This is a genomic window from Nocardia goodfellowii (genome assembly GCF_017875645.1).
In the GTDB taxonomy this organism is placed as follows: domain Bacteria; phylum Actinomycetota; class Actinomycetes; order Mycobacteriales; family Mycobacteriaceae; genus Nocardia; species Nocardia goodfellowii.
Map to the genome: position 1 here is coordinate 5246828 of NZ_JAGGMR010000001.1, position 114215 is coordinate 5361042.

The window sequence follows — 114215 nt, forward strand, 5'->3', positions numbered from 1 at the left end:
GTGTTGACGATGACGCCGCGCGAACCCTCGGCCAGCGCTTCTGTTCTGGCGATGGCCGCAGCGGACAGGCGCAGAACATTGAAGACCGCGGTCAGATAGAACTCGATGGTCGTGCGAAAACCTTCGAGCGGCAGCGGCGAGCCGTCCTTGCCGACCAGCCGGCCCCCGGCGGCCGGGCCGCCGTGGGTATCGACCGAAATCCGCAGCGGGCCCAGTGCTTCCGCGACCGCGATGGCGCCGAGCACCGATTCCTCGCTGGTGGCGTCGGTGTGGACGTAGTGGATGCCGAGCTCGGCCGCGAGCTCCTTGCCCTTGTCGTCGGCGACGTCGGCCACCACCACCTCGGCGCCGGCAGCGTGCAGCCGGCGCACAGTGGCCTCGCCCAAGCCGCCGGTACCGCCGACCACCAGGGCCGAGTTTCCCTTGATCCGCATCTCGCGTCCTCTCTTGCAATTACCACTCTCGTTCGGAGAGAATAACATTCTCATGAACATCAACACGATTCTCGAGATGGCCGCCGCGGATGCCGACCGGCCGGTGGTGACGGCCGCGGGCCGATCGCTGACCGCCGCCGAGCTGTCCGCCCTGGCCCGCCGCGCGGCCGGACGGTTCCGGGGCCATTCGGCGGTGCTCTACCTGGGCGTGAACCATCTCGCCTACCCGGTGGCCCTGTTCGGATCGGTGCTGGCGGGGGTGCCGTTCGTGCCGTTGAACTACCGGCTCGGTGCCGAGCAACTGGGCGCGCTGGTGGACCGCCATCCAGGGGCGCTGGTCCTGCGCGCCGAGGACCTGGACGACTTGGTGAAAACTGATGGGACACAGGCCGATACGGCGGAGTTCGAGCTGGATTGGGACGGCGAGAGCGTCGCAGTGATCATCTACACCAGCGGTACCACCGCCGCCCCCAAGGCGGCTCTGCTGCGCCACCGGCACCTCATGGCCTACATACTCAACACGCTCGAATTCGGTTCCGCGGCATCCTCGGACGCGACGCTGGTGTCGGTACCGCCCTATCACATCGCGGGCCTGACGAATCTGTTGTCGAACCTCTATACCGGTCGGCGCATCGTGTACCTCACCGCATTCGATCCGCGCGAATGGCTGGAAATCGTTCGGGCCGAGCGAGTTACCCATGCCATGCTGGTGCCCACCATGCTGGCCCGCATCGTCGGCGCGGTCGACGGCGCCGACGCGGGGACGCCCGGCCTGCGCAGCCTGGCCTACGGCGGATCGCGTACACCCCGGCCGGTCCTGGAGCGGGCGCTGCGGGTCTTCCCGCACACCGGTTTCGTCAACGCCTACGGGTTGACCGAAACGGCCTCATCGATCGCGCTGCTCGGACCCGAGGAACACCGCACCGCCTTCGCCGCCGCGGACCCGGCCGTGCGTGCCCGGCTGGGCTCGGTGGGCCGCGCCCTACCGGGTATCGAGATCCAGATCCGCACGGAGGCGGGCGAACTCGCCGAGCCCGGGGCGACCGGCCTGGTTTTCGCGCGCGGGGCACAGGTCTCCGGCGAGTACGGCGGGCGTAGCGTCCTGGACGCCGAAGGCTGGTTCCCCACCCGGGATCTCGGTTACCTCGACGCCGAGGGCTACCTCTTCATCGAGGGCCGCGCCGACGACACCATCATCCGGGGCGGCGAGAATATCGCGCCGGCCGAGATCGAGGACGTGCTGCTCGGGTATCCGGGCGTCACCGAGGCCGCGGTCATCGGGGTGCCGGATCCGGAATGGGGACAGCGCGTGGTCGCCGTTCTGGTCGGCGCCGGTGACCCGGAGGAGATCAAACGCTGGGTGAAGGGCCGCCTGCGTTCGTCCAAGACGCCCGACGCCATCGTGTTCCGGCCCGAACTGCCCAAGACCGAAACCGGAAAGCTGTTGCGCCGCAACCTGGTCGCCGAACTGGAGAGCACACATGCCTGAAGCAATCATCGTCTCCGCGCTACGCACACCCATCGGTACCGCCCGCCGGGGGGCTTTGCGCGACACCACCGCGTTCGACCTCGCCCGCCACGTGGTGACGGCTGCCGCCGCCGCGGTGGGCGGCCACCCGATCGACGACGTGATTCTGGGCGAGGGGCGTTACGGTGGCGGCGTCATCGCCCGGCACGCAGCGCTCACCGCCGGTCTCGACACCGTGCCGGGGCTGGCCCACAACCGGCACTGCGCCGCGGGGATGGCGGCGGTGCAGACCGCGGCGGCCGGCATTCGCGCGGGCATGGACGAGGTGATCATCGCCGGCGGGGTGAATTCCGATTCCACCGCGCCCAGAGCGCGCTTCCGGACCGGTCCCGAGGAATGGGCGGACCCGTGGGTCTCGCCCACCCATCCCGACCGGCCCGACGCCCCGAATCTCGACATGTCGATCACGGTCGGCTGGAACACGGCGGTGAAATACGGCCTGACCCGGGAAGAGCTGGACGCCTGGGCGTTACGGTCGCACCGTCACGCGATCGCCGCCATCGACGCGGGCCGCTTCGACGCCGAGATCGTCCCCATCGACACACCGCACGGGCGGTTCGCCGTGGACGAGCATCCGCGCCGCACCACCAGCGCCGAGAAGCTGGCCGCGCTCGCGCCATTGCATCCGGAGATCGAGGGTTTCAGCATCACCGCGGGCAATGCCTCCGGCGCCAACGACGCGGCCGCCGCGCTGGTCATCGCCAGCGACGCCACCGGCCTGCCGGCGCTGGGCACCATCCGGTCCTGGGCCTCGGCCGGTATCGATCCGGCGCTGACCGGATTGGCCCCGATCGCGGCCATCCGCAAAGCCCTTGCCCGCGCGGGCGTTTCGATCGGCGAGATCGACCTGTTCGAGATCAACGAGGCGTTCACATCGGTGCCGGTGGCGATGATCAAGGAGTTCGGCCTCGACCCGAGCCGGGTGAACGTGAACGGCAGCGGCTGCTCGCTGGGGCATCCGGTGGCGGCCACGGGCGCGCGGATGATCGTCACCATGGTGCATGAATTGCGCCGTCGCGGCGGCGGGCTGGGTCTCACGGCGCTGTGCGCGGGCGGCGGCATGGGCTCCGCGACGCTGATCGAGGTCCCGGCCCGTTGACCGACGCTGACCGATGAACGTCACCGAACTGGTGGCCGACGCGCGCGCGGGCTCGGCCCGCGCGGTGGGGCGGCTGTTGAGCCTGGTCGAGAGTCCGCGTCGCGCCGAGGTTTTGGCGGCCCTCGAGCCGGCCCGCGTGCGTGTCGTCGGCGTCACCGGCCCGCCCGGCGCGGGCAAGTCGACCACCATCGCGGCGCTGGTCGGGATCTACCGGCAGCAGGGCCTGCGCGTGGCCGTGCTCGCGGTGGACCCGTCCTCGCCCTACAGCGGCGGCGCCCTGCTGGGCGACCGCATCCGAATGGCGGCGCACATCAACGATCCCGGCGTGCTGATCCGCTCGGTCGCCACCCGCGGTCATCTGGGCGGCCTCGCTGAGGCGGTGCCCGCCGCCATCCGGCTGCTGGCGGCGCTGTCCTACGACCTGGTCCTGCTGGAAACCGTCGGCGTCGGCCAATCCGAGATCGAGATCGCCGCCCTGGCCGACCCGACCCTGGTAATCCTGAATCCCGGTGCGGGCGATGCCATTCAGGCCGCGAAGGCCGGGCTGCTCGAGGTCGCGGATCTGATCGTGGTGAACAAGGCCGACCGCGACGGCGCCGAGCAGACCGTGCGGGATCTACGGGCCGAAACCGACGCCCCCATCCTCGCACTCAGCGCCGCGCGCGGTGACGGTCTGCCCGCGGTGGTCCAAGCCATCGAAGCCCACCACCGCGCGGATACCCCGGCTCGCCGGACCGCTCGGGCACGTGCGCAAATCCTGTCCCTCGCGCAAACCCGCCTGCGTGTGCACCCGGACCTGGACCGGCTGGCCGGCGAAGTCGCCACCGGCCATGGCGATCCGTACGCCGCCGCGGAGCAACTGCTGCCGCCGCCGAACGGGGCCGGAGTGTGACACCCGGTCCGGCGGCGCACGCGGCCCTGAGCCGAAGCCGCGACGTTCGTGCGTAAGCGGTACCGGGCGGACGCCGAAGCGCGGCAAGCTGTTTCGACGGAGGTGGGGTCAGTTGGTGGAGCGGCTTGTGGCGGAACCGCTCGGGTTCATGGCCGGAACCGGAGCAGGGCTTCCTGCGCGAACGACGCGACGAGCGTGCCGTCGGCGGTGAGGACCTCACCGCGGCCGAAGCACCGTCCATGGGCGAGCACCGGGCTGTGGTGGCGCATGAGCAGCCAGTCGTCGACGCGGAACGGGCGATGGAACCAGACGGTGTGCGAGGTGGTGGCGGAGGTGAAGGCGGTGCCGTTGCCGCGCTGGCCGAAGCCGGCCATCGGGCGTAGGGCCGTGCCGATCAGATTGAGATCGGTGGCGTAGGCGATGAGGGCTTGACCGAGTTCCGCGCCTACCTCGGGTGTGCGCATCCACAGGTCGTAATCGGGCTCGTGCGCCGCGGGAGCGTCGAGATCGCCGATCGCGCGGGTCTCCCACGGTATGAGGTCGAGCCGCACGCGGTGCTCGGGGGCGAGCACCGGGGGCACCTGGGCGACGGTCTGATGTTCGGGCCCGTCCTCGGCGGCATGCATGGACACCGCCGCGGTGGCCACCACTTCACCCTTCTGCCGGGCGGTGATCGCCAAGGTCGCGAAAGAGCGTCCGCGGTGCTGGATCTGGACGACGTACCGCACCGGAGCGTCGCTCTTGCCCTCGCGGGCGAACAGCACGTGCGCGGACTTGACCGCCTTGTCGGGGCACGCGAGATCGGCCGCGCGCAAGAACTGGCCCAGCAACTGCCCGCCGAACAGACGGTGATACTCCAGATGCTGATTGGGCCCCTCGAAGGTGGCCAGGGTGCTGGGGCGATCCGCGGCCCTGGGCTTCGGATCGCCGTCGCGCGTCGGAGCGGTGCTCGGGTGCAACTCGAGGCAGGAAAGGAGATCGGTCCAGAGGTCGGGCATGCACCGATGTAATCACAATTCTCAGAAGATGAGAATAGGATTCTCGCTACTTGCCGCCCGCGAACCCGGTCGAGCAGAACTCCCACACCTCATTGGCGGTGATGGGGTGGATGGTCTCCTCGTCGGTGCTGCCGCTGGATTGCGCGGTGAACATGACCGTCTGCATGACGATCGCCGCCATGCGTTTCGGCTCGACGCCACGGCGTAGCTTGCCCGCCTCGGCCGCGTCGGACATCAGCTCGGTGAACAGCGCGAGTAGCGGCGCGTGCGCGACCTTGACCTGCGCGGGATGTGAAACCAGCAGGCGCGGTGCGAAATCGGTGAACAGCGGGCGCTGCGCGGTCGGGTCCGGGCGGCATAACTCGAACAGCAACTCGACCGCGACCTGGAGCCGGCCGAGTGGGTCCTTCTTACCTGCCGCGGCGGCGTTGATCTGATCGGCGGTGCGGACCAGGGCATCCTCGAAAAGGGCCAGGAGCAGCTCGTGTTTGCCGTCGAACTGCAAATAGAAGCTGCGTAGTGACTGGCGGGAACGCTCGACGATCTCCTGGACGGTGAAGTCGGTGGTGCCCTTTTCGGTGATGATTGCCTGGGCGGCATCGAGGAAGCGCTGGACCCGTTGCTCGGCACGCAGTTTCGCGCCGCGCAGCGAGCGCTCCACGGCGCGCTGCTTCCAGGCCGGCTCGTCGCTGGGAAGGGTCACGGCGCGACCGGTCCTGCGTCATGTGTGGAGAACATGATTGCACCTTACCGGAAACGCGCCTTGTTCTGATTGCTAGGGGGCGTGTGTCGGCTCCGCGTGAAACTCTTACTTTCCTCAAATGAGAATGCTATTCTCGCCGCAGATGTGCTCAGGCATGGCGAGGGAGGCCGGATGATCTTCGAGTTCGACTCGGATCAACGTTTGTGGCAGGAGACGGTGCGCGACGTCGTCGCCAAACGGTGCCCGCCGGCGGTGGTGCGGGCGATCGTCGACAACGGCGCGGATCCGGCCCCGGTCTGGCAGGCCTACGTCGAACACGGCTGGACCGAACTCACCGAACCGGAGCACACGGTCGAGCTGGCCATCGTGCTCGAAGAGCTCGGCCGCGCCACCGATCCCACGCCGTATCTGGCGACCATGACCCAATTCGCCCCGCTGGCACCGGAATTCGTGCGACCGGGTGAGACGGGTGCGGCGGTGCCGGACGGTGTACTCGCGTGCCGGGACGGCGCCGGATGGCGTTTGACGGGTACCGCCCGGCATGTGCTGGACGGAGATCGGGCCGATCGCCTGGCCGTGGTCACCGCCGCCGGAATCTTCGTGGTGCCCGCGGCAGCCGTCACCGCCGCGCGCACCGAGACCTTCGATCCGGTCGCGCATGTGGCGGAGGTTTCCTTCGACGACGTGCGGGTCGGCGACGCCGATCGCAGCATCGTCCAAGCACGCGACGCGCGTCCGGCCGCGCTGACCGGCCTGGCGCTGACCATGGTCGGAGCCTGCCAGCGCGTGTTGGACCTGGTGCTCGAGCACGTGCGCGGCCGAGAGCAGTTCGGTGTGCCGATCGGCGCCTTCCAGGCGGTGAAGCACAAGGCGGCCGATATGCACGTCGCCATCGAAAGAGCGCGCGTGCTGGCGTATTACGCCGCGCTGACCATCGCCGAGCACGATCCCGGCCGCGAACTCGCGGCGGCGATGGCCAAGGCGGCGGCCGGTGAATGTCAGTCGCTGGTGTTCCGCCATGGCGTGCAACTCTTCGGCGCCATGGGTTTTACCTGGGAAAACGATGTGCAGTTCGCGCTCAAGCGGGCCAAGTTCGGCGAGCTGCTGCTCGGCGGCGCGGCCGTGCACCGGGCGCTGATCGCCGAGGAGTACCGTGCAACTCACCTTTGATCCCGACGTCGAGGCCTTCCGCGCCGAATTCGTCGCCTTCCTGACCGAGCACCTGCCCGATCCCGCCGCCGTCGCGCAGCGCTCTCGTTCCAGTGCCGACGTGCCGCCGTGGGCGCGGCAGTGGCAGCGGCTGCTGTTCGACAACGGCTGGCTGCTGCCGGGGAATCCGCCCGAATTCGGCGGCCGCGACGCGACGCTGCTACAGCAGTACGTGCATTTGCGGGAATTGTCGAAGCGGCGGATCTATCACAGTTTCAATCCGCAGGGGCTCGGGATCATCGCGGCCTCGCTGCTGACCTTCGGCACCCCGGAGCAGAAGAAGCAGTGGGCCGCACCGATCTTGCGGGCCGAGATCACCGCCGCGCTCGGGATGAGTGAGCCGGCGGCCGGATCGGATCTGGCGTCACTGCGGACCCGCGCCGTCCTCGACGGCGAGCATTTCGTGGTGAACGGGCAGAAGGTGTGGACCTCCGGCGCGCACAACGCGGACGTGCTGCTCACCTTCGTCCGCACCGACCCGGACGCGCCCAAACACAAGGGCATCAGTGTGCTGCTGATCCCCACCGATACGCCCGGCGTGACCCGGCGGCCGTTCGCCTCCGCCTGTGCGGCGGACGATCTCGACTTCAACGAGGTCTTCTTCGAGGACGTGCGGGTACCCGCGGCGAACCTCGTCGGGGACTTGCACGGCGGCTGGAAGGTCGCCACCGGCTCCCTCGGCCACGAGCGCACGCTGCTGTGGCTGAGCTTCGCCGATCGGCTCGAGGATCTGGTGGCCGATTCCCGGCCGCGGACCGCGCTGGACCGGGACCGCTACGCGACCTTGGTGCTGGATCTGCAGGCGCTGCGGCTGCTCGGTTCGGCCGCGCTGGGCCGCGAAGCCCGTGGGCAGCAAGATGTTCCGGCGCTGTCGGTGCTCAAACTCCTCGGCTCGGAGGCGGTGCAGTCCGCGTCGGAGGCGGCCCTGAACGCCGCCGGCGTCGAGGGGCTGCATCATCCCGCCATGACGGGGCCGTATACCCCGATGAGTATCGAGCATTTCACCAGCAGCTGGTTCGAGCGCTACCTGCGCAGTTTCGCGGGAACGATCGCCGGCGGCACCTCAGAGATTCAACGCAACATCATCGCCGAGCGCGTGCTCGGTCTTCCACGAAGCTGAAAAGGGTTCCACCATGCGCATTTCCCTTCGCCCGGCCGTCACCGCGTGTTGTCTGGCCGCACTCACCGCCACGGCGATCGCGGGCTGTGGATCCGACGACTCGGCCGCCCCGGCGAGCTCCGCGGCGTCCTCGGCCACGAGTTCCGCGGCCGCGACCAGTAGTGCGGCGAGTTCGGCGGCCGACACCAAGGCCGTCACCGACGCCTACGTGACGTTCTTCAACGGTCAGACCCCGGCCGCCACCCGCGCCGGACTGGTCGAGAAGGGCGCTGCCTTCCAGCAGGCCCTCGACGGAATGGCGGCCAACCCGCAGGCAGCTGGTACGAGCGTCACGGTCGCGGAGGTGAAGTTCGGCGACAGCAGTCACGCCGACGTCAAATACACCCTGCTGCTCAACGGGAACCCGGTGCTGCCCGACCAGTCCGGTCAGGCGGTCAAGGAATCCGGGCAGTGGAAGGTCGCGGCCGCGACCTTCTGTGCGCTGCTCGCCATTCAGAGCGGCGGCCAGACGACGGTCTGCTGAGCCCGCCGGAAATCGATGGTGCAATCGAAGGAACCAGAGTGAAATCGCAGCAAATACTCGTCGGGCTGGTGGCGGCGCTGCTGCTGGTCACAGGATGTGGCGGGCGCAGCGCTCCGGGCACCGAGGAGACCACGGCGGCCCAGGGCGCGACCTCGGGCGACTTCGGCGATCTGACGGGCGTGTGCGGGCCGGGTAAACCCAGCAGCGCGTCGGCGCAAGGGGTCACGGCCGCGGAGATCAAGATCGGTGTCTTCTCCGATATGGGGTTCACCAAGAACTCCGAATTCGTGGACGCGGCAAAGGTATTCACCTCGTGGTGTAACGCCGCGGGCGGCATCGGCGGCCGCAAGATCGTCACCACGACGCGCGACGCCAAGCTGATGGAAGTCCGGCAGCGCATGCTCGACGCGTGCCGCGAGGATTTCGCACTCGTGGGCGGCGGCGCCGCGCTCGACGCCCTGGGCGCCAAGGAACGGCTGTCCTGCCTGTTGCCCGACTTCCCGGGCCAGATCTCCCAGCAGCAGAACGTGCAATCGGATCTGCAGTACAACGCCTCGGCCAGCGCCTATGTGAACTACTTCCAGTACACCGGCTACTACCAGTGGCTGTTGAAGGAAGCGCATCCGGGCTCGGCCGCGGCGGTCGGGATGATCAACGGCGATTCGCCTGTCACCAAGGTGATGGGGGAGAAGTTCGCGGAGGCGATGCGGGCCGGGGGCGCGACATTCGTCTACAACGATCTGTATCCGGCCAGCGGCGTCGCGGACTGGACGCCCTATGCGCAGGCCCTCAAGAGCAAGGGCGTCAAAGGGCTGATGTTCCTGGGTGACTGGCGCCAGCTGACCAAGCTGGAGGACGTCCTCACCGGCATGGATTACAAGCTGGACTGGATCGACGCCAACAACAGCGCCTACAACAAGTCGTTCCTGGAGAACGCGGGCCGATCGCTGAGCTACCAGAACAACTACGCCGATCTCGGCGGTACGGTCCCGGCCGAGAGCCCGAGCTCGTCTCCGGCCACGCAGCAGTTGCTCGAGTTGTATAAGAAATACGCCCCGCAGGCGGATATCACCATGGCCGCCATGCGCGCGTTCTCGGCCTGGCTGTTGTTCGCGAAGTCCGCGGGCAGTTGCGGTGATCAACTCACCCGTGCCTGCTTGATCGCCGCGGCCGCCAAGGAAACCGCCTGGACCGGAGGCGGATTGAACGCGCCCAACGTCGTCGCGGACCGGGAGACGCCGCCCAAGTGCTTCAACGTGGTGCAGGCCACCGCGCAGGGCTGGAAGCCCGCTGATTTCAAGCCGAATCAGGGCCACTTCCGCTGCGACGTCCCGGCCTATCGCTACACCGGCGCCTACGACCGACCGTTCACCCTCGCCGATGTCGGCAAGAACATGAGCGACGTCAAGTAATGGAACAGTTCCTCACCTTCGGGCTGGTGGGTCTGAGCACCGCCGCCATCTATGCCGTGATCGGCAGCGGCCTGGTGCTCACCTACACCACGACCGGCGTCTTCAACTTCGCGCACGGCGCGGCGGGGATGATGGCTGCCTTCAGCTACTGGCAGTTGACCGTCGGCTGGGGCGTTCCGGTCGCGCTGGCGCTGCCGCTCGTCTTGCTGGTGGCGGCACCGCTGTCCGGGCTGGTGGTGGAACGGGCGATGCGCACGGTGCAGCGCCTGGGCGAGGCCGAGCGTCTGGTGATGACGGTGGCTTTGCTGAGCGGGCTGATCGCGGCGGCGCGCTGGATCTGGGATCCGAACAAGGCCCGCACCCTGCCGGCCTTCTTCGCCGAGTCCGCGCCGCTGCGACTGGGGTCGGCGACCATCAGCTGGCATCAGGCCCTCACCATGGCGGTGGCCGTCGCCGTCGCGATCGGCTTGCGGCTGTTGCTGTTTCGCACCCGGACCGGCGCCGAGATGCGCGCCGGCGTGGACGACCGGGCGCTGGCCGGATTGACCGGCGCCGATCCGGTGCGGGCCAATCGGGTGGCCTGGATCCTGGGTATCGAGCTGGCGGCGATCGGCGGCATCCTCATCGCGCCGATGGTGAATCTGGACGCGGCGCAGCTGTCGTTGCTCATCGTGAGCGCTTACACCGCAGCCGTTTTCGGTCGGCTGCGCAGCCTGCCGATGACCTTCCTCGGCGCGGTGGTGGTCGGCTGCCTGGAGAGTTACCTCGCCGGCTATCTGCCGCAGAACGCGTATCTGCCCGGCCTGCGGCTGGCCGCGCCCGCGCTGCTGCTGTTCCTCGCGCTGCTGGTGTTCCCGCACGGCCGGTTGCGCGGCCGCGACCGGCAACTGAGTCAGGTGCCCGCGCCGACCCTGCGCGGCACGCTGGTGTTCGGGGCGGTGGTGGTGCTGTTCGGCCTCGTCCTGGCCACGGTGCTCGGGGAATCCGATCTGATCAGTTACGGGCGGATCTTCGCCTTCGGTGTGATCGCGCTGTCGTTCGTGCCACTGGCCGGGTACGCCGGTCAGCTGTCGCTGTGTCAATTGAGCATGGCGGGCATCGGTGCGATCGCCTACGCGCATCTGGGACCACACGGACAGGCTTGGGCGCTGCCGGCGGCCGTCCTGATCGCGGCGGCGGCCGGGGCGGTGATCGCCCTTCCCGCCCTTCGGCTTTCGGGTGTCTATCTGGCCTTGGGCACCGCCGCGTTCGCGGTGGTGCTGGACCGCTGGATCTTCACCCTGCCCGCGTTCGACGTGCTCGGTGTCCGAATCGCGCTGTTCGACCAGGGCTCGATCGAGCTGACCGGGCCGGGGCTGTGGGGCGCGCGTCTGGACACCACCGCGGAGATCACGGTGTTCGCCGCCGTCTGCCTGGCGCTGGCCGGACTCGGGGTGGTCTTGCTGCGCCGCGGGCGATTCGGCCGCCGGCTCATCGCATTGCGCGACAGCGAGGCCGCCTACGCCACGCTGGGCGGCAACCTCCTCCTGGCCAAGGTGTCGGTGTTCGCGCTGTCGGCGGGCATCGCCGGGCTCGGCGGCGCGCTGTACGGCATGCAACTGCGCTCGGTCACCGCCGAACAGTTCAATTTCGTCGCGGGGTTGCCGATCTTCCTGGTCGCGGTCTTCGCCGGGCTGGGCGCCATCGGCACCGGATTGTTCGTCGGCGTGGCGCTTTTCGGCCCGCTCACCGCGATCCCCGCCCTGTGGCCCTCGACCCACAACATCGTCGAGGTGGTGCCCGCGCTGGCCGGAATCGCCTTCGGCGGCGGCGTGGTGCGGGCGGGTGCGGTGGCACGGATGCGCGCGGGCTGGGATCCGGTGTTTTGGGACCGCCCTGCGCTGGGGTTGCTGCTCGGTGTGCCCGTGCTGCTGTGGTTGCTGCGGTTGGCCGAGGTGATCGACGGCTGGGTGCTGTTCTGGGGTTCGCTGATCGCCGCGTTGGCGGTCCGGAGCTGGGCGCGGTCCCGGCAGCGCCCGCGCACGGAACCCGATGTGCCGGTGGAGTGGTGGGGTGTGCGCCGGCCGTGGCGCACCCAGGATCGGGAGGTGCTGGACCATGCCGTCACTACTGCGGGTTGAGGGCGTGCGCGTCACCTTCGGTGGCCGCCACGCCCTGGACGGGGCCGGGCTGCGGGCCGAACGTGGCCGGATCACCGGATTGATCGGACCGAACGGGGCCGGCAAGAGCACCCTGTTCGACGTCATCTGCGGACTGCGGCGGCCCACCGCGGGCAGCGTCCGGCTCGACGGCCGCGACATCACCCGGATGGGACCGACCCGGCGCGCCCGCCACGGCCTGGCGCGCACGTTCCAGCGCCTGGAACTGTTCGGCCGGTTGACGGTGCGTGACAATCTGCTCGTCGCAGCGGAATTGGGGCCGCGCCGCCGCACGGCCGGCGCCACCGTCACCGGCATCATCGACCGGCTCGGGCTCAGCGGCGTGGCCGATACCTGCGCCGACGAACTGCCCACCGGTTCCGCGCGCCTGGTCGAAGTCGGGCGCGCCATGGCGGCGCAGCCCAGCCTGCTACTGCTCGACGAACCCGCCGCCGGTCAGGACGGCGCGGAGACCGAGCGGTTCGCGGCGCTGTTGCGGTCGCTGGCGGCCGACGGCACCGCGGTCGTGCTCGTGGAGCACGACATGGGTCTGGTCATGAGCGTCTGCGACGAGGTGTTCGTCCTGGACCTCGGCAAGGTGATCTCCTCGGGTCCGCCCGAGGTGATTCGCCGGGACGAGACCGTGCTCGCCGCCTATCTGGGGGACATATGAGTCCGCTGCTCGAACTGCGAAGTGTGCGTGCGGCTTACGACGCCATCACGGTGCTGCACGGCGTCGACCTCGCGGTGGCGCCGGGGCAGGTGGTGGCGCTGCTGGGACCCAACGGCGCGGGCAAGACCACGACATTGCAGGTCGCCGCGGGCGTGCACCCGGTCGCATCCGGCCAACTGCTGCTCGGGGGCCGCGACGTCACCGGCGTGAGCCCCCGCGATCTGGCCCGCGCCGGCGTCTGCCTGATACCCGAGGGCCGCGGCGTGTTCCCGAACCTCTCGGTGCGGGACAACCTGCTGATGATGACCTTCACCGGTCACCCGCTGGCGCGCATCGAGGAGATCGCGTACACGCGGTTCCCCATCCTCGCCCAGCGGGCCGGTCAGATCGCCGGCACCATGTCCGGCGGCGAACAGCAGATGCTCGCCCTGGCCCGCGGTCTGGCCACCGAACCCGCCGTGCTGCTGCTCGACGAATTGTCCATGGGTCTGGCCCCTTTGGTGGTCGGCCAACTCTACGACCAGGTCGCCGAGATCGCGCGAACCGGCGTGGCCGTGCTGATCGTCGAGCAGTTCGCGTCCGCCGTTCTCGATATCGCCGACCAGGCCGCGGTGCTGGTGCGCGGGCAGATCGAACACCAGGGCAGTCCGGGCGACGGACTGCGTGAGGAATTGGCCGCTCTCTATTTAGGAAGTTCCGTATGACCGAGACACGCGCGGACCGCTTCGTCCGCGAGATAGCCGAATTGAAGATCCCGGACCCGGCCGCCGGCCGCAGCGGCCTGTGGCTCCGCCTGGGCATCGCGCTGCTGGTCGGCGGACCGGTACTGACCGCGGTCGCATACCTGATGTCGCACAACACTTCCGATCCCTTGGCCCAGCGCGACGCGATCATCATCGCGCTCGCGGGCATCGCGGTCAGCGTGGTGGGGGCCGCGGTGTTCCTGCGTTATTCGCTGACCGGCGTGCTGCGTTTCTGGATGGCTCGCCAGTCCTTCGACCTGGCCCAGCTCGCGGATCGGTTGCCCGGAAAGGAGATAGAGCATGACAGCATCGCCACTACGGCCCGGTGAGCAACTCGCCAGCACCGTCTGCGGGACCCGGGTGGTCGCCGTGCGGGTCCCGGCCACCGGGGCTCCCGAGCTGACCTGCGGCGGCGCGCCGATGGTGTCGGCCGCCGGCGCACCCCGGGCGGAACCGGACACCGGGGCGGCGGTGACGCTGATCGGCAAGCGCTACGTCAATGCCGACGAGTCGGTCGAAGTGCTGTGCACCGCGTCCGGATCGGGAGCGCTGAGCTGCGACGGCGCACCGATGACCATCAAGGCCGCCAAACCTTTGCCGGCGTCGGACTGATCGGTTGCGAGTCAACGTGCAGGAGTTGATATGTCCGGAGGTATGAGTTTCGAACTGACCGAGGATCAGGAATTGATCCGTAAGTCGGTTCGCGAACTGCTGAAGAAGTTCGACGACAACTATTGGTCGGCGAAGGACCGGGCACACGAATTCCCGACCGAATTCTATGAGACCGTCGCCCGCGGCGGCTGGCTGGGCATCACCATTCCGGAGGAGTACGGCGGTCACGGCTTGGGTATCACCGAGGCCTCGCTGCTCGCCGAAGAGGTGTCGCGTTCCGGCGGCGGCATGAACGCCGCGAGTTCCATTCACATGTCGATTTTCGGCATGCAGCCCGTGGTCGTGCACGGCTCCGCGGAACTCAAACAGCGCACGCTGCCGCGCATCGCCCGGGGCGATCTGCATGTGTGTTTCGGCGTGACCGAACCGGGTGCGGGCCTGGACACCACCCGCATCACCACTTTCGCGCGCCGCGACGGCGAGCACTACGTGGTCAACGGCCGGAAGGTGTGGATCTCCAAGGCGCAGGAGTCGGAGAAGATCCTGCTGCTGACGCGCACCCGGCCTTACGACGAGGTGGCCAAGAAGACCGACGGAATGACGCTGTTCCTGACCGATCTGGACCGCGCGCACGTCGATATCCGGCCGATCGCGAAAATGGGCCGCAACGCGGTCAGTTCCAACGAACTGTTCATCGACGATCTGCGGATCCCGGTGGCGGACCGGGTCGGCGAAGAGGGCCAGGGGTTCAAATACATCCTCGACGGCTTGAACCCGGAGCGGATGCTGATCGCGGCCGAAGCGCTGGGTCTGGGCCGGGTAGCGCTCGATCGCGCCGTGAAATACGCGAACGAACGGGTGGTCTTCGACCGGCCCATCGGCATGAACCAGGGCATCCAATTTCCCCTGGCCGATTCCCTGGCCCACCTCGACGCGGCGGAACTGATGCTGCGCAAGGCGACCTGGCTCTACGACAACGGAAAGCCCTGCGGGCGTGAGGCGAACACCGCCAAATACCTGTGCGCCGACGCCGGTTTCGCCGCGACCGACCGGGCGCTGCAGACACACGGCGGTATGGGTTACGCGGAGGAGTACAACGTGGCCCGGTATTTCCGGGAGGCGCGCGTCATGAAAATCGCCCCGATCAGCCAGGAAATGATCCTGAACTATCTGGGATCGCACACTTTGGGAATGCCGAGGAGCTACTGATGCCCAGCAGGAACGGACTTTTCGATCTCACCGGGCGCGCGGCGCTGGTGACCGGCGCGGCCGGCGGCATCGGTTCCGCGGTCGCCGCGGCGCTGGCCGAAGCCGGGGCGGCGGTGCTGGTCACCGATATGAACGGGGCGGGGGCGGCGGTGGTCGCGGAGAAGATCGTCGCGAACGGCGGTGTGGCACAGAGTTTCGCCCTGGATGTGTCCGATCGTGCGGCCGCCGACGCGGCCGTCGCGCGGGCTGCCGCGCTCGCGGGCGGCGCCTTGCACATCGTGGTCAACAACGCGGGTGTGACCGACCCGGCGATGTTCGCCGCCACCACCGCGGAGTCGGTGCGGCGGCTGTTCGAGATCCACGCGGTCGGCACGTTCACCTGTTCGCAGGCCGCGCTACCGCACATGCCGACGGACGGCACCGGGCGCATCATCAATGTCACCTCCTCGGCCGGGATCGTCGGCACGCTGGGCCAGATCAATTACTCCGCCGCCAAGGCCGCCATCATCGGCATGACCAAATCGCTGGCCCGGGAGCTGGCGCGGAAACAGATCCTGGTGAACGCGCTCGCGCCGCTGGCGGCGACGCCGATGACGACCACCATCCGCACCGACGAGAAGTTCGCCGCCCAGATGCTGAACCGAATCCCGTTGCGGCGCTGGGCCGAGCCGGCGGAGGTCGCCGGGGCGTTCGTGTTCCTGGCCTCGGACGCGGCGTCGTTCATCACGGGCCAGGTGCTGCCGGTAGACGGCGGCATGGTGATGTGATGGACGCCCCCGCGCCCGGCGGCGCGGCGCCCGCGGCGTTCTCGGATGCGCGCGGGCCGCTGGCCGGCGTCACCGTGATCGCGTTGGAGCAGGCGGTCTCCGCGCCCATGTGCACCCGCACGCTCGCCGATTTCGGCGCGCGCGTGCTCAAGATCGAGAACCCGGACGGCGGTGATTTCGCCCGGCACTACGACGAGGTGGTAGCGGGGCAGGCCGCGCATTTCGTGTGGGTCAACCGGGGCAAGGAGTCGGTGACCCTGGACCTGAAATCGGCTGCGGGAGCAGACCTTCTGCACCGGCTGCTCGCCAGGGCGGACATCCTGGTATCGAATCTCGCGCCGGGCGCGACAGGCCGGCTCGGGCTCGCGCCCGCGGATCTGGCCACCCGGCATCCGCACCTGATCGCCGTGGAGATCGATGGTTTCGGCACGGGCGGGCCGCTCTCGCACAAGCGCGCCTACGATCTGCTGGTGCAGGCCGAGGCGGGTGTCTGCGCGGTGACCGGCTTTCCGGGCGCTCCCGCCAAACCGGGGCCGCCGGTCGCGGATGTGACGACGGGACTGTATGCGGCGCTGGCGATTCTGGCCCAGCTGTGCGGGCGCCTGCGCGCCGGTCCCGGGCCGGGGGCGCGTATCGCGGTGAGCCTGTTCGACACCATGGCCGAGGTGATGGGCTATCACCTCACCTATGCCCGGCACACCGGAGTCGACCAGCAGCCGCTCGGCATGAGTTCACCGGCGGTGTCACCGTACGGTTCCTACGCCACCGCCGATGGCCAGACGGTAGTGCTCGGCACCACGAACGACCGGGAATGGCAGCGCCTCGCCCGCGAGCTCCTGCAACGCCCGGACTTGGCCGAGGACGCGCGATTCCGCGCTAATCCGGGCCGGGTCCGGCATCGCGCGGAACTGGACGCGGCGATCGGCGATTGGTGTCTGCGGCACGACCTGGCCGCGATCCAGAAGGCGGCCGACGCCGCGGGCATCGGCAACTCCCGCTACAACCTGCCCAGCGACGTGCTCGATCATCCGCAACTGGTGGCACGGGACCGGTGGCGCACCATCGACACCCCGGCCGGCCCCATCCCGTCCCTGCTGCCGCCCGCCATCGTGGCGGGTTTCGATCCACCCATGGGCGCGGTTCCGGGTCTGGGCCAGCACACCGACGCGGTGCTGGCCGAATGGGGTTACGACGCCGCGGAAATCGCCGAGCTGCGGGCACGAGGCGCGATCGGCAGCACCTACCGCACTTGAATCGACTGTGGGAGAACGACTATGACCGACGAACCCGACCTGCTGGTCGACGACCGCGACGGAGTGCGGACGCTGACGCTGAATCGTCCGCGCCGTAAGAACGCCGTCACCTGGGAGATGTGGGCGCGGCTGCGCGACGCGTTGATCGCCGCGGGCGATGATCCGGGCGTTCGCGTGCTGGTGCTGACCGGCGCGGGCGGGGCGTTCTGCTCGGGCGCCGATGTGTCGGTGCTGACCGCCGGACATCCGGCGCGGAAGATGCGGTTGCTCAGCCAGGTGGCGCTGCAACTGCAAGAGTTGCCGATGCCCGCCATCGCGAAGGTGAACGGTGTCGCCGTGGGTGCGGGCTGGAACCTGGCGCTGGGCTGCGATCTCGTCGTTGCCACCCCGGAATCCACGTTTGCGCAGATCTTCGCCCGGCGCGGGCTGTCGGTGGACCTCGGCGGATCCTGGCTGCTGCCGAAGCTGGTCGGCCTGCAACAGGCCAAACGTCTTGCGCTGCTGGCCGACACGATCGACGCGGCCCAGGCGCGCGAGCTGAATCTCGTCACGTGGGTGGTGCCGGGCCAGGAGATCGACGGCTTCGTAGATGATCTCGCCACCCGCCTGGCCGCAGGCCCACCCGTGGCTTTGGCGCAAACGAAAGCACTGCTCAACGAGGGCGCGGGTGGCGATCTGCGTACCGCGCTGGCCGCCGAGGCCAGGGCCCAGGGCGTCAACTTCGCGACCGCGGACGCACCGGAAGCCTTCGCGGCCTTCACCGAGAAGCGAGAACCGCGCTTCTCCGGCGGCTGGACCTTGGACGAGGTCGCGAGCAATCCCGTTCCGGAACAGGAGAGAACACATGCGTGAAGTAGTGATCGCCGAGGCGGTCCGCACCCCGGTGGGCAAACGCAACGGCGGATTGTCCGGCATGCACGCGGCCGACTTGTCCGCGGTCGTGCTGAACGCGCTGGTAGACCGGACCGGCATCGATCCCGCGGTGGTCGACGACGTGGTGTGGGGCTGCGTGTCCCAGATCGGCGACCAATCCAGCAATATCGGTCGCTACGCGGTGCTCGCGGCGGGCTGGCCCGAGAGCATCCCCGGCACGACGGTCAACCGCGCGTGCGGATCCAGCCAGCAGGCCCTGGATTTCGCGGCCCAGGCGGTCATGTCCGGCCAGCAGGACGTAGTGGTGGCGGGCGGTGTCGAGGTGATGAGCCGGGTGCCGCTGGGCGCGGCGAAAGCAGGCGGAAGTCCGTACGGGCCGAAAGCTCTTGCCAGATATGACGATTTCTCGTTCAACCAAGGTTTGTCCGCAGAGCTGATCGTGCGCAAGTGGGGTTTCTCCCGGACCCGGCTCGACGAGTTCTCGGTCATGTCGCACGAGCGGGCCGCCGCCGCTCAGGACAGCGGTGCTTTCGACGCCCAGATCGTTCCCGTGGCCACCGATGCCGGGACCGTCACAGCGGACGAGGGCATTCGCCGGGGTACCACCGTGGCGAAACTGGCCGGACTGAAGCCGGCCTTCGACGCGGACGGAACCATCCACGCGGGCAACTCGTCCCAGATCTCGGATGGCGCGGCGGCACTGCTGGTCACCACGCCCGAGCGCGCCCGGGAATTGGGCCTGACCCCTATCGTGCGGTACCGGGCGGGCGCGGTGGCGGGCTCGGATCCGGTGCTCATGCTCACCGGGCCCATTCCGGCCACCGAGAAGGTGCTGGGCAAGGCCGGAATCGCCCTGGGCGAGGTCGGCGTCTTCGAGGTCAACGAGGCGTTCGCGCCGGTCCCCCTGGCCTGGCTCGCCGAAACCGGCGCCGACCCCGCCCTATGCAATCCGCTGGGCGGAGCGATCGCCCTCGGGCATCCGCTGGGCGGATCGGGCGCGGTGCTGCTGACCCGAATGGTTCATCACATGCGCGACAACGGAATTCGCTATGGCCTGCAAACCATGTGCGAGGGCGGCGGCACCGCCAACGCCACCGTCGTCGAACTCGTGTCCTGAAGGAGGCGTGCCATGCGCAGGGATATCTACACCCCGGATCACGAGGCGTTCCGGCAGCTCGCCCGCGAGTTCATCGACAAGGAAGTCGTGCCGAACTACCCGGCTTGGGAGCGGAGCGGGCAGATGCCGCGCGCGGTCTTCGAACAACTCGGCGCGCTGGGACTGCTCGGCACCGCGATCCCGGAGGAGTTCGGGGGAGCGGGGCTACGCGACTACCGCTACAACGCGGTGCTCCAAGAAGAAGCGCAGCGGGCGCTGGTCACGCTGAGCACCGTGCGCACCCAGATCGACGTCATCCTGCCGTACTTCCTCGAATACGCGAATGCCGAACAGCGGCAACGCTGGTTTCCCGGTTTGGCCTCGGGCCGGTTGCTCACGGCCGTGGCCATGACCGAGCCGGGGACCGGTTCGGATCTGGCGGGCATGCGCAGTACCGCGCGCCGTGACGGCGACGAGTATGTGCTCACCGGCGCGAAGACCTTCATCACCGGCGGCTTGCTCGCCGATCTGGTGGTCGTGGTCGCCCGCACCGCCACCGATCCGGACGACCGTCGCGCCGGACTCACGCTGCTGGTGGTGGAGCACGGCATGCCCGGGTTCGAGAAGGGGCGGGTGCTGGAGAAGATGGGCTGCAAGGTCCAGGACACCGTCGAGCTGTCCTTCGACAATGTCCGGGTGCCGGTGGCCAATCGATTGGGCGAAGAAGGCGCGGCCTTCGGCTACCTCGGCCACAATCTGCCCCAGGAACGCATGACGGTGGCCGTCGGATCGGTGGCGCAGGCACGCGCGGCGCTCACCGCGACCATCGAATACGTGCGGGAGCGCAAGGCCTTCGGGACTCCGGTCGCCTCGTTCCAGAACACCAAATTCGAACTGGCCGCCATGTCGACCGAGATCGAGGCCGCCCAGGCGATGGTCGACAACGCGGTGGTGGAGCTGGTGGCCGGCCGGCTTTCCGGTCCGGACGCCGCCCGGGTGAAACTCTTCGCGACCGAGGTCCAAGCCCGCGTCGTCGACCGCTGCCTGCAATTGTTCGGCGGCTACGGCTACATGATGGAATACCCCATCGCCCGCCTGTACACCGACGCCCGGGTGGCCCGGATCTACGCGGGGACCAGCGAAGTCATGAAGGTCATCATCGCGAAATCACTGGGCGTCTGAACCCGGACTCCGTCGGCGACCGGCGCGCTCCAGCCCACCGATCAGCGACTCCAAGGAGCCGAGGTCCGCGCCGAGGCCGGCCATGGTGGCGCGGATCTCGGCGAGGTCCTTGGCGAGGAATTCGCGCACGGCCGTGGCGAACTCACCGATCGAACCGCGTGCCGCCGCTCCGGCGAGAGCGCGGCCACCCGCGCTGCCGTGCGGCAGTGCGCGCAACACCGTCGCCTCGTCGAGCCCGAATCGGTCCGCGAGACGGACGATCTCGGTCAGCACGCCGAGTTGCGCGGCGAACGCGGCGTTGTTGAGCAACTTCACCCGCTGCCCGGAACCGAGCGGGCCGACGTGCAAGACCGGGTCGGCGTAGCAGCTCAGCGCCGGCCGGGCCCGGCGCACGGCCGCGTCGGCGCCGCCGGTGAAGACGGTCAGCGTGCCCGCCGCGATATCGTGCGGTCCGCCGCTGACCGGGGCGTCGAGCACCTCGACAAAGTATGACGCGGCGCGTTCGGCCACGGCCGTCATGGTGTGCGGACCGGCCGTCGTGTGCACGACGAGTACCGATCCGGGCGACATGGCCGGGAGCAGATCGCCGTCCAGGCACACCGCCCGCACCTGCTCGTCGGTGAAGACGCAGATCACCACCACCTCCGCGCCGGCGCCGATCCGGGCCGCCGTCGCGGATACCGAGGCTCCGGATTTCCTCAGTGCCGCATGCTTTTCCGGGTCCCGTGCCAGCACCTGGACTTCGTGCCCGGCGGCGAGCAGGCGGGCGACCATGGGCGCGCCCATCCGCCCGGCCCCGACGAATCCGACTCGCATCGGGCTTCCTCAGTGGCCGAGTAGCCGGTCCATGACCGCCAGGGTGTCCTGCGCGGCCTCGAAGACGACGCCCTGCTCCGCGCCCGCTCGGGCCGCCAGATCAGCGGCCAGGCCGACGTCTTTGCGCAGCAGTCCGGCCGCGTGCTGAGCGATGCTGTCGAGCCCGCCGCTCGCGGCGACGCGACCCAGCGCGAAACTGTTCGCGGTGCCCTGCGAGATGAGCTCGCCCAAGCGGTTCGGCTCGAGCCCGAGACTTTCTCCGAGCCGGAGCGTGCTCACCGCGGTGGCGAGATTGGCGGTGAACAGCAGATTGTTGATGATCTTGGTGACCTGGCCCGCGCCGACGTCACCGAGATGGACCACCAACCGGGCATAGCTGTCGAACACCCGGCGGCAGCGCCGCAGGACTGCCTCGTTACCGCCGACCATGACCAGCAGCGCGCCCGCGGCGGCGGCCGGACCGCCGCCGCTGACCGGGGCGTCGAGCAGCGAAATGCCCTGGGCGCGAGCCGTTTCGGCGAGTTCGATGCAGGTGTCGGGATGGACGGTGCTGTGCACGGCGATCACGCCGCCGGGCCGCAGTCCGGCCAGCACGCCGTCGGGCCGGGTGAGGATCTCCCGCACATCGGCGTCGGAGACCACGCACAGGCACACGAGGTCACTGGCGGCGGCGAGTTCGGCCGGGGAGCCCGCGAAGGCCGCGCCGCTGTCGCGGAACGGTTCCAGCGCCGCCGGCCGCCGGGCCCAGAGGGTGGTGGGGTGCCCGGCCTCGGCGATCCGGCGAGCCATCGGCCCGCCTTGAATCCCGAGCCCGATGAATCCGACCCGCATCAGTATTCCTCCGTGATCGCCTCGACCGGTGGTGCGGCCGATTCGACGGCCGCTTCCTGTTCCTGCGCGCAGTCGGGCGCCTCGGTGTCGGGCCGCCAGCACACGGCCAGCAGGGCGGCCGTCGCCGCGACGCCGAGCCCGAGCGCGACCGCGCCGCCACCCCATCCGGTGACCTCGATACCGGCGAGCCGATCCAGCGACCAGCGCCCCGGTCCCAGCACGCCGAGGGCGAGCGCCGCCGTCGCGAGCACCAGCACGTACTCGTATCCCTCCCGGAACACGAAGAAGCCGTTGCCCCGGTGCGCGAGCAACCCGGCGACGAGCATCACCGAGAGCACCGCCGCACTGGCCGGCGCGGTCAGTAGCCCGAGCACGAGCAGCGCGCCCGCGCCGATCTCGGTGATCACGCTGAACCAGGCTTGCGCCGTCGGGAAGCGCAGCCCGAGCCCGCCGAACCAGCGGGCGGTACCGGCGATCCGGCCGCCGCCGAGCCAGTGGTTGACTCCGTGCGCGATCATGGTGCCGCCCACTACCAGCCGCACCAGCAGGAGGACGAGATCCGCCGCCATCGGTTCACCTCCCGTCACTAGGTATTCCGGCCGCCGTTGACGCCGAGGATCTGCCCGGTGATGTACCCGGCCTCCTCGGAGATCAGGAACGCGCAGGCTGCGGCGATGTCCTCGGGCTGTCCGACCCGCCGCACCGGAGTGCGCTCGATATGGTCTTGGACGCTGCCGCCGAGTAGCCGCTTCTCTTCCGCGCCGCGCAACATCGGGGTGTCGATGAAACCCGGCGGCACCGCGTTGACGGTGATCCCCGACGGGCCGAGTTCCAGCGCGAGCGCCTTGGTCAGACCGTTCACCGCCGATTTGGCCGCGACGTAGTGCGCCATGAACGGCTGACCCGAATGCGCGCTGGAGGACGAGATATTGACGATCCGGCCCCAGCCGGTGTCCAGCATGTCCGGCAGCACGGCCTGCACGCAGTGGAAGACGCCATGCAGATTCACCGCGATGACCTGCTGCCACTCCTCGAAGGAGAGGGCGGCGAATCGCTTGAACCCCTCCACGCCCGCGGCGTTGACCAGAACGGTTACCGGGCCCAGCTTTTCGCGGATGGCGGCATGCGCGTCGACGACCTGGACCGGATCGGTGACATCGGCGGTGAAAGCCAGATCGTCGTCATAGGATCGGCGTAGATCCACGGTGGCCACCGAATAGCCGTCCGCGCGTAGTCGTTTCGCGACCGCCGCGCCGATGCCGGACGCGCCGCCGGTGACGATCGCGGTCTTCGTCGCGGTCATCCCCAGGCCTCCTCGCCCGCGATGGTGGTGCGGTGCATGGTGCGCCGTGAGGCCGGGTCGTAGGGCAGGGCCCGGTGCAGCATGCCGGTGTTGTCCCAGATCACGACGTCGTCGACGGCCCATTCATGGGTGTAGCGGAACCGCTCCTGCGCGGTCCACTCCAGCAGCTCGTCCAGGATGGCCCGGCTTTCACCGGGGTCCATGCCGACGATGTGGTCTGCGGTCGCCCCGATCACCAGGGACCGGCGGCCGTCGCGGCGTTGCCAGACTAGGGAGGTCTCGTGGCTGCGCAGCCGTCGCCAGGCCGCGACTTCCTGCTCGGAGGGGTCCGGGTGCGTGAGTCGTTGCGCCGCTTCGAAACTGTGCACCACCCGCAGTTGTTCGTAGCGCTTCTGCTCCTGCTCGGGCAGGGCCTCGAACGCGGCGTAGGTACTGGCGAATTCGGTGCCGCCGCCGGTCATCGCCACGTGCCGGGCGGTGAGCATGGTCGCCTTGGCCGGCACCTCGTTGGTGGTGTCGTCGATGTGCCAGTGGAACGTGCTCTTGAGGTATTCGGCCGAGGGCTGCACGGCCGGGTCGAGGGAGATCTTGAAGATCTCCTTGCCGGCCGGAGCGAGCACCGTGCCGAGTCGCCGGCTGAAGGCCAGTTGCGCCTCGTCGTCGAGGTGCAGTCCCCGGATCAGCAGGACGCCTCGCCAGGTGAGTGCCTCCAGGCAGCGGCTGATCACGGTTTCGTCGAGCAGGTTCTCGACGCCCGTGACCTCCACGCCCAGAGCTGGGCTCAGCGCTCTCGTGTGGATCACAAGAATCTCCCTTCCATCATTGGAGAACGGTACTCTCGCAAATCTCATCCGGGCAAGTCCCCGGCGCGGCGCCGGGCAGCGGCTGGTGTGGGCTGACGGCCTGGTGATCGCGAAAGGCGATGGGGTTACGTAATTCCGGTCCAGCAGCTAGATTCGCCGAAAGTGATTTCAAGATTCTCCAACTATGAGAATCTAGTTTCCATGGCTGGAGGAGGCGGGATGCACACTCACGATGCGACGCGGTCGAGTACGGGCGACGAGCACCGGAACGGCGAGCCGAACGAACTCGGGCGGAGACTGCTCATCGACGGGCGGCTGGTGGCGACCGAGCGCACCTTCGCCTCACTCAACCCGGCCACCGGTGCGGTACTCGGGTACGCGCCCGACGCCACGGTGGCCGATGCCGAAGCCGCCATCGCCGCCGCCCGGCGCGCTTTCGACAGCACCGGCTGGGCCACCGATACCGAACTCCGCGTGCGCTGCCTGCGACAGCTGCACCAAGCGCTGCTCGACCATCGGGAAGAACTGCGGGAGTTGACGATCGCGGAGGTCGGCGCGACCCGTACGCTCACCCTCGGCAATCAGCTCGACATTCCGATCGGCCTGGTGAGCTACTACGCCGAACTGCTGGAGTCCCATCCGCTGACCGAGGAGCTCCCCGAGATCGAGGCCCGGGGTCAGCGGCACCGGCGCTGGGTCGAGAAGGAACCGGCAGGCGTCGTCGCGGCGATCGTGGCCTACAACTACCCCAACCAGCTCGCCCTGGCCAAGCTGGCGCCCGCGCTGGCCGCGGGCTGCACGGTCGTGCTCAAGGGCGCCCCGGACACGCCGCTGATCACCCAGGCGCTGGGCGAGCTGATCGCGCGCTACACCGACATCCCGGCCGGCGTGGTGAATGTCCTTGCCTCCTCGGAAGTTTCGGTGGGCGAGCGCATGACCACCCATCCCGACGTGGATATGGTGACCTTCACCGGCTCGACCGCGGTGGGCAGGCGCATCATGGCCGCGGCCGGCGAAACCCTCAAACGGGTCTTCCTGGAACTGGGCGGCAAGTCCGCCATGGTCGTGCTGGACGACGCCGACTTCGACCTGACGGCGCTGTTCGCGGCCTTCAGCGTCGTCACCCACGCGGGGCAGGGCTGCGCGCTGACCACCCGGCTGCTGGTGCCGCGAGCCCGGCACGACGAGATGGTCGCCAAGGTCGCGGCCAACTTCGGGCACGTCCGCTACGGCGACCCGGGCGACCCGAAAACCTATATGGGACCGCTGATCAGCGCCCGTCAGCGCGACAAGGTCGACGCCATGGTGCAGCGGGCGGTGGCCGCGGGCGCGACGCTGGTGACCGGCGGGACGAAGGTCGACCCGGGCTTCTTCTATACACCGACCCTGCTGGCCGGCGTGGACCCCGACAGCGAGATCGCACAGGAGGAAGTCTTCGGCCCGGTGCTCGTGGTGATTCCCTACACCGACGACGACGATGCCGTGCGCATCGCCAACAACTCCATCTACGGCCTCTCGGGGGGCGTGTTCAGCGCGAGCGACGAACGCGCGCTCGCCGTCGCCCGGCGCATCCGCACCGGCACGATGAGCATCAACGGCGGCAACTACTTCGCCGCCGACGCCCCTTTCGGTGGCTACAAGCAGTCCGGAATCGGCCGCGAATCGGGCGTCGCCGGACTCGAGGAGTTCTTGGAGCGCAAGACTTTCGCGGCGGTGATCCGATGAAGCCGCTGGAGGGTTTCCGGGTGCTCGAGGTCGCGATGTACGGGTTCGTCCCGTCCGCGGGCGCGGTGCTCGCCGAGTGGGGCGCCGAAGTGATCAAGATCGAGCACGCGGTGACCGGCGACCCGCAGCGCGGGCTGCGCCGGACCGGCGCGTTCGAGGTGCTGGGCGATCCGAATCCGAATTGGGAGCATCCCAATCGAGGGAAGCGCAGTGTCGGGCTCGATATGTCCAAACCGGAAGGGCGCGAGGTGCTCTACGAGCTGGCCCGGCGCTCTGATGTGTTCCTGACCAGCTTCCTGCCCGAGCACCGGCGCAAATTCGGCATCGACGTGGCGGAGATCCGCGCGGTGAATCCGGCCATCGTCTACGCCCGCGGTAGCGCGCTGGGACCGCGGGGTGCGGAGTCCGGCAAGGGCGGTTACGACATGACCGCCTTCTGGGCGCGCGGCGGGATCGCCGCCAGTCTCACCCCCGCCGGGGTGCAGGGGATGGTGCCGCCGCCGGGACCGGCCTTCGGCGACACCATTTCCGGGACCAATCTCGCGGGCGGGATCGTGGCCGCCCTGCTCAAGCGGGAGCGCACCGGCGAACCGTCGGTCGTGGACGTTTCGCTGCTGGGTAGCGGCGTGTGGGCCATGGGCCACGGGATCGCGCTGTCGGTCCATCTGGACCAGCCGATGGTGCCGCCGCCGCTGGGCGCGCACGGGTCGCCGACCAATCCGCTCTCGGGCCTGTACGTCACCGCGGACGGCCGGTATCTCTCCTTCGTCATGATGCAGCCGGCGAAGTTCTGGGCCGACGTGTGCAAGCACATCGACCGCCCGGAGCTGGCGCAGGATCCCCGCTTCGCCACCGCCGAGTCGCTGGGCGCGAATACCGCCGCGGCCGTGGAGATTCTGCAAACGGTGATCGCCACCCGGACGCTGGCCGAATGGTCCGAACGCTTCATCACCCTGGCCGGGCCGTGGGCGCCGGTGCAGGATTCGCGGCAGGTGGCCGACGACGCGCAGGTGCGCGCGAACGAATACCTGATCCGCGCGGGTGAACTGGAACTGGCGGCCGGTCCGGTGCAGTTCGATGTCACCGCCGCGGTCACCGGCCCGGCGCCGGAATTCGCGGCTCACACCGCGGAGGTCCTGCTCGAACTCGGCTTGGACTGGGACCGCATCATCGCACTGCAGACCGCCGGCGCGGTCACCTAGCAGCACCGGCGCAGTAGAGAATTGGGAGAATCCGATGCCACACATCGCCGCGATCGGCACCTATCTGCCGTGCTGGGGCGTCCCCGGGCACCGCGTACCCGGGGACGACGAGGACGCGGTGACGCTGGCCGTGGAGGCCGGGCGGGCCGTGCTCGACATCGGCGCGGGCGCGGCACATGTGGTGATCCTGGTCAGCCGGGACCTGCCGTTGCTGGAGGGCGGGAACGCCGCGGCACTGCTGGCCGGGCTCGGGCTGGACCCGGAACTCGAGGTCGTCGAGCGGTTGGGCGGCGCTCCCGCCGCGCTGGACGCGGTCAGTTCGGCCCGGCCGCGCACGCTGGTCATCGGCGTCGATCTGGAACCGGCCGGGGCGGTGGCGGTCTTGACCGCCGATCGTGGTCTGGAAGTGCGCACGGCCGCGCGAATCTCGCGCAGCCTGCCGGTACGTACCCGTACCGCGGCCGGTGAGGTGCACGACTACGGCGATCCGCGCCTGCTGCACGCCCGCGGACTGCTGGCGGCCTTCGAGGCCACCTGGCTGGACGTACCCGTGGCGGTGGCGGGCGTCGAACACGAGCGAGCGGTCGCCCTGTGCGCCGGAAACCCGGTGCCGCTACCCACTTTCGGCGCCAGCGCGGGACTCTTCGCGCTCGCGGCGCTGGCCGAAGCCGGCACGACCGGTCCACTGGTCGGCGTCGAGCAGGGCAGCCTGTTCGGAATCGCGGTCGCGGGCGGCAGCGCGCGGGTGCGCCGGCGAGAACCGGCCGCCCGCGCGAAACCCGAGGGCGTACTGCGCCCGGGCGCCGAACTGCTCATCTCGCTGGCCGCCTACGAGCGGGCCTTCGAGGCCAAGGTGCGCTGGGTCGCCGGGAAGCATTCCGGCGGAACGGAATTGGATTTCCCGCCGCGCTACCGGGTGGGCGACGACGGCGCGCTCGCCACCAACTACAGCCTGGTGCCGCTGCCGCGCACGGGCACCGTCTACACCGAGGTGACGGTGCACGTTCCGGTGCCCGGCCTCAAAACGCCCTACTCGCTGGTCATCGTGGAACTCGACGAGGTCGGGGTGCGGGCACTGGCCAAGGTGACCGGCACCGAACCGGGCACCGTCGACATCGGCGATCGGGGCCGAATGACGCTGCGGCGCGTGGCGGTGCGATCGGGAGTGCCCGATTACGGCTACGCGTTCGAGCCGGAGAAGGAAGTCGCGGTATGAAGCGAGTGGCCATTATCGGGGCGGGGATGACGCCCTTCGCCGAGCATTTCGCGCTGGGCATCAAGGATTTGCTGCCGATGGCGTTCGCCGAATGCGCCGCCACGGTGGACAAGGGCTTGGCCAAGGCCGATATCCAGGCCGCCTGGTTCGGTGAGTGCGGCACCGCGGACGGTTTCCCCTCCGGCATCCTGGCCGACACGCTCGGGCTGGCCGACATTCCGGTGTCGCGGATCGAGAACGCCTGCGCCACCGGCCATGACGCGCTGCGCAACGCCCTGTACGGCATCGCCTCGGGGGCCTGCGACGTGGCCTTGGTGCTGGGTGCGGACAAACTGCGGGAATCGGCGTCCAAGGACATGCTGTGGGGCTGGGAGGCGATGTCACGCGACAATGCCTGGGACTATCCGCTCGGACTGGTCTCCCCGGCCGAGTTCGCGCTGCACGTCACCCGCTACCTGCACGAATCGCCCGCCACCCGGGAGCATCTCGCGATGGTCGCGGTCAAGAATCACCGCTTCGGGGCCCGGAACCGCAAGGCGCGCTTGCAGTTCGAGATCACCATGGAGCAAGCGCTCAGCGCGCCCACCGTGGTGACGCCGTTCGGCCTCTACGACTGCGCACCGCAGAGCGACGGCGCGGCGGCCCTGATATTGGCCGCCGAGGACGTGGTGGACCGCTACACCGATCGCCCGGTGTGGGTGCGCGGCGTCGGCCTCGGCCTGGATTCGGTGATGCACCAGCACAAGCGGGACATGACCACCTTCCCGGCGAGTGTGCGCGCGGCCCGGCGGGCCTTCGGTATGGCGGGTCTGACCCCGTCGGACGTGGACGTCGCCGAGGTGCACGACTTCTTCACCGGCGTCGAGTTGATCAGCTGCGAGGACCTCGGTTTCGCCGACCGGTTCGAGGCGTACAAGCTCGTCGAATCGGGCGCTACCGGGCCCGGTGGCACGCTGCCGGTGAACACCAGCGGCGGCCTCAAATCCAAGGGGCATCCGCCCGGCGCCACCGGTGTCGCCCAATGCGTCGAGTTGTTCGAACAGCTGCGCGGCAATGCCGTCAACCAGGTCGACGGTGCGCGAATCGGGTTGGCGCACACCGTCGGTGGTCCGACCGCCGTCGCCGCCGTCACTCTGCTCGAGGGACCGGAGCGCTAGCGATGGGGGAGGTGGTCGCCCTGGTCGCCGGGGGAGCCGAACGCCGGCGCGCGGTGCTGCGGCGGGCCGGGCGGTACGCCGGGGCCGGCGGGGCCGTCCATGTCGTCTGCGATGGCTCGCTGACGCTGAAGCTGGCGGGGGTGTTCGCGCTCTACGGCCTCACCATGGATGCCGACTTCTTGGAGCGCGCGAACTTCGTCCGGACCGCGGACACGCTGGCGCCCTACGCCTGCGGCTGGACGTGGTCGCACACCGTGCTGGGTGCGCGCACCGAAGCGTTCGGGCTGGCCGCTCGGCTGGGTGCGCCGCTCGTACTGCCCGCTCGCTCGGCGCTGCGCAGAAAAAGCCTTGCCGAGGAGAGCGCGATCGTGGTCACGGTGTGACCGAACACCGGAATCGAAAGCAGACCGAGAGGGAGATGTCATGAGTAGCAATGGTTTCGACAGCGACGGCGATGACGGTTCGCTGATCGAGGAGGTCCTCGTCGAGGAGGTATCGATCGACGGAATGTGCGGTGTCTACTGAGCCGCGGCGGGCCTTCGAACTGGATGACGCCTGGGAATTGTCCGAGCAGGTTTCGGTGCGACCGGAACGGTTCGGCGCCCTGCTCTACCACTTCGGCACCCGGCGATTGTCGTTCCTGAAGAGTCCCACGCTGAGCCGAGTGGTCCAGACCCTGGCCGGCGCGGCGTCGGCGCGGCAGGCGTGCGTGCTCGCCGGGGTCACCGCGGCTGAGCTGCCCGCCTATCGCACAGCCCTGGCCGGACTGGCCGCCACCGAGATGATCCGGAAGAGGGATGCCGCATGACGGCAGCACCACTGTCACTGGCCGAGCAATTCCAGTCCGGCCTGGACGCGCCCATCTGCCTGACCTGGGAACTCACCTACGCGTGCAATCTGGCCTGCGTGCACTGCCTGTCCAGCTCCGGCCGGCGGGACCCGCGCGAGCTGAGCACGGCCGAATGTCTGGCGCTGATCGACGAATTCGAGCGGATGCGGGTGTTCTATGTGAACATCGGCGGCGGCGAGCCCACCGTGCGGCCGGACTTCTGGGAGATCGTCGACTACGCGACCGCCCATCACGTCGGGGTCAAGTTCTCCACCAACGGAATTCGGATCAACCCCGCGGCGGCCGCCCGCATCGCCGCCAACAGTTATGTGGACGTGCAGATTTCCCTGGACGGTGCTTCCGCGGCCGTCAACGACGCGGTCCGCGGACAAGGCTCTTACGCGACCGCGATCCGAGCCATGGAACTGCTGCGGTCCGCCAGCGCGGACGGCTTCAAGCTCTCGGTCGTGATGACCCGGCACAATGTGGACCAACTGGACGGGCTGCTGGCCATCGCCGACCTGTTCGACGCCCAGCTGCGCCTCACCCGGCTGCGCCCCTCGGGCCGCGGCGCGGACAGCTGGGACGAACTGCACCTGCGACCCGAACAGCAACGCAGACTCTACGACTGGCTGCTCGACCACGGCGACCAGGTACTCACCGGCGACTCGTTCTTCCACCTGGCTGCCTACGGCCAAGCCCTGCCCGGCCTGAACCTGTGCGGCGCGGGCCGGGTGGTGTGTCTGGTCGATCCGATCGGCGACGTCTACGCCTGCCCCTTCGCCATCCACGACGAGTTCAAAGCCGGAAACATTCGCTCCGCAGGCGGTTTCACCAGCATCTGGCGCGAGTCGGCGCGCTTCGCCGAGCTCCGCCGCCCGCAGACCGGCGGCGCCTGCACCTCCTGCTCCGCCTTCGACAGCTGCCGTGGTGGCTGCATGGCGGCGAAGTTCTTCACCGGGCTCCCCCTCGACGGCCCCGACCCGGAATGTGTTCGCGGGCATGGCGAATCGGCACTGCGCTCAGTGGACCGTGCAGGCGCGCCTCGGCCGTCACAGGATCATTCGCGGACGGGGCGATCGGTGGTGATCGGTATGCCAGGCATACCGGCTCGGGCTTGTGACGAAAATCCGCTCGCGGGGTTCGGGGCCTCTTGAGTGCGGTTCAGGGGTGGTGGGTTGGGTGGTCGTTGTGAGTGCCGTGGGGTGGTGACTTCAGTGTGTTGTGGTGGGCGGTGTAGCCAGTGGCGGTTCGGTCTGGCGACAGGGCTGACGTGGTCGGTAGTTCGGGTTGCCGCGCGAGGATCACCGGGTGGTGAGGTATGCCGGTTGCCCGGCGACGATGGTGGCCGCGACGAAGTCGGCTCCAGTTGCCGGGTCGGCCGCGATCTCCTCCGGTGCGACGCGGAGCAAGGTCAGGTCGGCGACCGCTCCTGGTGTCACCGTGCGGAGCACCGCCGGTCGGTCGGCGAGGCCGAAGAAGAGCTGAAGCGCTTTGGCCAGCGGAATCGCTTCTGACGCAGCTCTATTCGATCGGGTGGTGGCTGCCGTGAGGACGCGCCAAGGGTCGGGACCGCCGAAGGGCGCGTCCGAACCGGCGGCGACCGCTACTCCGCCGTGCAGTAGTGAACCCAGCCGCCACAGGTCCGCGCGATCCTCATCGGGTACGTCGCGGGCGTACTGGGCGGCGCGCTCGACCGGGAAATGCGGCTGAGTCACCACGGTGAGCGCTCGAGTGCGTAGCTGGTCCAGCACCGAATCGGGAATTATCGCGCCGTGCTCGATCCGGTCGCCGGTCGCTGTACCGGCGTTGTCGAGTGCGGCGAGGGTGAGCATCAGTTGCACTCGGGTCACGCAGTGCACGGCGACCGGGCGGCCCGCCGCATGTGCGTCGCGGATGGCGCCGGTGAAATCGTCGAGCGTCGGGAGGGTTGTGTCGTCCAGCAGAATCTTGGTGGGCCCCAACGTGAAGCGCTCGATCCCCGGATCGGTGATAGTCGGGGGAGCCATGCAGTGCACTCGCTGCACGATTCGCCCATCGCCGACCGCTTCGGCCAATCCCGACACTTCGTGCTGCGCCAGACCGGGCGTGGCGTCGGTGAATCCCGTGATCCCGTGCCGCGCGGCCTGGCCGCTGACGCTCATCAGATCCAAGGGCAAGGTGGGAATGCGTTCGCCCAGCCAGGAATCCAGCCGCCACAGCCGCCCTGTGGGCTGCCCGCCCGCGTCGCGCTCGACACCCGGAGCGGCACACTCTTCGAGGTCGACCTCGGCGCACCCGGCCGAATTGAGCATCCAGAGTGCGCCGCTGCGATGCTGGATCCGGATGGGCCGACCAGGCAGGGCGCGGTCGAGCAATCGGCGATCCAGGACGCCGGCCACCGACTCGTGGTAGCCCGTGCCTCGAATCCATTGCCCGGCAGGAAGTTCGGAGTCCAGGCGGCGAAGCTCGCGGAACAGCCCGTCGAGGTCCGCGACCTGCTCCGGACCCAGGGGCACCGAACCCGCGCGGGCGGCGAGCGCACGCAGATGAATGTGGTGGTCGTGCAGACCGGGCAGCAGCCAGCCGCCCCGCGCGTCGATATCGTCCTCACCTGGCAGCGGCCGAAAACCGGTTCCGCACTCGACGATTCGCCCACCTCGCCACCGCACGTCCGAATGCACGCTGCCGAACACCCGAGCGCGCCGGATCAGCATCGAAACCCGCTCGGTGCCAACTGTTCTCGCGCCCATTCCGGGACAGGTGGCGGCAATACCCGCTGGGCAAGTCGGTAGTGATCGCATTCCACCACCCATCCGTCGCCGTGCCCGAGTACCCGATGCGGTCCGTGGCCGACGCCCGGCGCGGCCGCGAACGCCGCGGCGGTAGCCCGCATGGACAGATCGAGCAGCACACCTCCGCCCGCTCGCACCGCCGTCGCCACCGCGAGCGCCGCACAAATCCCCGCCAACGGATCGGCGATCGCGTCACCACAGAACACCGGCTCCGCACCGCACCAGCCCACCAGCCCGCCCGCCACCGCCGCGTCATCCCCGAACGCGACCCGCATCGGCTCCGCCCGCCCATACCCGGTGAGACTCAACCACACTCGACCCGGCCGATGCGCCACCTGCTCCGGCCCCAGCCCCAACTGCCCCAACGCCCGCGGCCGCGACGCCTCGATCACCACATCCGCCGCCGCGATCAATTCCGCCAACTCCATACGCCCGCTGTCGGATCGAAAATCGACGACCCGAAACTCGTGCCCCTCATGCAGCCACCGAAACAACTCCGGACTCCACCCACGCCCCGCATCAGGCCGCTGCACACTCTCCACTTTCACCACCCGAGCCCCCGCCAACCCCAGCAACCGCGCACACAGCGGCCCCGCCCACAACGCCGACAAATCAACCACCAGACACCCCCGCAAACTCTTACCGGGAACAGCCGCCGCGATCCGGGAGGTCCGCCACGGCAACTCGCTCCCGGGCCCGAACGGCAGATCCCCTCGCGGATCCGACCAGAATGCGTCCCCTGAACTCGAAGTCAACTCAGTGTGCGTTCTTTCGGTGGACGGGGTGCGCGCGCTTCCGGTGGAGCGGGTGGGCGTGTTTCCGGTGGACCGGGCGGGCATGCTCCCGGCGGAGCGGGCGGGAGTGCTTTGGGCGGACCGGGTGGACATGCTTTCGGCCGGAAGCGTGTGCACGTTATCGGGAGGCTGGCTGGGCATGTTTTCGACGGACCAGATGTGCATGTTCTCCGGGGAGTAGGTACCCACCCTTTCGGCCGACTGGCTGCGCATACCAACCGTCGATTCGGCGTCCCCTATCAGCGCAGTCGGTGGTGCGGGTGGTACGACTGCGGCCGGAACGCCCAGTAATTGGGCTCGGTCGACGAGGTAGTTTGCGGGCCAATGTCGGGCTGCGGTTTCGAGTGCTGTCCAGGCGTCTGTTGTGAGGGCGGTGCCGAGGATCGCCGGGACTGCCTCGATGTCGTCGGGGCGGGAGAGTGTCAGCGCGCACCAGCCGTCGGCTGTGCGAAGCAATCTGGTTGCGCCGCTTACGGATCGGTGGCCGTCCCGGCCTCGGCCGGAGTACGCGGCGCGACCGAATAGCGTTGTGGCTGGATCTATCACCACAGGGTTGCCTACTTGGCCGGTTATTCGGGACAAGGCTTGCACCACCGCGCCGAGTAGGTGGTACGCGGGGGCGGGGGAGAGCACCGGTTCGCCGTCGCGGTGACCGGTTAGGGCCATGCCGCCCGATGCTGCCCAGTTCAGGACTGGGCAGCTGGGAGCCGCACCGGGTGCGGGTGGTGATTCGGATGGCAGGGGCGAAGTTTGGTCTGTGGGCCGACTGATCGGCTTCGCGCCAGGGGACTTCGGTTGCGGCATCCCTTCGTTTCCGGGGCCGGACCGTGGCGTTTGGTTGGGGCCAATGGGGTTGGCCCGCCGCGTGTTTCCCATTGCTCAGCCCGGCGTTCCGGTCACATCGTCCACCAGCCCCCACCGATGTGCCTCGTCGGCGGACAGGGGCGTTCCGGTCAGCATGAGCCATGCGGCGCGCCAGCGGCCGATCCGGCGCGGCACGCTGACCGTGCCGCCCGCAGCCGGTATGAGTCCCATCGCGACCTCGGGGAAACGGAACCAGGTGTCCGGCGCGGCGACCACGTGGCCCGCGAACGCGGCCATTTCGGCCCCGGCGCCGATGCACGCGCCGTGCACCTGCGCGGTCAGCCGGCCGGCGATGCGGTCCAGTACTCGCCACGGTGCGCGGTCCAGCCGCACCAGGTAGGCGGCGACCGGATCGGTCGCCGCGCCGAATTCGGACAGGTCGCCGCCGCTGCAGAAAGCTGGTCCGGCGCCGCGGAATTCGACGGCATCGATCCCGGGGTCGGACTCGGCGACCGTCAGCGCGGCGAGGAGTTCTTCGCGCATCCGCACGCTGAGCGCATTCCGTCGCGACGCATGGGCGAGCACGATCGCGAGCCGCGAGCCTTCGCGCCGCAGCTGAACCAGATCAGTCGCTGAGTGGGAATCGCGTGCGGCGGCCGAGTCTGCCTCGGGGCTCGAGCCTTCCCTCGGAAACCGGACGCCCCCGGCGCTGACGCCGCCCCCGCCGCTGACGCCGCCCCCGCCGCTGACGCCGCCCCCGCCGCTGACGCCGCTTGCGCCGCTGACGCCGTGCACGTCGCTGACGCCGTGCACGTCGCTGACGCTGTGCACGTCGCTCACGCCGTGCACGTCGCCTTCCGGGGCGCGGACGCTGCGGGCGGCGTCGCGCTCGATCAGCCAGCGCGCGAATTCGTTGCCGCCCAGCAGCATCGAGTACACCGCCGCCTCCGCCGCCAGCGCGGCGGTGGTATCCGCACCACCGGTCCGTTTGAGCAGTTGCCCGCAGGCCAGCGCCGCCTGAGGCGCGTACGCGACCGCGGCCCGCAGGTGTTCCAGCGCTGCATCGACACCGACTACCGGCACTACTTCCTGCCGTAGATTCAGTTCTCGGGCATCGGCGACGGTCACAGGGCTGTTTTCTGGCCCGAGAGCGGCAACACGGGTATGCCCCCGTGCGCTGTTGCGGGCATCGGACGAGGCTTCGCTCAACTCGCGCATGCCTTCCCGCCGCAGGTACTCCGCCGGTGTTTCGATCAGCGTCACGGTGAGTGCGTCGAGCACAGGTGCTATCGCCGATGTCAGTGGTCCGCGAAGCACGCCCACCGTGAGCGGAAGACTCTCGCGCAGTAGCGATTCGGCGTGCGCGATGATGCTGGGCGTGGCGGCGGCGAGATCGTCGAGTTCGATGGTGATCAGAGACGTGCCGGGAACCCCTGCGGGAGAGAGGTCCAGGCCCGCATATAACAGTTGCGCCTGTAGCGCCGCGACCTGAGCGGCGGCATCCGGGAGCGCTGTGGTGCTGACCCGGGGGAGCCCCTGCTCGAACGTGCTGCGGTCGGCATCCTTGCCACCAGTGGTCGCGCAATCGTCGCCCCCGGTGTTCGCGCAGTGGCTCGACCGGCCTGCTTTCACCGGGCACCTACGAAATGCGGGAGATCCAGCGTGGTGCGTATGCCCGGCGGCGCGGCACAGAGCGCGGGCACGGCATTGACCGCCCGGTTGGCGGTGTAGCCCGGCGATATCTCGGCCATGCGCGACAGCGGGAACGGGAAGCGGATGTCGATGTCCAAGGGCGCGTCCCCGGCCACATCCAGATGCCAGCCGGTTTCGCGCAGATGCCACTCGGCGTCGATGTCGGTCGTGCAATACCAGGTGGCCCGGAAGCACAACGCGGCGCTCCCCCGCGACCGCGCAGTGACGGTGATCTGCTGGGCGGCAACGGTTCCCGCCTCGATGGTGCCGGCGGCGATGCTGGTTCTCCGTCGGGCCGTGGCCGTCCGGCCGTGTGCGGTGACGGACTCGACCGGGATGCCGAACGCGTCCGCGAGCAGGCGCAGGGACGGCCCGAAGCTCGCGCCGAGATAGTCGGCCCGAGCCTGGTCGAATGCCGCGGGGGCCTGCCCGAATCCCATGACCTGGAACAGCATCTCGGGAGAGTGGCGCTGCGACAGGTCGGCGTATTCGTCGATGGTGAGGCTGTCCACCCGGCGCTGGACCGAGGCCAGCACCAAAGGCAGCGCCTCGGTGATGAAGCCGGGGCTGCTGCCGGTGCTGTGGATCGAGGAGTTTCCGGTGCTGCACGCCGTCTCGATGCGCTCGCGCAGTGCGGGGTCCATGCTCGGCGGGTGATGGAACAGGCCGCAGGTGGTCACCACGTTCGTGCCGGCTGTCAGGAGCGCGATCACCTCCCGCTGGTCGAATGCTCGAGGCATATAGAGCACGCAATCGACGCCGAGTTCACCGATCGCCTCGACATCGTTCGTCGCCCGGATTCCCGTCGCGGGCAGCCCGCACAGTTCACCCGCATCGCGGCCGATTTTCGCCGCCGAGTGCGAATACACTCCGGCGAGCGCCAGATCCGGATGTTCGAGCACCGCTCGCAGCGAGCGCATGCCGATCGTGCCGGTAGCCCATTGCGCCACTCGATACGGTCCCGCGGTGGTAGTCATCTCACTCCTGACATGTGACGCCCAGCGCGCACAGATTCCATACTTCGTCGGCGGTAATGGCTTGCGGACCGATGCGGTCGGGGTGGCCGGGTGATTGGGCCGTGAACATGACGGTCTGCATGACCAGGGCCGCCATCCGGCGCGGCGTGATGTCGGGGCGCACGCCACCCGCCGCCTGTGCCGCGGTCATCAGTTCGGTGAACAGGGCCAGCAGTCCGGTGTGCGCGATTTTGACCTGGGCCGGGTGGCTGGCCAGCAGTTGCGGAGCGAAGTCGGTGAACAGCGGGCGCCGGGTCGCCGGATCGGGGCGGCAGCGTTCGAACAGCAACTCGACGGCCATGCGCAATCGGTCCAGCGGCGCGGGGGTCTCAGCCGTATCGGCGCGGATTTGCTCGGCCGCCTGGTTGAGCGAGTCCTCGAACAGGGCGAGCAGCAATTCGTGTTTGCCGTCGAACTGGAGATAGAAGCTGCGCAGGGATTGGTGCGAGCGATCGACCACTTCCTGGACCGTGAGATCCGTGCTGCCCTTTTCGGTGATGATCGCGCGGGCGGCATCGAGAAATCGTTGCACCCGCAGCTCCGCACGGAGTTTGGCGGTGCGCAGCGAGCGCTCGACGGCACGCTGCTTCCAGGCGGGCTCGTCGGTTGGACTGGTGGTCACGGTCGCTTCGCTCCTGCACTTATGAGATCCTTGATTGCATACTGAGAGAATCCAATTCTCCGATTGTTGCACACGACCGCGGCACAGCCCCGGCTATGAGGAGCTCCTGATGAATATTCACTACGAAGTCGCGGACCAGGTGGCGACGATCTCGTTGAATCGGCCGGAGGCGGCCAATGCCCAGAACGCGGCGCTATTGGACGAACTCGATGCCGCCTGGCGGCGCGCCGCCGACGACGATGACGTCGCGGTCATCGTGCTGCGTGCCGAGGGCAAGCACTTCTCCGCCGGTCACGACCTCAAGGGCGACAGCTCCGCGCCCCGCCCCGACAAGATCACCCTCGACCTGCTCTACCACACCGAATCGCGCCGCTACCTGGAGTATTCGCTGCGCTGGCGCAATGTGCCGAAACCCGCCATCGCGGCGGTGCAGGGGCGCTGCATCGCGGGCGGACTGCTGCTGTGCTGGCCGTGCGACCTGATCATCGCCGCCGATGACGCGCAATTCTCCGACCCGGTTGTCCTGATGGGCATCGGCGGCGTCGAATACCACGGGCACACCTGGGAACTCGGGCCGCGCAAGGCCAAGGAGATGCTGTTCACCGGCCGGTCGTTCACCGCCGCCGAGGCCGAACGCTTCGGCATGGTGAACAAAGTGGTGCCCCGGGCCGAGTTGGACGCGCAAGCGCTGGCAATGGCGCGGCAGATCGCGCGGATGCCCGCCTTCGGTCTTCGGCAGGCCAAGCGCGCGGTGAATCAGACGCTCGATATCCAGGGCTTCTACGCCGCGATCCAATCCGTGTTCGACATCCATCAGACCGGGCACGGAAATGCCTTGAGCGTCAACGGCTATCCGGTCCTGGTCGATCTGGAAAAGATGAAGGAATCGATCCAGTAGTGCGCGCGGCCCGGGCCATCGCGGCCCGGGCGGAGCGTGCACACCGCTAGCCGCCGCGTTCGACCCGATTGAACGGCACACCGTGGTCCGCGGCGAATTCGCGCGGCATATTCAACAGTCGTTCGCTGATGATGTTGCGAGACATTTCGGTGCTGCCGCCCGCGAGACTCCACGCCGCGCGGAACAGGTAGTCCAAGCCGATCCGGTGATCGGGATCGTGCGGACCCTCGGTAGCGGCCGCGGCCCCGGCGATCTTCACGGCCATATCCGCCTGCAGGCCCGCGTTCTCGGCGCTGAACACCCGGACCAGCGAACCGGCGGCGGCCGGCATCGCACCCGAGGTGACCGCATGCGAGACATGGGCGATGAGCTGATCGCGCACGAGGCTCCGGGCGCGCGCCGCACCGATATCCTCGCGTACCCGCGCGTCGCCGAGGGCGCCGACCGCACGAGCCAGATCGACCAGCGTGCTGACGTCACCGCCCAGATGCGGGCGCGCGCCACTGGTGTAGGGCGAGGTGCCGCCGACCGCCGCGCGTTCGTGGTTCAGCAGCCGCCGCGTGGCGGCCCAGCCCTCGTCCACCGCGCCGAGCACGGAGTCGGCGGGCAGCCGGACATCGTCGAAGAACTCCTGACAGAACTCGGTCGACCCGGTGACCTGCCTGATGCGCCGGATCGTCACACCGGCCGCCCGGCACGGCACCAGGAACAGGGTGAGGCCCGCGTGTTTGGGCACGTCCCAATTCGTGCGCGCCAGGCACAGGCCGTAGTCGGCGCCGTAGGCGCCCGAACTCCAGATCTTGGCGCCGTTGAGGATCCAGTCCGTCCCGTCCGCGTCCGCGCGGGTGGTCAGACCGGCCAGATCCGAGCCGCCGCGCGGCTCGGACAGGAACTGGGACAGGATCTCCTCCCCGCGCAGCACGGCCGGCAGGTGGGCGCGCTTCTGCTCCTCGGTGCCGAGGTCCAGGATGGTGGCCGCGCAGATGGCCAGGGTGGGTACGTTGAGCACCAGCGGCATCTCGTAGCCGAGCGACTCCTCGGTGAAGGCGCGCTGGTGGGCGGGCGTCAGCCCCTGTCCGCCATAGGCTTTCGGGAAACAGAGGCCCGCGAAACCGCCTTCGTGCAGTAGTCGTTGCAGCGCGCGGGCGCGGTCCCAGACCGCGTCGTCGTCCGCGCCGGTGTAGGTCTTGGTCGTGGGTGCGAGGTTGTCTTTCAGCCAGCGCCGGGCGCGTTCGCGGAATTCCGGCACGGTTTCGAGGTCGGTCGGGTTCATGCGGCTGTCTGCTCCAAGAATTCGGTGATGCGCCGGTACTGCTCCTCCGGGGTGCCGTACAGCGCCCGGCCGAGCGTGACGCGGCGCAGGTACAGATGCAGGTCGTGCTCCCAGGTAACCCCGATGCCACCGTGCAACTGGACACAGTCCTGCACGATGACCGGGGCCCGATCTCCGACATAGGCTTTCGCCACCGCGGCGCACTCCGGGGCGGATTCCGCGTCGTCGTCCCAGGCCGCGGCGGCGGCCCACGCGGTGGCGCGGCAGGCTTCCAGCCAGGTCTTGTTGTCGGCCATTCGATGTTTGAGCGCCTGGTAGGACGCCAGCGGCCGGCCGAAGGTGTAGCGGTCGAACATCCATCCGACGGTGGCGTCGAAGGCGCGGTCGGTCGCGCCGACCAGCTCGACGGCGGTCAAGGTGGCCGCCACCTGCAGCTGTGCGCGGGCGGCTGCCGCCGCGGCGGGGCCGCGCTGTAGCACCACCGCCGGTTCGACTGCCACATCGCGGAATTCGACGTGCGCCGTCGTCCGCACCAGATCCAGCGTCCAGGTGGGGGTGGCCCGGACTCCGGGCGCGCTTGCGGATACCAGCACCTGCACCGGCCCGTCGGGGCTGTGCGCCGTCACCAGGAAGAGGTCCGCGTCCGCGCCGTACTCGACCCGATCTTTGATTCCGGTCAATCGATAACCCGCGCCGTCGGGTACGGCCAGGCAGCCGGGAGAAGCCAGGTCGAGTCCGCGGCCGGGCTCATAGACGGCCCAGGTCGCGACGGCGTCGCCCGCGACGATCGCGTCGATCTCCGTCGCGCATCGATCATCCGCTCCCGCCAGACCGGTGAGTACGGCGCTCGTCGCGGCGAGCGGCCCCGGTGCGCAGGCCCGGCCGAATTCCTCGGCGATACCGGCGAGCTCGGTCAGCGGACGCCCGGAAACGCTGCCGCCGCCGTGACTTTCGGCCACGAGGGGCGCGGTCCAGCCCAATTGGGCCCCGCGCCGCCACCACTGCCGGTCGAGGCCGGCGCGGTTCTCGGCGAGCGCGCGCACGGTGGCGAGCGGAACCGTATCGGCCAGGAAGTCTCGGGTGGTCTCCTGAAAGAGCCGCTGGTCGGCCGTTGCCGCGAGATGCATGGATGCCCTTTCGGGAGAGGGTCAGGTTTCGCTGCGGAGCAGGATCGCGCCACCCGGGGTGAGCCCGCCGCTCGAGACCACGCCGACCCGCGCACCCGGCACCTGGCGGTCTCCGGCCGTCCCGCGCAGTTGCGTGACCGCCTCGTGCAGCAGGCCCATCCCGTGGGTGCGGCCGTGCGAGAGCTGGCCGCCGTGGGTGTTCAACGGCAGCAAGCCGTCGCGCGCGATGTTCTTCCCGCCGTCGAGGAAGTCACCGGCCTCGCCGATCCCGCAGAAGCCGAGCGCTTCGATCCAGGACAGGCAGTTGAAGGTGAAGCCGTCGTAGAGCTCGGCGACGTCGACATCGCTGGGCCGCAGGGTGGTTCGCGTCCACAGATGCGCGGCCGGGCCGAGTACCTGTGGTTCATGGGTGAGAGTGCTCTGGTCCCATTCGATCCGCTCGATGATCTGGGTGCCCACGGCTTCGACCAGCACCGGTGGGGTGGGCAGGTCCCGTGCCGCGTCGACCGCCGAGACGATCACCGCGACCGCGCCGTCGCAGGGCACATCGCAGTCGTAGAGCCCGAACGGCGTGGTGATGGTGCGCGCCTCCAGATAGTCCTGCATGGACATCGGATCTCGGTACACCGCACTGGGATTCAGCTCGGCGTTGGCGCGCTGGTTGAGCGCGATCCAGCCCAGGCTCTCCCGCGTGGTGCCGTAGCGGTGGAAATGCCGCTGCGCGTTCTGGGCCAGCGTGTGCGCCGCCGAGGTGGCTCCGAACGGCGCCATCCAGCCGGCGCTGCGGCTACCGGAGGGGGCGATGCGGCCCGTGCGCATCATCTCGTTGAAGGTGGCCTCCCAGACGGTGCGGAAGCACAGCACATGCCGGGCCAGTCCGCCCGCGACCGCCAGCATGGCCGCGATCACCGACCCGCCGGGACCGAAGGTTTCGATGCCGCCGTTGTGCCAGGTGGGCCGGATGCCGAGCGCGGCCTCCAGCGCGGTGACCCCGCCTTCGCCGAACCCGCCCAGGTTCCCGCCGCCGGGATAGGACGAGAGCCCATCGATCTCGTCCAAGGTGAGACCGGCGTCGGCGACCGCGCGCTCGCAGGCGCGCACGGTCAGCTCGAGCGGCGGCACCATGAGCCGCCGGCCGATCTCGGACATGCCGACACCGGTCAGCGCGACCTGATCCTCGAACTTCTGCCGGCGGACCATCGGGCGCACGTGCCGCCAGACCTCGTGGGGGGCGATCTCGTCGATCGGCAGCGCCGCGGGCGCGGGCTGCTCGTCGACCGGCCGGAACAGCGGCAGCCAGACGTCCCCATCGGCCCGGAACGTCACCTCGACACGCAGACCGAGCACGAGATCGGCTGGGTCGCAATCGATCACGTTGGTGGTCAGGCGCACGCGCGGATCGTCTTCGAGCGCGACCTGCGCCACCACGTAGGGCGCCGGCAGCCCCGGCCCACCGAAACGTTCGTTGACGGTGAACCCGGCCAGCGTGCCGAAGCCGGACACGACCCGCACTCCCAGTTCGTGGCCGCGGCAGTAGCGGCACACGGGCTGCGGCGGATGAATCAGCGCCGCGCAGGACAGGCACTCCTGAATACGCAACCGGCCGTCCGCGCCGGAGCTCCAGAAGAACTCGTTGTCCAAGGTCAGCAGCGGCAGGGGTCGCCCCGAAGCCTCGGCCACGTCGTCTCCTCGTATTGTCCTGGCCGCGTGCGGCAGCCGGCCCGGGTGGTGCGGCCGGGCGCTCGAGCTGCCGCCGCCGCGTCGTGCCCTCAGATCTGCGCGGTGTCCTTGCGTACCGTGACCGGTTCGGCGAGACGCTGCTCATCGCAGATCTGCTGCAACTTCGTCAGGGTCTCGTCGAGCCCGGGTCCCAGTCGCGGTCCGGGCGTGAAGGTGGCCGGGAGGTGCCGCATGCCCTGGATGACCGCGATGGTCTCGTAGTGCACCGTGGTCTCGGGATCACAGACGTAATCCGGGATCCGATCCAGTACCGCGATCAGCATCCGCTTGAAGACCGTGCGCGCCACGTTGGAACCGATGCAGCGGTGCACGCCGAGCCCGAAGCTGTAGTGCCGGTTGCCTTTCCGGTCGAGAATGAGCTTTTCCGGATCGTCGAAGACCTGCGGATCGCGGTTGGCCATCGCCCAGGACAACCAGACCCGGTCGCCCTCCTCGAACTGTTGCCCGGCCACGGCGCAGTCCTCGGCGATGGTGCGCCCGTCGCCCGGCGCGGGCGTGTAGTAACGCAGGAACTCCTCGGTCGCGGAATCGAGCAGCACATCGCGTTCCCGGCTGAGCGTTTCACGTTCGTCCGGGTGCTGGGAGAGCCATTCCAGCGCGTGGGCGGTGAGCGCGGTGGTGGTGTCGAAGCCGCCGCCGATGAGCAGGGCGAGCATGCCCAGCGATTCCATATCGGGGAGCGGTTCGCCGTTCAAGGTCGCCTGCGTGAGGGCGTAGATCAGTCCGGGGCGCGGCGTCTCGCGGATCTCGGCCATGTTCGTCAACAAGTCGATCCCCATGGCCCGATGCATCTCCGCGACGCGCGGATAGTCCTCCGACATCGGTGGGGTATAGACCGCCGCGTGTACCGGTTCGTTGTACAACTCCCACTTGTGCAGCGGGACGCCCAGCATCGCCAGGGTCAGCACGGCCGGCACGATGTTGGCCAGATCGTCGACGAAATCGATACGCCCGCTTTCGATCTTCTCGTCGATGGAGGCGCGCACCACCTCGTCGATGAACGGAACCCAGCGTTTGACCGCGGCGGGAGATAAATACGGGTTCAGCACCGAGCGAAGTTCGCGATGCTCGGGTTCGTCCATCTCCAGAATGCCGCCGCGGATGCCGCGGGCGCGGTCCGGCGGCGGGATGCTGATGCCCCGGTAGCCGCGCCGGACCCCTTGCGGGTCATTGTCATTGGAGGTGTGCGGGCAGCGGGCGAGCTCGAAGACCTCCCGATTGCCCGCCGCCACCCAATGCCCGTCGTAGGTGTCGGTCCAGGCGAGCGGACACTTCTCGTGCATCTGCTCGGTAATGGCCTGGAAGTTGTCGCGGTAGTCCGGGGCGAACCGGTCGAAGTGAAAATTGGGCTGCTTCATGGTCGGCCTCTATTCGCTGATGGAGATCGCGCGTTCGGGGCAGGAATGCACAGCCTCGCGCACCTCGGCCTCCTGATCGGCGGGGACGTCTGCGCTGACAGGGGAGGAGTGGCCGTCGATCTCACTGAGCTCGAAGGCTTTCGGGGCGATCATGGCGCACAGCGTGTGGCCCTGACAGCGTTCCGGATCGACTCGGACTTTCACGAGTTCATTCCCTTCAGATGTGGAAGTCGTACCACTTCAGGTAGCCGCCGGCATCGACGCGCAGCTGGGTACCGGTGATGAAGCGGGACTCGTCGGAGGCCAGGAACAACACCGCGTCGGTGATGTCGCCGGGCTCGACATAGGGCACCGGCATCGCCTGCTGAACGAAGAAGGCGGGTTCGGCGTCGGCGCGGGTCGGATTCTCCAGATCGGGCCGGAAGGACCGGTACATCGGTTCGCTCTGCAGCATGTCGGTGTTGCAGTTGGTCGGGTGTACCACGTTGGCGCGAATCCGCTTGGGCGCGATATGCGTCGCGAGCTCGTGGATGTACTGCGACAGCAGCCGTTTGGCGACCATGTAGGCGACGCCGCCGGGATCCTTGCCCGGCTGATCCACTTTGCTGACGTCCATCAGCGCCGCGATCGAGCCGGTCGCGACGATCGAGGAGCCGTCCCCGAGATGCGGAATAGCGGCCTGCACGGCGTTGATGACGCCGACCAGATTGGTATCGATGACATCGGACCAGGCCTGCCACTGCGGCTGCCCCTTCATGCCGGCGATGCCGGCCTGGGCCACCACGATGTCGAGCCGGCCCAATTCACCTACGCCGCGTTCGAGTACGGCGCGCAACGCGGCGGCATCGCGCACGTCGGCCGGTTCGGCGATGATGCGCCGGCCCGCCTTCTCCACCAGCCGGACGGTCTCGTCGAGATCCTCCGGCGTGGACAGCGAATAGCCGATGCTGTCGATATTGCGGCAGATATCGACCGCGATGATGTCCGCGCCCTCTTCGGCCAGACGGACGGCATGGCTGCGGCCCTGGCCGCGCGCTGCCCCGGTGATGAAGGCGACCTTGCCCTCGACTCGTCCCACGGGACTTTCCTTTCGATCGGTGAAAATTGGTAGTGCGATGTGTCAGTGCGCGCGCTGGGCGTAGAGCTCGGCGTATTCCTTGCGCGATTTCGTCGAGGTATCGACGTCGCGGGCGAGCTCACGCAGTGCACCGACCGTGGCCTTTTCCCGCGGCGTGCGCGCGAAGGGATCGATACCGAAGAATCGACAGGCGTTCTGCCAAGTGATCTTGTTGATATCGGTGTCGTCCGCCCCGGCGGCCTGCAATTCGGCCAGGACGAATTCGGGCGCGTTGGGCCACAGCGAATCCGAATGCGGGTAGTCGCACTCCCAGGCGATCGAATCGATGCCGATCTCGTGCCGCAATTTGAGCGAGGTCTTGTCGGTGACGTAGCAGGCCAGCACGTGCTCGCGGAAAACCTCGCTGGGCATTTTGCCGCCGAAGTCGCGCCGCAGCCAGCGCTGGTTGGTGTAGTGCCGGTCCGAGCGGTCCAGGAAGAACGGAATCCAGCCGATGCCGCCCTCGGACAGCGCCACCTTCAGCTCGGGGAAGCTACGGAAGGCAGGTCCCCACAGCAGGTCCTGCGCGGCGAGCTGGGAAATGCTGGGGGCCAGCACCATCAGCGCGTCGATGGGGGAGTTGGGTGCCAGGCGCAGCGCGCCGAAGCCCTGTCCGATGTGCAGGTTCATCACGGTGCCGTGGTCGGACAGCGCGGTGAAGACCGGCCCCCAATAGTCGATGTCGTGGTAGCTGGGCAGTCCGTCGATGTGCGGAAGCTCGGCCATGGTGACCGAATGGCAGCCGCGCGCCGCCAGGCGCTCGATCTCCGCGACGGCCAGCGCCGGATCCCACAGCGGCAGAATGGCATTGGGAATGAACCGGTCCGGGTAGGCGCCCACCCAGTCCTCGAGGTGCCAATCGTTATAGGCCTGGATCATGGCGACGGTGATCTCGTCCTTGAAGTGGCTGAGATGTCCCGCGCTGAAGCCGGCGAAAGTGGGAAAGCACATCGAGATGTGAATGCCGTTGGCGTTCATATCCTTGATGCGGTCGTGGATGTCGTAGACCGCCGGGCGCATCTCGGCGTAGCCGGCGGGATCGCGCCCCCATTCTTCCGGCGGCCAGGAGACCACGGCGTTGAGACCGGCCACCCCGGTGGGCCGGCCGCGGTACATCCATCGGTCGATGCCTTTTTCGTCGACGACGACTCGCGGCGTCTCCTCGGCCCACTTGCTCGGCACCCGGCCGTCGAACATGTTGTGCGGCTCGACGACGTGGTCGTCGATGCTCACCAGAATCATGTCGTCGATGTTCATCTGATTCCTCGCTGTGTGACCGGGTCGGCGGAGCTGTCACGCACCGGTCCCGGTATGAAGAGATCGTAGATCTCGCTAGTGGAGAATGTCACTCTCGAAAGAGAATAACAGTGCATCCGTTATCGCAGGCGGTCCTTTTGCACTTTTCCGGTCGCGTTCAGCGGCAGTTCGTCCAGGAACCGCACCGAGCGCGGCACCTTGTATCCCGCCAGGTGCGCACGCGCCCACTCGAGCAATTCCGCGTCGGTGACCGCGCTTTCGGCGACGACGAAGGCTTTCCCGACCTCCCCGAGCCGTTCGTCCGCGACGCCGACGACCGCGACCTGCGCCACCGCCGGATGCTGGAGCAGGACGCCCTCGATCTCGGCGGGATAGGCGTTGAAGCCGCCCACGATGAACATGTCCTTCTTGCGGCCGACGATCCGGAGTCTGCCGTCGGGGTCGAGGCTGCCCAGATCGCCGGTGTGCAGCCAGCCCTGGGCATCGATGGCCGCCGCGGTCGCCTCCGGGTCGTCGAGATAGCCCTGCATCACGGAGTAGCCGCGAACCAGCACCTCGCCGTCCTCGGCGATGCGCACTTCTATTCCCGCGCAGGGCGTTCCGACTGTCGTGGCGATCTGTTCGATGGTGTCGCCGGGCCGGGACGCGGTCGCCGTGCCCGCCTCGGTGAGCCCGTACCCGGTCATGATCGACTGGAACGGCAACTCGGTGCTGACGCGCCGGATCAGTTCCACCGGGATGTCTGCGGCCCCGGTCACCGTGGCGCGCAACGAGGACAGGTCGTGCGAGCTCGCGGCCGACAGCAGGGCGGCGAGCAGGGTGGGCGGTCCCGGCAGCATGGTCACCCGTTCGCGCTGCACCAGTTCCAGCACCCGGTCGACATCGAAGACCGCCACCGGCAGGATGGTCGCCCCGCGGATCAGCGCGGCGACCACACCGGCCTTGTAGCCGAAAGTGTGGAAGAACGGGTTCACGATCAGGTAGCGGTCGCCCTGGCGCAGGTCGGCCAGATCGCACCACTCCGAATACATGCGCAGCGTCTGGGCGTGATTCATCATGACGCCCTTGGGTTTTCCGGTCGTGCCCGAGGTGTAGACGATGTCGGCGATATCGGTGCCGCTGACCTCGCGTTCGAACGGCGTACCGCTGGACAGGAAATCGGATTTGAGGTCGATCAGCGGCAGACCGCCGGGGGCGGTGTGCTCGATGCCGAGGAAGCCCTGTTGGACCAGAACCAGTTTGGCGCCGCTGCGGTCGATCACGTCCGCCGCCTCGGCGGCTCGGAACCGGGTGTTGACCGGGACCAGGACAGCGCCCGCGGTCAGCGCGCCGAAGGCGGCGATAATCCATTCGGCCGAGTTCGGTGCCCAGATCGCCACCCGGTCGCCCTTGTCGATCCCCGCCGCGGCGAATGCGCCGGCCGCCCGGCGCACCCGGTCGGCGAGTGCGGTAAAACTCAGCCGCAGCGGCCCGTCGACGATCGCTTCGGCAGCACCGAAGCGATCAGCCGCCCGCTGGACCAGCTGCGGAAGCGTGGAGGCGGGTCCGGTCATACGCCCAGTAGCCGTGCGAGATTGCCGCCCATGATCTTGGCTTGATCCTCGACCGGCAGGTGGGTGAGCATATCGGCGAAGTGGGTCGGCTCCGCCAGGCCTTCCGGATGCGGATAGTCCGAACCGAACAGCACCCGGTCCACGCCGACCAGATCGATCAGCTCGGTGACGCCTTCCTCGTAGAACGGGCTGACGTGGACGCTCTTCTTGATCGCCGCGACCGGGTCTTGCATGCCGAAGCCCTCGGGCGCCTTCTTGTAGACGTCGGCGAGGGTCTCGAGCAGCGGTTTGAGCCATGCCGATCCACTCTCGATGATCGCCAGCTTCAACTCGGGGAAGCGGAACAGCGCACCGTGGCACACCCAGGACGCGACGGTGTCCTGCACCGGCCGCCATTCGTTGACCATCCGGAAAGCGTTGGTCTGGAACGGAAGCATCTCAGTCTTGCTGCCCTCCCACTCGGCATCGAAGCGGGAGTAGCCGCTGTCGGAGGAGTGCATCGCGACCAGGATGTCGTGCTCGACGACCCGCTGCCAGAACGGATCGAATTCCGGGAGCGCGAACGAGCGCGGGCCCTGGAAGCCGGGCACCGGCGCGGGCCGCACCAGAATGGCCTTGGCGCCGTGCGCGACCACCCAGTCCAGTTCCTCGATGGCCTTGTCCAGAATCGGCAGCGAAACTACCGGGGTGGTGAAGATGCGGTCCTGGTAGTTGAAACTCCAGGTCTCGAGCAGCCATTCGTTGAGCGCGTGCACCACGACGTGAATCAGCTCCGGGTCGTCGCGCATCCGCTCCTCGACCAGGCTCGCGAGGGTCGGGAACATCAGGCTGCGGTCCACCCGCAATTCGTCCATCAACGCGAGGCGCGCGCCCGGCTCGCGGAAGGCCGGCAGGGCCTTCATGGATTTGCCGAAGATCTCGCGCTTGCTCTTGCCCTCCGGGTTGCCGTTCTTGAAGTAGTCCTCCATGGCGCCGGGCCGCGCCACCACCTCGAAGGTGGGGTTGGGGATGTATTCGCTGATGTGGCCGCGCACCGCGATCTTGGTGCGGCCGTTCACCTGGACGTACTGGATCGCCTTCTTGTACTTGTCGGGCAGGTACTTGGTCAGCGAATCCTCGGTCTCGTAGAGGTGATTGTCGGCGTCGAACAGCGGGTACGGCAGGGCGGTGGCCGTCATGGAATCCTCCTTCGCGATTTGTGAGAATAGTATTCTCACACTGCGTGCCTGGCAATGCCCTGTAGCTACGTCCACATTGGGTATAGGCCGCTGACCTTAGGGTAGGCTATTCTCCGAAAGGGAGAATCAAATTTACGAAGGAGTGCTGGATATGGTCGATCTGGAACTGGACGCGGGAGTCGCGGTCATCACGATCGATCGCCCGCACGCTCGAAACGCCATCGCGCCGGCCACGATGGACGAACTGGAGAAGGCCATCACCGCGGCCGCCGGCGCCCACGCCCTGGTGATCCGGGGCGCGGGCGACAAGGCCTTCGTCTCCGGTGGAGATCTCAAGGAGCTCAGTGCGTTACGCACCGAGGAGGCGGCCGCGGCGATGGCTTGGCGCATGCGGGAGATCTGCGATCTCCTGGCGGAATTTCCCGCTCCGGTGCTCGCCGTGCTGAACGGGCACGCCTTCGGGGGCGGCGCGGAAGTCGCCGTGGCCGCGGACATCCGGGTGGCGGCCGACGACATCAAGATCGGCTTCAATCAGGTCACCTTGGAGATCATGCCGGCCTGGGGCGGCGCCGAGCGGCTGGCGGAGCTGGTGGGCCGCAGCCGGGCGCTGCTGCTGGCCGGCTCCGGCGTCACGCTCGACGCCTTCGAGGCGGAGCGAATCGGTTTGGTGCAGAAGGTTCTGCCCCGTGCGGATTTCGAGGACGGCTGGCGCGCTCTGGCCCGATCGCTGGCCAATCGTCCGGCGGGGGAGATCAAACGCGTGCTGGCGGGTGTCCCGGCGCAGGAGGCGGTGACCGCGTTCGCGCGGCTCTGGGTCCAGGATGCGCATTGGGCGGCCGCGGACCGGGTCATGAAGCGAAGTAGCTAGTGCGAGAAAGAGGGCAGGCCATGACACTCTCGGAATTCGATTTGCTCGAGCTGGAATACGAGCGCCCGGTGCCGGTGGTCGCCGAGGTCGACGGCATCCCGATGACCGGTTTGCTGGCCGAGGCGCACCAGCCGCGGGCGGTGCTGCTCGCGCTGCACGGCGGCCAGACCACCTCCGTCTACTTCGACTGCCCTGGTCATCCCCGGCTTTCGCTGCTGCGCACGGCGGCGCGACTGGGATACACCGCGCTCGCACTGGACCGGCCGGGTTACGGCGGCAGCGCGGCGTATTCGGAGCGATTCGAGGACCCGCGGCGGCGAATGGAGCTGATGTACGCCACGCTGGAGGCGGTCCTGGGGTCGCGCCCGCGCGGCAAAGGCGTTTTCCTGCTGGCACATTCGGCCGGTTGCGAACTCGCGGTACACATGGCCGCCGACGCGCGTGGCCCGCATCTGCTCGGCATGGAGCTCGGCGGGTCGGGCATCCAGCCGAACCTCGCGGCGCCGCCCGGGTCGGGCCGGACGCCGAATGTCCGGCATCTCGTGTGGCATCCCGAGCGCGCCTATCCGCCCGAACTCGTCGGCGGCGCCGCGATCGGCGCGCCGCGCCCGGCGCACGAGAACGTCGCCGCCCATCTGCGCTCGCAGAGCGAATTCCCGGGCCTGGCCGCGCAGGTGCAGATTCCGCTGCATATCACCGTCGGTCAGCACGAGCAGGTATGGCGCACCGACGCCGAGGCCCTCGCCGGATACGCCGGAATGTTCACCACCGCACCGCGGGTCGAGGTGGAGGTGCAGCGCGACGCCGGACACAATTTGAGCCTCGGCTACACCGCCGCGGCGTATCACCTCGAGGTCTTGGCGTTCGCGGAGGAATGCCTGACCAAGGTCACCGGCCCGTCCCGGGAGCGCTGACCGCCGGGTCCGCCACTCCGACCGTGAGCTGGACCCGGTCCTGATAGAAACCGATATGCCCGCGCAGCAGCGCGACCTCCGGATAGGGATCGTGGTACGCCCAGGCCACCGGGACCGATCCGGCCGCGGCACGCCAGTACCGGGCGGTGCCCTTGAAGGGACAGCGCGACGTGTACGCGTCCGGGACGAGCAGCTCGAAATCCACGTCCTGCTCGGGCAGGTAGAACACGATGCCGTGATCCTGTTCGGCCACCAGCAGACTCGCTCGGGATTCCGCGAGCGTCGCGCCCGCGTCGGTCACCCGGACCAGATTGCGGACACGCTGAATGCTGACGCGGTAGTCTGGCCGGTCGGCGAAGCCCGATCGCTGCATCGATGGTCCCTTCTCAAAGCACGGGTCGGGAGCCCGGGTGGCTCCGGGTATTCGGATGGTCGAGTCCGCGCACCATCGCGTGCACGGTGTAGGAGGCGACCAGGATGCCGTCTTCGGTGTAGACCCGGCCGGTACCGTGCGCGTGGCCACGCCCGGCGTAGATGACCCGGGTGGCGTACAGCAGCCACCGCGTCACGTCGGCGTCGTCGTGAAAGGTGATGGTGGCCATGGTGATTCCGGTGGATATCGAGCGATGTGCCATCGACTGGCCGAAGCCGGGATGCGGGCGCAGCGCGGCGGCGACCGTCCAGTGCGTGGTGGACTGGGTCAGCAGCGCGGCGTCGAGGTACTGCTGCTCCGGTTTGTCCCGGAACTTGGTCCATACGAACAATTCCGGGGGGCCGAGCTGAGCCGCGTCGTCGGTATAGGCGTCACCGACCACGCGGATCTCCCGGCCCGCGACCACGGTGCCGGGCAGCTCGTGCGCGCGCAACCGGCCCGGCGGGTCGACCTCGGGCATGGGGGCGGTGGAACGGATGAGGTCGGGCGGATCGGCATCCAGGAGCACGACGCCCGCACAGCACAGCGAATCATGCTGGTGCACCTGGACTTGCGCGGAACTGAAGGTGCGGCCCGCGCGCAGTACGTCGACCGTCACCGCCAGTTCGGCTGTGTGCGCGGCGGCGCGGCTGAAGATCATCGATGCCGAGACCACCCGCTGGTGCGGCACCTGTTTGGCGCTCGCGACCACCGCGGCGCCGAGTAACTGCCCGGCTTCCACGACATCGCGTTCGGTGGGGCCGTGCGCGGGCGCGTGATACCGGCCCGCGGTCACGGGCCGCACATCCATCAGCCGCAGCAGTTCGGCCTGACTCCACATCGGGTCTCCAGTCGTAGTGCGGCGCTATGGGCGGACGGGCAGGTGCGGGACGAGGCCCGGTTCGGGTTCGACGCCGAACGAGCGCAGCGCCATCGCCACCAGTGCGTAGGCGCCCACCGTGAACACGATGTCCATGAGCTGGTGCTCGGTGAATTCCGCCGCGAGCGCGTGCCAGGTCGATTCGGTGATCGAGCCGTCGAGGAGCAGTTCGTCGGCCGACCGCAGCAGGTTCTGTTCGGTAGGTGGCCAACCGGGGGTGTCCGGGCCCGCGGCGATCCGGGCGATGTCTCGCGGCCCGAGCCCGGCGTCCGCGGCCAGCAGTACGTGCTGGGCCCATTCGTAGTCGCTGCCGCGCAGGTGCGCCACCCGGAGTATGAGCAGTTCGCGGTGCCGGACGGACAGTGAATTGCCCTGCAGGAGATGACGATTGAACAGCAGGAACGGCTGGGCCAGCGCGGGGTAGCGAGCGAGGGTGCCGAGCAGGTTGGCCCCGCTCTGGCGTTGGGCCTTCGGCTTGCCCGTGCGGGCGGAGTTACGGAATTCCTGGATGAAGGCGGTCATCTCCGCGGACCAGTCCGGCTCCGGGGTGGGTGGGATACGGGGCATCACAGCTCTTTCGGGAAGGTCAGGTATTGCGGCCACCGTTGACGCCGATGACTTGTCCGGTGATGTAGGCCGCCTCCTCGCTCACCAGGAACGCGCAGGTCGCGGCGATGTCCTCCGGTCGGCCGACCCGGCCGACCGGCGTCTTGGCGACCTGCTGGTCCAGATCGAAGACGCCCTTGCGCAGGCTGTCCCGCATCATGGGCGTCTCGATGAAGCCGGGCGGAATCGTATTGACGGTGACGCCGTCGCGGCCGAATTCGAGCGCCAGCACTTTGGTGAGGCCCACCGTGCCCGCTTTGGACGACACGTAGGCCGCCATCCCGGGCACCCCGCTGTGCACGCTGGAGGAGGAGATATTGACGATGCGCCCCCAGCGCTGCTCGATCATGTGCGGCAGCACCGCCTGGCAGCAGTCGAAGGTGCCGGTGAGATTGACCGCCAGAACGCGGTTCCAGGTATCGGCGGCGAGTTGGAGGAACGGCCCGGCGACGGTCACGCCGGCACAATTCACCAGAATCGCGGGCGGGCCCAGGGTCGCGCACACCTCGGTGACCGCGCTGTCGATGGCAGTGCGATCGGTGACATCGACGCCCAGGCCGAGGGCGGTGCCGCCGCCGGTGGTGATCGTGGCCGCCGCAGCCCGCGCGGCGTCGCCGTCGACATCGAACACGGCGACCGACGCGCCGTCGGCGGCCAGCCGGACGCTGATCGCCAGCCCGATCCCGGACGCACCACCGGTGACAATCGCTGTGCGCGCGGTCATTTGATCGACTCCTCGCCCACCACCGTGGATCGGTGCATGCGCCGGGGCTGGGATCGATCGAATGCGCAGGCCCGGTGCACCAGCCCGGTGTTGTCCCACAGCACCAGGTCCCCGACCGACCAGGCGTGGGTCAGGACGCGATCGGGTGTGGTCGCGCGCTGTTCGAGCTCGTCGAGCAGCGCCCGGCTCTCGGCCGGGTCCAGGCCGATGACCTCCGCGGCGCTCGCACCGATGACCAGTGACTTGCGACCCGATTCGTGCGTCCACACGAGCGGATGCACGCGGTCGGGCCAGCGGGCCCAGTCCGCCAGCTGTTCGGATGTCGGATCGGGATAACTCAGACGCTGGATGCGTGCCATCCGGTGCACGACCCGCAGTCCGGCGAAGCGCCGCTGCTCCGCGGCGGAGAGTTCGTCGTACGCGGCATAGGTGCTGGCGAAGGCCGTCTCGCCGCCCTCGTCGGTGATCTGGTGCGCGCTCAGCACCGATGTTTTGGCGGGGACCGCGTCCATCGACCCGTCGATATGCCAATAGTCGTTGCTGGGAAAGTATTTCGCGTTGGGATTGGCCGGGTCGAAGCTGATCTCCATGACATCCGGGTTCGCGTACTTGCCGAATTGCACCAGCGGGCCGAGCTTCCGGGCGAACGCCACCTGTATCTCGTCACCCGCGTGCACTTCGCGAAAGAGCACCACGCCGTGCTGCTCGAGCAAGGACACGCAGCGACCGGCGAGCGCGTCGTCGTGCAGCAGTCTGTCGGCGTCGACGTCGAGCACTTCCACCCCGACGCGGGCGCTGAGTACTTTCGTGCGGATCGCGGACATGCTCACGCCTGCGCGTCCTCGGGCGCGTACCCGAGGATGCCCTTGGTCTCCAGGTACTCCGCGAAGCCGAATTCGCCCCATTCCCGGCCGTTTCCGCTCTTCTTGTAGCCGCCGAACGGACTGGCGAAGTCGAAGCCGTCGTTGATCGAGACGTACCCGGCCCGAATCTCGCGCGCGACCGCGCGGGCCTGATCCAGGTCGGCCCCGGCGACATTGGCGGCGAGACCGTATTCGGTGTCGTTGGCGATGGCCACCGCGTGCTGGATATCGTCGTAGCCGAGAATGCTGAGCACCGGCCCGAAGATCTCTTCCCTGGCGATGGCCATGTCGTTGCCGACATCGGCGAACACCGTCGGCTTGACATAGAAGCCGCGCGTCAACCCGGCCGGGCGGCCCACGCCACCGGTCACCAGCGTGGCTCCCTCGTCGATGCCCTGCTGGATGAGCGACTGAATCCGCTCGAATTGCGCGGCCGACACCACGGGGCCGACCTCGGCCGCGCCGGTCGGATCTCCGACGGTGACCCGCTCGGCCGCCGCGCGCGCCACCTCGACGGCCTCGGCCATCCGGGTTCGAGGCACCAGCATGCGGGTGGTAGCACTACAGGTTTGACCGGAGTTCAGCGTCACCGCGGCCACGCCCTTGCCGACATTGGCGGCGAAATCGGCGTCGTCGAGCACGATATTGGGGCTTTTGCCGCCCAGCTCCTGGGTCACCCGCTTCACCGTGGGCGCGGCGGTGCGGGCGATGTCGATGCCGGCCCGAGTGGAACCGGTGAAGGAGACCATGTCCACGTCCGGATGCGCCGACAGCGGGGACCCGGCCCCAGCCCCGTCACCCTGCACCAGATTGAACACACCCGCGGGAACGCCCGCGGCATCGAGGATTTCGGCGAAGAGCCGGCCGGTGAACGGCGACCGCTCGGACGGCTTGAGCACCATGGTGCAACCGGTGGCGAGCGCCGGGAACACCTTGACCGCGATCTGGTTCAACGGCCAGTTCCAGGGTGTGATCAGGCCGCAGACACCGATCGGCTCCTTGACGATCAGGGTCGACCCCCGCTGCTCGCTGAAGCGGAACTGCGCCAGCACCTCGATCGCCTTGCCCAAATGCCCTGCGGCCAGGTCCAATTGGAAACCGTGGGCCAGCGCGGCGGGCGCGCCCATTTCTTCGGTGAGCGCCGCGCCCAAGTCGTCCCGGCGCTTCTGGTAGGCGTCGGCGATAGCGTGCAGCAGCTCGAGCCGCTCGGCGACCGTGGTCGCCGACCAGGCCGGAAAGGCCTGCCGGGCCGCGGCGACGGCTCGATCGATATCGGCGGCCGTGCCCGCCGCGATCCGGCCGGCCAGCTCCTCGGTGGCCGGGTTGATCACCTCGAAGGTGTCCGGACCCGCCGGATCCACCCACCGGCCGCCGATATAGAACTTCGTATACTCGCGCATCACTGCATTCCTTCCGCGTACCAGGTACGGAATTCGTCGTAGCTGGGCATCTCCTCGGAATTCGCCGCCGGATCGACAGCCACATGAATCACTCCGGGCTTACCGCTGGCGTAGGCGCGTTTGATGGCGGGCGCGATATCCGCGTCGCGCTCGACGTATTCGCCGTAGCAGCCGAAGCCTTCGGCCACGGTGTCCAGACGTGTGGCGGTGCTCCAGTGCACGCCGGTCTCGCGCGAACCGGGCCCGAAAGTCCGCTTGTAGACGCCGACTTCCAGCCCCCAGGCGTAGTCGACGGCCACCACACACACCAGCGGCAGGTGCAAGCGCGCCGCGGTTTCGAGTTCGGCGATGTGGAATTGGAACGACGAATCGCCGGTGATCAGCATGACCGGTCGCTTGCCGCCGTCGGCGACCGAGGCGCCCACGGCGTAGGGGAGGCCGGTGCCGAGATGGCCGAAGTTCTGGTTCCAGATCACGTCGCGCGGTTTGGCCTGGGAGTAGGTCCAGCCGAAGATCGTGGTGGCGCCGCCGTCGCGGACCATGATGCCGTCCGGCGGAAAAGCCTGCGTCGCCTCGACTATCAGGCGCGCGGGATGCACGGGGGACAGGCCCGAGGGCGCGGTGGCGGCAAGTTCCGCCAGCCGGGCCGCGTCCTGCTCGATCCACCCGGACAGCTCCGCGGTCGCGGTGCGCGGCGCGTCGGGCAGGGCCGCGGTCAACTGCGGCACGATCGCGCGCAGGTCACCGACCAGCGGCACGTCGATGGGCCGGTTCACGCCGATGGCGGTGGGGTCTTGTTCGATCATGATCCACTTGCGGGTGGCCTCGCCCGCGACCCAGTGCCGGCCCCGGCCGTAATGCACCGGTTCGCCGAGCTCGGTGCCGATGGCCAGGCACAGATCCGACTGCACCACCGCGTCCACCGCGGCAGGGGAGAAACCATAGGGAAAGGTGCGATCCTCCAGACCTTCGATATAGGAAGTGCCGCCGGAGGTTTGGATGACCGGACACGCCATTTTCTCGGCCAGCGCCCGGACGGACTGCCCGGCGCGCGAGGTGTGCACTCCGTGCCCGGCCAGCAGGATGGGCCGGTGCGCCGCCCGGATCAGCGCCGCGGCCTCGGCCACCACATCCGGTCCCGCGGTCTGACCCACCAGGCGGTACCTGGTGGGCGGCAAGGCCGCCGGCACGTCGAGCTCCTCCTGGATGACGTGCGTCGGATATTCGAGGTACACCGGCCCGGGCGTGCCGGACAGTGCCTTGCGCAGACCCTCGCGGATGATCTCATCGGTCTGGTCGGCGTACTCGATGCTTGCCGCGTACTTGACCGACGGCTCGAACAAACGGGACTGCCGCACGAATTGGATGCGGCCGCGCCGTACCCGCTGCTCGGTGATCCTGGAGCGCTGGCCGCCCAGGAAGATCACGGGCGAATTCTCGACTTTCGCGCACATCATGGCGCCCGCCAGGTTCGCCACACCCGGGCCGAGCGTCCCGATACACACGGCGGCCGTACCGGTCATCCGCGAGACGGCCTCGGCCATGAACCCGGCGGATTCCTCATGGTGCGGCGCGACGACCTGCCAGCCGCGTTCCTCCGCGCGATGGAACAGGTGCACGAAATTCGGGTCCGGGATGCCGAAGAGGATATTGATGCCCTCGGCCTCGAACAGATCCAGAATACGTTCGTAGACTTTGACTCCCATGGTCACTTCCCTTCGGCGGCCAAGGCAAAGCTCTTGACGATGTGGTCGGTGTGCGCGGACGGGACGACCGGCAGAATCCAGTTCTTGCCGGTGGTGTCGCGGATCTCGTCGATGTGCCCGGCGATCTGCTCGACCGTCCAGGACGGCTGGTACACCCCGGGCGTCTCGGCGATATACGCCCGCGCCACCCGGCCCGCGATCGCGACGAGCATTTCGCCACTGACCGAACAGGATTCGTGGGCGAGCCAGCCCACCGCCGGTGCGACCAGTTCGGGCTGCATGGGCGGATAGGCGGAGGTGTCGATGCCCTCAGCCATCCGGGTCAGCGCGGCGGGCACGATCACATTCGATGTGACGCCCACCGCCGCGCCCTCGAGCGCGATCACGTTGGACAACCCGATCATCGCGGATTTGGCGACGGCGTAATTGGCGACTCGCTGATTGCCGTACAGCCCGCCGATGGAGGAGGTGAGTACCACCCGCCCGTACCCGGCCGCACTCAGGTGCGGGAAGGCGGCCCGGACGACGTGGAACGCGCCGCGCAGGTGCACATCCAGGACCGCCTCGAAATCCTCGAAGCTCAATTCGGTGAGCGACCCCGGGCGCACGGTGCCCGCGTTGTGGATGAGGATATCGACGCGGCCGTAGGTGTCGAGGGCGGTATCGATGATCGCCTGCCCGCCGGCGGGAGTGGCGACCGAGTCGGTGCACGCGACGGCGGTGCCGCCGAAATCCCGGATCCCGCGCACCACGTCCGCGGCGACCTCGGCCTCGCGCCGGTCCCCTCGGAGCGTGCCGCCGGAATCGTTGACCACGACGCGCGCGCCGCGCGCGGCGAGCAACTCGGCATAGGCGCGTCCGAGGCCGCGACCGGCGCCGGTGATGACGGCGACGCGACCGTCGAATCTGAGTTGAGTCATGACTCGCCCCTCACTTGCCGAGCGTGAGGCCGGGCAGGTCGCCGGTCGCGCGCCAGGCCTCGAGCAGATCCTCGAAGGCGTAGAAGCCGGGCCAGTAGGGCTCGCCGAGATGTGACCGAATCCGCTGCTCGCCCTCGTTGTTGTAGTAACCGGGCGTGCATTCGCGCTGAAAGCCGGAATTGTCGACGGCGGTGTCGCGGACGGTGGCGCACCATTCGGCCACGGCCTCGGCGGTGGGTTCGACCGTGGTGGCGCCGGATTCGAAGGCGCGGGCCACAATGTAGGCGATGTGACCGGCCTGCTGATCGAACATGTCGGTGGTGCTGGCGGTGACCCCGCCCTGCAGGAATCCGGTGAAGAAGACGTTCGGGAAGCCGTGCGCGGTGAGTCCGTGCAGGGTTTTGTACCCCTGGGCCCAGTGCTCGTAGAGCGAGAGCCCGTCCCGGCCGGTGAACGGTGCGATGCCCAGGCGGCGGTCCAGATCGGTTGTGATCTCGAAGCCGCTGGCGAAGATCAGGCAGTCGACCTGATGCTCGACGCCGTGCGCGACGATGCCCCGGGCGGTAATGCGTTCCACGCCTTTGGTTTCCGACACATCGATGAGGGTTACGTTCGAGCGGTTGAAGGTGGGCAGGTAGTCGTCGCTGAAACACGGCCGCTTGCACAGGAATCGGTAGTAGGGCTTGAGCGCCGCCGCGGTCGCCGGATCGTGGACGACCTCGTCGACGCGCCGCCGCACGCGCTCCATCGCCTTGTAATCCTCGATCTCGCGCAACTTCAGGAATTTCTCGGGAGTCAGCGTGGCCCAGCCGTCGGTGGCGGTCAGGTGTGCCGCCAGATTGCGGCTGACCTCGGTCCAGCCGTCGCAGATCAGATCGGGCTGGCCGGGGGCGAACGCCTCGAAGGCGGCGGTGTGGAAGTTGCGTTTGCGCTCGCGGGTCCAGCCGGGCCGCAGCGAGGCGGCCCATTCCGGATCGGTCGGCACATTGCCGCGGTCATAGATATAGGACGGCGTTCGCTGGAAGACGTACAAATGCTCGGCGGACCGCGCGATATGCGGAATCACCTGGATGCCGCTGGCTCCCGTGCCGATCACCGCCACTCGTTTGCCCGCCAGCTTGTCCAGCCCGCCCCGCATCGTGCCGCCGGTGTACTCGTAATCCCAGCGGGCGCTGTGGAAACTGTGTCCCTGAAAGTCGTGGATGCCGGGGATGCCGGGCAATTTGGGTTTGTTGAACGGGCCCTGCGCCATGATCACGAACCGCGCGCGCAGGTCGTCACCCCGATTGGTGCCGATCCGCCAGTGCCCGGTCGCCGCATCCCACGCCAGCGCTGTCACCAGCGTGCTGAAGACGGTGCGCTCGTAGAGATTGAAATGTTTGCCGATCCGCTGCGCGTGCTCGAAGCATTCGTCGCCGTGGGCGTACTTCTCGGTGGGGATGTAGCCGGTTTCCTCGAGCAGCGGCAGATAGCTGTAGCTGTCGGTGTCGACCTGGATGCCGGGATACCGGTTCCAGTACCACGCCCCGCCGAAATCCCCGCCGAGTTCGATGATCCGGAAATCGGTGACGCCGGCCTGCTCGAGCCGGGCCGCGGCGATCAGCCCCGCCCAGCCGCCGCCGAGGATGGCCACGCCGAACTCGGCGGTGATCGGGGCGCGCGGCACGACCGCCGTGTACGGATCGGCCGCGTAGAACTCGTCGAACCCGTCCTCGGTCACCAGGTACTGGCCCTGTCCCTCGGTGCGCAGGCGCTTGTCGCGTTCGGCGAGGTAGCGGTCCCGCAGCGCCGTCGGGTCGATCTCGGGGGTTTGCGTGGGCGCACAGTCGTGCATCTCGAATGTCCTTGCTGGGGTGGTTGATTCAGGTCAGATCGCGGGGTGCGCCGGTGCCCATGTACCTGGCGAGGTTGTGGTGCAGATTGACCACGCTGCGTTCGCGATAGGGATTGGGTTTCGGGCCGGAGAAGCCCCGGCTCTTCAAGCCCTGCTGGACGGCGGCCATATTGTCGAAGTCCTGCGGCAGCACCGAGCGCCAGTTCGGATCGCCCACGGGGGTGTACTCCCACTCGGTGTGCGGTTCTTCGCCGGGCGGGAAGAGTTCGAAGACGGCGGCTTCGAAGACGCACCGGTCCGGATCCTGACCATAGGGCCGGAACCGGTAGCAGAGCATGTTGTTCAGCGCGTGGCCAATCTGGAAGTTGGGGAAGATCTGCCACGCGGTGCCGGCCGCGGCGACGATGTCCGGATCGACCTTGGGCCAGACGACGCCGCGGGCCTCGTCCTCGGACCGCGCGGTATCGAGCCAGTAGCGCAGCACCTCCGGAGCCGGGGTGCCCTCGGGCAATTCGTCGACCAGCCGATTCGCGACATCGACCAGCGTTCGGGTGGTGTTGGTATTCGCGTTCTCCCAGGTGAAATTCTGCAAGGTCGCGGTCGACACCCGGGCGTCCGGACCGCTGCCCAAGCGCACCTTGGCCTGGTTCTCCTCCATACCCTTGGGTGCGTCGTAGCCGATATTGCTGTGCTTGCCCTGCACCCGCGCCCAGCCCAGGAACTGACCGAAATTCATGAACTCCGGGTGGGTGTAGGGCACGTGGTAGGTCTCCATGAACGCCTCGAAGGCGACCTTCCAGTTGCAGTCGAAGGTCAGCCAGCGCCGCCACCGGTACCGCATGTTCTCCAGCTCGAAATGCTCGAGCAGACTCGCCGCCGGTTCCAGGTAGTCCCGTAGCGGTTCACAGTCCGGATCCAGGTTCAGCCAGACCCAGCCGCCCCAGGTATCGACCTGTACCGCGGTCAGGCCGTCGTTGCGTTCGGTCAGCCCGCACGGCCAGTCTTCGCGCTCGGCGGCGAAAGTGTTGCGGCCCTGCAAGTCGTAGCGCCAGCCGTGGAAGCCGCAGACGAATTGTTTGCGGCTGCCACGCGCGTCGTGCGCGCCGGGCGGGATGTCGACGAGCCGCCTGCCCCGATGCGCGCACACATTGTGATGGGCGCGAATGGTGTCCGGCCCGGTACGCACGACGATGACCGAGTCGGTGCCGATCTCGTAGGTCAGGAAGTCGCCTACGCGCGGGATCTCCTCGACCCGGCAGGCCTGTTGCCAGACCTTGGCCCACAGCTTGTCGCCTTCGGCGCGGGCGTAGTCGGGGCAGATGTAGGCCTCGACGCCGATCGTCATCGGGGTGGAGAGCGGTTGCGCCGGAGCGGTTTCGGTCATGGCGTCCTCCTGGTGGAAACCGTGGTGTCAGTGCGTGATGGCCGCGCGGAAGCCGTCGTCCTCGAGGAACAGCGAGGTGTGGTCCGCGCCGAGATGGGTCCACTTGAGATTGAGGCCACCGTCTACCAGCAGGGTCTGCCCGGTGATGTAGCCGGCCAGCTCGGACAGCAGGAACGCGACCGCGCTCGCCTGCTCTCGCGGCTGTCCGCGCCGGCCCATCGCGATGGCCCGGCGGTCCCGCTCCGGATCCGCGCCGACATAGGCGCGCGACGCCGGAGTTTCGGTGACGCCCGGAGCGACGGCATTGACCCGGATGTCGTGCTGCGCCAGCTCGACCGCGAGGGTGCGGGTCGCCGCGACCAGGGCGGCCTTGGCGGTGCCGTAGGCGATATGGAAGGGCGCGGTGTTCATACCGCTGATCGAGGAGATCGACACGATCGAGCCGGGCAGGCCGCGCGTGGTCAACTCGGCGGCGACTGCCTGACTCATGAAGAACATGGTTTCCAGGTTCTGGGTGAACAGGGCGCGCCAGTCGGTTCGGGTCACCCGGGTGGCGGGCATCCAGGTCGCGGGTGCGGCGCCGCCCGCCACATTGACCAGGCCGTACAGCTCGCCCGGCGTCTGCCGGGCGTGGGCGAGGACGGTGGTGATGCCCGCGTCGGTGGCGGCGTCGGCCACCACCGCGATGACCGGAAGGCCTTCGGCGGCAAGCGGTTCGACGTTGGCCGCGAGATTATCTTTCGATCGGCTCACCGCGATGACCGTCGACCCGGCTTCGGCGAGCATGCGGGTCACCGCTGTGCCGATGCCGCCGCCGCCCGCACCGGAGACGATGACGACGCGTCCGCCCAGGCCGGGAAAAGTATTGTGCGCCATGGCTTCCCCTACTCGGTGAACCGCAGGGCCAGGACGCTGCCCTCGGCGTCGGCCGAGAGGTAGACGGTGCCGTCCGGCCCCGCGGTCAGGCCGGCGAACGGGCCCATCGGGCCGGAGAACGGGGGTGTCCCGCGCAGCGGTTCGGCGACCACGCCGGGTGGCGCGCCCACCGGTAGGTGCGTGGCCAGCGTCTGGCGCGCCTTGGTGTCCAGATCGACGCTGACCAGCGCCTTCAGACCGGCATCGAGAATGAGCAATCGGTTGCCGTGCACCAGGATTCCCTGCGGTGTCTCGAGTCCGTCCACCACGGTGTCCACCCCGGCGTCGTTGATCCCGGTGATCCGGCCCGCGCCGGACTCGGAGACCAGCACGGTGCCGTCCGGGGCGAATGCGACGCCCATCGGGGCATCGAGGCCGGACGCGAGGACCGAAACCTGTCCCGATCGGAGCGAGAGCACCCGTCCGGCGCCGAGTTCCGCGGCGACGATCGTCCGATCCGCGGTCACGGCGACACCGTAGAGCTGATCGAAACCCTGTGCCACGACCTTGGTCCGCGCGTCCGGACCCGGGCGGTAATAGGAGATTTCGCCGGTGGAAGTCGTGCACAGTATCTCGTCCGCGCCTACGGCGGTGATGCCACGCACGTAGCCGGGGGTGCCGGGACTGAAAAGCGAGGCCATCTGGTGCAATTCGCCGTTGCGCAGCAGGTAGAGATAGGTGCCGTCGGCGAGGTAGAGGTCGCCGTCCGGCCCGGCGGTCAGGTCCAGCGGCCACATCAGGCCGCCCGCGAGGATCTCCCGGGTCTCGCCGTCCGGGCGGATTTCGGTGATCTCCCCGGTGAAACTCGAGACGAACAGCCGGTCGCCGACGAAGGTGCAGTTGTCCAGGCCCGGCGCCAAGCGGGCCAGCACCTGCCGGTCACCGGTGCGCGGGTCGATGCGCAACACCTCGCCGGTCTGTACCTGGGTGGACACGATAAAACCCGCGGCGTCGAATTTGACCGAGTCCGGCACGCCGAGGTCGCCCGCGACTCGTTCGGGCACACCGCCGTCGGGATCGATGCGCCAGATGTCGTTGGTACCCATGACCGGGTAGTAGAGGAGGCCGTCGGGTCCGACCTCCATGGCGTTGGGCATCGGCAGGTTGTCCTGCAGAATTCGCGGCGCACCGCCGTCCAGGGGCAGCTCCATCAGGCGGCCGCCGATCCGGCATTCGTTGACGAACAGCCGGCCCTGATGCACGGTGATGCCGTTGGCGCCGGGAATGTCGTCGCGGATGACGCGCGTGCGACCGTCCTTGCCGCGCAAGCTGACTCGCGCGTTCATGTACTCGGTGGCGATCAGATTGCCGTCGGGGTCGAACGCGATGTCGTCGGGGGCGACGATGGCGCCGCCTTTGGCGCTGACGGTTTCGAGATCGCCGGTGCCGACGTCCAGGGCGCTGATCTGACTGCCGGCCACCTGCGCCACGTAGATGCGATTGTCAGCGCCGGTGCGCAGGCCGTTCGCGCCGAACAGCCTGCTCGGGGGCGTGAGTCGTTCGATACGCACCCCCGGAGCGAGGGTGATGGATGTGGTGCTGCTGTACCGCGCGCCCTGACTCAAGGCGGCCTCCCTGAACGGTGAGAACGTCGATGTGCGTGGCGATCTGCGCGACGGCCGGATCGGGCCGTTTCGTGCGGCAGGCCACTGGCTTGTGCGGCCACAGTACGACAATCCTCATAAGGATAGCAATACTTGACATTTGACCGGGCGGGCGCGAAAAAGCCTGGCCCGCGAATGGATTCGCGGGCCAGGCTGGGTAGAAGTGGTCGGGGAAGTTAGATCCGCATGCCCCGGCTCGATTGCATGGCTTGACGCACCACATCGGCGGAAGCGTTGACGACCCCGTTGTCGAAGCGATCCAGCACCAGGGTCTGAGTGGCGGCGAGGTGCACCCGGTAGAGGCGCTCGGCCGCCGCGTCGTCGCCCGCCGCGATCGCCTCGGTGATGCGCACGTGGGTGTGCACGGCCTCGGCGGAATCGGTCGGGGAGGGATACTCGCCCCGCTTGGTGAGCACCTCGGCCCAGGCCTCTTCCTGGGCCGACCACAGTGCGACCAGGCTGCTCACCACATAGCGCACCGTGGCGTTGGGAGTGAAGGACACGACCAGATCATGGAATTCGCGGGCGGTGTGGGTGAATTCGATGCCTTCGCCGATCAGCGCCTCGCAGGCCGCGATATTGGCTTCCAAGGCCGGAATCACCACCTCGGCGCGGTCGGCGCGCCGCGCGCACTCGGCGGCGCACATCGGTTCCAGGGTGCGCAGGCCGGAGGCCAGATCGCCGAGGGTGACCCGGGCGCCCTGGAGCGCCAACCCCAGGTGATAGGCCGCCGAGGATTCGTTCGGCCGATGCACTTCGGCGCCGCCGACATTGCCGCGCCGGACGGTCACCAAGCCCTCGGTCTCGAGGATGCGCAGCGCCTCCCGGATCGAGGGATAGCTGACCCCGAAGTCCTGCACCAGCTGGTCCTGCGTGGGCAGCCGGTATTCGTCGTCGCCGCTCAGGATGCGGGTACGCAGTTCCGCGGCAACGGTTTCCGCGATGCGGCGCTGCGGGATCCGGACTCGGCGGGGGTTGGTCACCTCGCGAGTTTACCCACAGGGTTCTGACCATTCAAACATTGCTATCCTTATGAGGATTGAAGTACTGTCCGCCGCATGGACTTCGAGATGGGCGAAGCCGCGGCGCGCCTGCGCGGTGAACTGCGCCGGCTCGTGGCGGCGGAGGTGCCCGCGGACTACCTCGGCGCGTTCACCGACGACCCGGCCGATCTGGCCGTGGCCCAGCACTTCTGCCGGGCGCTCGCCGATCGGGGGCTGCTCTGTCCGGCGTGGCCCGCGGAGTACGGCGGCCGGGACGCCTCGGTGTGGGAACAGACCGTGGTCCGCGAGGAGATGTGGGCTCATCACGAACCCCGGGGAGCGCAATACATGGGCGTGAACTGGGTCGGCCCGGCGCTCATGCGGCACGGGACCGTAGACCAGCGGCGCAAACATCTGCCCTCGATCGCGCGGGGCGAGGTGATCTGGTGCCAGGGCTTCAGCGAACCCGACTCCGGCTCGGATCTGGCCTCGCTGCGCACCGCCGCGCGCCCGGACGGGGATGGGTGGTCGATCTCCGGTCAGAAGATCTGGACCTCCTACGCTCAGCTGGCGCAGTGGTGCTTCCTGCTCGCCCGCACCTCGAAAGCGGAGCGAAAGCAGCAGGGCCTCACGGTTTTTCTGCTCCCGATGTCGAGCCCCGGCCTCGAGGTCCGCCCGATTCGATCCATGCTGGGGCCGCACCATCTCAACGAGGTGTTCTTCGACGGCGTCCGGGCCACCGAGGCCGACGTGCTGGGCCGCGTCGGCGACGGCTGGCAGGTGGTGCGCGAAGTATTGGCCTTCGAACGAGTCGGGATCGCGCGGTACGCACGTTGCGAACGATTGCTGCACGCCGCACCGCGGGTGCTGGGGGAGTCGCGATGGGCGCAACTCGTGCCGCAGCTGCGCGGGCGGTGGTCGCGCATGCTCGTGCACTGCCGCCGCGCCCGGCTGCTGGCCTACCAGGTCGTAGCCCTACAGGACGCGGGGCAGGTCGCGCCGGGTGACGCCGCCGCCTACCGCATCGCGGTCACCCGGCTGGATCAGGACAGCGCCGCCGTCCTCGCCGAAATCGCCGCCGCCGCACCGGAGGACGAACCCGGCCGCCGCTACCGGCGCGCGGTAGCCGACCACTGGCGCTACGCGCAGGCCTCGACCGTGGCCTCGGGCAGCATCGAAATGCAGCGAATCCTGCTTTCGCGGACCCTGTTGGAGGCTGCGTGATGGACGTGCAGTTGGCCCCGGAGGCACTGGAATTCGGACGGCAAGCCCGCCGCGCCTTCGAGCTGGCGGGAGGCCACGCGCTACTCCAGCGAGCCGAGCCGGACCCGCGTCTGCGACGAGAACTGGTCGAACCGATCCTCGACCGCCTCGGTGCCTGGGATCTCGCGCCCCGCCGCGATCCCGGCGAACTGGAAGCAGTTGCCGCCCTCTGTCGCAGCGCGGGCTACTGGTCGATCCCTTACCCGGTGGCCGAGCGACTGGCGCGTCCGCACCACCAGGACCCCGACGGCTACGCCGTGGACGGTCTCGTGGTGATTTCCGAACGTGACCCTCGAGGACCGCTCGCGGGCCTCGACTTCCGCTGGGCGGCAGTGACACTCGACGGTAGCTTCGGCAACGTCACAGTGACGCATACTGATGCGCCGCCGCGCCACACAGCTTTCAGCACCCGATTGGAATGGCGGCCGTACGGGCAGGTTGCCAACCGCCCCGAGGCCGACGCCCGGTCAGCTGGTCACAGTGCCGCGTTGGGGGGCAGGTCGGAAGCCGTAGACGTCCCAGATGTAGGCCGTGCGGTTGCGAGCGGCGGAACTGCCGGGACGCAAGACTTTGTGGGCCAAGAGCAGGGCGCGCTGGATCTGGCGCTCGGATTGGTGCTCCCGTGCTGGACGCTGCTCGGGATGCTGGATCGCGCGCTGGATCTGACGCGGGCGCATGTGTTGACGCGGGAGCAGTTCGGGCAGCCGCTGGCGGAATTTCAGGCGGTGCAATTTCAGCTGACGGATGCCGAGGTCGAGCGCCGGGGGGTGGACATGCTGGCGCGATACGCCCTGTGCGGCATCGCCGCCCGCGATCCCGGTGCGGTCGACGACGCGCTGGCGTTGCGGCTGGCGGCGCTCGAGGCGGCCGAGATCGTGTTCCGGGTGGCGCATCAACTACATGGTGCGCTCGGGTTTTGCGACGAGTCGCCGTTGTCGTGGCTGTCGCGGTACAGCCTGCCGCTGCGCAGGCTGCCACTCGGCAGCGCGGGCACGGAAGACCTGCTGACGCGCCGCATCGGCCGCCGCGGGCTGACGGGTCTGTTCTCGGGAAACGCGCAGGGAGCGTGAGGGTATGGATTACGAACTGCCGGACGCGGTGCGAGTGTGGGCCGATGGCTCGGTTCGCGTGGTCGTGCTGGATCGTCCCGACGAGCTGAATGCGGTCGATGCCGACATGCACTGGGCGCTGGCCCATGTCTGGCGGCAGCTGGCGGCCGATCACGAGGCCCGGGTGGTCATTCTGACCGGGGCCGGGCGAGCCTTCAGCGCGGGCGGTGATCTGGACTGGATCACCTCGTTTCTCGACGACCCGGTGGCACGTGACGAAAGCATCCGCGAGGGTGCGCAGATCATCGAGGAGATGCTGCGGTTCCCGCTGCCGGTCATCGCCGCGATCAACGGCGCGGCCGTGGGGCTGGGCGCGAGCCTGGCGATCCTCAGCGATATCGCCTTGATCTCCGAGCGGGCGTATCTGGCCGACCCGCATGTCGCGGTCGGGCTGGTCGCGGGAGACGGCGGCGCGGCCTTCTGGCCGCTGCTCACACCGATCCTGCGGTCCCGGGAGTACCTGTTCACCGGCGACCGCATCGACGCGCCGACCGCCGTGCAACTCGGATTGGCCAGCCGCGTCGTGGCGCCGGAGGAGTTGCTGCCCGCCGCGCATCGGCTGGCCGAACGGCTGGCCGCACAGCCCGCCGAAGCGCTTCGGGCCACCAAACGTGTGGTCAACATGCATCTTTCCCGAGCACTGGCGGGCCCACTGCAAGCGGGTTTCGCCGCCGAAGTGGTCACCATGCGGTCCGCCGAGCATCGGGCGCGGTTGTCGGCGCTGCGGGAGCGGGCGGCCACGCGATGACGACGGCCGAGTTGACCGAATTCCGGGCCGAGGTGCGGGCTTGGTGTCGTGCGCACATTCCGGGCGACTGGCGGGCGGCGCAGACCGGTGCGACCGACGCCGAATTCGTAGCCTTTCAGCAGGACTGGTTCCGCACGCTGCGCGGCGCGGGTTACGCCGTACCGCACTGGCCGCGGGAGTGGGGTGGCGGCATACCGATCTCGCGCCAGGTCGTGCTGTATCAGGAGCTCGCCGCGCACGACGCCCCGCGGCTGGTGCTGGCCTTCGTGGCGATCCATCACGCCGCCGCGACGCTGCTCGCCGCCGGTACCCCGGCCCAGCAAGCCCGCCACCTGCCCGCCATTCTCGACGGCGAGATCTGGGCCCAGGGCTTCTCCGAACCCGGGGCCGGTTCGGACCTGGCGGCCTTGTCCACGGCCGCGCGGCGCGACGGCGACGACTACGTGGTGACCGGGCAGAAGGTGTGGGCCAGCGGTGCGCAGTACGCCGACTGGTGCCTGCTGCTGGCCCGGACCGACCCGAGTGCACCCCCACGGCAGGGCATTTCGTATTTCCTGCTGGACCTGCGGACACCCGGCCTCGACGTGCGGCCCATCCGCCAAGCGACCGGCGAATTTCACTTCTGCGAGATCTTCCTCGACGAAGTTCGGATTCCCGCCGCGAACCTGATCGGCGGGGAACACGCGGGCTGGCAGCTGGCGCGGCGCACTCTGGGCGCGGAACGCGGCTTGACCATGCTGGAACTGGCGGAGCGTCTCGGCCACGCCGGTTTCCGATGGCTGCTCGAGGCATGCGCCCGCACCGCTTCCGACGGCAGTCGCCCGCTCGATGATCCGGTGGTCCTGGACCGGCTGGCGGCCTTCGACACCGAGATCACCGGTCTGCGCGCACTCTGCCGCGACTTCGTGGAACGCGACGAACGCGACGCCGCGGGCCCGGCCGACGCTTCGATCGTGAAGCTGTACTACAGCGAACTGCTCCAGCGGATCACCGATTTCGGGACCGAGATCAGCGGCGTGGCGGCTCACGGCGTGCTGCGCAAACCGCGGTCGGGCGGCTGGGAATCCGGGGCCTGGATGCTGGACTTCATCGGGTCCTGGGAATGGACCATCCCCGGCGGCACCAGCGAGATACAGCGCACCATCATCGGGGAACGCGGCCTGGGTCTGCCCCGGGAACCGGCGGCCGGGCGATGACCGAGACGGCGTCGGCGAACCCGGACTTCGCCGCATTGCATGCGGAGTTGCGCGCGGTGGCCCGAAACGTGCTGGCGCGGACCGGTTCCGGCGGGTCCGTCGATCGCGCGCTCGCCGCCCGGCAGGGCTGGCTCGGACTGGAGGTGCCGGCGGAATTCGACGGCGCGGGGGCGACCTTCGCGGAGTCGGCCGTCGTCGCGCGGGAATGGGGGCGGGCCGTGGCGCGGGGTTCGTATCCGAGCGCTGTTCTCGCCGCGGGAACCTGCCTGCTGCTCGCCCCCGAACCTGGCCGGGACCGACTGCTACGCGCCCTCGCGGCGGGCGAATCCACCGCGGCGGTCGCCTTCACCTCCGATGCGGGCGCGGCCCGCCCCACCGCAGCGCCGTTTCGGCTGCGGCTGCGCGGCGGGCAACGAACGCTGTCGGGGAGTGCGGAATTCGTGCTCGACGCGCCTGCGGCCGATCGGCTGCTGTTGTTCGCGACCGATACGGACGGTCTGCCGGTGGTGGTATCGGTGGCCGCCCGGACCGCCGGGATCTCCCGCACCGCACAGCCTCTACTGGACCGGACCCGAACCTTCGGATGCCTCGTGGCCGAGGACCTCCGAGTGTCACCGGACTCGATCCACCGCTTCACCGGCGACCCGGCGAGCGCCCTGCGGCGGGTACACGATCGAGCCGCCGTCGCCGTCGCCTGTGACAGCCTCGGCCTCAGCGAAGCCGTGCTCGCCGCCACCGTCGCCTACGCGACGACCCGCACGCAGTTCGGCCGGCCCATCGGTGCGTTCCAAGCGGTGAAACACGCCTGCGCCGACATGCTGGTGCGACTCAGGGTGTCCCGGCACCTGGTCGACGCGGCGGTGCGCCAGGTCGCGGAACCCGGCCCGGACGCAGAAGTCGCCGTCGCCATGGCCAAAGCCCACGCTTGCGCCGCCGCGGTCGACATCGCCGGTAAGGCACTGCAATTGCACGGCGGCTACGGCTACACCTGGGAGAGCGGCATTCATCGCTATCTCGAGCGCGCGACCCTGAACCGGGTCCTCTATGGCGCCCCGGCCGCACACCGCCGCCGGATTTCCACCCGCTACGGCCTCGGGAAGGACCATCGAGCATGACTGCGCGGCCGCGACGGCACCAGTGGTATCGGATGGCGGTCTTCGCCCCCAGTGCGCTGGAGGTGGTTCGCTGCGCCGGCGGCTGGATCTGCGACCGGGCCATGGCCGGATGGGATGTCACGATCGTGACCGCGCCGGCCGATTCCCGGCCGTTGCGCATCCTGGGGGCACACGCGCTGGATCCCGAACTCGACCCGTCGGCCGTTCTGCGAGAATTCGCGCCGCAGGCGATCGCGGTCGCGGGCGACCTGTTCGAAGCCGATGCGCGGATCCGGGACTGCGCGCTCGGGCAGCTGGCGTGCGCACCGATGGAGATCACCGTCTGGGGTGCGTCCTGTCCGCCGGAGCTCGGTGCTCGCATGCGCACCATGGAGTACCGGTTGAGTTATGCGGCAAGGGCTTTCAAAGCGCGAGCCTGGGCCGCCGTCGCCCTGCCGGACACGCCGATCGCCGCGGTCGAGTCCTGCTACCGCGACGAGTCGACCGGGCGGCCGCCCGGCATCACCCTGCGGTAGGGCGAGCCGACGGCGGCCGCCGTCGGCTCAAAGGTTCATGAGCCGGGCGAGATTGCCGCCCATGATCAACTTCTGGTCCGCCAACGGCAGATCCTTGATCTCGTCCACGTAGCGGGCGGGTTCGGCCAGACCCTCCGGATGCGGGTAGTCCGACCCGAACAACACATGGTCGGCGCCGATGACACGGGACAACTCCACGAGGTCCTCTTCCCAGAAGGGGCTGACGTGGATCTTCTTGATCGCTTCGACCGGATCGCCCGGAAAGCCCTGCGGGGCCTTCTTGTACACGGTGGCGAGGCTTTCGAGCAGTCCCGGCAGCCAGGCCGCGCCGTTCTCGATCACGGCGATCTTCAGCTCCGGGAACCGGAACAACGCGCCGTGGCAGACCCAGGAGGCCATGGCGTCGCGGATCGGCTGCCATTCGTTGATCATCTTGAAGGTATTGATCTGGAACGGCAGCATCTCGCGTGAGCCGCCGTCCCATTCGGCGGCGTGCCGGGCGTAACCGCTGTCCGAGGAATGCATGGTGACCAGCACGTCGAGTTCGACGACGCGCTGCCAGAACGGGTCGAACTCCGGCACCGCGAACGACCGCGGGCCGTACAGGCCGGGCACCGGGGCGGGACGGACCAGGATGGCGCGCGCGCCGCGCTCGACCACCCACTCCAGCTCCTCGATGGCCTTGTCCACGATCGGCAGACTGATCACCGGCACCGTGAAGATTCGGTCGGCGTAGTTGAAGGACCAGGTTTCGTGCAGCCACTGGTTCAGCGAATGTACGACCGCGTGGATCAGCTCCGGATCGTCCTTCATCCGCTCCTCGATGAGGCTGGCCAGGGTCGGGAACATCAGCGCCCGATCGATCTGCAACTCATCCATGAGCTCCAGGCGGGGTGCGGGTTCGCGGAAGGCCGGTGCGGACGGAATCGGTTTACCGAAGATGTCGCGCATGCTCTTGCCGTCGGGGTTGCCGTGTTTGAAGTAGTCCTCCATCGCGCCCGGCCGGGCGACCACGTCGAAGGTGGGGTTGGGGATGTAGTTGCTGATCTGACCCCGGATCGCGATCTTGGTCCGGCCGTCGACCTCGACGTACTTGACGGCGTCGCGATACCGGTCCGGCAGGAACTTGGTCAGCGCCTCCCGGGTTTCGTAGAGGTGGTTGTCCGCGTCGAACAGTGGATACGGCAGCTCGCGCTTGGTCATCGGATTCTCCTTGTCGATACTTCGGAACGGCTCGGGCGGCGGGTGCGGTGCTCAGGTGGCCAGCCGTTGGGCGGCGAGGGCACGCAGCTCCGCGGTTTTGATCTTCGCGTTGCCGGTGAGCGTGAAATCGCTGTCGGCGAACGGCAATACGTGCCGTGGCACCTTGTAGCTGGCGAGTCGTTCGCGCAGGAACGCGCGGATCTTCTCCGCGTCCAGCGCCACGCCGTCATGCGCGACCACGCACGCGACGACCACCTCACCGAGCGTGTCGTGCGGCACCCCCACCGTGCGCGCGAGTTTGATGCCCGGGTAGCCGGCCAGGGCCTCGTCGACTTCGACGGGGGAGACATTCGCGCCGCCGGTCTTGATGATGTCGGTCAGCCGGCCGACCCAGAACAGGCGACCGGCCGCATCGAGGTAGCCGCCGTCGCCGGTACGGAAATATCCGTCGGCGTCGAGGATCTCGTCGCGCGGAATGCCGATATAGCCGAGCATGAGGGTCGCTGCCTTGACGCAGATCTCGCCACTCGCCCCGCGGGGTAGCACCGCGCCGGTGATCGGGTCGGCGATTTTGATCGTGACACCGGGCAGCGGGACGCCGTTGCTGCCGGCGTGCACCTCGTCCGGCGTGTCGGCCGGGAAAGACGTGGTGATGGTGAAGGTCTCGGTATTGCCGTAGGCGTGGTTCGGTTCGGTCCAGTGCGAGGTGACGGTGGGATGCTGGGCGAAGGGGCTGCGGGCGTCCACGAATCGCATACTGCTGAGGTCGGCGTCGGCCCACCCGGGCGCGCCGGCCAGTTGCTCCCACTGATGCGGCCAGGCGAACGGGAAGTTCACCCGTTCGATCTGCATCAGTGCCAGGGCTTCGGCGGGGTCGAAAGTCGGTTGCAGCACGAGAGATCCGCCGCAGGCGAGGGTCGCACCCAACGCCAGCGCGAAATTGCCGGACCAGAAGAAGCCGTTGGCGGACCAGCCGCGCACCTCGTCCTGCGGGGTGAAACCGTACATCCGCCGGAACCGCCACATCTGGATGGCCACCCCGCGATGGGCGCTGAGAATGCCTTTCGGAGTGCTCGTGGAGCCCGAGGAGAAGAACAGCACGGCGGGATCGCTGGGGCGCACCGTCGCGGCGGTCGCTTCGATCGATTCCGGCCGTTCGCCGCGGCCACGCGCGAGGAACTCGCCCCAGGAATCGATGGCCGAGCCGGTGACCGCCGAGCCGACGAGGGCCAGATGGCGTAGGAACGGATACCGCGTCGAGCGCGGCGCGCCGGGCGAGACCGTGCCCAGCTCCGGTTCCAGTTCGATCAGCACTCGCGCGAAATCCCTGCTCAGCACGTGGCGTTCGAACAGCAGCACCGATACCCCGGAGGTGCGAAGTAGCTGGTCGAGCTCCGCCGGAGTGGAGAAGGTGCTGAGGGTGACGGCCACGCCCCCGGCCAGCGCGGTACCGAATACCGCCGAGATCCACTCCGGCCGGTTGGTCATCAGTACGCCCACCCGGCCGTCCTTGCCGAGCCCGAGCGCGTGCAGCGCCCGCGCCACCTCGACCGACCGCTCCCACAGATCGTGGTAGCTCCAGCGGGTGACCCCCGCGGGCCCGCGGGCCACCAGCGCCTCGCGCTCGCCGTACAACTCGGTCACCTCCCGCAGGAACCCCGGCAGGGTCAGCGCGCCGAGTCCGGGCTCGGTGTCCAGCGGGGGACCGGAAAGGATCGAATCCGATTGTCCGGGAGCGTTGTCCGGCTCCGCGGCGCTGACCTGCGCGTCCATCTGCTGCCTCGGCATCTTTCCGTGCCGCTAGAGCGGCAGCTCGATTTCGGCGGTGGAGTCGACCAATACGCCGCCGTTCTGATCGGTGAGGCGCAGTCGCGCCTCGACCACGGGCACACCCCAGGTGGACAGCGCTTGTTTGCCGACGATCTCGGCGTCGAAATAGGTGACGTCGCCCTCGAAGGAGGGCAGCCGGAAGTCCGATTTGATATGACGCACCATGCCGTCGGTGCCGGCCCAGTAGGCCAGGTAGTCGGTGCACCAGGCGCCCATGGTCGCGCCGTAGCCGTAGGCGCGCGCCATCCCGACCTCGTCGGCCTTCGCGTTGTCGGTGTGCCCGCGGGACGGCCCGACGTAGAGACCGTCCCGTTTGCGCGGATCGATCTTCGCGCCCTCTTCGTCGAAGGCGAAACCGTCGATCCAGCCCGGATCCTGATACACCCACGGGTCCTCGACCCCTTCGGGCGCGACCCATTCGAAGGTGCCCCAGATGTTGAACAGAAAGGCCCGGTACTCGGTGGTGAAGCTGGCGATGCTGTGCGGGCCGATCACGCGACGCGGCAGCGTATCGCCGACCTTCACTTCCTCGAAGCGCGGGGAGACGCCCGCCCGGTTCGACATCAGCCATTCGGTGCGAAGGGCTTGCACCGCTTCGAGTTCCGCCGCCGTCCACTGCTTCAGCTCCCCGGCCTGCTTGTCGTACATGCCCCGTTTGCGGGCCTCCGCGGCCAGATAGCGGATGGTCGTGGATCTTTCGCGGGCCACCAGCGTGCCGTGCTGATTGCGGTGCGTGGTGTCACCCCGGGAGAACAGTGTCGGCCCGGCGAATTTCGTGTCCGCGACTTTGTAGTCGTGGAAGCGGCGCTCCTGGAAGAGCTGGTCGCCGGGCCGCACCGGGGCTCCGTAGAACCACCATTCCTCGCCGGCGAAGATGAGGTGACTGCCCGGAATCCGGCCGACGCAGGCGGGTGCGCAACCGTGCCCATAATCGAGGGCGACAGCCATGGACTGCGGTGCGACCAGACCCCCGTAGCGGGAGGTGCGGGCGAACTGCTGATCCCAGTGCAGCGGATTGGGGTAATCCATCGCCATGGCCCAGCGCCGGATATCGGAGGCGCTGCACGGCTCCCACAGTTGCCCGCCGCCGACCGGCAGGCCGACCCGGGGCTCGACATCGGACAGGTCGAGAGCGACGGTCTCGGATGGCGTGGTCTGGTTGCTCACTGCGTCTCCTGGTTATCGATTGACGTCGACGACGATGCGGCCGCGCACGGCGCCGCTGATCAGCTGCCGCGCGGCGTCGATCGCCTCGGACAGCCCGACTTCCCGCGTAATCGACTCGAGCGCTTCGGGTTTCAGGTCATCGGCGAGCCGGGACCAGGCCGCGATCCGCCGGTGCCGGGGCGCCATGACGCTGTCGATGCCGTACAGGGTCACACCGCGCAGGATGAACGGGGCGACGGTGCCCGCGAAATCCATGCCCTGGGCCAGGCCGCACGCGGCGACCGCCCCGCCGTATCGGGTCTGGGCGCAGGCGTTGGCCAGGGTATGGCTGCCCACGGCGTCCACGACACCGGCCCAACGCTCCTTCTGCAGCGCCTTGCCGCGCTCGCCGAGTTCGGCGCGGTCTACCACGGTGGCGGCGCCGAGCCCGTGCAGATATTCGGCCTCGGTGGTCTTGCCGGTCGCCGCGGCCACGGTGAATCCGCGCGCGGCCAGCAGTGCGATGGCGACACTGCCGACGCCGCCGGTCGCACCGGTGACCAGCACCTCGCCCTGGTCCGGCCGCACGCCGTGGTTCAGCAGCGCCTCCACACAGAGGGCGGCGGTGTAGCCGGCGGTGCCGATCGCCATCGCCTGACGGGTGGTGAGCGTCTCGGGCAGCGGTATCAGCCAGTCACCGTCGAGGCGAGCGCGCTGTGCCAGTCCGCCCCAATGGCTTTCGCCGACGCCCCAGCCGTTGAGCACGGCGCGATCGCCCGGCGACCAGCTCGCGTGCGTACTCTCGGTGACGACGCCCGCCAGATCGATGCCCGGGATCATCGGGTACTTCCGGACGATCGGCGACTTTCCGGTAATGGCGAGCGCGTCTTTGTAGTTGAGCGTCGAGTAGGCCACCTCGAGGGTGACGTTTCCGTCCGGCAGTCGCGCCTGATCCACCTCGGTCAACGAAATCGATTGCCCGGCTTCGGCTTTCTCGATGAGTAGTGCGGAAAACATGGGGATTCCTTCCTGGGTCCGGTGCCGGCCGCCCGCTGCTCAGCGGGCGGTCCAGCCGCCGTCGACGACGATCGTCTGGCCGGTCACATAGCTCGCCGCGTCACCGGCGAGCCAGATGATCGCGCCGACGATGTCCTCGGCGGTTCCCTGTTCGGGCAGCGGGATATTGCGGCGCAGGTATTCGCTGCCGCGGGCGCTGTCGTAGAGGCTCTCGGTGATCTCGCTGCGGAAGAAGCCGGGCGCGACGGTGTTGACCCGGATGGAATGGCGCGCCCACTGCACGGCCAGCTCGGTGGTCAGACCCGAGAGCCCCGCTTTGCTGGCGGCGTAGGACGCTTGCGGAATACCGGGCACACCCACCTGCCCGGAGATCGAGGAGACATTGACGATCGCACCGCGGCCGGCGGCGCGCATGTGCGGAAAGACCTGCTGCGCCAGGAACAATGGCGCCAGCAGATTCAGATCGACAGTGCGGCGGATCTCCGCCGCTGTCTCCGCTTCGGCCCGCGCGGCGGAGAACCGGTTCCCGGCGGCATTGATCAGGATTTCCGGCGGGCCCAGTGCGCCGGTGACAGCCGGCACGATCGTGGCGATATCGGCCGGATCGGACAGGTCGCACGGCACGGCCGCACCGTCGATCGCCTGCGCCAGGCCGGCCAGTCGATCGGCACGGCGGGCCACCACCGCGACGCGTGCGCCCAGTCCGGCCAGGGCGCGTGCGACGGCCGCGCCCAGACCGGAGGAGGCTCCGGTCACGATGGCGACCCGGCCGCCGAGGTCGAAGCGGTCCATGGTGCTCATGTCCGGCTCCTGGGCGTGATCCGCAGGACCGTTTCCCGCGCGAGCAGTTCCGGCAGTCGTGTGCGATCCACCTTGCCCATGGCGTTGACGGGCAGCGCGTCGACGTGTGCCCAGATCTCGGGCACCTTGTAGTCGGCCAGCTCGGCCCGGCACAACTTGGCCAGCGTGTGGAAATCCGGTGCGGGCGAATCGCTTTCCACCAAGGCGGCCACCCGCTGGCCGAGCCGGTCGTCGGGCACGGGGCACACCGCGACCTTGGTGACCCCGGCTTGCCTGCCGATGACCCGTTCCACCTCGAGCGGATAGACGTTGGCCCCGCCCCGGATGATGACCAGTTTCTTGCGATCGAGCACGCTGAGCCACCCGCCCGCGGAGACGGTGCCGATGTCTCCGGTCGGGTAGGGCCCATGCTCGGATGACGCGATGCCGCCGCGTTCCCAGTAGCCCAGCGGCGGCGTCCAGGTCCGGGCCCAGCGGCCGGAAGTCGCTGGGGCCAAACGCAATTCCCCCGACTCACCCGGCGGCAGCCGATTGCCCGCGTCGTCGTAGGCGGCGACGTCGTACTGCGGCAGCACCTGTCCGCTGGCGCCCGCTCGCCACCGGTCGCCGGCCGGGTCGATGGCGACCACCGTCGGTGCTTCGGTCAGGCCGTAGGTCGTGCGCGGAATCAGCCCGTGCGCTCTGGCGAACTCCTCGCGCACACTGTCGGGCGTGTCGCTGCCGCCGCTCCAGACCTCTTGCAGCGAAGCGAGATTCGACTGCGGGCGCCGGGCCAGGTCGTAGAGTTGCGCGGGCGCGCCGTTCCACACCGTGACGCGGCGATGCGAAATCCAGTCCGCCACACCGTCGGCGTCGCGGCGGTTCATCAGGATCGCGCACCCGCCTGCCTGCGCGGTGAGCAGCGTGGACAGCACCATCAGATTGAGGATGGTCAGCGGAAAGCTGTCGCCCTTGCGCAGTCGCGGACCCCAACCCCGGGTGCTGACCAGGACGGCGCCGGGAAGCAGCAGATTGCGCTGGCTGTGCACCACCGCCTTCGGGTGGCCCGAAGTGCCGCTGGTGAAGGCGATTCCAGCGGGTGCGTCGATATTCCGCGGCACGCGGGGCGCGGGCTCGGCCTCGGCCAGGAGGTCGGACCAGCGATCCGGGGCGACGCACGACACCGCGCTCGACCGGCAGTCCGGCCCGGCGAGTAGGACTTTCGCGTCGCAGCGGGCCGCCAGGGCGTCCTGCTCGCTCGCCGGCAGCGCCTCGCCGATCCCCGCCCAGATCGCGCCGATCCGTTGCGCGCCATGGAAAGCGGCGACGATATCGAGATCGTTGGGCATACAGGCGGCGACCCGGTCGCCGGGGCGAACACCGAGTGACCACAGCGCGCCGGCCGCCCGGTGGGCCCGCGCGTCCAGCTCGGCATAGGACCAGACGCCCGAAAACGCCTCCACCGCAGGCGCATCGGGTCGTGCGGCGAGCGCGGCGTCGAGCACCGTCGCGATGGACGTGGGCCGCGGTGTGACCGCGGCGCTGCTGCTTTCCACGCCACCTTGATATCAGTATCTTTACTATCCTTGCAAGGATTACTCAGATAATGTGGGGCGCAGCGTCACGAAGTGAGGGAACGGAGGCGGATGAGTCAAACAGGCCCGCTGGCGGGTGTGCGCGTGGTCGATCTGACGGCAATGGTCATGGGGCCGTACTGCACTCAGATCATGGCCGACATGGGCGCCGACGTGATCAAGATCGAACCACCGGCCGGGGACAACACCCGCTATATCTCGGTGGGACCCGAACCCGGACTCGGCGGCGTTTTCGTCAATGTGAACCGCGGCAAGCGCAGCGTGGTTCTGGATCTGCGCAGCGCGGAAGGCGTACGGGCACTGCGGGATCTGGTCGCGCACGCGGATGTGTTCATCCACTCCATGCGCGGACGGGCGGTCGCCGGCCTCGGCTTCGCCTACTCCGATGTGGCCGCGGTGAATCCGGCGATCGTCTACACGAACTGCTACGGCTACGGCCGCCGCGGCCCCGACGCGGACCGCACCGCCTACGACGACACCATCCAGGCCGAATGCGGTATGCCGTTCGCGCAGCAGCGACTCACCGGTGCGCCGGGCTATGCCGGGACCATCATGGCCGACAAAGTCGCGGGCCTGACCGCGCTGTGGGCCACCGTCATGGCGCTGTTCCATCGCGAGCGGACCGGGCAGGGGCAGGAAGTGGAGGTGGCCATGTTCGAGACCATGGCCGCGTTCATGCTGGTGGAACACGCCAATGGCGCGATGTTCGATCCGCCGCTGGGCGAAGCGATATACCCCCGGGCCGTGGCGCCCGATCGAAAGCCGTATCGGACCAAGGACGGGTACATTTCCGCGCTGGTCTACAACGACAAACAGTGGTCGGCGTTCGTGGCGGCGGTCCAACCACCGTGGGCCGGTGCGGAATTCGCGACGCTGGCGCAGCGAGCGGAACGGATCGACACCTTGTACGCGCTGCTCGGAGCTACCTTCGCCGAGCGTACGACCCAGCAGTGGCTGGATCTGCTCCATGCGCTCGACATTCCGGCGGCCCCGGTGCGCAGCCTCGATGAGCTGTTCGGCAACGCGCATCTCAACGCGGTGGAGTTCTTCGAAACGGTGCAAAGCCCGAACGGTCCCGTGCGCTTCCCGGGAATGCCCGCGTGGTTCTCCGAGACGCCCGGCGCGGTCGCCGGACCGGCCCCGCGCCTCGGCGCGGACACGGCGCGTGTGCGGGCCGCGATGCAGGCGGACCGTACGCGCTGGCCAGGCGCAGCGCAGTGTGATGCCGGTGCGCCACAGGAGAACTCGCGGAGTTCGTGACCGATGTCGGCGAGCCCGCGACCGCGATCTTGCGCGTTTCGGGCAGGTGGCCGGATCGTGGTCGGTCAGGCGCGCCTGTCCCACACGCCCGCCGTGGTGGCGGAGCCGCTGAGTCACGCCCCGGACGGCTGGGGCACCGCCAGGTTCTGCCGGACCCGGAACTTCTGCACCTTGCCGCTTCCGGTGCGCGGGAAGTCGGCGACGGTGTGGATCTCCTCCGGCCACTTCTGTTTCGCCAGACCGGCTCGGGCGAAGTGGGCGCGGAGTTCTTCCAATGACGGCGGATGATTGCCCGGATGCAGGCGCACGACGGCCGCCACATGCTCACCCAGACGTGCGTCGGGTGCGGCGACGGCCGCGGCCTCCGCCACGCCCGGTATGGCCAGCAACACCTCTTCGACCTCCAGCGCGCTGATGTTCTCGCCGCCGCGAATGATCATGTCCGACTTGCGATCCGAGATGGTCAGATAGCCGTCCTCGTCCAGGACGCCGATGTCGCCGGTGTGATACCAGCCTTCGGCATCGAAAGCCGCTGCCGTCAGGGCGTCGTCGGTGTAGCCGAGGCACAGATCCGGGCCGCGGCTCAAGATCTCACCCTCGTCGGTGAGCCGGATCTCCACCCCGGGCTGGGTGGTGCCGTCGGTATAGAGCCGCTTTGCCTGCGGTGCGGTGGCCCGCGATCCGGTGATCGACGGATGCTCGGTGCTGCCGTACGCGCGATACACGATGATCCCCAGTTCGGTGAGCCGTTCGGCCACCGATGCGGGGACCGGTGCGCCGCCCATTCCCGCGTACTTCATGTACAGCAGATGCTCGGGCGTGAATTGCGGGTGATCGATGAGGCTGGTCATGTAGTACGGGACGCCGCCGCCGACCGTGGTGCCGTAGGTCCGCATCAGATCCAGGATCAGTGGCGGCTCCCAGCGATCGACGAGATCGACCGGGACGCCGCCGATTACCGGGATCAGCAACCCGTTCACCATCCCGATGAAGTGGCCGACCGGAGCCGCGGTGAGCTGCGGGCCGAGATCGGCCGGATAGTGCGCCGCCAGCTGCCGGGTCTCGCAGCCCATCGTCTGATGGCTGTGCACCACTCCCTTCGGCGCGCGGGTGGTGCCCGAGGTGAACGCGTACAGCGCCGGTGACCGCGGATCGACCTCGGCGACCCCGGTCATCGGCTCGGCGGCCAGCAGTTCTTCGAAATCCCGTCCGACCACCCCGACGATCGGTACCTCGGCGCACAGGTCCGCGTGGAACTCCACGGTGCCGAAGCGTTCCGCGGTCACGAAGACCCGCGGCCGCACCGACTCCACGATGTAGCCGACCTCCCGTTTCCCGTAGATGTGCACGATCGGCACCACCACCGCACCCAGGAACGAAGCCGCCCAGAAGGTCGCGGCGGCCTCCATCCAGTTCGGCAGCTGGAAGGCGACCACATCGCCGGGGCCCACTCCGCGAGCCCGCAACCCCGCCGCCAGCCTGCGCGCCACCGACTCGACCTCTCGGAATGTCCCGGACCACGGCCGGACCGCGGAGTGCACCCGGAACCGTGTCTCGGGCGCGGCCGCGAGGCCACGGGCGAGCATGTCGCCGATGGTGTCGCGGTTCCACCACCCTTCGCGCTCGTATCGTTCGACAAGTTCGGAAGGGATGGTTCGCATGCGTGACTCCAACAGCCGGAGCGCGGGTGCGTCGAGCCGACTCCAGCGCCGCCGATAGTGCCCAACTAGGCAGAAGGTCGATTGCCGAGGATGAATATAGCATTCTCGCTTGCTGAGAATGTCGATATCGCACGCTCGGTGTGATCGTGCGCGAAGCGGTTTCGTGCGCTGGGTCGCCGATGGCGCCGGGAATCGGGGATTCAGAAACCGGGGTCGTCGCGCGGCAGATCCTCGGGGCGGTCGACATCGGCGCCCACGGCGACATCACCGCACGGCACCAGCTGAACCTGATGCCGTGCCAGATACGGCCGCGCCCCTTCGTCGCCGGTCGCCAGTTCGGCGACCGCGGCCCAATGGTCGCGGCCCAGCAGTACTGGATGCCCGGGTACGCCGTCGTAGGTAGCCCGCGCCAGCGCTGCCGGAGTGGCCAGACGTGCGAGCCGGTGCACGGCAGTTTCGGTTACCCCGGGTGTGTCGACGGGCAGCACGACCGCGGCCTCGCAGTCTTCGAGCGCGGAAAGCCCTACTCGCAGCGACGATCCCATGCCCGACGCCCAATCCGGATTGTCGACCACGATCGCTCCGTCGAGGACGGCGGTTCGTCGAACCTCGTCGGCTCGCGCCCCGAGCACGATCACCACCGGCAGGCAGCCACCGTCACGCAGCACGCCGGCGGCATGCTCGACGAAAAGAACGCCTCGATGGCGCACCAGGGCCTTGGGCATGCCATACCGCCGCCCAGCGCCCGCCGCCAAAAGCAGCCCCGCAACTGTCATCGGAACAGCCTAGACACCACCGCGCCCGCCGCCGAGAAGCCAAGGGTCGCAGCGCCTCACCGTCTGCGGGTTGGGGCACCGGTTGCCGGAGGTCGCTGTCTGCGGGTCGGGCACCGGCTGCCGGAGGTCACTCGGATTTTGGCGTCTTGACTGGCGTCCAAGAAGTCTTTACCGTAGCCGCGAATCCCTTCTTGACTGTCATTCAAGAAGCGGGCACAGGCGGAAGGAAGAGTCATGGCCATCAGCGAACCCACCGACCGAGACGAGGAAGTGGGGGCCGTCCCGCGGCGCGATGTGTGGTTCAACTCCGGCGGCGACCAGTGCGCGGCATGGCTGTACACCTCGGCCGACGCCTCCGGCCCGCGTCCGTTGGTGATCATGGCCCACGGCTTGGGCGCGGTACGGGAGATGCGTTTGGACGCCTACGCCGAACGGTTCGCCGCTGCCGGCTGGTCGGTCCTGGTGTTCGACTATCGCCATCTCGGGGCGAGCGGTGGGCAGCCGCGCCAGCTGGTCGATATCGGAAAACAACTCGACGACTGGCATGCCGCGCTGGCGTTCGCCCGTAGCCTGCCCGATGTCGATCGCGATCGGATCGCCTTGTGGGGGACCTCTTTCGGTGGCGGGCACGTCATGCGGGTCGCGTCGGAAGATCGCCGGGTAGCGGCGGTCGTGGCGCAGTGCCCCTTCTCCGACGGGCGGGCCTCGTTGACCGCGCGCCTGCGCGTCGGTCCGGCCGGGGCCGTGGCGCTCACCACGGCGGGCGTCCTGGACACTGTCGGTTCCTGGCTCGGCGCCGCACCCCTCCTGATGCCGATGGCCGGAGCATCCTGGATGCCCGCGTTCGTGGCTTCGCCCGACGCCGTCGCGGGAGCCTCGGCGTTGCTGCCCCGCGGTACCCGGCTCTCGCGCCGCGCGAGCTCGTTCCTGCGGCGACTACCCGGGCTGCGAGCGCAGGTGTCGGGAAATATCGAGCTGACCGACGGCGCTGCTAACGAACTCGCGACCCGCGTCGGCCGCGACCCGATGTGGGGGGTGCTGCGCGGGCCGGACAACGAATTCGACGCCGCCAATGCGCTCGCCGCACGCTTGGTGCTGCGGCTGGCGTTCTATCGCCCCGGTCGTGCCCTGGCCCGCTCCAGCGTCCCGACGCTGCTGTGCGTCTGCGATGACGACGCCGCCGCTCCCGCCGAAACCACCAGACGCCATGCCGATGGGTTGGCCCATGTCCAGGTGCGGAACTATCCCTGCGATCACTTCGATATCTACGTCGACGACCACTTCGACCGCGTCATCGGCGACCAAATAGCTTTCCTGACCGAACAATTCGCCGGGTCCGTGCGCAGTACTGCCTAGACCCGGTCGCGGGCCGCCGCCACGGGGGCAGCGATTCCCGTGGCGCTGTGGAACAACGTCTCCATCACCGCCCGTTTGCGCAGGTCGTCGACCGGGTGCATCAGCAGACCCTCGATCACGAACACCCCGATCGAGGTCATCGCGTCCAACCGATCCTCCGGCACGCCGATTTCGCTCAAATCGGCGCGGAACAAGCCCTCGGCCATGGCGTGGAACCGCTCGTGCCAGTCCCGGACCGCGTCGGACTCCTTGGCGCGGGCGTGGACGGTGGTCACCAACCGGCTCAAATGCTCGAGTTCGACGACGACCCACACCAGGCGCTCGACCATCCCCGTGCCGGTCACCGCGCGGTAGCGGGCCATCGAGTCGCCCAGGACGTCGTCGAGCACCGCGATCAACACCGCGTCCTTGTCCTGGAAGTACCAGTAGAGGGTGTTCGACACCACCCCCGCCTCCCGGGCGATCCGCGTCATCGAGGCCGCGTCGTATCCCTGCTCGACGAACAACCGTCGAGCGGCCGCGACGATCTCGGCGCGCTTCTCCTCCCGATCTCGGGGGCGTCTGTTTCGGGGCATCACCAATCCTGACTCATCCGTCTGCGGTCCACCGACCCTATCGTGGGCCGTCCGCGAGAACGTGGTGGCAGCGGCTGTGAATGCCGCTGTGGGTGGTCACAGGATTCCCACTCGCATGTTCAGCGGCCAGGTTATCCGTCGTGTGGTCGTCGGTTCGCCCCACAGTCCGGCTAGATCCGCCGCGAACGCGTGCAGTACTTCGGCTCCGCCGGCGTCGCGAGCCCGGCGGACCGCCGACCACGTCGACAGGTAACCCATGAATTCATCGAGGCGCCACTGCTTTTCGATCCGCATGGCCGGTGTCGGGTACTCGTCGAAGGGAAAGTCGATATCGGCGTACCCGCTGTCGACGAGTGCGCGTTCCGGTGGCCAGAACGGGCCGATCTCCGTGCGGTAGAAGTGCTCGAAGCGCTCCTGGAGATCGGGTTCGAGTCGCAGCACCCCGTAGCTGAGCAACGCGATCACCGCGCCTTCGACCGCGATGCGGCGAACTTCGGCGTAGAACGCAGGCCGGTCGAACCAGTGCGCCGCCTGGGCGGCGGTGACCAGCGACGCGCTGTGGTCGGAGATCGGCAGGCGCTCCGCGGGTGCCTGAAGATAGCGCACTCGTTCGCGCGCCGGTGCGTGCTCGATTTGCTCGGCGCTGGGGTCGACCCCGATCGTGGCGGTGAAGTAGGGGGCGAGCTGCGAGGTCAATTGCCCGCTGCCGCAACCGACGTCGACGGCGAGATCCGTGGACGGTGCCAGCGCGGCGAGGAACATCGCCAGGCGCGCGGGATACTCGGGGCGAAACCGCGCGTAGTCCCGGCCGTCACGATCGAACCAATTGTGTTGCGGTGTTTCACTTGTCGTGACCGGATGGTCCCGCTCGGCGCGCCGCACCTGCTCGAGCCTGGCCGCGAAGCCTGTGCGTTCGAGCGCGGCCGCGGCGTCCCCGAGCACCTGCCGCAGCGGAAATCCGATCTCGGACTCCAGTTCCGCGATCGCGGCGAAAGTGTTCTCCCAGTGCGGTTTCAACAGTTCCACCAGCTCGCGGCCACCAGCGGTCAGCTGTATGCCGCTCTTACGGCCGTCGGGAAGTCGTTCGCGCACCACCAGCCCGTCGGCCGCCATCAACCCGATGGTCTGACTGATAGCACCCTGCGTGACATGGGTGATCTCGGTGATCTCGGTGACGGTCCCCGCGCCCAGACTCATCGCTCGTAGAACCGGTGTGTACCGCGGTCGATACGACAATCCCAACGAGCCGTAGACCTCCTTGGCGCCGCTGTCGACCAATTCGCCGACGTAGCGCAAGAGTTCACCGAGTCCGGGTCTCACGATCACAGGCCGAGAATACATTAGCGCTAATGGATTCGGCGGCGCCGAGGTAATGGTTCCCGGTGTGCGCCGTGGCGCGATCAGAGGCCGAGGCCCAGGCGAATTGCTCGCTCTACCGGCGAATACGCACCGTCCGGCCGATCCAGCACACAGGGGCTCATTGACAGCAGCGGCGGTTGCGCCAGGAAGCGCACCTCCCGGCCTCGATGTTGTTGTGCGGCGTGGACGAGGAAGGAATGGCAGAGGTAGACGTCGCCGGCTCGACCGGTCGCTGATATCTCGGGCAGATCTTCGGTCGCGGCCGCGTAGGGCAGTTGCGCCAGCTCCGCGCCGGCCTCGCCGAAGGGTTTCAGCAGTGCGGGAAGCCGTCGATGGGATCCGACCCGGATTCTGGTCGGGGCGTCGTCGGGACCGATATCGGAGAAGAGGAACAGCATCAGCAAGGCGCGACCTCGGGAGTGGAGGTTGACTCGCCACCGGAGGTAGTCCGCGGGATCGTCGGCGGGAAAACTGACGTCGATATGCCACCCGTCGTCGCCCGGGTGTCCCTCGACCGGGAAACGGATCGGGAAAGTGCCGAGGCTGTTTCGCGGCAGCCACCGTCCGGCGCCGACGAGTTGATCGAACGCCGTCACCAAGGCCGGTGCCGTGGCGGCGCGCGCGAATGGTTCGTCGGCGAACTCGCCGAGCCGGATCACGGGCTGCGTCCACGTCGAGCGACGGTCGGGGTCACAGCCGGTCGCATGCCAGAGTATGGTCCGGCCCCGCGCCGCTACCTCGCTCGGAAACGCCTGTTCGAGTTTGACGAATCCATCGGTGATGAACGATTCGATGTGGGTGTCGTCGAGCATTGGATCCTTTCGTCGCGGCAACGATGGACCATCGCGAGCCTGTGCGCCACCGAATTTCACCAGCGCATCGCTCGCCAGGCGCCCGCGCGTCCGCCAGCAGGCTGCCGGACTGCCGCTGATATTTGCTGGAGTTAGCTAGCAAATCGACCGGTTAGTATGAAAACTAATTTAGAGGAAGTTGTTGCTTCAAAGCGATACGCCTGCCAGGATGTAACTCACACCGGCTGATCCAACCTGAGTCGGCACCATGGAATTCATTCAAGAATTCTCTAGTTACCTATCTGCTGGGAAGATTATGCATATTCTGTTCTTACTCCGACCATTACTACAATTATAGAATTCCCGCGCACCCGCAGCTGAATCGAAAGGCTGGGCGAGCGCGAACAATCACCGGACCGGGCCGTCGGCAGGCCATCGGCCTGGTTCTTTCATGTTCGGAACCGGGGCTGTGCCTTCGTGCTGATGGCCTCCGGAAATCGTCGGCAGCGACCAGCGATCGGGGATATCGCGGGTCGCCCGGCGGCTCGGCGGCGACCGAACATATTCAGTGCAATAGTGATCGCCACGAATTCTCGAGTTCACTTATCGTGTCCACATTCCGGGCACAATCGAACTACTGCCGACCGGGCGCTATGGAATAGCGAACCAGTGATATCGACGAACTAAACCTGCCCGATCCGAAGGTACGGGCGGTAGAAGGGAAACGATGAACCACCCCGCGAACAACACGACCGACCGGATCGATGCACCGGTCGAACCACTCCGAGCCGATATCCCGGACCGTCTTGGTCGAGGCGTCATCGAGCGCTCGACCGGCCTGCCGTGCGGAGATGGTGTGCGCGGTGACGGGCATTGATGGCTGCCTCGAACGCATCATGGAGATCCCCGGCGCCCGCAGTGTGACCTTGGTGGACGGTGCGAGCGGCCTGGCGATCGCGTCGGCGGGCAGCCACGAACTGGTCGACCAGCACGAGGACGCCGCCGTCATCACCGATGTGGTCCGCGGCATCCTGGGCTGCTCCGCACTGGCGGCGGAACGCGGCGGGGGCGATATCTACGAGATCATCGTCTGCGGGACCGGTGGCTTCCATCTGCTGAACCTGATCGACGGCGACTTCGACGGCCGACTGCTGGTGCACGTGCTGTGCGCCGAGGACACCGGCAATCTCGCGATCGCGCGGTTCCGCTTACGGGCCGTCCTCGGTGAATTCTCCGGAGACCGCGGTGGGGATTGAGCTCGCGGACGCATTGCGCCGCGCCGAGAACGAACGGCGCACCGGTGTGCTGTGCGTCGGCGACGGCGCCTTCCATCTCACCGACGGCGCGATCACCTGCGCCGACTGTCACCGCACGCCCGGTCTCGACCGCCTGATCGGCGCGGCGGGCGGGGCGACCGCGGAGTCGTGGCGGCGCGCGGTGGCCGGTGACCCCGATCAGGCCGTCGGCCTGCCGCGGCTGGAAGCCATGGCGTTGCTCGCCGTGTTCGACGCCGCCTTCTTCCTGCTCGCGGCGCCGGGGATCCCGGAATTCCAGCCTGCCCCACCGCATTGGCTGGCCCGGGTGTGCCGGATATCGCCGAGCGCGCTGGTGCGCGAATGCGCACGACGCGGTCACGCCGAGGGGCACTGGCCGGCCGAACTCGTCGACCGGGCGCCGGTTGTTCCGGTGCACCGAATCCGGCGGCATCGCGTCGTGCTCACCGGAAGTCAGGTCGAGGTGCTGGCAACCGCGGATGCGCGGCGCAGCATCGCCGGGATCGCGGGTGACCTGGGGCGCACCACCTACGGCTGTTTGGTCGCGGTCCGGGAACTGACGGCGGCGGGACTGGTGGAACCTCCGGCGGCCGCGCGCGTGGACGTGCTGCCGACCGCGGCCGCGCCGCCGGCCCGCGAACTGGCGGCCGCCCGTTCGGGGCAGCTGACATTGCCCCGCCGCCGCACGCACCGGGAGGTGCCCGAGTTGGTGCCCGAGCACTGGGGAGCACCGGACCGCGATCTGCTCATCCGGCTGCGCACGGCCCTCGAGGAGCTCGATTGAAAGGGCGAAAGACGTTGATCAACCAGTTCGTAGGAAGGTTCACCAAGGTGGCGATGTCCGAACCCGAGCCACATCCGGGGGTGCTCGCCGAACTGAAGGCGCTACGCGAGCGCATGCCCGCGCTCACCGGCGTCCTGGTCGCCTCCAATGACGGGTTGCTCGTGGCACACGACCTGCCCGCCCACATCGAACCCAATGGCGTTGCCGCACTTGCCGCCTCGCAGTTGGGCGTCTCGCACCGGCTGGTCGCCACCGCGCACGGCGGCGGCTTTCACGAGGTCGTGGTGCACGGCACCGACGGCTACGTGGTGATCTACGCGGCCGGCTGGACCTCGCTGGCCGTGCTGGCCGAACCGGAAGTGAATGTCGGTCGCCTGCATCTGGAATCGCGTCCGGTGGCCCGGGCAATCGCCGGCCATCTGGCACCGGCCGCGGGCGACGCCTGACCCGACGGCTCGAACAAACCCTCACGAAAGGAATCGACATGAGCAATATGGATATCGCGTTGAAGGACATGATGGGCGTCGACGGCGCCATCGGCGCGGCGGTCGTCGACTACGGCAGCGGCATGGCGCTGGGCATGCTCGGTAGTTCGAAAACCTTGGACCTGCAGATCGCCGCCGCGGGCAACACCGAGGTGGTGCGGGCGAAACTGCGGACCATCGATCAACTGGGTCTGAAGGAAGACATCGAGGACATGCTCATCACCCTCGGTGGCCAGTACCACGTCATCCGCCCGATGACCGGCCGTAAGTCCAAGGGTCTGTTCCTCTACCTGGCCTTGGATCGCAACCGCGCGAACCTGGCCATGGCACGGCATCGCCTGAAGGGCATCGAAGAGGGTCTCGAAGTGTGAGGCACCCGCGGCGGGCCGCGGCGTCGCACGACACCGCGGCCCGAAGCATGAACTCCACCTCGCGAATCGTTCAGGGGCGGGGGATATTGCGCAGGTTGCCGCGAGCCAGTTCGACCATCGTGCCGACACCGCCGCCGAGTACGGTGCGGCCCGCGCTCAGCGCGAAGCCGCGCAACATCTCCCCGGTGATCTTGGGCGGGATGGACAGCGCGTTCGGGTCGGTGATCAGTTCCAGTACCGCGGGGCCGGGCGTGGCGAAGGTCGCGCGCAAGCCCTCGGTGATGGCGCTGGGCTGATCGACCCGGACGGCGGGCAAACCGCAGGCGCGAGCGATCGCGGTGAAGTCGACGCTGGGATGGTCGGTGCCGAAGGACGGATAACCGTCGACCATCATCTCCAGCTTCACCATGCCGAGGCTGGCGTTGTTGAACACGATGACCTTGACCGGGATGTCGTAGGTGCGCAAGGTCAGCAGTTCCCCGAGCAGCATGCTCAGCCCGCCGTCGCCGCAGATCGCGACGACCTGCCGGTCCGGGTAGGCCAGTTGCGCGCCGATCGCGTGCGGCAGCGCGTTGGCCATGCTGCCGTGCAGGAACGAGCCGATGACCCGGCGACGGCCGTTAGGGGTGAGATAGCGGGCGGCCCAGACATTGCCCATGCCGGTGTCCACGGTGAACACGGTGTCCTCGGCGGCGTGCGAATCCAGCAGTGCCGCAGCGTATTCCGGATGGATGGGCGTGCGGTCGGCGATGTCGGTGGTGTAGGCCTCGACGACCTTGTCCAGCAGTCCGGCGTGCCGGCGCAGCATCCGGTCCAGGAAGGAGCGGTCGCTGCGCGGACGCAGCCGCCCGAGCAGCAGGGCCAGGGTCTCGCGCACGTCGCCGTGCACGGCCAGCTCCAGCGGGGTGCGCCGGCCGAAGCGAGTCAGGTCGTGGTCGATCTGCACGGTGCGTTGCTGGGGGAGGAACGTGTCGTAGGGAAAGTCGGTGCCCAGCAACACGACACAGTCCGCCTCGTGCATCGCCTCATAGCAGGCGCCGTAACCGAGCAGACCGCTCATCCCGACATCGAAGGGATTGTCGTATTGGATCCACTGCTTGCCGCGCAGACTGTGACCCACCGGCGCCGCGAGCGCCGCGGCCAGCGCCATCACCTCGGCATGAGCGTCGCGGACACCGTCGCCGCAGAACAGCATGACCTTCCCGGCCTCGTCGAGCACCCGGGCCAACTCCGTGATCCCGTCCGCCGTCGGCACCACCGGCGAGCGCCGCGCGAGCGCGGTGCCTTGCGGTTGCCGCGCGGGCGCTTTCTGCGAACTGACATCGCCGGGAATGGTGAGCACCGAGACGCCGCCGGCGCCGAGTGCGGTCTGCACGGCGATCCGCAACAGCCGGGGTAGCTGTTCGGGCGCGGAGACGAGTTCGCTGTAGTGACTGCATTCGTCGAACAGATGCTGTGGATGGGTTTCCTGGAAGAAGCCCGTGCCGATCTGGGTCAGCGGGATGTGGGAAGCGAGCGCGAGTACCGGAGCGCCCGTGCGATGCGCGTCGTACAGCCCGTTGATCAGATGCAGGTTGCCGGGCCCGCAACTGCCCGCGCACACCGCCAGCCGCCCGGTCAACTGCGCCTCGGCCGCCGCCGCGAACGCCGCCGCCTCCTCGTGCCGGACGTGGATCCACTCGATCCCCTCGGTACGGCGCACCGCGTCCACGATGGGATTGAGGCTGTCACCCACAATGCCGTAGATCCGGGAAACCCCGAGCGCGACCAGGTCGCGAACGAGCATGTCGGCCAATGTCGCCATGGTCTACCTGCTTTCGCTGCGGAACGTCTGTGCGGGGACCGATCGAACCGGAATCAGGGTAGGACGCGGCTCGGCGAAAAAGCGGTGGTAGACCCGTCGGCCGGGCGATTCGCCACCCAGCCGAGGCTGATGGATGCGCCAAGTAAGGTTCCGTGCTGGACGGCTTCGCGCTCACTATTCGGCGCATGGACGGACTGATGTGGGCGGGGTGCTCCGGGCGGTCGACCCGTTTCAGATCCCCGACGGCCCATTCGGCGGACATCCGTGCGGCCCGGGAGTTGATCGGGAGCGATACGGTGCTGACGCGTACCGACTGGGCCGACGAGTCGGTGGACCTCACGCGGGTCCGGTCATCCCGGCATTCGGAGTACGCCTAGCTTCCCTTCTAGTGACTGCCGGGTACCGCACGCCCGAGGAGATGACCGAGCGCCGAAGCCAGATCCGGTGTGCGGAAACGATGTCCGGCCTGCTCCAGCCGCTGCGGGCGGACGCGCTGACTGGCGGTGGCGAGTTCCCGCGCGCCCTGGGCGCCGAGCAGCAGCGCCGGGCCCACACCGGGCACCGGCAGGAAGGCGGGACGGTGCAGGGTGGCGGCCAGCGTGCGCGTGTAGTCGCTGTTGCGCACCGGATTCGGCGCGACGGCGTTCACCGGGCCCGACAGCGCGTCATCCCACAACGCGCGATGATAGATCTCGATCAGGTCATCGATGCCGATCCACGACAGCCACTGCCGGCCGTCGCCGATCCGCCCGCCGAGCCCGAGGGTGAACAGCGGGCGCAACAGCCGCAGGGTGCCGCCGCGCGGGGATTGCACGATGCCGGTACGCACCTGCACGACCCGCATCGCGGTCTCGAACGCCGGGCGGGTGGCGTCCTCCCAGGCGGCGACCACGTCGGCGAGGAAGCCCTCGCCGCGAGAGCTGCCCTCGGTGAGCACGGCGTCGCCGCGGTCGTAGCCGTAGTAGCCGATCGCCGACGCGCTGACGAAGGTCCGCACCCCGGTGCGCGCGGCCAGCGCGGCCAAGGCCCGGGTGGGTGCGAGCCGGCTGTCGGCGATGTCTCGCCGATGCCGTTCGGTGAACCGGCCCGCGATCGACGCTCCCGCCAGATGGATCACGGCGTCCACGCCGTCGAGCAGACGCGGATCGGGCGCGGAGGGATCCCACTGCCGCTCACCGGCTGTGCGCGGCGTGTGGCGGACCAGCCGCAGCACGGTATGACCGCCGGTGCCGAGCATGGCGGTCAGCGCCGAGCCGATCAGCCCGGACGCGCCCGTGACGGCGATGGTCGAAACCGGCAGACCGTGCTGCGCCGCGCGCTGGTGCGCGGCCAAGTCGTCGGCGAGCTGGCGATAGCGATAGTCGAAGGTGGCGTCGAGCGCGGCGGCGGGTATCGGGGTGTCGATCCGGTCGATGACCCGCGTGTGCCCTTCGTCCACCGCTTCGAATTCGTGCGTGTGCCGCCAGCGCATCGCGATTCCGGCGGGCAGCGACGCCACCCCGTCCACCGCGACCTCGTCGGCGAACCGGCGTGGTGGATCGTAGGCCCGCGGATCATGCTGGGCCACCCAGCGCAACCCACCCGGCAACCGCAGCACCGCACGGCCGTCGGCCAGCGAATCGGCCTCCTCGACCAACGACAGGGGTTGCCACGGCGGCGAGAGCCGGGCGAACGCGCCGGGCCGGGCGAACCAATCGAATACCTCGCGCTGGGATGCGGGAACGACACTGGAACGTTCGAGGCCCATCCCTCGACCCTAATCGTCCCGCGCGGCGGCGGGCCGCTACACGCCAGTCATGAGAGTGCGCTTCAGCCCGCCTCGCCCTGTGCCATTGCCGGCAACCGATTCGGTCAGGACACCAGCCCGCGTCCGGTGGTGAGGGGCAGGTCGGTCGCGGTCAGGAGTCCGGGGCGCGCTTCGACCACGGCGGGGACCGCGCTGACCAGCCGGGCGGCGGTGCCGATCACGCCGGCGAGCGCGTGATCGCCGTTGCTGTAGAGCTGCAGGTCGAGCTGATAGTCCGGGTCACCCTTGATTTCGACTCGGTAGCAGCCCTTTCCGGCCGGCTGGGGCCATTCGGGCGCGAGGTCGGGATGCAGGCGGGTGACGTGTTCGAGGGTCAGTACTTCGCGGCCGCCCCGGATGCCGTGGATTTGGAAGCGCAGCGCGGCGGCGGTGCCCGGGGCGATGGTGCGATCACCGACGGTCAGCTTGCCGGTAGCCGGTAGTCGCTCGAAATGCTGTGTGACGGAATCGAGTTCGATGTCGAGGGCGGCGGCGAGCTGCCGGATGACGCTGCCCCAGGCGAGGGTGAGGACACCGGGCTGCAGCAGCATCGGCAGCTCGTCGAGCTCGCTGCCGAAACCCATGATGTCGAAGACGACCTTGGGATTGTCGTAAGTGGAGTAGTCCATGATCTCCGAGCAGATGACGCGGTCGATCCGTTCGGAGCCACTGGAGAGCAGCAGCGGCAGCCAGTCGTTGGCCCAGCCGGGGTCGATGCCGTTGACCCACAGCGACGCTCCGCCTTCTTCGGCGGCTTCGACGATCGGGGCGATGGCTTCGTCGGGCAGGGTGCCGTACGGGTATTGCAGGAAGACGGGGCTGCTGGAGACCACGTTGATCCCGGCGCGCAGGAACCGTTTCAAGTCTTCGACGGCCTCCATCAGCCGGTCGTCGGCCATGGCGGTGTGGACGATGCAGTCGGGCCGCAGCGCCAGCAGGGCGTCGGCGTCGGTGGTGGCGGTGACACCGACCTCGCGGGAGAGCCCGGCGAGTTCGCCTGCGTCCTTACCCGCTTTGGCCGCGCTCGACACCCAGACGCCGACGAGTTCCAGCTCGGGCCGGGCGATGATGGAGCGCAGTGCGCGAGCACCGACATTGCCGGTGCTCCATTGGATTACGCGGTAGGTCATCTCAGTTCCTTTGTGCGAGAGGGGTTCACAGATCGGGCAGGCCGAGTTCGAGGTTGGGGTGCTCGATGCCGCCATCCACTTCGAGCACCTTGCCGGTGATGTAGCCGCCCGCGCGGGAGCTGAGGTAGACGATGGCCGCGGCGATTTCCCAGGGTTCGCCCAGTCGGCCCAGGGGAGTGGCGGCCTCCATGGTGGTCCGGATTTCCGGCTGCCGGGCAACGACATCCAGCGCGGAGGTGAGCACCGAGCCGACGGCGATGGCGTTGACGCGAATGCGCGGGGACAGGTCGGTGGCGGCGAGCCGGGTCCAGTGCGCGAGCGCCGCCTTGGCGGTGCCGTAGGCGAGAAAGCCGCGGCCCGCGGTGCGACCCATCATCGAGGAGATGTTGACGACCGATCCGCCACCGGCTTCCAGCAGATGCGGGACCGCGGCCTGGGTGAGGGCGTGCGCGGTGGACACATTGAAGCGGAAGGCCTCCTCGAGAAACTCGGTGGAGGTGGTCATGAAGGTGTTGGGCATGGTGCCGCCGACATTGTTGACCACGATGTCGATGCGCCCGAGTTCGGCGGCGGCGGTACCGGCGAAGGCGGTCACCGCGGACAGGTCGGAGAGGTCGGCCGGGACGGTGACGGCACGACGGCCCAGGGCGCGGATCTTCCCGGCCACCTCGTCGAGTTGCTCGGAGGTGCGGGCGGAGATGGCGACGTCGGCGCCCGCTTCGGCGAGCGCGAGCGCGGTGGCCGCGCCGATGCCGCGGCCCGCGCCGGTGACGATGGCGACGCGGCCGTCCAGCCGGAAGGTATCCAGGATCATGGCGGTTCCTCTCTGCGATGACCACGTGTGGCCGCGGTCACAAGCAGCTTTAAGAAATAGTGCTTAAGTGTCAAGGACTAGTTCTTTAATGGCTGGTGAGCGGCTATCGTGCAGTTTGTGGCAGGGACAGAAGCGCGAGCACGCCTCATCGTCGCGGCGGAGCGTCTGATCGCGGAGCGCGGGCAGGCGGTACCGCTGCGCGATATCGCCGCCGCCGCCGGGCAGCGGAACAATTCGGCGATCCAATATCACTTCGGCTCGCGTGACGGGCTCATCGAAGCGGTGGTCGAGTACCGCCTGGCGACCTTGGAGGTCCGGCGGCTGGAATTGCTTGCCGAACAAGCGGGTTCGGGCCGCCCGCCGGGGGTACACGGGCTGCTCGAGGCGCTCGTGCTGCCGATGTTCGAGCTCGGTGAGCGGCACGGCATCCGGCATTACGCGCGGTTCCTCGAGCAGATACCCGCCCATCCGTCGGTCAGCGACGCGGCCAATCTCGAACGGACCGGACGCACCTCGGTGCGCGTCATCATGCAGGGTCTGGACCGGGAACTCAGCGCGCTGCCGCCGCGCTTACGGGTGCGGCGGCTACGGGCGCTCACCACAATGCTTTTCGCGCTCCTGGCCGATCACGAACGCTCGGCCGAAGCGGGAGACGCGCGAGCGGGGGACGCCGAGGCATGGGGGGAGATCATCGATATGCTCGCCGGTGCGCTCGCCGCCCCAGTCACCGCACGCGTCGTGCGGTAGTTCCTCATGCTCGCCGGTGCGCTCGCTTCTCCCGTCACCGCACGCGTCGTGCGGTAGTTCTTTACGCTCGCCGGTGCACTCGCCGCCCCTGTCACCGCACGCGGATTCCGCAGGGCCGAGTCGGGTTCGTCTGTCACGACGTCCGTCGGCGGATGGTCGTCCAGTTCATCCCACCGCAGGACCCTGCCGCGGCCGTCTCGCGGACGTTCCTCTCCGTGTCACCGGCATTACTGGCGGTCCTTGCGATCCGCGGCACGGCGCGCCCCGGGTGCCGTTTCCGGCCGCGCGTGGTTGGCGATCGCGCGCAGTCGAGGGTCTCGGGCCTCGGTGTGGCGCGCGAGTGCCGCGAGCGCCGCAGGTGTGCCCAACTCGCGCAGGGCCATGGCGGCCGACAGTCGAACCTCATCGTCGTTGTCCTCCAATGCCGCGACCAGTGCCTCCACGGCCTCTTCGGCGTCCGGCCCCAGGAAACCGAGGATTTCGGCGGCATGGCGTCGCGCCGATGATCCGGCACCGCTCAGCGCCTGCGTCAGTACGGGTACGGCGGCTGCGCCGAAGGACGCGAGATCTCGGGTGAGTCCGTTGCGGCTGCTGTCGTCCCCGGCACCCAACCGCGTGGCCAGCACAGGAACAGCGCGCCGGTCGCCGATACGGGTGAGCGCCCACCGGGCTTTGGCGGCCACCTCGGGGTCACGGTCGGCGGCGAACGGCACGATCGCGTCAAGGGTGGCCGGGTCCGCGATCTTGCTCAGCACATGGAGCGCTCGCACGCGGGTACCGGTTCGCTCCAGCGCGGCCAGCACCAGCGGAGTGGCCGCATCGGCCACCCGGATCACGGCCCAGGTCAGCGTTTCCCGGACGAAGAAGTCCGGTTCCGACCACAGTCGGGTCAACAGCGCCGGGGCGGTGCGCGGGTCGGCCGACGTCCCCAGAGCGAGAGCCGCCGTCTGACGCACATCGCGGTCGAGGTGCGTCAGTCCGCGCAGGGCATCGTCGATGTGAGGATCACCCAGCCGTTCGACCGGGTCCGACAGCACGGCGAACTCCGGCCACTGCTCGGTGACGGCGGCGATGATTTTCGCCTGGATCTCCGCCAGCCAGGTAATGGTCGCCGCTTCGCTGTCGCTACCCGCGTAATCCGTGGGGTCCACGGCGCGCCCTTCGACCCATGTCCGGCGTATCCGCGCGGTATCGGCGATGACCTCGAGCGGGTTGCCGTCCACAAGGAGAAGGTCAGCGCGCCTTCCGATGTCGAGGAACCCGCGATCCCGGAGGCCGAACAGACGCGCCGGCGCCGAGGTCGCCGCCCGCAGCGCCTCGACCGGTTCCAGACCGGCGGCCACCAGGTGCTCGAGCTCGCGGTGCACGCTCGCGCCGAATATCAGGCCGGGGTTGGGAGTGTCTGTGCCGGTGAGGATTTCGCACCCGCGACGCGCGAGTTCGAAGACATTGGCGGCGGCCGCCTCCGAGTCCGGCCCGGTGGGCGGCCGCCACCCGCGGGCCTGGTCGTCGAGCACGCCGCGCCAGGCCGGTGTCAGCCGGGCGTCGAGCAGCGCGTTCTCGCGCAGCGGCAGCACGCCCTCCCGCGCGGGAAATCCGTCGGCCAACGACAGGGTGGCGATGACGGCGAGACCCGACGCGGCCACCTCGTCCAACTGGCTCGCGCTCATGGGGGCGAACGGCACATGCGCGAGCGCATCGACCCCGCACCGGGCGACGACGACCGCTGCTGCCGCGGTGGCGACATGAGCGACGACCGGCAGTCCCGCATCGTGCGCGCTGAGGACCAGAGCCCGAATCGTCGCCTCGTCCAGGGTCGGCAGCTCTAGCATCGATCCGGACCCGTCGTCGTAGATCACCTTCAGGTGTGTCGCGCCTTCCGCCACCCGCGCGGCCACGAATTGCGCTGCCTCGCCGGGCCCGGTCACGTACGGGAACGGCGAATAGGCCATCGTGGGATGCCCGCCCGGCGCTGTCGCGCCGATGCTCGACGTGACGAACTCCGCGCGCACCGGTCCGTCACCGGATCCCGCCGCGCGCTCCGCCTCGATAACGTCCGGCTTGCTGAATTGGTCGACCAGGGTCGTCACCCCGAATTGAGCGGCGAGCACGGTGCATTCCGGGGCCAGGTGCACGTGGGCGTCGATGAGACCGGGCAGTACCGTCGCGCCGCCGCCGTCGACGATCTCGTCCCCGGGCCGAATCACCTCCGCCGCACCGATCGCCGCGACCACGCCCCGGTCCACCCGCAGGTGTGTGCCGGTGTGGACGGTCCTGCCGTCGAAGATGCGGTCGGCCTCGATCACAAACGGTCGCAGTCTGCTCATACCGGCGCAGAGTAGAAGTTTCCGTAGCGAGAAGGTCAAGCCGACTATCGTCGGCACGTGCGGTACTCGATCAGCCAGGTCGCCAAGATGGCGGGGATTTCGGCCCGGACACTGCGGCACTACGACGACCTCGGCCTGCTCACCCCGGCCGAGGTCGCCGCCAACGGCTACCGCTGGTACAGCCGCCCCGATCTCCGACGCCTCCAGCGCATCCTGCTCCTGCGCGACCTGCAAGTACCACTGCCGGAGATCGACACCATCCTCGCCGGCGACGACGAAGCCGCCGCGCTCCGCCGTCACCTGAAGCTCGTCACCGCCGAACGTGACCGCCTCAACCGGATCGCCGCCACCCTCGAACGCACCCTCGATGACCTCGAAGGCCGCAACCATTTCCCCGACGAGCAGTTCTTCCAGGGTTTGAGCGAGGGACGGCAACGACTCGCCGACACCCTGCGCCAGCGCTTCGGCGACCCTGCCGCCACCACCCTCGAGCGCACGGCCGCGGACCAGAACACCTGGACCAGAAGCGATTACGACCGATCGGCAGCCGAGGGCCGCGAACTCTACGGCCGCCTCTCCCGCGCCCGCGCCGCCCACCTCGACCCCACCTCCCGCGCAGCCCTCGACCTCGTCGAAGAACACTACGAAGGTGTCCGCGCCGTCTGGCCCGCCGACCCCGCGTCCTACCACGCCCTCGCCGACCTCATCGAAACCGAGCCACAGCAACGCGACATCGTCGGCGCCGAAGACCCCGACCTGCCACCCTGGCTCGCGGCGGCGATCCGCGCCTACGCCGTCCACCGCCTCGGCTACCGCCCGACCTGAATGGCCAACGCTCCGAACCCGCGATCCGGTACGCCACGTGGATGCGCACCGCGCGGCCACCGCCGGTCCGACTGCGTTTACCCGCGACAGACTGATCCCAATCGACCCATCGGTGCAACTCCGAAGCTTTCGCGGTCGGCTCGCTCCAGCCAGCTACAACCGCATCAGCCGCTCCGGCTCGGTGCATGCGCGCCGGGCCACCAGCGCGGCTCCGCCCCGCACTGCCGCGTCGCCACGCACCGGGGCGGCGATGACCGTGATCGGACGGGAACCGGCGGCGAGGGTGCGATGCTGGAGTTCGGTACCGAGCGCCGGAGCCAGCGTCTCGAAGATTTCCGCGTAGCAGCCACCCAACACCACGGTGGCCAGATCGCAGATATTGAGTACGGACGCGAGTCCCACCCCGAGGGCAGAACCCGCGCGGGCGACGGCCTCCTGCGCGCCGGGGTCGCCGTCCGCCAGCGCGCTCGTCAGCGCTTGCAGGTTGTCCTGTCCGGCGTCACTGAGAATGGCGTCGAGCCCGGCGTACTGTTCGACGCACCCGGTGCTGCCACAGCGGCACCGGCGTCCCTCGCGCTCGATGGTGATATGACCGAGTTCCCCCGCGAACCCACTGACGCCACGGTAGAGCGTCCCGCCGGTCACCAGCCCGCCGCCGATTCCGACATCGCCGGAGACGTAGAGGAAGTCGTCGCCCGCCAGTTTGTGCGGCCACACATGCGCCAGCGCGGCCAGATTCGCTTCGTTGTCGACTTCGATGAGGTCGATGCCGAGCCCGGCGCGCAGATGATCGGCCAGTCGAGCGCCGGTCAACCCCGGGACATTCGGTGCTCGCACCACGGTGTCGCCGACAACGATGCCGGGAACCGCCACCCCCGCGCCGAACACCCTGCGCCCGCGAGAGGCCTCGTCGTCGGCGATGAGCTCGATCAAATGACCGGCGAGGTCCTCGGCGGACCGGCGGCGGTTGTCGACCTCGACGTGGCGTGCCGACAGGACCGTGCCGTCGAGTCCGGTCGCGGTGACGGCTAGATAGCCGACGTTGATCTCCGCGCCGAGGGCGATCGGGGCCGCGGGGTGGAAGCGCAGCGGTTTGGACGGTCGCCCGCGTCCCGAGGTGGTGGCCGCGTCCTCGATCAAAATCTGCTGTGCGAGCAACGGTTCGATCAGACTGGCGACCGTGGCCTTGGTCAGTCCGATGCGCTGTGCCAGCTCGGCCCGGGAACCGGGACGGTCCACCACGCTCAGCAGGACCGTGCACAGATTGCCGAGCCGGACCTGTTGCAGGTGACCGGAATTGGTCGCGGTGCTCACCGCGTCAGGTAAAGCGCGGCGGCGGCGTGATAGCGCTCCCGGATCTGTGTGTCGGCCGGAGCCCGGTACCAGCGGAGAGGGCCGAGATGTTGGGTCCAGCGCGGCAACTCTTGGGATCCCTTCAACATTTGGGCGGCTTGGCGTGCCGCGCCGATCGCCACATAGTCCGCGGTCGGCGGCACGGCGACCGGCACACCGAAGATCGCCGGCGCGATGTGCCGGACCGCCGATGCGGCCGCGGCCCCGCCGGTCAACCGGACTCCGCCGGTACTGATGCCTTGTGCGGTGAGGGCGTCGAGCCCGGCCGCGATACCGCACAGCATGCCTTCCACCGCCGCGCGGGCAACAGTGGCCGGGGTCGTGTTGGCGGAGGTGAGCCCGTGCAGCGCGCCGGTGGCATCCGGCAGATCGGGTGTGCGTTCGCCATCGAGATAGGGGACGAACACCACGCCGTCGGCGCCGGGCGGCGCGGACAGGGCCAGCTCGCTGAGCCGCTTCAGGTCGACCCCCAGCATCCGCGCGGTCACCTCCAGCACGCGTGCGGCGTTGAGCGTGCACACCAGCGCCAGGTGACGCTCGGTGGCATCGGCGAAGCCGGCGACGATCCCGGACGGATCGGCGGGCCGGTGCTCGGTGACGGCGCACGCCACTCCCGAAGTCCCCAGCGAGATCACCGTGTCCGATCCGGCGTCCAGCGCCAGCATGGCCGCGGCGTTGTCCCCGGCGCCGGCGGCGAGCCGCGCCGAGGCCGGGCCGGAAGTCGATTCGACCGCGCCGAGCACCCTGGGCAACAGGACATCCGACCGTCCGAACGCCAGCTCGAGCAGATCGTCGCAGTATCGATCGGCGACCGCGTCGTAGTATCCGGTCCCGGAGGCGTCGGACCGGTCGGTGGTCAGCGTGCGCGGGTCCCGGTCACCGCGCAGACGCCAGCTGAGCCAGTCGTGCGGCAGGCAGACGGCGGCGGTGCGGGCGGCGTCGGCCGGCTCGTGCTCGGCGAACCAGCGCAACTTGCTGACGGTGAACGAAGCCACCGGCACGATCCCCACCCGCTCGGCCCACTGCTCGGCGGGCAGTTCCCGGGTGAGTGCGGTGGCCGCGGCCGCGGATCGAGTGTCGTTCCACAACAGCGCTTTCCGGACCACCCGCCCGTCCTCGTCGAGCGCCACCATGCCGTGCTGCTGCCCCGCGACGCTGACCGCCGCGACATCGTCGAGACCGCCCGCCGCGTCGATGGCCGCGCACAACGCCTGCCACCACGCCTCGGGATCGACTTCGGTCCCCGGCGGATGCGCGGCGCGGCCCTGCCGGACCAGAGCGCCGGTCTCCGCGTCGAGGACGACGAGCTTGCAGGACTGCGTGGACGAGTCGACGCCCGCGACCAGTGTCATGGCCGGTTCACCGCGCACCGGTCAGATGTTCCAGCGCGAGCTGGTTCAGGCGGACGAAGCCGTAGCCGCGCTCGCTCGCTTTATCGATGTCGAAGTCGGCGACCGCCGGGTCGGCGAGCAATTCGGTATAGCTTTCGCCGGAAGCCAAGGTGGGAGTCCGCAGTTCGGTGACGCCCGCGGTGTGGAGCGCTTCCTGCACCTCCGGATCGGCGCGGAACGCTCGGGCACGCTCTGTGAGCAGCAGGTAATTGCGCATATTGGCGGCCGCGGACTGCCAGACGCCGTCGATGTTCTCGGTCCGGCTGGGTTTGTAGTCGAAATGCCGCGGCCCCTCGTAGGCGGGGGAGCCGTCCGGGCCGCCGTGCTCGAGCAGGTCTACGAGGCTGAAGGCGTTCATCAGGTCACCGTGCGCGAAGACCAGGTCCTGGTCGTATTTGATGCCGCGCTGGCCGTTGAGGTCGATGTGGAACAGTTTGCCGTGCCAGAGCGCCTGGGCGATGCCGTGGGTGAAGTTCAGGCCCGCCATCTGTTCGTGTCCCACTTCGGGATTGACGCCCACGAGCTGTTCGTGTTCGAGGGAGGCGATGAACGCCAGCGCGTGCCCCACCGTGGGCAGCAGGATATCGCCGCGCGGCTCATTGGGCTTGGGTTCGAGCGCGAAACGGATCTCGTAGCCGCGGTCGAGCACGAATTGGGTCAGCAGGTTCAAGCTTTCGCGATACCGGTCCAGCGCCGCGCGCACATCCTTGGCGCTGTCGTATTCCGAGCCCTCCCGTCCGCCCCACAGGACGAAGGTTCGCGCACCCAGCTCGGCCGCCAGCTCGACGTTGCGCAGTACTTTGCGCAAGGCGTAGCGCCGGATGCCGCGGTCGTTGGCGGTCAGCCCACCTTCCTTGAACACCGGATGGGTGAACAGGTTCGTGGTCACCATCGGTACGACCAGGCCGGTATCCCGCAGGGCCGCGGCGAGCCGGTCGACGTGTGCGCGGCGCTGATCCTCGCTCCCGTCGATGGGGAACAGATCGTTGTCGTGGAAGGTGATCCCGTACGCCCCGAGCTCCGCCAGCCGGTGCACTGCCTCGACCGGATCCAGTGCGGGCCTGGTGGCCTCGCCGAAGGGATCCACACCCCGCCAGCCGACTGTCCACAGGCCGAAGGAGAACTTGTCCGCGCGGGTTGGCTGGCGCATGGCGACCCCATTAAGTTTAGTGACTGAACTAATGGTTGTACGGTACGGGACCCCGGGAGCGGTGGCAACAGCCGGACGACACGAATGCCTTTCCGCAACAAAGGAGTTCGAAGCCCGCGAAATCGCGCCGAGGAGCATTACCTCGCAGGTAATGGCCACCCGGCGGAGAACTTCATAGAGTGCACCCCGTGCGTACTCTGACAGCCGGTGACCTGCTCCGGCACTGGCGGCTCGAACGCCGCCTGAGCCAACTCGAACTGGCGGCCCGCGCCGACACCTCCGCCCGCCATCTGAGTTTCCTCGAAACCGGCCGCGCCACCCCCAGCCGCGCCATGCTGGCCAACCTGTGCGAGCACCTGCAGGTCCCGCTGCGCGAACGCAACCGCCTGCTACTGGCCGCCGGATACGCGCCCGCCTTCGCCGAACCCGCCCTCGACACCCCGGAAATGGCGCCCGTGCGCGCCGCCGTCCGCCAAATCCTCGACGGCCATCAGCCCTACCCAGCGTTGGCCATCGACCAATCCTGGACCATGATCGACGCCAACGCCGGAGTGGCGCTGCTGCTCACCGGCATCGATCCCGCCCTGCTCACTCCACCGGTGAACGCGCTGCGACTCACCCTGCACCCCGACGGGCTGGCCGCGCGCATCCTCAACCTGCCCGAATGGCGCGGCCACATCTTCGCCCGGCTCACCCGCCAGATCGAAGCCACCGGGTCACCGGAGCTGGCCGAACTACACGCCGAACTCCGCGAATACCCCGGCGGCCACACCGAACTCGTCCTGCCCGCACCCGATCAGGTGGTGGTGCCGCTGCGCCTGCGCCACGACGGCCGGGACCTGTCGTTCCTCAGCGTCACCACCGTCTTCGGGACACCTATGAACGTCACCGTCGCCGAACTGGCCATCGAATCGTTCTTGCCCGCCGACGAGGCGACGCGCGCGGCCCTCAACCCCTGACTGTCAGGACGTCTTCGCGATGACCCGCTCGGCGAACTTCGACAGGTGCGCGATCTTGGTGTCCAGCGACTCGGTGTCCTGATCCCGGGTATAGGGGGAGCGGAACCCGACGATCACATCGGTGACGCCCTTGTCCTCGAGCCGCTTGACCCCGTCCACGGTGAACCCGTCCAGCGAGATCACGTGCACCTCGAAATCCTTGCGGGTCCCATACTCCTGACGCAGCGTGTCCAGCTTGCTCAGCAACCGGTCCAGTTCCTCGCCGTCACCGCCGGCGTGCATCCAGCCATCGCAACGAGCGGCCCGCCGCAGCGCCGGCGCGCTGTGCCCGCCGACCAGGATCGGCAGCGGCTCCGTGGGCACCGGGTTGATCTTGATCGGCGGCAGATCGTAGAACTCGCCGTGATACTCGAAATAACCGCCCGCACACAGCCCGCGCACGATATCGATGCACTCGTCCATCCGGGCGCCGCGCTTCTCGAACGGCACATCCAGGATCTCGAAGTCGTCCGGCCACGGACTGATACCCACACCGAACCCGAACCGGTTACCGCTCAACGCCGCCAGCGACGCCGCCTGCTTGGCCACCAGCACCGGAGGACGGATCGGCAGCTTCACCACGAACGGCGTCACCCGCAACGTCGTGGTGGCAGCCAGAATCGCCGCCGACAGCACGAACGCCTCGATGAACGGCTTGTCCTCCAAGAACTCCCGATTCCCGTCCGGGGTATAGGGATACGTGGCGTCGGACTCCTTCGGGTAGGCGATGCTGTCGGCCACCGTGATCGAGGAATACCCGGCCGCCTCGGCCGCCTGCGCCAACGGCACGTAGTACTCCGGGTTCGTCATCGCCTCGGCATAGGTGAATCGCAATGTGCAGCCTTTCTATAGTGGGGCGGTCGGCCCGCGACGGGCAGAGTCAGGTCCATGGGTTGCGGTGTCCTTCGGGAACGAGCCGGTCGAACATCGCCCGCATCTCCGGCGACAACCGCATCAACTCCACATAGGAGCCGATCGGCCCGCCCGCCAGATAGACGAACTCCATTCCGGCCCCCTCGAACGCCCCCTGCGCCACGATCTCCGCTCCGGCGGCCTTCGCCTCCGCGACCGCGGCCTCGAAATCAGCGGGCACCCACGCCACGTGATGCAGCCCCGGGCCCGCCTGCTCCAGATGCTCGGAATACAGGCTCACCCCCGACCTGGGCTCGATCAGCTCCAACTGCTGTCCACCCGCGTACCCCAGCGCCACGGTGATCGTGTAGTCGGCGGGCGCACCCCGGTGCTCGCACAGCTCCGGGCCGAAGCGCACGTCCGGGATGGTCAACCACTTCTCGATGCCGTACCGCGCGCTGAACTCCCGCGTCGCCGCCTCGATATCCGGCACCACCCAGCAGAGCTGGAAGATAGGACCCCGCGCAATGCTCATCGGCGACCCCCGGGCCGATCGCCCGGTACCCCAGCACCCGAGCCGCAGACTGCAACGTGTTCTAACTTCACGCACTCAACCAACCACCCGCCGCCCGGGCACGTCAAGAGATCGCCCCGATTGGCCGCAGACCGCCAGCCCACCCCACTGCGAACGCCGCCACACAGTCAGGCGGCGCTACCCGACATCAGCCGTTTCGCGAGCGCCGCGCCAATTCGACTGTCGCCGCACGAAGCTGGTCGATCGAATCGATCGGCTCCGCATACCCCACCCGAGTCCGAGCCACCCCACGCGGCGTCACCACCCGAAGATCCAAACCATAACGATCAGCCCGCTCACACCCCGCCTCCGTGGCATCCGGATACCCGCCCAGCCGCTGCGCCATCGCCAGCAACGCATCCGCGTGATCGACATTGAGATGCTCGACCGCCCGCGCCGCCACCGGAATCACCGGATCCGGCTCCGCCGCCGCGTACTGCTCGGCACTCGCCGAATCCATCCGCCCATACCCACCGACCCAGCGCACCCGCCGCACCCGCAACACCCACAGCGCGAAATCGCTGTAATCGATGTAGTACTTCGCCGCCGGCACCGCCGCCAAATGCGCCTCCCGCGCCGCCACCGCCTCCGCACCCTCGGGCCGCTCCACCACACCGGCCAGCGTGATCCGCGTACCCGCCAACGGATCCGACGGCATCTCCGGCGCCACCACCGAAATGCTCGCCCGCGGATCCGCCGCCAGATTCCGCCCGTGCTCGGCCATCCGCGACACACACAGCACCGGCTGCCCCGCCAGCAACCCATAGGTGACAAACGACGCCCACGGCCCGCCGTCCTCGCTCAAACTGGCCAGCGTCGCCGTATTACCCGACGCAGCGACCGTTCTCGCCTCCTCCGCCGCCGAAGGGCGTGTGGCATTCACCACCGGCCCGGTCGGCTGCGGAATCGAAGGCGCGTCGCCCGGGTCACCATGATCGAGAGTCATCTCAGTCCTTCAGCCAGTGGATACACCGCCACCGATTCTCCCACCGCGAACTCCCGGCACCCCGGCGCACCCACCCACTCGACATGGAATCGCCGCCGCGCGAACGCCAAAGGACCGCATTGCGCAGGCACGGCAGCAGCCGATGGGCGACACTGTGCGGCGTGACCCGATACGCATTCGACGCCGACCGCAACGCCCTCGTCGCCATCTGGGCGACCGGGCGCGGCGACCTGACCGAGACGGTGGCCGTGCTGCCCTCGATAAGTCCGGATCAGGCAACCGGTTTGGCATCGAATCTCACGACCCTGTCCCGCTTCCAGTGGCGCACCTACACCCACCCCGCCAGCGCCGCCGGCGACCCCGATGTCCCCAACAGCGAAGCCTGGCGCCGCGCCGAGGAACGCCGCAACTTCAAAGACGTCGAAGCCGGTATCCGGCACCCCAACCTGCCCACCGAACAGGGACTCGTCGTCTCCTACAGCGGCGTCGTCGAATCCGCGCACCGCGTCGGCCGCACCCTGCACAGCATCGACGTCGAACACCTGACGGAAACGATTGTCGCCGAAGTAGACCGCGAACAACGCGCCATCGAATACGCCGAACTCGGTGACCTCTCCGGCCGGGCCCGCCAAGCCGTCGAACTGTCCCGCCCCGACGTCTCACCCGCCCAGGTCCAAGCCGCCGACCAACTGCTGCGCGCCGACCCGCTCGGATCCCTGGAACTCTTCACCGAACTCGACCCCGCCTCGGCCTCGGTCGCGGCCGCGCACTGGCTCTACGCCGCGGCCGAAGTCGCTGGCGAGCTCGCGGGCATCCCGACCGCCGAAGTGGTCGTGGAGGCCGACGAACTCGAAGCCCTCCAAGTCGACACCCCGACCATGGTCCTGGAACGACTGGTAGCGGGGGAGACCCCCACCGAGGTCGTCGCCGACCTCATCGCCGAAGCCATGGCCGTCTCCGAAGGTCACGTACCCGCCCCCTGGGCCGTCGTCGCCCGCGTCGCCGAAATAGAGGAGCAGGCACGAAAATACGAGGTCGACAGCGCTACCCGGGCCGCCCTGCTCGCCGAATTCCGGATCAGCCGACTGGACCCCGTCCGCCCCGCCCTGGACTTGCTGGAAGACCTGCTCGACGGCATCCGCGGCTGCCTGCTGCTCTACACCGCCCACAGCGCGGGCGACGATGCCGACCTGGAGGAGCAGTTCGCCGATGACGTGCGAGCCGAAGCCGATGCGCATCCTGATCAGCTGTTCTGATCAATAGTGGGGGAGAGCGTTGCGCCGCAACGCTTTCTCGGTAGTCAAGGGAGTGGCTCCGCGTCCTGCGGGCTCCGCCGCACCGTAGTAGTTCGATCGAAGTAAGCCCGCTCTGCCAGAGAACTACAGCTGTCATAAACATCCTAGTTTGTAGATATGCGCATCCAACTATATGGTTGTCTCATCACTCTGCCGCCACCTACAGCTCACAACGGCCCTTCACAAAAACCTCATTGAGAGGAAGGGTGGAAACTCGCCCGCGAGTCAAGGTCTGGGGGAGAGTGGGGGTCGTGGCGCGCTTGTCAGACCCCTCGCTGCGTATTGTGATCGGTCCGGATTGTTCGGGGGAGGGAGGCTGCATCAGCGACATGGCCGATCGAGCAAAGATGATGTGTTGGGACGGGGGGAGAAGTCAGCCGGAATATTCAGGCTCCAAGGGGCCCAGGTCCGACCCGGATAGCGTCCTGCACTTGCCCTTTCAAACTAGATGCCTAAATTGGGCTATGCGTATCTATGCATGCAGTACCCACACACCAACGCCAGACAGCACCAACGTTCCGCAAAAAAGACCAGCTTTGACCTCAGGGGACTGGCCCGAAAAGGGGGAGTCAGGGCTGCTGGGTGATGCAGTACCACAGGACTGCCATCGTCCCGAGGACGAAGAGCGGTGAGAGCACCCAGGTTTCGAACTTGTTCCCGGTGCGCTCGATGATGGGGAAGCGCACGCGGGTGTCGAGTGGCCAGAACAGCCGGCAGCCGCGGTCGGTCAGGCAGTCGCCGAGGATATGGGTCAGCGAGCCGAGGCCGACGCAGAACGGCAGCCAGGCGGGTTTGTCGGCGATGTAGTGGTCCATGACGAAGGTGCCGGACACCGCGAGCACGATGACGGTGCCGTAGGTCCGGAAGCTGTCACCGGGCGGGCAGAGGTGCAGGGCGCGAACAGCCAGGGCCAGTAAGAAGAAGACGAGCGCGAGGGTGAACGGCCGTCCGATCCAGTGCGCGCCGGCCCACGTCGCGTAGGTCGCGACGGCCACGAACAGCAGCGAGTGCGTGCCGCGCCGATGTCCGCCGGACAGTTTGCTGATCAGGACGCACAGGAAGTACGAAACCGGCCCCAGCACATGCGCTATGGAGCTCTTCGGGTGGTCGGCGTCGGGGAGTAGTGCCGCGCCGGCGGTCAGAAATACCCCGAGCACCAGCTCCACCGTGCCGATATGGCCCGTAGCGTCTTGCAGGGCGGGATAACTCAGCACTGTTACGGGCAGCAACGCTGCCGCTCCCGACCACGCCAAGGCCCCACTGGTCGCATGAGAATGTCCAAGCACCCGTCAACGCTAGTTGATCATGCGTTCATCACGAATTCGCCTGATGGGGGAAGGGCACTGTGGCACAAGGGAATACGGGCGAGTTATCAAGATCACTTGTGACGCCCGGGGGCATCGCGGGCGGACCGGGGCATTCGTTCCCGCGCCCTCCGGCGTGTCGGGACCGTGGCAATGCGCCCCTGCTGGCATGCTTTCGGCAATTCGTGCGTCCCGTTCGGTTTGCCTTGCTCCGTGATATACCCCCAACTTCAGGAGAACTCGGCTATGTATCGTGTGCGTTCGATCCGTCTCGCCGCCGCAGTAGCGGCGGCCGCTCTGCTCGTGCTCGGTGGCGGCGCTCCCGCTGTCGCCGACGAGCCGACGGTGGACTGGACCTCCGCCGTTCAGCAGCTGCGAAAAGCTGCCACCGGTAACCCCGCCGCCACCGCGGCGGTGGAGCGGCTCATCGCCTCGAAGCAGCTGCCCGACACCAAGAAGGCGGCTCTGCCGGCTCAGCCGTTCCAGATTCCCGCCCAGTCCGATATCGGGCGGGGTAGTGGCCCTGGTGTTTACGGGTCCGGTGTCGCGCTGGGCATCGATGGCTTCCGGTTCGGTTTCTTCGGCGGCCCCGGCACCATCGCGCCGAACCAGACCGGCGCGAAGCTCGAGGTGATCTGGTACAACGTCTCCAACGGGCGCAGTGCCACCGACCTCCTCATCGAGCACCAGGACATCCCGGTCGACACGACCATCCGCACCCGTGCCCTGGACACCGGTCCGGGCATGATCGTGGCCGCCGTCTATGGTTCGCTGTGGCACCGCTGGTCGGTCCCGGTCTCCGACGCTCATCCCGATGGCTACCAGTACCAACTGGGCACCATCTCGATCCCGTCCTTCGGCGCCGTCTACAACTGACCTCGCTGATCGAATCCCGAACGGGTGCACGGAGTTCCGTGCACCCGTTCGGTGTTTGCAGGGGAGCGGTGTCGCTCGGGGCAGTAGTACGACGAACTTCAGCTGTTGTGCTCCTATAACTCCGACATGACATAATGTTGATTATCGGTTCGGGAACGTTGCTGGGATCGGGGTTGGCGCGGTTCGCGAACTACGTTGTTGCGAGCACTGTTTCGTACGACCGCTGACGTCTCTAGCCCATTGGCTCTCCTAGGCTTTGCGCGCCTTCCTGTGCATCTCGAGTGATGCGGTTTGATTCGCTCTGCGTCATTTATCGCCCAAAGGAAATATTCCTGCCAAATGTGCTATCTAGCGAAATATATTGATTTGCACGACTATTCGCCGCCGCATCCCTCTCTTTCGGGGTTCAGCCACCTTCGCTCAAAACGTCACTGTGACGGAATGTGGGAACTGGAATGGTTTGTGTGAGAGAGCTAAAGGAATGATGGCTGCCTCCTCGACGTCGATTTCAGGTCAGCCGGTGGGCCGTGCTACAGCGTGTCGGCGAGTGATTTGCGGCCGTTGGAGCTTAGGCGGCTTCCAACGCTTCTGCGCCGAAGCTGACCGAACGCTATTCGGTTTCTGCTGCGGAGACCGATTACCGGCTGGTAGTTTCACGTTCGCTGGGCGTGGGCTCAGGTCGGGGCGCATGTCTGGAGGGTCATGAAGAAGACATCTTTGGCGTTGTTCGTCTGTGTCGCTGTGGGTTTCGGAACGGTGTCGGCGGTGGCGCCGACGGCGGAGGCGGTTCCGGCGTTCAGTGAGTATGTGGCGCTGGGTGATTCGTGGGCGGCGGATGTGACGTTGAATCCGTCGACGCTGACCGCGGAGTTCACGCCGGTGTCGTGCTTGCAGAGCCGTAGCAACTATGCGCGGCAGGTGGCGGCGGCGTTGGCGGTGCCGGAGTTCCGGGACGCGTCGTGTGGTGGTGCGGTCACCGACGATATGACCAGGCCGCAGGTATCGAGGCCGGCGACGGGTAATCCCCCGCAGTTCGATCAGCTCAGTCCGTCCACCGATTTGGTGACGGTGCTGATCGGCGGTAACGACGCGGGGTTGGCGGCGGCGGTGCTGGGCTGCATCACTGCGGATCCGGCGGCGACGCCGTGCCTGACGTCGTTCACGGCGGGTGGTGTGGATCGGATGTCGGCGGCTATCGCGCTGGCCGAGCCGAAGGTGGGCGCGGTGTTGCGCGGTATTCGGGAGCGGTCGCCGAAGGCGCGGATTCTGCTGCTGAACTATTTCGAGATCGTGGGCGTCGAGGGCGGGTGTTTTCCGGAGATCCCGATCTCGGATGGGGATGCGGTCTGGTTGGGGCATCGGCTGATCGAGTTGAACGCGATGTTGGCGCGGGTGGCGCGGATCAACGGTGTGGAGCATGTCGATACCTATGCGGGCAGTCACGGTCATGATGCGTGTCAGCCGCCGGGTGTGCGCTGGGGTGAGGGTTTGGTGCCGCTTACCAGTGACCCGGCAGGTCCGGCGGTACCGTTCCATCCGAATCAGCTGGGTTCGGATCATCAGGCGCGCAGTGTGCTGACAGTGCTGGGTCGGTAGCGGCCGGACGCGCCGCTCCCCCGTATCACACTGCGCCCCAACGTAAAGCGTCACTGTGACGGTTGAATAGGGTGCCTGTACCGTCTGGGTCACTCAGGGTAGCCTGGGGTCACCGAGGGAAAAGGTGATCGCCTGTGAGCGCTACGACTATTGCCCGGCAGTGCACGCTGTGTGAGGCCCACTGCGGAATCCTGGTCACCGTCGAGGACCAGCAGGTGACCCGCATCGAGGGTAATCCCGACGATGTCCTGTCCAAGGGTTACATCTGTCCGAAGGCGACGGCGATGGGCGGGCTGCATCACGACCCGGATCGCCTGCGCACTCCGGTGCGTCGGGTGGGTTCCGAGTTCGTGCCGATCGGCTGGGACGAGGCCTTCGCCGAGATCGGGCGGCGGTTGCGCGCGGTGCGCGGCGAGCATGGACCGAGCGCGATCGGTATGTATCTGGGTAACCCGGCGGCGCACAGTTCCTCGGTGATCTATGGCGCGCTGTTGCGGGCGGCGTTGCTGACCAAGCATTTCTTCACTGCCTCCTCGATTGATCAGTTTCCGCAGGAGTTCGTGGCGTGGCGGATGTTCGGGTCGAATCTGTTGATGCCGGTGGCCGATATCGATCGCACCGATCGGCTGGTGGTGCTGGGTGCTAATCCGGCGGTGTCCAATGGGTCGATCACGACGATGCCGGGGGCGAAGCTGCGGATCAAGGATGTGCGCACGCGTGGTGGGAAGGTTGTGGTGATCGACCCGCGGCGCACCGAGACCGCGCGGCTGGCCGATGAGCATGTCGCTGTCACGCCGGGCGGGGATCCGTATCTGCTGCTGGCGATGTTGCATGTGCTGGTCACCGAGAAGCTGTGTGATGAGCGGGCGATCGCGGAACAGTGCTCGGGGTGGGGTGAGATCCGCGCGCTCGTCGCCGATTTCACTCCGGAGCGGGCGGCGCCGATGGCGGGTGTGGACGCGGAGGTCATTCGCCGGTTGGCGCGTGAGCACGCGGCCGCGGGTTCGGCGGTGCTGTATGCCCGGCTCGGGGTGTGCCTGCAGGTGACGGGCACGCTCACGCATTGGCTGGTGAATGTGGTCAACGCGGTCACCGGAAATTTGGACCGGCCAGGCGGGCACATGTTCGCGACCCCGCCGATCGATGCGGCTCGCTTCGGTAAGTATCTGCCGATGGGGCATGGCGCGTGGACCGATAGTTCGGGGCGGTACAAGTCGTTCCGGACCGAATTGCCGGTGGCGGTGCTGACCGACGAGATCCGCAACGGCAGCATCCGGGCGATGGTGACCTATGCGGGCAATCCGGTGCTGTCCACGCCGAACCGTGGTGAATTGGCCGCGGCTTTGGCTGGTCTGGATTTCTATGTCGCGGTGGATATGTACGTCACCGAGACGACTCGCCATGCCGATATCATTCTGCCGCCGATCTCGCCGTTGGAGCGCGAGGATTTGGATGTGCTACTCCCCCTGTTCAGTGTTCGCAATAATTTGCGTTACAACGCTCGTGTCTTCGATCCGCCGGCCGACGGGCTCGAGGATTGGGAGATCATGGCTCGGTTGGTGACCGAGTTGCTGCCGTTGCCCGCGCGGGGTTTCACTACCGGTGCGATCAATCGGCTTTTCGAGCAGTTGAGTCCGATGCGGTTGTCGGCGTTGGGTATCGCGGCGGGTCCCTATGGTGTGCTGCGTCGTGGTCTGAAGGGTTTGACGGTCGGCAAGGTGCGCGCGAGTGCGGGCGGGGTCGATCTGGGTCCGCTGCGGCCGCGGCTGCCTCGGTTGATCGGCACCAAGGACCGCAAAGTGCGGTTGGCGCCATCGGATTTCGTGCGGGCCGCGCGCGCCCTGCTCGACGAGGTGCGGCAGGGTGGGCGGGCCGGCGGCGACGAGTTCGATCTGCGTCTGATCGGTCGCCGTCATCTGCGCAGCAACAATTCGTGGCTGCACAATGTGCCTTCGATGGTGAAGGGCAAGGACCGCTGCACCGCGTTGATGCATCCCGAGGACGCGACGGCTCGCGGTCTCACCGACGGCGTGCCGGTCACTGTCACCTCGCGGACCGGGTCCATCGTGGTGCCGGTCGAGATCAGTGATGAGATCCGTCCCGGCACGATCGCTGTTCCGCACGGCTGGGGTCATCAGGAACCGGGTGTCGGCTGGCTGCTGGCGGCATCGTTGCCGGGCAAGAACGTCAATGTGCTGCACGACCCGGCACTCACCGACACTTTTTCCGGCACGGCCGCGGTCAACAGCACCTGGGTGCGGGTGGACGCCGTGGAATCGGCCGGCACCGAATCGACGGAGACGGCCGCGGTCGTCGGCTGATCGGTCTCAGGTGCTCTGGACGGTGACTCGATAGCCGATCCGGATCTCGCGTCCGATGTGGGCGGTGCCGGAGAGATTCAGCCAGCGGTCGCTGCCGCCGCGTGGGTCCGGTACGTAGGCGGCGTGTACTTTTTCGACCCCGAACGGGAAGCTGCCGGAGGTCGAGGTGGCAATGGCCGTCATCAGCGACGCTTCGGCCCACAGCTGCGGTTCTGCGGTGCCTGCGGTGAGCGCGGGGACTTCGGGCAGGAAGAATCCGAATTGTTCGCCCGGCGCGCTGGAGGTCTGGATCATGACCATCGCGGTCCGGAACAGGCGTGCGTGCCCGCTGTACACCACGCATTCGGGGCTCAGC

Annotated in this window: 107 protein-coding genes (2 of these 107 running past the window's edge); 48 read left to right on the forward strand and 59 right to left on the reverse strand. The window is 68.4% G+C overall.

The window, feature by feature from the left end; translation table 11 throughout:
* Nucleotides 1–434, reverse strand: partial view of an SDR family NAD(P)-dependent oxidoreductase gene (locus BJ987_RS24115; RefSeq protein ID WP_209894340.1) — the 5' portion only. 331 nt of this gene lie to the left of the window's left edge; only the first 434 of its 765 coding nucleotides appear in the window; it begins with the start codon at nt 432–434; the stop codon falls past the left edge of the window.
* Nucleotides 435–486: 52 nt separating this feature from the next.
* Here BJ987_RS24115 and BJ987_RS24120 point away from each other — a divergent pair, with 52 nt between their 5' ends.
* The 3 genes from BJ987_RS24120 to meaB are packed head-to-tail and all read left to right on the forward strand — an operon-like array spanning nt 487 to nt 3953.
* Entirely contained in the window at nt 487–1923 is a 1437-nt protein-coding gene (locus tag BJ987_RS24120) for a class I adenylate-forming enzyme family protein (RefSeq protein WP_209894344.1), read from the forward strand.
* A complete protein-coding gene (locus BJ987_RS24125) occupies nt 1916–3061 on the forward strand; it encodes a thiolase family protein (protein WP_209894346.1) in 1146 nt (381 codons plus the stop codon). Before BJ987_RS24120 ends, BJ987_RS24125 begins: the two co-directional genes overlap by 8 nt.
* Before the next feature lie 13 nt (nt 3062–3074).
* Nucleotides 3075–3953 (forward strand): methylmalonyl Co-A mutase-associated GTPase MeaB, encoded by an 879-nt coding sequence (gene meaB, locus BJ987_RS24130; protein ID WP_209894349.1) that lies wholly within the window; start codon nt 3075–3077, stop codon nt 3951–3953.
* A 146-nt stretch (nt 3954–4099) separates the two neighbouring features.
* Here the strand turns inward: meaB and BJ987_RS24135 are convergent, their stop codons facing one another.
* Both BJ987_RS24135 and BJ987_RS24140 read right to left on the reverse strand, forming a co-directional pair.
* On the reverse strand, nt 4100–4951 hold the full coding sequence (locus tag BJ987_RS24135; RefSeq protein ID WP_209894352.1) for an acyl-CoA thioesterase: 852 nt from the start codon (nt 4949–4951) through the stop codon (nt 4100–4102).
* A gap of 46 nt (nt 4952–4997) precedes the next feature.
* Nucleotides 4998–5654 (reverse strand): TetR/AcrR family transcriptional regulator, encoded by a 657-nt coding sequence (locus tag BJ987_RS24140; RefSeq protein WP_209894355.1) that lies wholly within the window; start codon nt 5652–5654, stop codon nt 4998–5000.
* A gap of 171 nt (nt 5655–5825) precedes the next feature.
* On the opposite strand from BJ987_RS24140, the gene BJ987_RS24145 reads away from it, so the two are divergent.
* Genes BJ987_RS24145 through BJ987_RS24215 form a run of 15 tightly spaced genes read left to right on the forward strand, consistent with a single transcriptional unit; the run spans nt 5826 to nt 20464 of the window.
* Nucleotides 5826–6824, forward strand: a complete 999-nt coding sequence (locus BJ987_RS24145; RefSeq protein ID WP_209894358.1) for an acyl-CoA dehydrogenase family protein — start codon at nt 5826–5828, stop codon at nt 6822–6824.
* Nucleotides 6808–7983, forward strand: a complete 1176-nt coding sequence (locus tag BJ987_RS24150) for an acyl-CoA dehydrogenase family protein (RefSeq protein ID WP_209894361.1) — start codon at nt 6808–6810, stop codon at nt 7981–7983. Before BJ987_RS24145 ends, BJ987_RS24150 begins: the two co-directional genes overlap by 17 nt.
* 13 nt (nt 7984–7996) lie before the next feature.
* Nucleotides 7997–8506 (forward strand): MTB12 C-terminal domain-containing protein, encoded by a 510-nt coding sequence (locus BJ987_RS24155; RefSeq protein ID WP_209894364.1) that lies wholly within the window; start codon nt 7997–7999, stop codon nt 8504–8506.
* 38 nt (nt 8507–8544) lie between these two features.
* Complete coding sequence (locus tag BJ987_RS24160) at nt 8545–9918, forward strand: ABC transporter substrate-binding protein (RefSeq protein ID WP_307869739.1); 1374 nt, start codon at nt 8545–8547, stop codon at nt 9916–9918.
* Entirely contained in the window at nt 9918–12038 is a 2121-nt protein-coding gene (locus BJ987_RS24165) for a branched-chain amino acid ABC transporter permease (protein WP_209894366.1), read from the forward strand. The genes BJ987_RS24160 and BJ987_RS24165 overlap by 1 nt, the downstream gene beginning before the upstream one ends.
* On the forward strand, nt 12016–12729 hold the full coding sequence (locus BJ987_RS24170; RefSeq protein ID WP_209894369.1) for an ABC transporter ATP-binding protein: 714 nt from the start codon (nt 12016–12018) through the stop codon (nt 12727–12729). Before BJ987_RS24165 ends, BJ987_RS24170 begins: the two co-directional genes overlap by 23 nt.
* Nucleotides 12726–13433, forward strand: a complete 708-nt coding sequence (locus BJ987_RS24175; RefSeq protein ID WP_209894372.1) for an ABC transporter ATP-binding protein — start codon at nt 12726–12728, stop codon at nt 13431–13433. Before BJ987_RS24170 ends, BJ987_RS24175 begins: the two co-directional genes overlap by 4 nt.
* Nucleotides 13430–13801 carry a hypothetical protein gene (locus BJ987_RS24180; protein ID WP_209894375.1) on the forward strand — a complete coding sequence of 124 codons (372 nt, stop codon included), beginning with the start codon at nt 13430–13432 and terminating at the stop codon, nt 13799–13801. Before BJ987_RS24175 ends, BJ987_RS24180 begins: the two co-directional genes overlap by 4 nt.
* Entirely contained in the window at nt 13773–14084 is a 312-nt protein-coding gene (locus tag BJ987_RS24185) for a hypothetical protein (RefSeq protein ID WP_209894378.1), read from the forward strand. The genes BJ987_RS24180 and BJ987_RS24185 overlap by 29 nt, the downstream gene beginning before the upstream one ends.
* A gap of 30 nt (nt 14085–14114) precedes the next feature.
* On the forward strand, nt 14115–15293 hold the full coding sequence (locus BJ987_RS24190) for an acyl-CoA dehydrogenase family protein (RefSeq protein ID WP_209894380.1): 1179 nt from the start codon (nt 14115–14117) through the stop codon (nt 15291–15293).
* Nucleotides 15293–16060 carry an SDR family NAD(P)-dependent oxidoreductase gene (locus tag BJ987_RS24195; protein WP_209894382.1) on the forward strand — a complete coding sequence of 256 codons (768 nt, stop codon included), beginning with the start codon at nt 15293–15295 and terminating at the stop codon, nt 16058–16060. The genes BJ987_RS24190 and BJ987_RS24195 overlap by 1 nt, the downstream gene beginning before the upstream one ends.
* Nucleotides 16060–17313: a CaiB/BaiF CoA transferase family protein gene (locus BJ987_RS24200; RefSeq protein WP_209894385.1), complete on the forward strand. Its 1254-nt coding sequence runs from the start codon at nt 16060–16062 to the stop codon at nt 17311–17313. The genes BJ987_RS24195 and BJ987_RS24200 overlap by 1 nt, the downstream gene beginning before the upstream one ends.
* 21 nt (nt 17314–17334) lie before the next feature.
* The gene (locus tag BJ987_RS24205) at nt 17335–18165 is read left to right on the forward strand and encodes an enoyl-CoA hydratase/isomerase family protein (RefSeq protein ID WP_209894389.1); all 831 of its coding nucleotides are present in this window, start codon (nt 17335–17337) and stop codon (nt 18163–18165) included.
* The gene (locus BJ987_RS24210) at nt 18158–19303 is read left to right on the forward strand and encodes a thiolase family protein (protein ID WP_209894392.1); all 1146 of its coding nucleotides are present in this window, start codon (nt 18158–18160) and stop codon (nt 19301–19303) included. Before BJ987_RS24205 ends, BJ987_RS24210 begins: the two co-directional genes overlap by 8 nt.
* Before the next feature lie 12 nt (nt 19304–19315).
* Nucleotides 19316–20464 (forward strand): acyl-CoA dehydrogenase family protein, encoded by a 1149-nt coding sequence (locus tag BJ987_RS24215; protein ID WP_209894394.1) that lies wholly within the window; start codon nt 19316–19318, stop codon nt 20462–20464.
* Here BJ987_RS24215 and BJ987_RS24220 read toward each other — a convergent pair.
* The 5 genes from BJ987_RS24220 to BJ987_RS24240 are packed head-to-tail and all read right to left on the reverse strand — an operon-like array spanning nt 20450 to nt 24217.
* A complete protein-coding gene (locus BJ987_RS24220) occupies nt 20450–21280 on the reverse strand; it encodes an NAD(P)-dependent oxidoreductase (protein WP_209894397.1) in 831 nt (276 codons plus the stop codon). The genes BJ987_RS24215 and BJ987_RS24220 overlap by 15 nt on opposite strands.
* 9 nt (nt 21281–21289) lie before the next feature.
* Nucleotides 21290–22111, reverse strand: a complete 822-nt coding sequence (locus BJ987_RS24225) for an NAD(P)-dependent oxidoreductase (RefSeq protein WP_209894400.1) — start codon at nt 22109–22111, stop codon at nt 21290–21292.
* Entirely contained in the window at nt 22111–22680 is a 570-nt protein-coding gene (locus BJ987_RS24230) for a DoxX family protein (protein WP_209894403.1), read from the reverse strand. Before BJ987_RS24230 ends, BJ987_RS24225 begins: the two co-directional genes overlap by 1 nt.
* 17 nt (nt 22681–22697) lie before the next feature.
* Nucleotides 22698–23414, reverse strand: a complete 717-nt coding sequence (locus tag BJ987_RS24235) for an SDR family NAD(P)-dependent oxidoreductase (protein WP_209894406.1) — start codon at nt 23412–23414, stop codon at nt 22698–22700.
* Nucleotides 23411–24217 (reverse strand): TauD/TfdA dioxygenase family protein, encoded by an 807-nt coding sequence (locus BJ987_RS24240; protein WP_209894409.1) that lies wholly within the window; start codon nt 24215–24217, stop codon nt 23411–23413. The genes BJ987_RS24235 and BJ987_RS24240 overlap by 4 nt, the downstream gene beginning before the upstream one ends.
* A 219-nt stretch (nt 24218–24436) precedes the next feature.
* Between BJ987_RS24240 and BJ987_RS24245 the strand changes: the two genes are divergently transcribed.
* From BJ987_RS24245 to mftC, 8 genes are read left to right on the forward strand one after another with little or no spacing between them, the layout of a single operon-like run.
* Nucleotides 24437–25942 (forward strand): aldehyde dehydrogenase family protein, encoded by a 1506-nt coding sequence (locus tag BJ987_RS24245; protein WP_209894412.1) that lies wholly within the window; start codon nt 24437–24439, stop codon nt 25940–25942.
* A complete protein-coding gene (locus BJ987_RS24250) occupies nt 25939–27144 on the forward strand; it encodes a CaiB/BaiF CoA transferase family protein (RefSeq protein WP_209894415.1) in 1206 nt (401 codons plus the stop codon). Before BJ987_RS24245 ends, BJ987_RS24250 begins: the two co-directional genes overlap by 4 nt.
* 34 nt (nt 27145–27178) lie before the next feature.
* Complete coding sequence (locus tag BJ987_RS24255; RefSeq protein WP_209894419.1) at nt 27179–28360, forward strand: Zn-ribbon domain-containing OB-fold protein; 1182 nt, start codon at nt 27179–27181, stop codon at nt 28358–28360.
* A complete protein-coding gene (locus BJ987_RS24260) occupies nt 28357–29517 on the forward strand; it encodes a thiolase C-terminal domain-containing protein (RefSeq protein ID WP_209894421.1) in 1161 nt (386 codons plus the stop codon). Before BJ987_RS24255 ends, BJ987_RS24260 begins: the two co-directional genes overlap by 4 nt.
* A 2-nt stretch (nt 29518–29519) precedes the next feature.
* On the forward strand, nt 29520–29900 hold the full coding sequence (locus BJ987_RS24265) for a hypothetical protein (RefSeq protein ID WP_209894424.1): 381 nt from the start codon (nt 29520–29522) through the stop codon (nt 29898–29900).
* A 40-nt stretch (nt 29901–29940) separates the two neighbouring features.
* On the forward strand, nt 29941–30042 hold the full coding sequence (mftA, locus tag BJ987_RS24270; protein WP_209894426.1) for a mycofactocin precursor MftA: 102 nt from the start codon (nt 29941–29943) through the stop codon (nt 30040–30042).
* Complete coding sequence (mftB, locus tag BJ987_RS24275; RefSeq protein ID WP_209894430.1) at nt 30032–30325, forward strand: mycofactocin biosynthesis chaperone MftB; 294 nt, start codon at nt 30032–30034, stop codon at nt 30323–30325. Before mftA ends, mftB begins: the two co-directional genes overlap by 11 nt.
* On the forward strand, nt 30322–31503 hold the full coding sequence (gene mftC / locus BJ987_RS24280) for a mycofactocin radical SAM maturase (protein WP_245366108.1): 1182 nt from the start codon (nt 30322–30324) through the stop codon (nt 31501–31503). Before mftB ends, mftC begins: the two co-directional genes overlap by 4 nt.
* 147 nt (nt 31504–31650) lie before the next feature.
* Here the strand turns inward: mftC and BJ987_RS24285 are convergent, their stop codons facing one another.
* The 5 genes from BJ987_RS24285 to BJ987_RS24305 are packed head-to-tail and all read right to left on the reverse strand — an operon-like array spanning nt 31651 to nt 38048.
* Nucleotides 31651–33042 (reverse strand): amidohydrolase family protein, encoded by a 1392-nt coding sequence (locus BJ987_RS24285; protein WP_209894433.1) that lies wholly within the window; start codon nt 33040–33042, stop codon nt 31651–31653.
* A complete protein-coding gene (locus tag BJ987_RS38060; RefSeq protein ID WP_307869740.1) occupies nt 33036–34790 on the reverse strand; it encodes a CoA transferase in 1755 nt (584 codons plus the stop codon). Before BJ987_RS38060 ends, BJ987_RS24285 begins: the two co-directional genes overlap by 7 nt.
* A gap of 3 nt (nt 34791–34793) precedes the next feature.
* Nucleotides 34794–36350, reverse strand: a complete 1557-nt coding sequence (locus BJ987_RS38065) for an enoyl-CoA hydratase/isomerase family protein (protein ID WP_307869741.1) — start codon at nt 36348–36350, stop codon at nt 34794–34796.
* Nucleotides 36347–37387: an NAD(P)H-dependent amine dehydrogenase family protein gene (locus BJ987_RS24300; RefSeq protein ID WP_209894439.1), complete on the reverse strand. Its 1041-nt coding sequence runs from the start codon at nt 37385–37387 to the stop codon at nt 36347–36349. The genes BJ987_RS38065 and BJ987_RS24300 overlap by 4 nt, the downstream gene beginning before the upstream one ends.
* A gap of 1 nt (nt 37388) precedes the next feature.
* Entirely contained in the window at nt 37389–38048 is a 660-nt protein-coding gene (locus BJ987_RS24305) for a TetR/AcrR family transcriptional regulator (RefSeq protein ID WP_209894442.1), read from the reverse strand.
* A gap of 109 nt (nt 38049–38157) precedes the next feature.
* Here BJ987_RS24305 and BJ987_RS24310 point away from each other — a divergent pair, with 109 nt between their 5' ends.
* Entirely contained in the window at nt 38158–38946 is a 789-nt protein-coding gene (locus tag BJ987_RS24310) for an enoyl-CoA hydratase (protein WP_209894444.1), read from the forward strand.
* A gap of 46 nt (nt 38947–38992) precedes the next feature.
* On the opposite strand, the gene BJ987_RS24315 is transcribed toward BJ987_RS24310, so the two are convergent.
* The 9 genes from BJ987_RS24315 to BJ987_RS24355 form a co-directional block, all read right to left on the reverse strand.
* On the reverse strand, nt 38993–40219 hold the full coding sequence (locus BJ987_RS24315) for an acyl-CoA dehydrogenase family protein (protein ID WP_209894447.1): 1227 nt from the start codon (nt 40217–40219) through the stop codon (nt 38993–38995).
* The gene (locus BJ987_RS24320) at nt 40216–41346 is read right to left on the reverse strand and encodes an acyl-CoA dehydrogenase family protein (protein WP_209894449.1); all 1131 of its coding nucleotides are present in this window, start codon (nt 41344–41346) and stop codon (nt 40216–40218) included. The genes BJ987_RS24315 and BJ987_RS24320 overlap by 4 nt, the downstream gene beginning before the upstream one ends.
* Before the next feature lie 21 nt (nt 41347–41367).
* Entirely contained in the window at nt 41368–43026 is a 1659-nt protein-coding gene (locus tag BJ987_RS24325) for a thiolase C-terminal domain-containing protein (RefSeq protein ID WP_209894452.1), read from the reverse strand.
* An 89-nt stretch (nt 43027–43115) separates the two neighbouring features.
* Complete coding sequence (locus tag BJ987_RS24330; protein ID WP_209894455.1) at nt 43116–44444, reverse strand: cytochrome P450; 1329 nt, start codon at nt 44442–44444, stop codon at nt 43116–43118.
* A 9-nt stretch (nt 44445–44453) separates the two neighbouring features.
* Entirely contained in the window at nt 44454–44648 is a 195-nt protein-coding gene (locus BJ987_RS24335) for a ferredoxin (RefSeq protein WP_209894458.1), read from the reverse strand.
* Between the two features lie 13 nt (nt 44649–44661).
* On the reverse strand, nt 44662–45522 hold the full coding sequence (locus BJ987_RS24340; RefSeq protein ID WP_209894460.1) for a mycofactocin-coupled SDR family oxidoreductase: 861 nt from the start codon (nt 45520–45522) through the stop codon (nt 44662–44664).
* Between the two features lie 42 nt (nt 45523–45564).
* The gene (locus BJ987_RS24345) at nt 45565–46818 is read right to left on the reverse strand and encodes an amidohydrolase family protein (RefSeq protein ID WP_209894463.1); all 1254 of its coding nucleotides are present in this window, start codon (nt 46816–46818) and stop codon (nt 45565–45567) included.
* Nucleotides 46819–46937: 119 nt separating this feature from the next.
* Nucleotides 46938–48371: a FadD3 family acyl-CoA ligase gene (locus BJ987_RS24350; RefSeq protein ID WP_209894467.1), complete on the reverse strand. Its 1434-nt coding sequence runs from the start codon at nt 48369–48371 to the stop codon at nt 46938–46940.
* Complete coding sequence (locus BJ987_RS24355) at nt 48368–49549, reverse strand: amidohydrolase family protein (RefSeq protein WP_209894469.1); 1182 nt, start codon at nt 49547–49549, stop codon at nt 48368–48370. The genes BJ987_RS24350 and BJ987_RS24355 overlap by 4 nt, the downstream gene beginning before the upstream one ends.
* 151 nt (nt 49550–49700) lie before the next feature.
* Here BJ987_RS24355 and BJ987_RS24360 point away from each other — a divergent pair, with 151 nt between their 5' ends.
* Both BJ987_RS24360 and BJ987_RS24365 read left to right on the forward strand, forming a co-directional pair.
* Nucleotides 49701–50417 carry an enoyl-CoA hydratase/isomerase family protein gene (locus BJ987_RS24360; RefSeq protein ID WP_209894472.1) on the forward strand — a complete coding sequence of 239 codons (717 nt, stop codon included), beginning with the start codon at nt 49701–49703 and terminating at the stop codon, nt 50415–50417.
* 20 nt (nt 50418–50437) lie between these two features.
* Nucleotides 50438–51331, forward strand: a complete 894-nt coding sequence (locus tag BJ987_RS24365) for an alpha/beta hydrolase (protein ID WP_209894474.1) — start codon at nt 50438–50440, stop codon at nt 51329–51331.
* Here the strand turns inward: BJ987_RS24365 and BJ987_RS24370 are convergent.
* The 13 genes from BJ987_RS24370 to BJ987_RS24430 form a co-directional block, all read right to left on the reverse strand.
* Nucleotides 51306–51704, reverse strand: coding sequence for a DUF427 domain-containing protein (locus tag BJ987_RS24370; RefSeq protein WP_209894478.1), 399 nt, complete (start codon nt 51702–51704; stop codon nt 51306–51308). The two genes, BJ987_RS24365 and BJ987_RS24370, sit on opposite strands and share 26 nt — an antisense overlap.
* A 13-nt stretch (nt 51705–51717) precedes the next feature.
* Complete coding sequence (locus tag BJ987_RS24375; RefSeq protein WP_209894481.1) at nt 51718–52584, reverse strand: acyl-CoA thioesterase; 867 nt, start codon at nt 52582–52584, stop codon at nt 51718–51720.
* A gap of 24 nt (nt 52585–52608) precedes the next feature.
* The gene (locus BJ987_RS24380; protein ID WP_209894484.1) at nt 52609–53190 is read right to left on the reverse strand and encodes a carboxymuconolactone decarboxylase family protein; all 582 of its coding nucleotides are present in this window, start codon (nt 53188–53190) and stop codon (nt 52609–52611) included.
* Between the two features lie 19 nt (nt 53191–53209).
* Nucleotides 53210–53953, reverse strand: coding sequence for an SDR family NAD(P)-dependent oxidoreductase (locus tag BJ987_RS24385; protein ID WP_209894487.1), 744 nt, complete (start codon nt 53951–53953; stop codon nt 53210–53212).
* The gene (locus tag BJ987_RS24390; RefSeq protein WP_209898975.1) at nt 53950–54777 is read right to left on the reverse strand and encodes a TauD/TfdA dioxygenase family protein; all 828 of its coding nucleotides are present in this window, start codon (nt 54775–54777) and stop codon (nt 53950–53952) included. Before BJ987_RS24390 ends, BJ987_RS24385 begins: the two co-directional genes overlap by 4 nt.
* A 2-nt stretch (nt 54778–54779) precedes the next feature.
* Nucleotides 54780–56216, reverse strand: coding sequence for an aldehyde dehydrogenase family protein (locus tag BJ987_RS24395; RefSeq protein ID WP_209894490.1), 1437 nt, complete (start codon nt 56214–56216; stop codon nt 54780–54782).
* A complete protein-coding gene (locus BJ987_RS24400; RefSeq protein WP_209894493.1) occupies nt 56216–57922 on the reverse strand; it encodes a thiamine pyrophosphate-binding protein in 1707 nt (568 codons plus the stop codon). The genes BJ987_RS24395 and BJ987_RS24400 overlap by 1 nt, the downstream gene beginning before the upstream one ends.
* A 2-nt stretch (nt 57923–57924) precedes the next feature.
* Nucleotides 57925–58842 (reverse strand): SDR family NAD(P)-dependent oxidoreductase, encoded by a 918-nt coding sequence (locus tag BJ987_RS24405; RefSeq protein ID WP_209894496.1) that lies wholly within the window; start codon nt 58840–58842, stop codon nt 57925–57927.
* Between the two features lie 10 nt (nt 58843–58852).
* Entirely contained in the window at nt 58853–60676 is a 1824-nt protein-coding gene (locus BJ987_RS24410) for a flavin-containing monooxygenase (RefSeq protein WP_209894499.1), read from the reverse strand.
* Nucleotides 60677–60704: 28 nt separating this feature from the next.
* The gene (locus BJ987_RS24415) at nt 60705–62060 is read right to left on the reverse strand and encodes an aromatic ring-hydroxylating oxygenase subunit alpha (RefSeq protein WP_209894503.1); all 1356 of its coding nucleotides are present in this window, start codon (nt 62058–62060) and stop codon (nt 60705–60707) included.
* 27 nt (nt 62061–62087) lie between these two features.
* Nucleotides 62088–62936 (reverse strand): SDR family NAD(P)-dependent oxidoreductase, encoded by an 849-nt coding sequence (locus BJ987_RS24420; RefSeq protein WP_209894505.1) that lies wholly within the window; start codon nt 62934–62936, stop codon nt 62088–62090.
* A gap of 8 nt (nt 62937–62944) precedes the next feature.
* Nucleotides 62945–64540, reverse strand: coding sequence for an SMP-30/gluconolactonase/LRE family protein (locus tag BJ987_RS24425; protein WP_245366110.1), 1596 nt, complete (start codon nt 64538–64540; stop codon nt 62945–62947).
* A gap of 215 nt (nt 64541–64755) precedes the next feature.
* Nucleotides 64756–65562, reverse strand: coding sequence for a FadR/GntR family transcriptional regulator (locus tag BJ987_RS24430; RefSeq protein ID WP_209894509.1), 807 nt, complete (start codon nt 65560–65562; stop codon nt 64756–64758).
* A gap of 75 nt (nt 65563–65637) precedes the next feature.
* On the opposite strand from BJ987_RS24430, the gene BJ987_RS24435 reads away from it, so the two are divergent.
* From BJ987_RS24435 to BJ987_RS24460, 6 genes are all read left to right on the forward strand, one after another.
* Nucleotides 65638–66786, forward strand: a complete 1149-nt coding sequence (locus BJ987_RS24435) for an acyl-CoA dehydrogenase family protein (protein ID WP_209894512.1) — start codon at nt 65638–65640, stop codon at nt 66784–66786.
* A gap of 110 nt (nt 66787–66896) precedes the next feature.
* On the forward strand, nt 66897–67895 hold the full coding sequence (locus BJ987_RS24440; protein ID WP_372446952.1) for an acyl-CoA dehydrogenase family protein: 999 nt from the start codon (nt 66897–66899) through the stop codon (nt 67893–67895).
* Nucleotides 67896–67899: 4 nt separating this feature from the next.
* Nucleotides 67900–68682: an enoyl-CoA hydratase/isomerase family protein gene (locus tag BJ987_RS24445; protein WP_209894519.1), complete on the forward strand. Its 783-nt coding sequence runs from the start codon at nt 67900–67902 to the stop codon at nt 68680–68682.
* Nucleotides 68679–69878 carry an acyl-CoA dehydrogenase family protein gene (locus BJ987_RS24450; RefSeq protein WP_209894522.1) on the forward strand — a complete coding sequence of 400 codons (1200 nt, stop codon included), beginning with the start codon at nt 68679–68681 and terminating at the stop codon, nt 69876–69878. Before BJ987_RS24445 ends, BJ987_RS24450 begins: the two co-directional genes overlap by 4 nt.
* A complete protein-coding gene (locus BJ987_RS24455) occupies nt 69875–70993 on the forward strand; it encodes an acyl-CoA dehydrogenase family protein (protein ID WP_209894525.1) in 1119 nt (372 codons plus the stop codon). Before BJ987_RS24450 ends, BJ987_RS24455 begins: the two co-directional genes overlap by 4 nt.
* On the forward strand, nt 70990–71508 hold the full coding sequence (locus BJ987_RS24460) for a hypothetical protein (protein WP_209894528.1): 519 nt from the start codon (nt 70990–70992) through the stop codon (nt 71506–71508). Before BJ987_RS24455 ends, BJ987_RS24460 begins: the two co-directional genes overlap by 4 nt.
* A gap of 27 nt (nt 71509–71535) precedes the next feature.
* On the opposite strand, the gene BJ987_RS24465 is transcribed toward BJ987_RS24460, so the two are convergent.
* Genes BJ987_RS24465 through BJ987_RS24490 form a run of 6 tightly spaced genes read right to left on the reverse strand, consistent with a single transcriptional unit; the run spans nt 71536 to nt 79040 of the window.
* Complete coding sequence (locus tag BJ987_RS24465; protein ID WP_209894531.1) at nt 71536–72711, reverse strand: amidohydrolase family protein; 1176 nt, start codon at nt 72709–72711, stop codon at nt 71536–71538.
* Between the two features lie 51 nt (nt 72712–72762).
* Nucleotides 72763–74499 carry a class I adenylate-forming enzyme family protein gene (locus BJ987_RS24470; protein ID WP_245366111.1) on the reverse strand — a complete coding sequence of 579 codons (1737 nt, stop codon included), beginning with the start codon at nt 74497–74499 and terminating at the stop codon, nt 72763–72765.
* Between the two features lie 12 nt (nt 74500–74511).
* Entirely contained in the window at nt 74512–75708 is a 1197-nt protein-coding gene (locus BJ987_RS24475; protein ID WP_209894534.1) for an FAS1-like dehydratase domain-containing protein, read from the reverse strand.
* Between the two features lie 12 nt (nt 75709–75720).
* Nucleotides 75721–76704 carry an acrylyl-CoA reductase (NADPH) gene (gene acuI, locus BJ987_RS24480; protein ID WP_209894537.1) on the reverse strand — a complete coding sequence of 328 codons (984 nt, stop codon included), beginning with the start codon at nt 76702–76704 and terminating at the stop codon, nt 75721–75723.
* Nucleotides 76705–76743: 39 nt separating this feature from the next.
* Nucleotides 76744–77505: an SDR family NAD(P)-dependent oxidoreductase gene (locus tag BJ987_RS24485; RefSeq protein WP_209894540.1), complete on the reverse strand. Its 762-nt coding sequence runs from the start codon at nt 77503–77505 to the stop codon at nt 76744–76746.
* On the reverse strand, nt 77502–79040 hold the full coding sequence (locus BJ987_RS24490; protein WP_209894543.1) for a class I adenylate-forming enzyme family protein: 1539 nt from the start codon (nt 79038–79040) through the stop codon (nt 77502–77504). The genes BJ987_RS24485 and BJ987_RS24490 overlap by 4 nt, the downstream gene beginning before the upstream one ends.
* A 90-nt stretch (nt 79041–79130) precedes the next feature.
* On the opposite strand from BJ987_RS24490, the gene BJ987_RS24495 reads away from it, so the two are divergent.
* Nucleotides 79131–80339, forward strand: a complete 1209-nt coding sequence (locus BJ987_RS24495) for a CaiB/BaiF CoA transferase family protein (RefSeq protein WP_209894546.1) — start codon at nt 79131–79133, stop codon at nt 80337–80339.
* 113 nt (nt 80340–80452) lie between these two features.
* Here the strand turns inward: BJ987_RS24495 and BJ987_RS24500 are convergent, their stop codons facing one another.
* Nucleotides 80453–82000: an AMP-binding protein gene (locus BJ987_RS24500; RefSeq protein WP_209894549.1), complete on the reverse strand. Its 1548-nt coding sequence runs from the start codon at nt 81998–82000 to the stop codon at nt 80453–80455.
* Between the two features lie 200 nt (nt 82001–82200).
* Entirely contained in the window at nt 82201–82776 is a 576-nt protein-coding gene (locus BJ987_RS24505) for a nucleotidyltransferase family protein (protein ID WP_209894552.1), read from the reverse strand.
* Between the two features lie 234 nt (nt 82777–83010).
* Between BJ987_RS24505 and BJ987_RS24510 the strand changes: the two genes are divergently transcribed.
* Nucleotides 83011–84132 (forward strand): alpha/beta hydrolase, encoded by a 1122-nt coding sequence (locus tag BJ987_RS24510; RefSeq protein ID WP_209894555.1) that lies wholly within the window; start codon nt 83011–83013, stop codon nt 84130–84132.
* On the opposite strand, the gene BJ987_RS24515 is transcribed toward BJ987_RS24510, so the two are convergent.
* From BJ987_RS24515 to BJ987_RS24525, 3 genes are all read right to left on the reverse strand, one after another.
* A complete protein-coding gene (locus BJ987_RS24515; protein ID WP_209894558.1) occupies nt 84129–84707 on the reverse strand; it encodes a TetR/AcrR family transcriptional regulator in 579 nt (192 codons plus the stop codon). The genes BJ987_RS24510 and BJ987_RS24515 overlap by 4 nt on opposite strands.
* A gap of 96 nt (nt 84708–84803) precedes the next feature.
* The gene (locus tag BJ987_RS24520) at nt 84804–86033 is read right to left on the reverse strand and encodes a methyltransferase domain-containing protein (protein ID WP_307869742.1); all 1230 of its coding nucleotides are present in this window, start codon (nt 86031–86033) and stop codon (nt 84804–84806) included.
* A gap of 74 nt (nt 86034–86107) precedes the next feature.
* A complete protein-coding gene (locus tag BJ987_RS24525) occupies nt 86108–86878 on the reverse strand; it encodes a phytanoyl-CoA dioxygenase family protein (RefSeq protein WP_209894561.1) in 771 nt (256 codons plus the stop codon).
* An 842-nt stretch (nt 86879–87720) separates the two neighbouring features.
* Here BJ987_RS24525 and BJ987_RS24530 point away from each other — a divergent pair.
* Genes BJ987_RS24530 through BJ987_RS24545 form a run of 4 tightly spaced genes read left to right on the forward strand, consistent with a single transcriptional unit; the run spans nt 87721 to nt 89771 of the window.
* Nucleotides 87721–88113, forward strand: a complete 393-nt coding sequence (locus BJ987_RS24530; RefSeq protein ID WP_209894564.1) for a hypothetical protein — start codon at nt 87721–87723, stop codon at nt 88111–88113.
* Nucleotides 88103–88915, forward strand: a complete 813-nt coding sequence (locus BJ987_RS24535) for a hypothetical protein (protein ID WP_209894566.1) — start codon at nt 88103–88105, stop codon at nt 88913–88915. Before BJ987_RS24530 ends, BJ987_RS24535 begins: the two co-directional genes overlap by 11 nt.
* On the forward strand, nt 88912–89361 hold the full coding sequence (locus tag BJ987_RS24540) for a roadblock/LC7 domain-containing protein (RefSeq protein ID WP_245366112.1): 450 nt from the start codon (nt 88912–88914) through the stop codon (nt 89359–89361). The genes BJ987_RS24535 and BJ987_RS24540 overlap by 4 nt, the downstream gene beginning before the upstream one ends.
* 38 nt (nt 89362–89399) lie before the next feature.
* On the forward strand, nt 89400–89771 hold the full coding sequence (locus BJ987_RS24545; protein WP_209894569.1) for a hypothetical protein: 372 nt from the start codon (nt 89400–89402) through the stop codon (nt 89769–89771).
* A 70-nt stretch (nt 89772–89841) separates the two neighbouring features.
* On the opposite strand, the gene BJ987_RS24550 is transcribed toward BJ987_RS24545, so the two are convergent.
* The 4 genes from BJ987_RS24550 to BJ987_RS24565 all read right to left on the reverse strand — a co-directional run bounded on the left by BJ987_RS24550 (nt 89842) and on the right by BJ987_RS24565 (nt 95305).
* On the reverse strand, nt 89842–91575 hold the full coding sequence (locus BJ987_RS24550; RefSeq protein WP_209894571.1) for a pyruvate dehydrogenase: 1734 nt from the start codon (nt 91573–91575) through the stop codon (nt 89842–89844).
* Nucleotides 91576–91960: 385 nt separating this feature from the next.
* A complete protein-coding gene (locus tag BJ987_RS24555) occupies nt 91961–93322 on the reverse strand; it encodes a TIGR01777 family oxidoreductase (RefSeq protein ID WP_209894574.1) in 1362 nt (453 codons plus the stop codon).
* 104 nt (nt 93323–93426) lie between these two features.
* Entirely contained in the window at nt 93427–94491 is a 1065-nt protein-coding gene (locus tag BJ987_RS24560; RefSeq protein WP_209894577.1) for an NAD(P)H-dependent amine dehydrogenase family protein, read from the reverse strand.
* 25 nt (nt 94492–94516) lie between these two features.
* Nucleotides 94517–95305 carry an SDR family oxidoreductase gene (locus BJ987_RS24565; RefSeq protein ID WP_209894580.1) on the reverse strand — a complete coding sequence of 263 codons (789 nt, stop codon included), beginning with the start codon at nt 95303–95305 and terminating at the stop codon, nt 94517–94519.
* Between the two features lie 117 nt (nt 95306–95422).
* Here BJ987_RS24565 and BJ987_RS24570 point away from each other — a divergent pair, with 117 nt between their 5' ends.
* A complete protein-coding gene (locus BJ987_RS24570; protein ID WP_307869743.1) occupies nt 95423–96052 on the forward strand; it encodes a TetR family transcriptional regulator in 630 nt (209 codons plus the stop codon).
* Between the two features lie 227 nt (nt 96053–96279).
* On the opposite strand, the gene BJ987_RS24575 is transcribed toward BJ987_RS24570, so the two are convergent.
* On the reverse strand, nt 96280–98379 hold the full coding sequence (locus tag BJ987_RS24575) for a HEAT repeat domain-containing protein (protein ID WP_209894584.1): 2100 nt from the start codon (nt 98377–98379) through the stop codon (nt 96280–96282).
* 57 nt (nt 98380–98436) lie between these two features.
* On the opposite strand from BJ987_RS24575, the gene BJ987_RS38070 reads away from it, so the two are divergent.
* Nucleotides 98437–99204 carry a MerR family transcriptional regulator gene (locus tag BJ987_RS38070; RefSeq protein WP_209894587.1) on the forward strand — a complete coding sequence of 256 codons (768 nt, stop codon included), beginning with the start codon at nt 98437–98439 and terminating at the stop codon, nt 99202–99204.
* Between the two features lie 153 nt (nt 99205–99357).
* On the opposite strand, the gene BJ987_RS24585 is transcribed toward BJ987_RS38070, so the two are convergent.
* The 3 genes from BJ987_RS24585 to xylA are packed head-to-tail and all read right to left on the reverse strand — an operon-like array spanning nt 99358 to nt 103098.
* On the reverse strand, nt 99358–100518 hold the full coding sequence (locus tag BJ987_RS24585) for an ROK family protein (RefSeq protein WP_209894590.1): 1161 nt from the start codon (nt 100516–100518) through the stop codon (nt 99358–99360).
* Nucleotides 100515–101909 (reverse strand): xylulokinase, encoded by a 1395-nt coding sequence (xylB, locus tag BJ987_RS24590; RefSeq protein WP_209898993.1) that lies wholly within the window; start codon nt 101907–101909, stop codon nt 100515–100517. The genes BJ987_RS24585 and xylB overlap by 4 nt, the downstream gene beginning before the upstream one ends.
* Before the next feature lie 7 nt (nt 101910–101916).
* Nucleotides 101917–103098: a xylose isomerase gene (gene xylA, locus BJ987_RS24595; RefSeq protein ID WP_209894593.1), complete on the reverse strand. Its 1182-nt coding sequence runs from the start codon at nt 103096–103098 to the stop codon at nt 101917–101919.
* A gap of 179 nt (nt 103099–103277) precedes the next feature.
* On the opposite strand from xylA, the gene BJ987_RS24600 reads away from it, so the two are divergent.
* On the forward strand, nt 103278–104057 hold the full coding sequence (locus BJ987_RS24600; RefSeq protein WP_372446887.1) for a helix-turn-helix domain-containing protein: 780 nt from the start codon (nt 103278–103280) through the stop codon (nt 104055–104057).
* 3 nt (nt 104058–104060) lie between these two features.
* Here the strand turns inward: BJ987_RS24600 and BJ987_RS24605 are convergent, their stop codons facing one another.
* The 3 genes from BJ987_RS24605 to BJ987_RS24615 form a co-directional block, all read right to left on the reverse strand.
* Entirely contained in the window at nt 104061–104930 is an 870-nt protein-coding gene (locus BJ987_RS24605; protein ID WP_209894599.1) for an LLM class flavin-dependent oxidoreductase, read from the reverse strand.
* 46 nt (nt 104931–104976) lie between these two features.
* A complete protein-coding gene (locus BJ987_RS24610) occupies nt 104977–105483 on the reverse strand; it encodes a VOC family protein (protein WP_209894602.1) in 507 nt (168 codons plus the stop codon).
* Between the two features lie 187 nt (nt 105484–105670).
* Nucleotides 105671–106468, reverse strand: a complete 798-nt coding sequence (locus BJ987_RS24615) for a HugZ family pyridoxamine 5'-phosphate oxidase (protein ID WP_209894605.1) — start codon at nt 106466–106468, stop codon at nt 105671–105673.
* Nucleotides 106469–106629: 161 nt separating this feature from the next.
* Here BJ987_RS24615 and BJ987_RS24620 point away from each other — a divergent pair, with 161 nt between their 5' ends.
* On the forward strand, nt 106630–107724 hold the full coding sequence (locus tag BJ987_RS24620) for a hypothetical protein (RefSeq protein WP_209894608.1): 1095 nt from the start codon (nt 106630–106632) through the stop codon (nt 107722–107724).
* Nucleotides 107725–108332: 608 nt separating this feature from the next.
* Here BJ987_RS24620 and BJ987_RS24625 read toward each other — a convergent pair.
* Nucleotides 108333–109049, reverse strand: a complete 717-nt coding sequence (locus BJ987_RS24625; protein ID WP_209894611.1) for a metal-dependent hydrolase — start codon at nt 109047–109049, stop codon at nt 108333–108335.
* 264 nt (nt 109050–109313) lie between these two features.
* On the opposite strand from BJ987_RS24625, the gene BJ987_RS24630 reads away from it, so the two are divergent.
* The 3 genes from BJ987_RS24630 to BJ987_RS24640 all read left to right on the forward strand — a co-directional run bounded on the left by BJ987_RS24630 (nt 109314) and on the right by BJ987_RS24640 (nt 113860).
* Nucleotides 109314–109943: a hypothetical protein gene (locus BJ987_RS24630; protein ID WP_209894614.1), complete on the forward strand. Its 630-nt coding sequence runs from the start codon at nt 109314–109316 to the stop codon at nt 109941–109943.
* Between the two features lie 702 nt (nt 109944–110645).
* On the forward strand, nt 110646–111539 hold the full coding sequence (locus BJ987_RS24635) for an SGNH/GDSL hydrolase family protein (protein ID WP_209894617.1): 894 nt from the start codon (nt 110646–110648) through the stop codon (nt 111537–111539).
* Nucleotides 111540–111673: 134 nt separating this feature from the next.
* The gene (locus BJ987_RS24640) at nt 111674–113860 is read left to right on the forward strand and encodes a molybdopterin oxidoreductase family protein (RefSeq protein ID WP_209894621.1); all 2187 of its coding nucleotides are present in this window, start codon (nt 111674–111676) and stop codon (nt 113858–113860) included.
* A 6-nt stretch (nt 113861–113866) separates the two neighbouring features.
* On the opposite strand, the gene BJ987_RS24645 is transcribed toward BJ987_RS24640, so the two are convergent.
* Nucleotides 113867–114215, reverse strand: the 3' portion of a protein-coding gene (locus BJ987_RS24645; RefSeq protein WP_209894624.1) for a hypothetical protein. The gene runs 41 nt beyond the window's last position; 349 of the gene's 390 nt are visible here — the last part of the coding sequence; its start codon lies beyond the right edge, outside the window; the stop codon is at nt 113867–113869.

What these genes read in the sequence shown, in the direction of transcription:
- BJ987_RS24310 (WP_209894444.1), top strand. Translation starts at nt 38,158, where the DNA reads ATGAATATTCACTACGAAGTCGCGGACCAGGTGGCGACGATCTCGTTG.
- mftC (WP_245366108.1), top strand. Translation starts at nt 30,322, where the DNA reads ATGACGGCAGCACCACTGTCACTGGCCGAGCAATTCCAGTCCGGCCTG.
- BJ987_RS24175 (WP_209894372.1), top strand. Translation starts at nt 12,726, where the DNA reads ATGAGTCCGCTGCTCGAACTGCGAAGTGTGCGTGCGGCTTACGACGCC.
- BJ987_RS24445 (WP_209894519.1), top strand. Translation starts at nt 67,900, where the DNA reads ATGGATTACGAACTGCCGGACGCGGTGCGAGTGTGGGCCGATGGCTCG.
- acuI (WP_209894537.1), bottom strand. Translation starts at nt 76,704, where the DNA reads ATGTTTTCCGCACTACTCATCGAGAAAGCCGAAGCCGGGCAATCGATT.
- BJ987_RS24315 (WP_209894447.1), bottom strand. Translation starts at nt 40,219, where the DNA reads ATGAACCCGACCGACCTCGAAACCGTGCCGGAATTCCGCGAACGCGCC.
- BJ987_RS24385 (WP_209894487.1), bottom strand. Translation starts at nt 53,953, where the DNA reads ATGACCGCGCGCACAGCGATTGTCACCGGTGGTGCGTCCGGGATCGGG.
- BJ987_RS38060 (WP_307869740.1), bottom strand. Translation starts at nt 34,790, where the DNA reads ATGGGAAACACGCGGCGGGCCAACCCCATTGGCCCCAACCAAACGCCA.
- BJ987_RS24345 (WP_209894463.1), bottom strand. Translation starts at nt 46,818, where the DNA reads ATGAACATCGACGACATGATTCTGGTGAGCATCGACGACCACGTCGTC.
- BJ987_RS24170 (WP_209894369.1), top strand. Translation starts at nt 12,016, where the DNA reads ATGCCGTCACTACTGCGGGTTGAGGGCGTGCGCGTCACCTTCGGTGGC.
- BJ987_RS24435 (WP_209894512.1), top strand. Translation starts at nt 65,638, where the DNA reads ATGGACTTCGAGATGGGCGAAGCCGCGGCGCGCCTGCGCGGTGAACTG.
- BJ987_RS24145 (WP_209894358.1), top strand. Translation starts at nt 5,826, where the DNA reads ATGATCTTCGAGTTCGACTCGGATCAACGTTTGTGGCAGGAGACGGTG.
- BJ987_RS24285 (WP_209894433.1), bottom strand. Translation starts at nt 33,042, where the DNA reads ATGCTGATCCGGCGCGCTCGGGTGTTCGGCAGCGTGCATTCGGACGTG.
- BJ987_RS24185 (WP_209894378.1), top strand. Translation starts at nt 13,773, where the DNA reads ATGACAGCATCGCCACTACGGCCCGGTGAGCAACTCGCCAGCACCGTC.
- BJ987_RS24210 (WP_209894392.1), top strand. Translation starts at nt 18,158, where the DNA reads ATGCGTGAAGTAGTGATCGCCGAGGCGGTCCGCACCCCGGTGGGCAAA.
- mftA (WP_209894426.1), top strand. Translation starts at nt 29,941, where the DNA reads ATGAGTAGCAATGGTTTCGACAGCGACGGCGATGACGGTTCGCTGATC.
- BJ987_RS24200 (WP_209894385.1), top strand. Translation starts at nt 16,060, where the DNA reads ATGGACGCCCCCGCGCCCGGCGGCGCGGCGCCCGCGGCGTTCTCGGAT.
- BJ987_RS24265 (WP_209894424.1), top strand. Translation starts at nt 29,520, where the DNA reads ATGGGGGAGGTGGTCGCCCTGGTCGCCGGGGGAGCCGAACGCCGGCGC.
- BJ987_RS24180 (WP_209894375.1), top strand. Translation starts at nt 13,430, where the DNA reads ATGACCGAGACACGCGCGGACCGCTTCGTCCGCGAGATAGCCGAATTG.
- BJ987_RS24400 (WP_209894493.1), bottom strand. Translation starts at nt 57,922, where the DNA reads ATGGGAGTCAAAGTCTACGAACGTATTCTGGATCTGTTCGAGGCCGAG.
- BJ987_RS24470 (WP_245366111.1), bottom strand. Translation starts at nt 74,499, where the DNA reads ATGCCGAGGCAGCAGATGGACGCGCAGGTCAGCGCCGCGGAGCCGGAC.
- BJ987_RS24360 (WP_209894472.1), top strand. Translation starts at nt 49,701, where the DNA reads ATGGTCGATCTGGAACTGGACGCGGGAGTCGCGGTCATCACGATCGAT.
- BJ987_RS24135 (WP_209894352.1), bottom strand. Translation starts at nt 4,951, where the DNA reads ATGCCCGACCTCTGGACCGATCTCCTTTCCTGCCTCGAGTTGCACCCG.
- BJ987_RS24500 (WP_209894549.1), bottom strand. Translation starts at nt 82,000, where the DNA reads ATGCGAACCATCCCTTCCGAACTTGTCGAACGATACGAGCGCGAAGGG.
- BJ987_RS24120 (WP_209894344.1), top strand. Translation starts at nt 487, where the DNA reads ATGAACATCAACACGATTCTCGAGATGGCCGCCGCGGATGCCGACCGG.
- BJ987_RS24455 (WP_209894525.1), top strand. Translation starts at nt 69,875, where the DNA reads ATGACCGAGACGGCGTCGGCGAACCCGGACTTCGCCGCATTGCATGCG.
- BJ987_RS24545 (WP_209894569.1), top strand. Translation starts at nt 89,400, where the DNA reads ATGAGCAATATGGATATCGCGTTGAAGGACATGATGGGCGTCGACGGC.
- BJ987_RS24320 (WP_209894449.1), bottom strand. Translation starts at nt 41,346, where the DNA reads ATGCATCTCGCGGCAACGGCCGACCAGCGGCTCTTTCAGGAGACCACC.
- BJ987_RS24365 (WP_209894474.1), top strand. Translation starts at nt 50,438, where the DNA reads ATGACACTCTCGGAATTCGATTTGCTCGAGCTGGAATACGAGCGCCCG.
- BJ987_RS24630 (WP_209894614.1), top strand. Translation starts at nt 109,314, where the DNA reads ATGTATCGTGTGCGTTCGATCCGTCTCGCCGCCGCAGTAGCGGCGGCC.
- BJ987_RS24165 (WP_209894366.1), top strand. Translation starts at nt 9,918, where the DNA reads ATGGAACAGTTCCTCACCTTCGGGCTGGTGGGTCTGAGCACCGCCGCC.
- BJ987_RS24190 (WP_209894380.1), top strand. Translation starts at nt 14,115, where the DNA reads ATGTCCGGAGGTATGAGTTTCGAACTGACCGAGGATCAGGAATTGATC.
- BJ987_RS24215 (WP_209894394.1), top strand. Translation starts at nt 19,316, where the DNA reads ATGCGCAGGGATATCTACACCCCGGATCACGAGGCGTTCCGGCAGCTC.
- BJ987_RS24550 (WP_209894571.1), bottom strand. Translation starts at nt 91,575, where the DNA reads ATGGCGACATTGGCCGACATGCTCGTTCGCGACCTGGTCGCGCTCGGG.
- BJ987_RS24300 (WP_209894439.1), bottom strand. Translation starts at nt 37,387, where the DNA reads ATGACTACCACCGCGGGACCGTATCGAGTGGCGCAATGGGCTACCGGC.
- BJ987_RS24390 (WP_209898975.1), bottom strand. Translation starts at nt 54,777, where the DNA reads ATGTCCGCGATCCGCACGAAAGTACTCAGCGCCCGCGTCGGGGTGGAA.
- BJ987_RS24565 (WP_209894580.1), bottom strand. Translation starts at nt 95,305, where the DNA reads ATGATCCTGGATACCTTCCGGCTGGACGGCCGCGTCGCCATCGTCACC.
- BJ987_RS24125 (WP_209894346.1), top strand. Translation starts at nt 1,916, where the DNA reads ATGCCTGAAGCAATCATCGTCTCCGCGCTACGCACACCCATCGGTACC.
- meaB (WP_209894349.1), top strand. Translation starts at nt 3,075, where the DNA reads ATGAACGTCACCGAACTGGTGGCCGACGCGCGCGCGGGCTCGGCCCGC.
- BJ987_RS24560 (WP_209894577.1), bottom strand. Translation starts at nt 94,491, where the DNA reads ATGACCTACCGCGTAATCCAATGGAGCACCGGCAATGTCGGTGCTCGC.
- BJ987_RS24255 (WP_209894419.1), top strand. Translation starts at nt 27,179, where the DNA reads ATGCCACACATCGCCGCGATCGGCACCTATCTGCCGTGCTGGGGCGTC.
- BJ987_RS24205 (WP_209894389.1), top strand. Translation starts at nt 17,335, where the DNA reads ATGACCGACGAACCCGACCTGCTGGTCGACGACCGCGACGGAGTGCGG.
- BJ987_RS24155 (WP_209894364.1), top strand. Translation starts at nt 7,997, where the DNA reads ATGCGCATTTCCCTTCGCCCGGCCGTCACCGCGTGTTGTCTGGCCGCA.
- BJ987_RS24250 (WP_209894415.1), top strand. Translation starts at nt 25,939, where the DNA reads ATGAAGCCGCTGGAGGGTTTCCGGGTGCTCGAGGTCGCGATGTACGGG.
- BJ987_RS24460 (WP_209894528.1), top strand. Translation starts at nt 70,990, where the DNA reads ATGACTGCGCGGCCGCGACGGCACCAGTGGTATCGGATGGCGGTCTTC.
- BJ987_RS24450 (WP_209894522.1), top strand. Translation starts at nt 68,679, where the DNA reads ATGACGACGGCCGAGTTGACCGAATTCCGGGCCGAGGTGCGGGCTTGG.
- BJ987_RS24350 (WP_209894467.1), bottom strand. Translation starts at nt 48,371, where the DNA reads ATGACCGGACCCGCCTCCACGCTTCCGCAGCTGGTCCAGCGGGCGGCT.
- BJ987_RS24410 (WP_209894499.1), bottom strand. Translation starts at nt 60,676, where the DNA reads ATGCACGACTGTGCGCCCACGCAAACCCCCGAGATCGACCCGACGGCG.
- BJ987_RS24380 (WP_209894484.1), bottom strand. Translation starts at nt 53,190, where the DNA reads ATGCCCCGTATCCCACCCACCCCGGAGCCGGACTGGTCCGCGGAGATG.
- BJ987_RS24355 (WP_209894469.1), bottom strand. Translation starts at nt 49,549, where the DNA reads ATGACGGCCACCGCCCTGCCGTACCCGCTGTTCGACGCCGACAATCAC.
- BJ987_RS24405 (WP_209894496.1), bottom strand. Translation starts at nt 58,842, where the DNA reads ATGACTCAACTCAGATTCGACGGTCGCGTCGCCGTCATCACCGGCGCC.
- BJ987_RS24465 (WP_209894531.1), bottom strand. Translation starts at nt 72,711, where the DNA reads ATGACCAAGCGCGAGCTGCCGTATCCACTGTTCGACGCGGACAACCAC.
- BJ987_RS24370 (WP_209894478.1), bottom strand. Translation starts at nt 51,704, where the DNA reads ATGCAGCGATCGGGCTTCGCCGACCGGCCAGACTACCGCGTCAGCATT.
- BJ987_RS24220 (WP_209894397.1), bottom strand. Translation starts at nt 21,280, where the DNA reads ATGCGAGTCGGATTCGTCGGGGCCGGGCGGATGGGCGCGCCCATGGTC.
- BJ987_RS24330 (WP_209894455.1), bottom strand. Translation starts at nt 44,444, where the DNA reads ATGAAGCAGCCCAATTTTCACTTCGACCGGTTCGCCCCGGACTACCGC.
- xylB (WP_209898993.1), bottom strand. Translation starts at nt 101,909, where the DNA reads ATGACACTGGTCGCGGGCGTCGACTCGTCCACGCAGTCCTGCAAGCTC.
- BJ987_RS24510 (WP_209894555.1), top strand. Translation starts at nt 83,011, where the DNA reads ATGGCCATCAGCGAACCCACCGACCGAGACGAGGAAGTGGGGGCCGTC.
- BJ987_RS24230 (WP_209894403.1), bottom strand. Translation starts at nt 22,680, where the DNA reads ATGGCGGCGGATCTCGTCCTCCTGCTGGTGCGGCTGGTAGTGGGCGGC.
- BJ987_RS24195 (WP_209894382.1), top strand. Translation starts at nt 15,293, where the DNA reads ATGCCCAGCAGGAACGGACTTTTCGATCTCACCGGGCGCGCGGCGCTG.
- BJ987_RS24505 (WP_209894552.1), bottom strand. Translation starts at nt 82,776, where the DNA reads ATGACAGTTGCGGGGCTGCTTTTGGCGGCGGGCGCTGGGCGGCGGTAT.
- BJ987_RS24420 (WP_209894505.1), bottom strand. Translation starts at nt 62,936, where the DNA reads ATGGCGCACAATACTTTTCCCGGCCTGGGCGGACGCGTCGTCATCGTC.
- xylA (WP_209894593.1), bottom strand. Translation starts at nt 103,098, where the DNA reads ATGCGCCAGCCAACCCGCGCGGACAAGTTCTCCTTCGGCCTGTGGACA.
- BJ987_RS24525 (WP_209894561.1), bottom strand. Translation starts at nt 86,878, where the DNA reads ATGCTCGACGACACCCACATCGAATCGTTCATCACCGATGGATTCGTC.
- BJ987_RS24495 (WP_209894546.1), top strand. Translation starts at nt 79,131, where the DNA reads ATGAGTCAAACAGGCCCGCTGGCGGGTGTGCGCGTGGTCGATCTGACG.
- BJ987_RS24260 (WP_209894421.1), top strand. Translation starts at nt 28,357, where the DNA reads ATGAAGCGAGTGGCCATTATCGGGGCGGGGATGACGCCCTTCGCCGAG.
- BJ987_RS24555 (WP_209894574.1), bottom strand. Translation starts at nt 93,322, where the DNA reads ATGGGCCTCGAACGTTCCAGTGTCGTTCCCGCATCCCAGCGCGAGGTA.
- BJ987_RS24225 (WP_209894400.1), bottom strand. Translation starts at nt 22,111, where the DNA reads ATGCGGGTCGGATTCATCGGGCTCGGGATTCAAGGCGGGCCGATGGCT.
- BJ987_RS24635 (WP_209894617.1), top strand. Translation starts at nt 110,646, where the DNA reads ATGAAGAAGACATCTTTGGCGTTGTTCGTCTGTGTCGCTGTGGGTTTC.
- BJ987_RS24575 (WP_209894584.1), bottom strand. Translation starts at nt 98,379, where the DNA reads ATGAGCAGACTGCGACCGTTTGTGATCGAGGCCGACCGCATCTTCGAC.
- BJ987_RS24515 (WP_209894558.1), bottom strand. Translation starts at nt 84,707, where the DNA reads ATGCCCCGAAACAGACGCCCCCGAGATCGGGAGGAGAAGCGCGCCGAG.
- BJ987_RS24245 (WP_209894412.1), top strand. Translation starts at nt 24,437, where the DNA reads ATGCACACTCACGATGCGACGCGGTCGAGTACGGGCGACGAGCACCGG.
- BJ987_RS24235 (WP_209894406.1), bottom strand. Translation starts at nt 23,414, where the DNA reads ATGACCGCGACGAAGACCGCGATCGTCACCGGCGGCGCGTCCGGCATC.
- BJ987_RS24485 (WP_209894540.1), bottom strand. Translation starts at nt 77,505, where the DNA reads ATGAGCACCATGGACCGCTTCGACCTCGGCGGCCGGGTCGCCATCGTG.
- BJ987_RS24395 (WP_209894490.1), bottom strand. Translation starts at nt 56,216, where the DNA reads ATGCGCGAGTATACGAAGTTCTATATCGGCGGCCGGTGGGTGGATCCG.
- BJ987_RS24610 (WP_209894602.1), bottom strand. Translation starts at nt 105,483, where the DNA reads ATGAGCATTGCGCGGGGTCCTATCTTCCAGCTCTGCTGGGTGGTGCCG.
- BJ987_RS24615 (WP_209894605.1), bottom strand. Translation starts at nt 106,468, where the DNA reads ATGACTCTCGATCATGGTGACCCGGGCGACGCGCCTTCGATTCCGCAG.
- BJ987_RS24375 (WP_209894481.1), bottom strand. Translation starts at nt 52,584, where the DNA reads ATGTGGAGTCAGGCCGAACTGCTGCGGCTGATGGATGTGCGGCCCGTG.
- BJ987_RS24415 (WP_209894503.1), bottom strand. Translation starts at nt 62,060, where the DNA reads ATGACCGAAACCGCTCCGGCGCAACCGCTCTCCACCCCGATGACGATC.